We start from the raw sequence: 113,194 nt of genomic DNA, 5'->3' as shown, positions 1-113,194 counted from the left end.
GGCGGAGATCGCCGTCCTTGTCTTCGCGCTGATGTTCTATATCACTCAAGGTATGTTTATTATCAGTAACCCACGGGAATATTGGGTCCTGTTCTGGCTACCTTTCGCCATTATTTTCAGCACTCCCGTTAAAACGGTTCTGCAAAAATAAACCTTACAGCGCCGATTACCCGGCGCTATTTTTTTCGGAATAAAACTCCGCCAGCGTCATCCCTACCGTCTTATCGGATAACCAGCTAAAGAGCGTTTCTAAATCCTGATACAACCCTTCAATCGCCGCCTCATCTTTAAACGTTGGGCTTCCGCCAGGCATAAATTCCGACGAATGAAGCATAAACTCCACGTACTCACTTCCCTGCGACAGGCATTGCTGTGCGACCTGAATCATTTGCTCCGCATTCCCACCGGACGGTCTTAGCCAGTTCACAGAGGGAGAGCGGTATTTACCGCGAAGCCTGTCGTAACCCTGTTTGATCGTGTTCAACCACGCCGGGTGTTTATACTGAATGCTCATCGGCACTTCGAGTAATGGGCTATGGCCTGCCCGGGAAATATTGTCTAAATCCATGAAATAGGCGTGGTCGGGGAAATGCTGATAATCCGTTCCGCCATTACCCTGTGGGGCGCCTTTCGCATTGCGCCAGTTCACGCGTGGCGTCACGGAGCAATCCACCTGGTAGCCCAGTTCAACGAGCAATTTTGCGTAGCGACTGTCAAATGCCCAACGTCCGGCACGGTGGCTTAACATTTTGGTCTGGAAGGTCTCTTCCAGCAGGCGTGTCATGAACAGCACTTTTTCGCGCATCACCTCATCCGAAAATTCAACCAGATAAGGCTGCCATCGCCAGTCATCGCCCGTGAGATCGTGCTCCGGCGGGCTATTCCATGCGTGAAGGTGCATTCCCACCTCCCCCTGACCGCGGGCGATTGCGTCCCTGGCGAATTCGATGAAAACGGGTTCGATCGCCATCTCGTAATTGGTCAGCCACACGGGCTTAAAGCCGAAACGCTCACAAAGCGCCTGGAAACGCGCCAGATAACGCGCATTTTCCGTTTTAATGACGCGGTGATTTTGCCAGAGATTATCGCCCTCAGTATCAATTGTGATGATAAACGCTGGTTTGTTCATAATGAGTCCGCAAGACAGGAAAGTTAGCGCTATGTTACGCACTCTCCAAAGCATGAGTAAACCCTTCCAGGGAAATTACTGAGATTATGGAGAAAGAGTGCAAGTCGCTATCAGGTCTATTAGAATTGCCATCAGTACAACGCCGATAAGATGATGATGAATAACTTACCTGACACACCTGATTTGCGCATTTTACTTATCAAACTCCGCCATCATGGCGACATGTTGCTGACCACTCCCGTCATTGATTCGCTACGTCAAAAATGGCCGCAGGCGCAGATTGATGTCCTGCTGTATGAAGAAACGCGCGATATGCTCGCCGCGCATCCGGCGATCGGTACAATTTATGGAATCGATCGTAAATGGAAACAGCTTGGCACGCTCAAGCATCTTCAAAAAGAGTGGCAGTTGCTGCGTGCGTTAAGAAATCAGCATTATCATCTGGTGATTAACCTGGCCGATCAATGGCGTAGCGCGATCGTCACCCGTTTCACCGGTGCACCCGTTCGCCTCGGATTCGCGTTTAACAAACGCAACAGTGCATTCTGGCGTTTTTGTCACACCGATCTGGTCTCTGTCGACGGTCACAAATCCCTGCATACGGTCGAACAGAATCTTTCCATTCTGGCGCCATTACAGGTCGCGCCGCAGCCTGCCGTCACCATGGCTTACACCGCAGAAGACTGGCATCATGCCCGCCAAAAGCTGACGCAGACGGCTGTGGGCGACAGCTATATCGTGATCCAGCCGACGTCCCGCTGGTTCTTTAAATGCTGGAGCGAAGACAAAATGGCGCAAACCATTACTGCACTGCAGCAGGATGGTCATACGGTTGTGCTCACCGCGGGGCCGGATAAAAAAGAGCTGGCGATGATCGATCGCATTCTCGCCGCCTCGCCAAAGACGGGAGTCGTCTCGCTGGCGGGCCAGCTAACGTTGCGCCAGCTGGCCTCACTTATCGATCATGCGCGTCTTTTTATCGGCGTTGACTCCGTTCCAATGCATATGGCCGCCGCGCTGCAAACGCCCTGCGTGGCGCTATTTGGCCCTTCTAAACTCACGTTTTGGTCTCCATGGCAAGTCAACGGTGAAGTCATCTGGGCCGGCGATTACGGCCCGCTACCCGATCCGGATGCCATTGATACCAAAACGAAAGAACGCTATCTCGACGCCATTCCCGTTGATGCTGTCGTCTCCGCCGCAAGGAGATATCTGTCATGAAAAACCATCGTCTGGCCATTGTTCGCCAAAAGTATCGCCCTGATGGCGGAGCGGAACGCTTCGTTTCGCGCGCTCTCACCGCGCTGAGCAATCAGAACCTTGAGCTCAACGTCATCACGCGTGAGTGGCAGGGAGAGAAGCAAGACGACTGGCATATCCATATTTGCAACCCTCAAAAATGGGGCCGCATCAGTCGAGAGCGCGGATTTGCACAGGCCGCGCGCGCGCTGTGGCAGCAACAGCAGTTTGATATTGTTCAAAGCCATGAGCGCATCCCGGGTTGTGATATCTATCGCGCGGGTGATGGGGTGCATCGTCGCTGGCTGCTTCAGCGCGCGCGCATTTTACCTGCCTGGCGTGCGCAAATGCTGATGTATGACCGCTATCACCGCTACGTGATGCGTGCGGAACGGGAAATGTATCAGGCGCCCGAGTTGAAAGCCGTAATCTGTAATGCGGAGATGATCAAACGCGAAATCGTTGAAGACTTTGATATTGACGCAAATAAAATTCATGTGATTTATAATTCTATTGATTCCAGCCGCTTCGTTCCGGCCCAGGAGGCACAGCGTGCGATGCTGCGCCAGCAATTTGGTTTGCCAGCCGATGCCGTTGTGTTCTGTTTCGTAGGCTCAGGGTTTGAACGAAAAGGATTAGCCAGCGCCATACGCGCTATCGCTGGAACATCAGCCTGGCTGATTGTGGTTGGGCAAGATAAAGCAGAGCGTCGTTATCGCGACCTCGCCCGTTCGTTAGGCTGCGAGGGGCAAATCCGTTTCCTGGGGGTGCAAAAAGAAACTCTGCCTTTTTATCAGCTATCCGATGGTTTACTGTTGCCAACGCTGTATGATCCCTTTCCTAACGTCATTCTTGAAGCGATGGCCTGCGGCTTGCCCGTCATTACTTCAGAGAGTTGCGGTGGTGCAGAGTTTATTCAACAAGGCCAGAACGGATTTTATTGTGACGCACTTGATATCAGTACATTGAAGGAAGCGGTAGCCGCCATTCCTTCACTGGAAAAAAATAACAATATGGGACGAGCGGCACGTGAACGTGTAAAAGACGCCACTCCCGAAAAACTATCAAGTCAGCTTATTACGCTTTATCAAAAATTACTGGATTAAAAATGCGCATCCTAATGATTATTGATGGTTTACCCGGTGGAGGAGCTGAAAAAACGGTTCTTACACTCTCCCGTGGATTAATAGAAATGGGACATCAGGTCTCTCTATTCTCTCTGCGGAAAGTGTGCGACTACGCCATCCCGGACGGCATCGATTATCAGGTTGTTCAGGACACATGTAAAAAACCGTGGCGAAAGCTGACGGAAATCCCACGCCGCGCCCAACTGCTGGATCAGGCGATTGAGCAAGCTGAGCGCAGCGGCAAATTTGATGTGGTGTTCTCTCACCTGCACAAAACAGACCGCATTGTGTCGCACTGCCGCGCGCTGGAACGTGACAAAGTCTGGTTCTGCGTGCACGGCATGTTCTCGTTTTCCTATCTTCGCCATCGCAGCGGACTTTCGCGCTGGTTTAAACATCTTAAAATCCGTCATACCTACGAAAACCGCAACGTTGTCGCCGTCTCAGGCGCCGTGTTGACAGATCTTTCCGAGACGCTGGCGCTCAATCTTCGACGCAAAGCGGTTATCCATAATCCTTTCGATATTCCTGAAATTCAGCGTCTGGCGGATGCGCCCTTCGAGATGCAGGGAAAGGATTACATTATTCATGTTGGCCGCTTCCATGAGCACAAACGCCACGACCGACTCTTACGTGCGTTCGCCCTGAGTAAAATTGACACAACGCTGGTCATGATGGGCAATGGATCTGACGCTCAAATTCAAAAACTCAAGCAGCTTGCTGCCGAGCTGGGCATTGAAAACAAAACGGTTTTCCGCCCGTTCGAGTCCAATCCCTATCCCTGGATTAAAGGGGCACGCCTTTTAGTGTTAAGTTCTGACTGCGAAGGTTTTGGTAATGTGCTGGTCGAAGCCATTATCTGCCAGACGCCACCGGTCAGTACAAATTGCCCCGGAGGCCCTGCCGAAATCCTCACCGGCGCTTTAGCGCGCGGGCTGGCAGAGTTAAATGACGAGTCACTGGCAAAAACGCTGGCGGATATTTATACCGCCCCACCGGTCGTTGGCGATACAACCATCGCGTCGTTCGGTATCAATGCCATTTGCCAGCAATATATTGCTCTGGTCGACAATCAAAAATAATCAGGTTTCTTATGCAAAATTCTGCCCCATTGCTAAGCGTGGTGGTTGCCGTTTATAACGGTGAAGCTTTCCTGGATCAGTTCTTTACCTGCCTTGTCAATCAACGCATCGACAGCATGGAAGTCATCATTGTCAATGACGGCTCTACTGACCGCTCGATGGAGATCGTCGAAAACTGGCGAGAAAAAATGCCGCAGATGCAGGTTATAGAACAGCAAAACCAGGGCGTATCCATCGCGCGTAACACCGGTCTGGCCGTTGCGACGGGTCAATATCTCTCTTTCCCGGATATTGATGATGTCTTTAAACCCGGCATGTACCAGCGCCTGCTGGATATGGCCGTCACGCAGGATCTGGATGTCGCCACCTGTAACGGGAACTACGTCTGGGAGAATAACAAGAAACCCTCGCGCCCGATCTTCCCTGAAGACAAACTGGCTTCCACAGGGGTCATGGCTGGCCCTGCGTGGTTAAAAATGGCGCTGGATTCACGTAAATTCCTTCACGTCACCTGGCTGAACATCTATCGCCACGACTTTATCCGTAAACACAATTTCCATTTCGAACCCGGCCTGCGCCATCAGGATATTCCGTGGACCACCGAAGTGCTGCTCGCGGCAGAGCGGGTTCAGTACACCAGTGAACGTTATTACGACTACTACATTCACTCTGCATCGGTGTCCCATATGCCGGACAATGACGACACGCTGATTCGCTCCGCGCGTCACTACATGAAAATCCTGCAGATGCTCGACGCCATCAATCAGCGCTACCCGGATAAAGTGAAAGGGATCCCTGCCTGCCACTGGCAAATTGCCAAAGAGGGGTTGGGCATTATTCACACCTTCGACAACATGAAGGATGAGAAGAAGAAATCAATGATTATTAAAGAGTTCTTCGAAACAGGCATCTGGAAACTCATCTGGAAAAGTGCAAAAAGTCCGCGTCTGCGCTGGCGGCTGGGTCGACGTTATTTCCGTTTGAAACGGTATCTGGCATAAGAGATAGCTTTACCTGGCCTAAATGCTTAGAATTTGCCCGCCGAAACTAAAAAAACGGATAATCGCTTGGAATTGTTGTATACCGCTCTGCTCTACATCATTCAGCCACTGGTGTGGCTGAGACTGTTGCTTCGTAGCCGGAAAGCGCCTGCGTATCGTAAACGCTGGGCTGAACGCTATGGCTTCTGCCGCAATAAAGTCGTACCGGACGGTATTTTGCTGCATTCCGTTTCTGTCGGTGAAACGCTGGCGGCGATCCCGCTGGTTCGCGCCCTGCGTCACCGTTACCCTTCGCTGCCAATCACCGTCACGACGATGACGCCAACCGGCTCGGAGCGCGCGTTATCCGCTTTCGGTAAAGACGTGCAGCACGTCTATCTGCCTTACGATCTGCCCTGCGCCATGAATCGTTTCCTGAATACCGTTCGCCCGAAGCTGGTGATCGTGATGGAAACCGAACTGTGGCCGAACATGATTTCCGCCCTGCATGCCCGTAAAATTCCGCTGGTCATTGCCAACGCGCGCCTGTCAGAGCGCTCGGCGAAAGGTTACGGCAAGCTGGGTAAGTTTATGCGCCGCCTGCTGAGCAAAATTACGCTGATTGCCGCGCAGAACGAAGAGGACGCGGCACGCTTTATCTCTCTGGGCCTGAAACGCAACCAGCTTGCGGTAACGGGCAGCCTGAAATTCGATATTTCCGTTACCCCTGAACTCGCCGCCCGTGCGATCACGCTGCGTCGCCAGTGGGCCCCGCGTCGTCAGGTCTGGATTGCCACCAGTACTCATGATGGCGAAGAAGAGATCATTCTGCAGGCTCACCGCAAGCTGCTGGAAAAATTCCCTGATTTACTGCTGATCCTCGTGCCGCGCCATCCGGAGCGTTTTAAAGATGCCCGTGAAATGGTCCAGAAAGGCGGCTTCAGCTTCACGCTGCGCAGCAGCGGTGAAATTCCTTCCGGCAGCACCCAGGTGGTGATTGGCGATACGATGGGCGAGCTGATGCTGCTGTACGGCATTGCTGACCTCGCGTTTGTCGGTGGCAGCCTGGTCGAGCGCGGCGGTCATAACCCGCTGGAGCCGGCAGCCCACGCCATTCCGGTGCTGATGGGGCCGCACACGTTTAACTTCAAAGATATCTGCGCGAAATTACAGCAGGCCGATGGTTTAATTACCGTGACCGATGCGGATTCGGTGGTTAAAGAGGTATCGACCCTTCTGACTGACGAAGATTATCGCCTGTGGTACGGGCGTCATGCCGTCGAAGTGCTGCACCAGAACCAGGGCGCACTGACCCGTCTGCTGCAGCTTCTGCAACCTTATCTGCCCCAGCGGAGCCACTGATGTCAACGCGCCTGTCGGTCGTCATGATCGCCAAAAACGCCGCCGACCTGCTTCCGGATTGCCTGGCGTCGGTTGCCTGGGCTGACGAGATAGTCATTCTCGACTCCGGAAGTACAGACAACACGGTGGACGTTGCCCGGGCAGCGGGCGCAAAAGTCTTTGTCGACGCTGACTGGCAGGGCTATGGCATCCAGCGCCAGCGCGCGCAGGGGTATGCCACAGGTGATTATGTCCTGATGCTCGACACCGACGAACGCATCACGCCTGAGCTTCAGCAGGCCATTCAGGCGGTGATTTCCTCGCCCCAGCCTGGCGCCGTATACAGCATTGCCCGCCGCAACTACTTCCTTGGCCGTTTTATGCGCCACAGCGGCTGGTATCCTGACCGCGTGATGCGCCTCTACGAGCGCGAGCGGTATCAATACAACGACAATCTGGTGCATGAATCCCTGAGCTGCGATAGCGCCCAGGTCATTCCCCTGACGGGCGATTTGCTGCACCTGACCTGTCGTGATTTCGCGAGCTTCCAGCGTAAACAGCTCAACTATGCCACCGCATGGGCTCAGGAGCGTCACCAGCGCGGCAAGAAGGCCTCGCTGACGGGTATCTTCACCCACACGCTGGGCGCGTTCCTGAAAACGCTGCTGCTGCGTGGTGGCGTGCTGGACGGTAAGCAGGGCTGGTTACTCGCGGTAGTGAATGCCCAGTATACTTTCAACAAATACACCGAGCTGTGGGCGCTCTGCCGCGGCTACTCAGAGAAAACGTGAGCCATGAGCACAAAAGCGATTTATCCGGGTACCTTCGATCCGATCACCAACGGTCATCTTGATATCATCACCCGTGCGGCGTGCATGTTCGACAAGGTGATCCTGGCCATTGCCGCCAGCCCCAGCAAAAAGCCGATGTTTGACCTCAACGAGCGGGTACAGCTCGCCACCGATGCCATTTCGCACCTGCCGAATGTTGAGGTGGTCGGGTTTAGCGACCTGATGGCTAACTTCGCCCGCGCTCAGCAGGCAAACATTCTTATCCGTGGTTTACGCGCGGTGGCAGACTTCGAGTATGAGATGCAGCTGGCGCACATGAACCGCCACCTGATGCCGGAGCTGGAGAGCGTGTTCCTGATGCCCTCCAAAGAGTGGTCGTTTATCTCTTCCACGCTGGTAAAAGAGGTGGCGCGTCATCACGGCGATGTCACCCATTTCCTGCCGACGAACGTCCACCAGGCATTGATGGAAAAGCTAAAGTAGCCTTATTTCTGGCACTGACGGCAGTAGAACGTGGCGCGCTGGGCGTGCTTCGTGGCAATCACTGGCGTGCCGCAGACTCTGCACGGTTCGCCTTTACGGCCATACACCTGCAGCTCCTGGGCAAAATAGCCCGGCTTGCCGTCACTTTGCAGGAAGTCCTTCAACGTTGTCCCGCCCTGCTCAATCGAGCGAAGTAATACGGCTTTAATCACCCGGACCAGCAGCTCGCACTCCTGCGCCGACAGCGAAGAGGCCAGCCGATCGGGATGGATCCCCGCCGCAAACAGCGATTCGCTGGCGTAGATATTCCCCACGCCGACCACCAGCTTGTTATCCATCAGCCAGGGCTTAATCGGGCTTTTCTTCTTCGCACACTTCGCCTTGAGGTATTCTGCGTTAAACGCGTCTGAGAGCGGCTCCGGGCCCAGATGCGCCAGCACGTTATGCCCTTCCAGCTCCTTCGTCCACAGCCACGCGCCAAAGCGCCGTGGGTCGGTGTAACGGAGCACTTTGCCGTTGCTCATCACCAGATCGACGTGGTCGTGCTTTTCCGCAGGCAGTTCTTCGGTAAGAATGCGCAGGCTCCCGGACATCCCCAGGTGGATAATAATCCAGCCGTCGGGCAGTTCCAGCAGCAGGTATTTCGCGCGACGCTGTACGCTAAGGACGGGTTTATCGCTCAGGGCATGGATCTCATCGGACACCGGCCAGCGCAGACGTCCATTGCGGACCACCGCGTGAAGAATCGTCGCGCCGACCAGATGGGGCTCAATGCCGCGACGGCTGGTTTCTACCTCAGGTAATTCAGGCATGGTTCCTCCGTTGAGATGCAGAATGCAAAAAACCCCGCAGTTGCGGGGTTTTTCGATACAAGGAGACTAAAATTATTTGATTTTAGCTTCTTTGTACAGTACGTGCTGGCGTACAACTGGATCGAATTTTTTCAGTTCCAGTTTTTCCGGCTTAGTACGTTTGTTCTTCGTGGTGGTGTAGAAGTGACCTGTACCAGCAGAAGAAACCAGCTTGATTTTCTCGCGAATACCTTTAGCCATGATTTATTTCCTCTTTAAGTACTTAGTACTTTTCGCCACGGGCACGCAGTTCGGACAGAACTGTATCGATGCCTTTCTTATCGATTACACGCATACCTTTAGCAGATACGCGCAGGGTGACAAAACGCTTCTCGCTCTCAACCCAGAAACGGTGAGAGTGCAGGTTCGGCAGGAAACGGCGTTTAGTCGCGTTCAGTGCGTGGGAACGGTTGTTACCGGTCACCGGACGCTTGCCAGTAACTTGGCAGACTCGGGACATGTCTATTCTCCAAAAATCAAATTAGCTCGAGCTTCGTATGGGGTATCGGCGCCTCGTCAGGCTTTACAGCCCGGTCATCGCATAGTTCTAAGTGAACTCTCGATTGCCAGGCCCAAATGCCAAACCCGAGATTCTCAAAGGTGGCGTAGTATACGCTGACTCGGCGGTGTGCTCAAGTCCCGAACAGACAAAGATCCCGATGGATCGCGAGAAATAGCCTAAATCCAGCCATGTTCTGCGAAAGAAATGTACTCACCGCGGCCAATTATTAGATGGTCCAGCACACGAATGTCCATGAATTGACAGCATTTGATAATGCGTTCGGTGATTTCTTTGTCCGCTCTGCTCGGTTCTGCACAGCCAGAGGGGTGATTATGCGCGAGGATCACGCCCGCTGCATTCACTTTTATCGCTTCCCGCACAATTTCACGCGGATGCACCTCAACGTGACTCAATGTGCCCGCAAAGAGACAGCTATGTTTCAGCACCCGATTTCTGTTATCGACAAAGATCACCATAAAGATCTCGCGTTCGATATCGGTTAACTGGCTTTGCAGGAATTCGCGCGTCATCGCGGGCGTCAGGATCGGATCTTCCTTCTCCATGCGGACATTGTAAAAACGGCGGGCAAGTTCAGCAATGCCCCTCAGCTGGGCATATTTCGCCACGCCAATTCCCTCAACGTGCTTAAACTGCGCCAGATCGGCGGTCAATAAACCGTACAGCGAACCGAAATGTGCTATCAGCTCTTTTGCCAGCGTAAATACCGTTTTTCCGGGCGTTCCGGTACGTAAAAAGAGCGCCAGCAGTTCATCGTCTTTTAACAGGGTGACGCCATAGCGCAGCAGTTTTTCGCGCGGCAGCAGCTCCTCATCCTCTTCTTCCATGCTCTTTCTCCCCTTTTTAACCTCATGCTGCCACAGGCCAATCCGTCGCTCGACAGCCACATTGCGTTCTTGCGTAGCGCCTCGCAAAGTGGACGAAGGACAAAATCACCCCGCTTTGGGGATTGTGATAAAATGCCCGCTCTCTGGTGAAACCCAACAGGAAAGAATCATGATGAGCCTGGCCGGTAAAAAAATCGTTCTTGGCGTGAGCGGCGGCATTGCTGCTTATAAAGCGCCGGAGCTGGTGCGTCGTCTGCGCGAGCGCGGAGCTGACGTGCGGGTCGCGATAACCGAAGGCGGTAAAGCCTTTATCACTCCCCTGAGCCTGCAGGCCGTTTCAGGATACCCGGTATCTGACAGCCTGCTCGATCCGGCCGCCGAAGCCGCGATGGGCCATATTGAGCTGGGAAAATGGGCAGACCTGGTTATCCTCGCTCCCGCCACGGCTGATTTAATCGCTCGGGTGGCAGCCGGTATGGCAAACGACCTGGTCTCCACCATTTGTCTGGCCACCCCTGCGCCTGTTGCCGTCGTTCCTGCCATGAACCAGCAGATGTACCGTAACGCGGCCACCCAGCACAATCTGGAGACGCTGGCCTCACGCGGCCTGCTTATCTGGGGTCCGGACAGCGGCAGCCAGGCCTGCGGCGACGTTGGCCCGGGCCGCATGCTTGACCCGCTGACGATTGTTGATATGGCCGCAGCCCATTTTTCGCCTGTCAACGATCTGCAACATCTCAACATCATGATTACCGCGGGCCCCACGCGCGAGCCGCTGGATCCGGTGCGCTACATCACCAACCACAGCTCCGGCAAAATGGGCTTTGCGATTGCCGCCGCCGCCGCAAGGCGTGGCGCGAACGTCACGCTGGTGAGCGGCCCGGTATCGCTGCCTACCCCTGCGTTTGTGAAGCGAATTGACGTGACCACCGCGCTGGAGATGGAAGCCGCCGTGCAGGCACATGCGCAAAGCCAGCAGATTTTTATCGGCTGTGCGGCCGTCGCAGACTATCGTGCCGAGACGATCGCCGAGGCTAAAATTAAAAAGCAAGGCGATGAATTAACACTAAAAATGGTGAAAAACCCGGACATTGTTGCCGGCGTCGCCGCACTAAAAAGCCATCGTCCATACGTTGTTGGGTTTGCCGCAGAAACGAATAATGTGGAAGAATATGCCCGGCAAAAACGTACCCGCAAAAACCTCGATTTGATTTGCGCGAACGACGTATCGCTGGCCACACAAGGATTTAACAGCGACAGCAACGCACTGCACCTTTTCTGGCAGGATGGAGATAAAGTCTTACCGCTTGAGCGCAAGGAACTCCTGGGCCAACAATTACTGGACGAGATCGTTACCCGTTATGATGAAAAAAATCGACGTTAAGATTCTGGACCCGCGTGTTGGCGAGCAATTCCCGCTGCCAACCTATGCCACCTCCGGCTCTGCCGGTCTTGACCTGCGCGCCTGTCTCGATGACGCCGTAGAACTGGCTCCGGGTGCCACTACCCTGGTTCCAACTGGCCTGGCAATTCACATTGCTGACCCGTCTCTGGCAGCAGTGATCCTGCCGCGTTCTGGTCTGGGTCATAAGTACGGCGTTGTGCTGGGTAACCTGGTCGGCCTGATCGACTCCGACTACCAGGGTCAGCTGATGGTCTCCGTCTGGAACCGCGGTCAGGACAGCTTCACCATTGAACCGGGCGAGCGTATCGCCCAGATGGTCTTTGTACCAGTGGTACAGGCAGAATTTAACCTGGTGGCAGACTTTGACGCCACCGACCGTGGCGAAGGCGGCTTCGGCCATTCCGGGCGCAAATAACGGCCCGAAAGATACGTATCTCACAGCGTTATAATGCAATAACAAACCGCAAACGCCCGTTTGCGGTCGCTGTGTGGATACCAGCCTGGCAAGTGCTTATTTTCAGGGGTATTTTGTAACATGGCAGAAAAACAAACCGCGAAAAGGAATCGTCGCGAAGAAATACTTCAATCTCTGGCTCTGATGCTTGAATCCAGCGATGGCAGTCAACGCATCACCACCGCTAAACTGGCCGCCTCTGTAGGCGTGTCTGAGGCGGCGCTGTACCGTCATTTCCCGAGCAAGACCCGAATGTTCGACAGCCTGATCGAGTTTATTGAAGACAGCCTGATCACGCGCATCAACCTGATTCTGAAAGACGAAAAAGACACCACCGCGCGTCTGCGTCTGATTGTGCTGCTAATCCTGGGCTTCGGTGAACGCAATCCGGGCTTAACCCGTATCCTCACCGGCCACGCGCTGATGTTTGAACAGGACAGACTGCAGGGCCGCATTAACCAGCTTTTCGAGCGTATTGAAGCGCAGCTGCGCCAGGTACTACGCGAAAAGAAAATGCGTGAAGGCGAAGGTTACACCATTGATGAAACGCTGCTGGCGAGCCAGATTCTGGCGTTTTGTGAAGGGATGCTCTCCCGCTTTGTGCGTAGCGAATTCAAATACCGTCCAACGGACGATTTTGACGCCCGCTGGCCGTTAGTGGCTGCTCAGTTGCAGTAATCCGTAAGCCCGGTAAGCGTAGCGCCACCGGGCAATTTAATTACACCCCGAACTCTTCCCGGTACGCACGTACCGCCGCCAGATGGTCCGCCATCTCAGGCTTCTCTTCCAGATACGCAATCAGGTCTTTCAGGGTAATAATCGACGTCACTTTGCAGCTGTAATCGCGTTCGACTTCCTGAATAGCGGAAATTTCACCGCGACCACGCTCCTGACGATCCAGAGAAATCAGCACGCCAGCAAGCGTCGCACCGTTGGCCTGAATAATCTCCATCGATTCACGGATCGCCGTACCCGCGGTAATCACGTCATCGACCAGCATGACGCGGCCCTGCAGCGCGCTGCCGACCAGATTCCCGCCTTCGCCATGGGTTTTGGCCTCTTTGCGGTTAAAGCAGTACGGCACGTCGCGGTCATGGTGTTCCGCCAGCGCCACCGCGGTGGTGGTCGCAATCGGAATGCCTTTATAGGCCGGGCCAAACAGCAGGTCAAAATCAATCCCGGAATCCACCAGCGCTTCGGCATAGAAACGGCCTAACAGTGCCAGATCGCGCCCGGTATTAAACAGCCCGGCGTTGAAGAAATAGGGACTTTTACGCCCGGATTTCAGCGTAAATTCGCCAAACTTAAGTACCTGCTTGTTAAGCGCAAACTCAATAAACTGGCGCTGATACGATTTCATGGATTTGCTCCTTTGGTTTTTCTGTCTTACAGGCAAAAAAAAGGCGACTCATTGGTCGCCTTTAAAATCAATTTTCTAACGCCGCTTTCTGCGTCGTTACAATGGATTCGATTCCCCCTCGGGCTAACGCCAGCAGGGAGAGAAGCTCTTCGTGGGTGAACGGCTCGCCTTCCGCCGTGCCCTGCACCTCAATGATGCGACCGTCTTCGGTCATCACCACGTTCATGTCGGTTTCGGCTGCGGAGTCTTCAACGTATTCCAGATCGCAAAGCGCTTCGCCGTTAACGATACCTACAGAAACCGCCGCAACCATGCCTTTCATAGGGTTGGTTTTCAGCTTACCGGCCGCAACCAGCTTGTTCAGGGCATCGGCCAGCGCCACGCAGGCGCCGGTAATGGACGCGGTACGCGTGCCACCGTCAGCCTGAATCACGTCGCAGTCCAGCGTGATGGTGAATTCGCCGAGGATTTTCAGGTCAACGGCGGCGCGCAGCGCACGCGCGATCAGACGCTGAATCTCCATGGTACGACCGCCCTGCTTACCCTTTGCCGCTTCACGGGCATTACGGGTATGGGTCGCACGCGGCAGCATGCCGTATTCTGCGGTGATCCACCCCTGGCCCTGACCTTTCAGGAAGCGCGGAACGCCTTCTTCGATGGAGGCGGTGCACAGCACTTTAGTGTCACCAAACTCAACCAGCACGGAGCCTTCAGCGTGTTTTGTATAGTTACGGGTCAGGGTGACGGGACGCACCTGGTTGGCGCTACGACCTGATGGACGCATGATGGATTCTCCGGCTTGAAACGAATGTGGCTGCGCATTATACGGATAAAGGACGCTTATTCCTATCCTGAGAAGCCCCCGAAAGCTATAATCCCCCCATCTCTCCTTTAAAAACGGGAATGTCTATGATCCGCAGTATGACCGCCTACGCCCGGCGTGAAATCAAGGGTAGCTGGGGCAGCGCCACATGGGAAATGCGCTCGGTAAACCAGCGTTACCTGGAAACGTATTTCCGTATGCCGGAGCAGTTCCGCAGCCTTGAGCCTGTCGTACGTGAACGTATCCGTACGCGTCTGACGCGCGGAAAAGTGGAATGTAACCTGCGCTTTGAGCCTGATGCGAGCGCACAGGGCGAGCTCATCCTCAACGAAAAACTGGCAAAACAGCTCGTGAATGCGGCGAACTGGGTCAAAATGCAGAGCGATGAAGGCGAAATCAACCCGGTTGATATTCTGCGCTGGCCTGGCGTCATGGCCGCCGGTGAGCAGGATCTGGACGCCATTGCCGCTGAAATCCTGGCAGCTCTCGACGGCACGCTGGACGACTTTATCGTTGCCCGCGAAACCGAAGGCCAGGCGCTGAAAGCGATGATTGAGCAGCGTCTTGAAGGCGTGAGCACCGAAGTAGCGAAAGTCCGCACCCATATGCCAGAAGTGCTGCAATGGCAGCGCGAGCGCCTTGTCGCCAAACTGGAAGAAGCGGAAGTTCAGCTGGAAAACACCCGTCTGGAACAAGAACTGGTGCTGATGGCGCAGCGTATCGATGTCGCTGAAGAGCTGGACCGTCTGGAAGCGCACGTTAAAGAAACCTACAACATTCTGAAGAAAAAAGAAGCTGTGGGCCGCCGTCTGGACTTTATGATGCAGGAGTTCAACCGCGAGTCGAACACCCTGGCGTCTAAGTCGATCAATGCAGAAGTGACGAATTCAGCGATTGAGCTGAAAGTGCTGATTGAACAGATGCGCGAGCAGATCCAGAACATCGAGTAATGCTTTTCGGGTGGTGTCGACAGCACCACCCATTACTATTTCTAATCCATCTTAACGCCCATTTTGTCGCTTTACCGCCTTTCATCAAGCTTTATCTATAGAACTTGATAAAAATTTATAGGGCAAACTGGCTCGCCTTAGAAAATCTCAATCGTGATCTTGCGCACAAATCGCTAACCTCCCCCCGCGTTCACACCGGAGGGTATATGCTGCTTCACATCCTTTATCTCATTGGCATCACCGCAGAAGCCATGACCGGCGCGCTTGCCGCCGGACGTCGTCGTATGGATACCTTCGGCGTGATCATTATTGCTACGGCGACCGCGCTGGGCGGCGGTTCCGTGCGCGATATTCTGCTTGGCCATTACCCGCTCGGCTGGGTTAAACACCCTGAATACGTGATTATCGTGGCAACAGCCGCCGTGTTAACCACCATAGTGGCGCCCGTTATGCCCCATCTTCGCCGCCTGTTCCTGGTGCTTGATGCGCTGGGGCTGATCGTCTTTTCGATCATCGGTGCGCAAATCGCGCTCGATATGGGGGAAGGACCGGTTATCGCCACCATCGCCGCCGTGGTCACGGGCGTATTCGGCGGCGTGCTGCGCGATATGTTCTGCAAACGCATCCCCCTGGTCTTTCAAAAAGAGCTGTATGCCGGCATCTCCTTTGCGGCAGCGGTGCTTTATATCGCTCTGCAGCATTATGTTTCTAACCATGACGTGGTGGTCATCTCGACGCTGCTGTTTGGCTTTACGGCCCGCATGCTGGCGCTGCGTCTGAAGCTCGGACTGCCCGTTTTTCATTACAAACACAGCACCCACTAGCTTCAGAACCCGTTGATGTGCTGTTCAGCGAGCCATTTCGCCAGCACATCAATCTGAGGCGCGTGAATCCAGTTTACGATTTGTCGCGCTTTCTCCTCTCCCGTTCCCGGCAGGGTCTGCCAGTCGTTTGCGTTGCGCCCGCTCATCTTCTGCCACGATATGTCTCCCATCGCCTTCAGCGAAGCCTGGGTCAATGGCACACCCATTGCCATGAGCCAGCGGATAAACGGCTTCTCGCGCACCAGATTAAATCGGTGCCAGAGCGCCAGCCCGCGTGCTGAGGAAAACCCCGGTGTAGCCTGCAGCTGCGCCTGCGTTAATAACAGCCATGAAAAGAGATGTTCAAAACGATGTGCCTGCCAGAGGGTCCGCCAGCCTGACTCACCTAATCCTTCAATATCAAGTACCTGCTTTGAACTGAGCCAGGTCAGCCGGGCAAAGAACTGCTCCATACACTCCGGCGAAGCATAGAAACAGCTAAGAGCATGATAGCGTGAGGCCGGTGGCTCTGGTTTATGTCTGTCAGTCCCGCGCCAGAGCACCTTATCAAACCGGGGGATACCCTGCCCGGCCAGGCTGATCTGTATCTGATCCCCTGGAGCAATATCCATATTCTGCCAGCGCCCAACCGAGCCCAGACTCACCCGCTGCACCTGTTTATCATCCAGTTGCACGGGTTCCAGCGCTGCTACAACGGAAATTTTGCCCGTGCGCCCCACGGAAAAATGAATATCACTCACCTCAGCGACCTGGGCTGCGGGAGGATATTTCCACGCGACAACCCAGTGGCCTTCTCCCGGTAACCACTCTTCGCCCGCAGGTTCATCCTCCGAACGCACCACAATGCCATCCGTGGCAAAGGGTAATGCGGTCACGTACCAGTCCGCGCGCTGTTTCTCGACGGCATCGACAGATTCGGCGGGTAGCGTATACCGTGCCGACAGCGTAAAACCGGCCTGAGACAGTTCAGCTAAAGATGTACGCATATCTTTCGGTCCGTCCGGCCAGGCCCAGATGAATACGCCGATCTTGCTCAATAGCGAGTTATCCTTTTGCCGCATCATCGCCCCCGCCACCTTTGCGCGAGCGTTCATTCCGCCCAACTGGCTCTGAATGTGGTTGTCGCGTAACCAGTAAAGCTCGCCCTGCAAGACGCTATTCGCCAGCGTGCCGGTGAGATTTTGCGGAACAGACGGGATTAAACGTACCTTCCCGGTCCAGTCTTCCCCTTTGAGGCCATCACCACGACTGATAGCCTGGGTTAACTTTCCGTTGCGATAGACCAGCGTTACCGCCACACCGTCAATTTTGGGCTGCAGCCACAGATGCTGTCGGACACGCATCCACTGTCTCAACTCCTCTTTGCTGGCCACTTTATGTACGCCCGTATGGGCAACAGGATGTTTTACGCTTCCCGCCAGCGCAGGGAGTTTCTCCTCTGAAGGCTCACTGCCAAAACAGCGCTGCCACTGCGTTAACCGCCCGTGAAGCTGGTCGTAAACCTCGTCGTTGATCTCGCTCACGCCCTGCTTCCAGTAGGCCTCATCCCAGCGTTTGATTTGGGCGCTTAACGACGCCATCTCTTTTTCTGCTTTTGCCTGCGACCACACCGGACACACCGCCGCGCCATAGCCACACCACAACAGCATTAACCCGCTTATCCATCGCCACATCGCTACCCCTCCTATGCATTGCCGGAGGTATACCCGGATACCTGAAACAACGCTAACGGCAACGTTTCACAATGCGAGACGCTATCCGGTGTTTCTTTTGGTTGCTGAAAACCACAGATAAAACCTGAAAACGGCACGCAAAATTCAATAATCCAGGGGAAAAAGTGTGACAAAGGCTACGTCACACGGCGGTGACGTGTATAATAAGCCCGTATGTAGGACTTCTTCGTTAACACATACAAAAGACTCTCATGGCTCAAGGCACGCTTTATATTGTTTCTGCCCCTAGTGGCGCGGGTAAATCCAGCCTTATTCAGGCACTGTTAAAAACCCAACCGTTGTACGACACACAGGTTTCTGTTTCTCACACCACGCGAGCGCCGCGTCCGGGTGAAGTGCACGGTGAACACTATTTCTTTGTGGATCACGACGAATTCAGAGCGATGATCGGCAGAGACGCGTTTCTTGAACACGCTGAAGTATTCGGTAATTACTACGGTACCTCGCGTGAAACCATTGAGCAGGTTCTGGCCACAGGCGTAAATGTGTTCCTGGATATCGACTGGCAGGGCGCACAGCAAATTCGCAAGAAAATGCCTGACTCGCGCAGTATCTTTATTTTACCGCCATCGAAAGATGAGCTGGATCGCCGCCTGCGTGGCCGCGGTCAGGACAGCGAAGAAGTCATCGCAAAGCGTATGGAACAGGCTGTTGCAGAAATGAGCCATTACGCGGAATATGATTACCTTATTGTGAATGATGATTTTGATGCCGCATTGAGCGATCTCAAAACCATTCTTCGTGCAGAACGTCTGCGTATGAGCCGCCAGAAGCAGCGACATGACGCATTAATCACCAAACTGTTGGCAGACTGAACCCACTTTCAGTATCATGCCCAGTCATTTCTTCACCTGTGGAGCATTTTAAGTATGGCACGCGTAACTGTTCAGGACGCTGTAGAGAAAATTGGTAACCGTTTTGACCTGGTGCTGGTCGCCGCGCGTCGCGCTCGTCAGATGCAGGTAGGCGGTAAAGATCCGCTGGTACCGGAAGAAAACGATAAAACCACCGTTATTGCACTTCGCGAAATCGAAGAAGGTCTGATCAACAACCAGATCCTCGACGTGCGTGAGCGCCAGGAGCAGCAAGAGCAGGAAGCCGCAGAACTGCAGGCCGTAACCGCTATTGCTGAAGGTCGTCGTTAATTAAACCTGCGGGTCGCCCTTGTATCTGTTTGAAAGCCTGAATCAACTGATTCAAACCTACCTGCCTGAAGACCAGATTAAGCGTCTTCAGCAGGCGTATCTCGTTGCACGTGACGCTCACGAGGGCCAGACACGTTCAAGCGGTGAACCCTATATCACGCACCCGGTAGCGGTGGCCTGTATTCTGGCCGAGATGAAACTCGACTACGAAACGCTGATGGCCGCTCTGCTGCATGACGTGATCGAAGATACCCCTGCCACTTATCAGGACATGGAACAGCTGTTTGGCAAAAGCGTTGCCGAACTGGTGGAAGGGGTCTCTAAGCTTGATAAGCTGAATTTCCGCGACAAGAAAGAGGCGCAAGCCGAAAACTTCCGCAAGATGATTATGGCGATGGTGCAGGATATCCGCGTCATTCTCATCAAACTCGCTGACCGTACCCACAACATGCGCACGCTGGGCTCACTTCGCCCGGATAAACGTCGCCGCATTGCCCGTGAAACCCTCGAAATCTACAGTCCGCTGGCGCACCGTTTAGGTATTCATCACATTAAAACCGAGCTGGAAGAGTTGGGTTTTGAAGCGTTGTACCCGAACCGCTATCGCGTGATTAAAGAGGTGGTGAAAGCCGCACGCGGTAACCGTAAAGAGATGATTCAAAAAATCCTCTCGGAAATTGAAGGGCGCTTACAGGAAGCGGGAATTCCGTGCCGCGTCAGCGGTCGCGAAAAACATTTGTACTCCATCTACTGCAAAATGGTGCTCAAAGAGCAGCGTTTTCACTCGATCATGGATATCTACGCCTTCCGCGTAATTGTCCACGACTCGGACACCTGCTATCGCGTGCTGGGGCAGATGCACAGCCTCTACAAACCGCGTCCGGGCCGCATGAAAGATTACATCGCCATTCCAAAAGCGAACGGCTATCAATCTTTGCACACCTCGATGATCGGGCCACATGGCGTACCTGTTGAGGTGCAAATTCGCACCGAAGACATGGACCAGATGGCAGAGATGGGTGTTGCCGCACACTGGGCGTATAAAGAGCACGGTGGCGAAAGCAGCACGACCGCACAAATCCGCGCCCAGCGCTGGATGCAAAGCCTGCTAGAGCTTCAGCAGAGTGCGGGTAGCTCATTTGAATTTATCGAGAGCGTTAAATCCGATCTCTTCCCGGATGAGATTTACGTTTTCACCCCAGAAGGTCGCATTGTCGAACTGCCTGCGGGCGCCACGCCGGTCGACTTCGCTTACGCCGTGCATACCGATATCGGGCATGCCTGCGTCGGCGCGCGTGTCGACAGACAGCCTTATCCGCTGTCTCAACCGCTCTCCAGCGGCCAGACGGTAGAAATTATTACCGCACCGGGCGCACGTCCGAACGCGGCCTGGCTGAACTTTGTCGTGAGCTCCAAAGCACGCGCCAAAATTCGCCAGCTGCTGAAAAACCTCAAGCGCGATGATTCCGTCAGCCTGGGGCGTCGTCTGCTCAACCATGCGTTGGGCGGTAGCCGTAAGCTGGCTGAAATTCCGCAGGAGAACGTCCAGCGTGAGCTGGAACGCATGAAGCTTGCGTCGCTTGACGACCTGCTGGCAGAGATTGGCCTCGGCAACGCCATGAGCGTGGTGGTGGCGAAGAACCTGCAGCAAGGCGACACGACAGCGGTGCCTGCAACCACGCAAAGCCACGGACACCTGCCGATTAAAGGCGCAGACGGGGTGCTGATCACCTTTGCAAAATGCTGTCGTCCAATTCCTGGCGACCCGATTATTGCGCATGTCAGCCCGGGTAAAGGGCTGGTTATCCACCACGAGTCCTGTCGTAACATTCGCGGCTACCAGAAAGAAGCCGAGAAGTTTATGGCGGTCGAGTGGGATAAAGAGACCGCGCAGGAATTTATCACCGAAATTAAGGTGGATATGTTCAACCATCAGGGTGCCCTGGCGAACCTGACGGCAGCGATCAACACGGCTTCATCCAACATTCAGAGCCTGAATACGGAAGAAAAAGATGGCCGCGTGTACAGCGCCTTTATTCGTCTGACCGCCCGCGACCGCGTGCATCTGGCGAATATTATGCGCAAAATCCGCGTCATGCCGGACGTGATTAAAGTCACCCGAAACCGAAACTAGGTTTATGAATTCACAACGTTATGCACGTATCTGCGAAATGCTCGCCAGGCGTCAGCCTGACCTGACGGTCTGCATGGAGCAGGTGCATAAACCTCATAACGTCTCTGCTATCGTCCGTACCGCAGATGCCGTCGGTGTGCATGAAGTGCACGCCGTCTGGCCGGACGGCCGTATGCGCAATACGGTCTCGGCGGCGGCAGGCAGCAACAGCTGGGTGTCTGTCAAAAATCATCACACCATTGGCGAAGCCGTATCGCACCTGAAAGGGCGCGGGATGCAGATCCTCGCCACTAACCTGTCCGCTAAAGCCGTAGATTTCCGCGAGATCGACTACACCCGCCCGACCTGCATTTTGATGGGTCAGGAGAAAACCGGGATCACCCAGGAAGCGCTGGATCTGGCGGATCGTGACATCATCATTCCGATGATCGGCATGGTCCAGTCTCTCAACGTCTCCGTGGCGTCCGCGCTCATTCTGTATGAAGCGCAGCGCCAGCGTCAGAACGCCGGGATGTACGAGCGCAGCAACAGCATGCTGCCGGAAGAGGAACAGCAGCGCCTGCTGTTTGAAGGTGGTTATCCGGTGCTGGCTCGCGTTGCGAAGCAGAAAAAATTGCCTTACCCCCACGTCAACGCGCAGGGCGAAATTGTAGCCGATGCCGAGTGGTGGGCCACCATGCAGTACGCCGGGTAAGCGATGAAAGGCCGCCTGCTGGATGCTATCCCGCTTAACAGCCTGACGGGCGTGGGCGCGGCGCAAAGTAATAAGCTGGCAAAAATTGGCCTGCACACCGTTCAGGATCTCCTGCTTCACCTCCCCCTGCGTTACGAAGACCGCACCCAGCTCTACAAGATTGGCGATCTTCTTCCCGCCATTTACGCCACCGTTGAAGGCGAAGTCCTGAACTGCAACATCACCTTCGGCGGACGCCGGATGATGACCTGCCAGATCAGCGACGGTACCGGCATTCTCACCATGCGTTTTTTCAACTTCAGCGCGGCGATGAAAAACAGCCTGGCGACGGGCCGCAGGGTGCTGGCCTATGGCGAAGCCAAACGCGGGAAATACGGCGCAGAGATGATCCACCCGGAGTACCGCGTGCAGGGCGATCTCAGCACGCCGGAAATGCAGGAGACGCTTACCCCGGTTTACCCGACAACCGAAGGCATCAAGCAGGCGACGCTGCGTAAGCTCACCGATCAGGCACTGGAGCTGCTGGATACCTGCGCCATTACCGAGCTGCTGCCGCCCGAGCTGGCGCAGGGCATGATGAGCCTGCCCGAGGCGCTGCGCACCCTGCACCGCCCGCCGCCAACGCTGCAGCTCAGCGATTTAGAAAGCGGCAAACACCCCGCACAACAGCGTCTTATCCTTGAGGAATTACTGGCCCATAACCTGAGCATGCTGGCGCTTCGCGCGGGCGCGCAGCGTTTCCACGCTCAGCCGTTAAGCCAGAATGATGCGCTCAAAGATAAGCTGCTGGCCTCTCTGCCGTTTAAGCCCACCGGCGCGCAGGCGCGCGTCACCGCCGAGATTGAACGCGATATGGCGCTCGACGTGCCGATGATGCGCCTGGTTCAGGGCGACGTGGGCTCCGGTAAAACGCTGGTTGCCGCCCTGGCGGCCCTGCGCGCGATTGCTAATGGTAAACAGGTGGCGCTGATGGCGCCGACCGAGCTGCTGGCTGAACAGCACGCCAACAATTTCCGCGCCTGGTTTGCGCCGCTCGGAATTGAAGTGGGCTGGCTTGCCGGGAAGCAAAAAGGCAAAGCGCGCCTTGCGCAACAGGAGGCTATTGCCAGCGGGCAGGTGCAGATGATTGTCGGCACGCACGCCATCTTCCAGGAGCAGGTGCAGTTTAACGGTCTTGCGCTGGTGATTATCGACGAGCAGCACCGCTTCGGCGTACATCAGCGTCTGGCGCTCTGGGAAAAAGGCCTGCAGCAGGGCTTCCACCCGCATCAGCTGATCATGACCGCTACGCCGATCCCACGCACCCTGGCGATGACCGCCTACGCCGATCTGGATACCTCCACCATTGACGAACTGCCGCCGGGCCGTACGCCGGTCACCACGGTCGCCATTCCCGACACGCGCCGCAGCGATATCATTGACCGCGTGCGCAACGCCTGCACCCAGGAAGGGCGTCAGGCCTACTGGGTCTGTACGCTGATTGAAGAATCTGAACTGCTGGAAGCGCAGGCTGCCGAAGCAACGTGGGAAGAGCTTAAGCTGGCGCTGCCCGAGCTGAACGTGGGTCTGGTTCACGGACGCATGAAGCCCACCGAAAAGCAGGCGGTGATGCAGTCATTCAAACAGGGTGATTTGCATCTGCTGATTGCCACCACGGTGATCGAAGTCGGCGTGGACGTCCCCAATTCCAGCCTGATGATCATCGAAAACCCGGAGCGTCTCGGCCTTGCCCAGCTCCACCAGCTGCGCGGGCGCGTCGGCCGCGGCGCGGTTGCGTCCCACTGCGTGCTGCTCTACAAAGCCCCGCTTTCCAAAACCGCCCAGATGCGTCTGCAGGTGCTGCGCGACAGCAACGACGGTTTTGTGATTGCGCAAAAAGACCTGGAGATCCGCGGCCCGGGCGAACTGCTGGGCACGCGTCAGACGGGTAACGCAGAATTCAAAGTAGCGGACTTGCTGCGCGATCAGGCCATGATCCCCGAGGTTCAGCGCCTCGCCCGCCATATTCATGAACGCTACCCTGAACAGGCGGCAGCGTTAATTGAGCGCTGGATGCCGGAAACCGAGCGGTATTCCAACGCCTGATTTCAGGCAAACATCGGCAGCATCAGGTACAGCTTGATTACCAGCGCGTTCACGATATCAATAAAGAACGCCCCTACCATCGGGACCACCAGAAACGCCATGTGCGATGGCCCGAACCGTTCGGTGATCGCCTGCATGTTGGCGATAGCCGTTGGAGTGGCCCCCAAACCAAACCCGCAGTGACCCGCTGCCAGCACCGCCGCATCGTAGTTTTTGCCCATCATGCGCCAGGTCACGAACATGGCGTACAGCGCCATAAACAGCGCCTGCACCGCCAGTATCGCCACCATCGGCAGCGCCAGCGAGGCCAGCTCCCACAGCTTGAGGCTCATCAGCGCCATCGCCAGGAACAGCGACAGGCAGACATTGCCGAGCACCGATACCGCCCGTTCAAACACGCGGTAGAAGCCCATCAGCGCCAGACCGTTGCTCAGGATCACCCCGATAAACAGCACGCAGACAAACGTCGGCAGTTCAAACGCGGAACCCGCCAGCCATTGCGCAACCACTTTGCCCACGGTCAGGCAGATGGCGATCGTCGCGATAGTTTCAATCAGCACCAGCGAGGTGATGCTGCGGCCAACGTCCGGCTTTTCGAAGGCGGTCGGCACCAGCTCATCGTCCGGCCTGCCGTTCGGCGTGGTGGAGTGCTTAACCAGATACCGCGCCACCGGGCCGCCAATCAGGCCACCCAGCACCAGGCCAAAGGTCGCACAGGCCATCGCCACTTCCGTCGCGTTTTCAAACCCGTAGCGCTCGATGAACAGCTTGCTCCACGCGGCCCCGGTTCCGTGACCGCCCGAAAGGGTAATCGACCCCGCCAGCAGACCCATCAGCGGATCCAGCCCCAGCAGCGTTGCCATGCCGATGCCAATGGCGTTTTGCATCAGCAGCAGCCCCACCACCACAATCAGGAATACGCCGAGCACCTTACCGCCCGAGCGCAGGCTCGCCAGGTTTGCGTTCAGGCCGATAGTGGCAAAGAAGGCCAGCATCAGCGGATCTTTCAGGGACATATCAAAATCGATTTCCCAGCCCATGCTTTTTTTCAGTATCAGCAGGGCCAGCGCCACCAGCAGGCCACCGGCGACAGGTTCAGGAATGGTGTATTTCTTCAGAAGGGAAACGCTGTGTACCAGCTTGCGACCAAGCAGAAGAACCAGCGTTGCGGCAACAAGGGTCGACAACGTATCGAGATGAATCATAAAAGGCTCCTGTTATGCGCGTGTTCCATACACATGCGGCGTTATCCTGGGCCGGTTTGCGCTCTTCATGAGCCCCGGCGCAAAAAGTGTAATTTTTTTTCCCCACGCGTTGTAGAAAACCTGCTCACAGCGGCAGATTTTCTTCCCTTTTTTTGCTGGCAATCGTTTGCTTTTACCAGGTGGTCAGATAAAATGCCCGCTTTTCCACCGTGGGATTGCCGCCGATGTCCGTTAACACCATAGAGTCGCCTGATGCGCAACCGATTGCGCAGAAGCAAAATAGCGAACTGATTTACCACCTTGAGGATCGCCCGCCGCTGCCGCAAACGCTTTTCGCCGCCTGCCAGCATCTTCTGGCGATGTTTGTTGCGGTGATCACCCCGGCGCTGCTGATTTGCCAGGCGCTCGGTTTACCGGCGCAGGACACGCAGCACATTATCAGCATGTCTCTCTTCGCCTCCGGCGTGGCCTCGATTATTCAAATTAAAGCGTGGGGGCCGGTGGGGTCGGGATTATTGTCGATTCAGGGCACCAGCTTTAACTTCGTGGCACCGCTTATCATGGGCGGTACGGCGCTGAAAACCGGCGGTGCGGATGTCCCAACCATGATGGCGGCGCTGTTCGGCACCCTGATGCTGGCCAGCTGCACGGAGATGGTCATCTCCCGCGTTCTGCATCTGGCTCGCCGCGTTATCACCCCGCTGGTTTCTGGCATCGTCGTAATGATTATCGGCCTGTCGCTGATTCAGGTGGGCCTGACCTCCATTGGCGGCGGTTATGCCGCAATGAGCGACCACACCTTTGGCGCGCCGAAAAACCTGCTGCTGGCGGGTGTCGTGCTGGCGATCATTATTCTGCTTAACCGTCAGCGTAATCCTTACCTGCGCGTCGCCTCGCTGGTGATCGCTATGGCGGCGGGCTACCTGCTGGCGTGGGCGCTGGGCATGCTGCCGGAGAACACCGCGCCGACCAACAGCGCGCTGATCACTGTCCCCACGCCGCTGTACTACGGACTGGGCATCGACTGGGGCCTGCTCCTGCCGCTGATGCTGGTCTTTATGATCACCTCTCTGGAGACCATCGGCGATATCACCGCCACCTCCGACGTCTCCGAGCAGCCGGTGTCCGGCCCGCTGTACATGAAGCGTCTGAAAGGCGGCGTGCTGGCGAACGGCCTGAACTCGTTTGTCTCTGCGGTATTCAACACCTTCCCGAACTCCTGCTTCGGCCAGAACAACGGCGTGATCCAGCTGACCGGCGTTGCCAGCCGCTACGTCGGTTTTGTGGTGGCGCTGATGCTGATCGTTCTCGGCCTGTTCCCGGCGGTAAGCGGCTTTGTGCAGCACATCCCTGAGCCGGTGCTGGGTGGCGCAACGCTGGTGATGTTCGGGACTATCGCGGCCTCCGGCGTGCGTATCGTCTCCCGCGAGCCGCTGAACCGCCGCGCGATCATGATTATCGCGCTGTCGCTGGCCGTCGGTCTGGGTGTTTCCCAGCAGCCGCTGATCCTGCAGTTTGCGCCTGACTGGGTGAAAAACCTGCTCTCTTCCGGCATTGCCGCGGGCGGTATCACCGCTATCGTACTGAACCTCGTTTTCCCGCCTGAAAAGAACTGATCCTCTTCACGGCAGGCAGCCAATGCCTGCCGTGACATCTAATTACACCATTCCCGCCTTGAGGATTGCGCATAAATCGTGCATAACTCCCTTATGTGCGTTTTGCGGGATGGAAGACCATGAAATTTATTGGAAAGCTCCTCATCTATCTTCTGGTAGCCCTGCTCATTGTGCTGCTGGCGTTCTACATTCTGCTCCAGACCCGCTGGGGCGCGTCTCAGGTCAGCAGCTGGGTGACGGTGAATACCGACTACGAACTCAGTTTCGACAAGATGAATCACCGCTTTTCGTCGCCTTCCCACATCATTCTGGAAAACGTCACCTTCGGTCGGGACGGTAAACCCGCCACGCTGGTAGCCAAAAAAGTCGATATCGGCCTGAGCAGCCGCCAGATAACCGATCCGCTGCATATGGACACCATCACCCTGTTCGACGGCACGCTGAATCTCTCGCCTCAGACGGCACCGCTGCCTTTCCAGGCGGATCGCCTGCAGCTGAACAATATGGCCTTTAACAGCCCGAATACCGAATGGGATCTCAGCGCGCAGAAGGTCACGGGCGGCGTCAGCCCGTGGCAGCCGGAAGCGGGCAACGTGCTGGGGAACAACGCGCAGATCCAGATGAGCGCGGGCTCGCTGACCCTGAACGGCGTACCGGCGACTAACGTGCTGATCGAGGGCCAGCTCAACGGCAAGGAAGTGGTGCTGAAAACGATTGGTGCCGACATGGCCCGTGGCTCACTCACCGGCTCCGCCCTGCGCAACGCCGACGGGAGCTGGATTATCGACACGATGCGCCTGAATGAGATCCGCCTGCAGAGCGATAAAACGCTGATGGCGTTCTTCGCGCCGCTGGCCTCCATCCCTTCTCTGCAGATTGGTCGTCTGGACGTAACCGACGCCCGGCTTCAGGGCCCGGACTGGGCGGTGACCGATCTCGATTTAAGCCTGCGCAACCTGACTCTCAGCAAAGGCGACTGGCAGAGCCAGGAAGGCCGCCTGTCCATGAACGCCAGCGAGTTTATCTACGGCTCGCTGCATCTTTTCGACCCGATCCTGAATGCGGAGTTTTCCCCGCAGGGCATGGCGCTGCGTCAGTTCACCTCCCGCTGGGAAGGCGGCATGGTGCGCACGTCCGGTAACTGGCTGCGCGACGGTAAAGCGCTGGTGCTGGACGATGTTGCCATCGCCGGGCTGGAGTACACCCTGCCGCAAAACTGGAAAACGCTGTGGATGGAGCCTCTGCCGGAATGGCTGAACAGCGTCACGCTGCAAAAATTCGGCCTGAGCCGCAACCTGGTGATCGACATCGATCCCGCCTTCCCGTGGCAGATCACCTCTCTGGACGGCTATGGCGCAAACCTGCAGCTGGTGAAAGATCGCCAGTGGGGTATCTGGGGCGGCAGCGCAACCCTGAACGGCGCGGCGGCGACCTTTAACCGCGTGGACGTGCGCCGTCCGTCGCTGGCGCTGAATGCCAACGCCGCCACGGTGAACATTACCGACCTGAGCGCCTTTACCGAGAAAGGTATTCTGGAAGCCACGGCGACGGTTTCGCAGCTGCCGCAGCGGCAGACCACGGTGAGCCTGAACGGGCGCGGCGTGCCGCTCAATGTGCTGCAGCAGTGGGGCTGGCCTGCGCTGCCGATTACGGGTGACGGCAATATTCAGCTCACCGCCAGCGGCAGCGTGCAGGCCAGCGCACCGTTGAAGCCAACGGTGAACGGCAAGCTGAACGCGGTGAATATGGATAAACAGCAGGTGCAGCAGACGATGACGGGCGGTGTGGTTTCAACACCACCCTCACCCCAGCCCTCTCCCTGAAAGGGAGAGGGAGTAAACCATTCCCTCGCCCCTTTGGGGAGAGGGTTAGGGTGAGGGGAATCAAAGGTGAACCACCACCTCATTCCCCTCCGCTTTCACCACCACGCCCCACTCGCTGCCCGCGTGTGAACCACCTTTTACGCTGCCCACCTTCTGCACGTTGCGCAAGCACACGGACCAGTTTTGCGCGTCTCCCGCGCCGGTTAAGGTCACGATATCGCCCCGACGTGACGCCTTCAGCGTAAACGCCACGGCCCCGTCCGCCGCAGGCACTTCGCTCACCGCCGTTGAGCCATCGTCCAGGTTAAACAGCTGGAAGGCCGTCCCCGCGTTCCACGCGTAGTCCGGCTTCTGGTTATTGTTGCCCAGCGCCAGCAGGGTGTTGTCGCGCACGTAGACCGGCAGGCTCATGAAATCGTGCTGCTGCTTATGCCAGCGGCTGCCCTGAATTTCGTCGTTATGCCACAGATGCGTCCAGCGTCCTTCCGGCAGGTAGAACTGCACGTCGCCCGCCTCGGAGAACACCGGCGCGACCATCACCGCATCCCCCAGCATGTACTGGCGGTCGAGGTAATCGCATGCCGGATCGTCCGGGAACTCCAGCATCATCGCCCGCAGCATCGGCGTGCCGAACTCGCGGGCCAGCGCCGCCTGACGATACAGGTACGGCATCAGCTGACACTTCTGCTGGGTGAAGTGGCGCACCACGTCGCAGGACTCGTCATCGTACGCCCACGGCACGCGATAGGATTTGCTGCCGTGCAGGCGGCTGTGGCTGGAGAACAGCCCGAACGCGCACCAGCGTTTGTAGACATGCGCCGGAGCGGTGTTTTCGAACCCGCCGATATCGTGGCTCCAGAACCCGAAGCCGGACAGGCCAATCGACAGCCCGCCGCGCAGGCTTTCGGCCATGGATTCATAGTTGGCGTAGCAGTCACCGCCCCAGTGCACCGGGAACTGCTGCGCCCCGACGGACGCCGAGCGGGCAAACAGCACCGCCTCTTCCTCCCCCACCGTCTCCTTCAGCACGTTCCACACCAGCTCGTTATAGATGTAGGCGTAGTGGTTGTGCATCTTCTGCGGATCGGACCCGTCGAACCACTGCACGTCGGTCGGGATACGCTCGCCGAAGTCGGTCTTGAAGCAGTCGACGCCGATCTCCACCAGGCCTTTCAGCCTGTCGGCATACCACCGGCACGCCTCCGGGTTGGTGAAGTCATAAATCGCCAGCCCCGGCTGCCATTTGTCCCACTGCCACAGGGAGCCGTCCGGGCGCTTGAGCAGGTAGCCCTTCTCTTTCAGCTCCCGGAAGATCGGGGATTTCTGGCCGATGTACGGGTTGATCCACACGCAGACCTTCAGCCCTTTCTCCTTCAGGCGGCGGATCATGCCTTCCGGATCCGGGAAGGTCACAGGGTCCCACTCGAAGTCGCACCACTGGAAGGCCTTCATCCAGAAGCAGTCGAAGTGGAACACGTGCAGCGGCAGGTCGCGCTCGGCCATGCCGTCGATAAAGCTGTTTACCGTCGCTTCGTCGTAGTTGGTGGTGAACGAGGTGGTGAGCCACAGACCGAACGACCACGCTGGCGGCAGCGCCGGACGCCCGGTGAACCGCGTATAGCGGTTCAGCACCTCTTTCGGCGTCGGGCCGTCGATCACGAAGTACTCGAGATATTCCCCTTCCACGCTGAACTGCACTTTGGAGACTTTCTCGGAGCCGACTTCAAACGAGACGTTCTCGGGATGATTCACCAGCACGCCGTAGCCGCGGTTGGTCAGGTAGAACGGGATGTTTTTGTAGGACTGCTCGGTACTGGTGCCGCCGTCGCGGTTCCAGGTTTCGACCGTCTGGCCGTTGCGCACCAGGGCGGTAAAGCGCTCGCCCAGACCGTAGACCGTTTCCCCCACGCCCAGATCCAGACGTTCGAAAATGTAATTGCGGTCGGCGTTGGTATCCTGCACGTAGCCGTTGTTTTTCAGCTGGCTGCCGGTAATGCGCTGGCCGTTGCGAAGGAAATCCAGCGCCCAGAACTCGCCTTTGGTGACGCGCACGCTGACGCTGCCGCTTTTCAGCTCGGCAAACTCGGCGTTGTTTTCAATCTCTACCTTCACGTCTTTCAGAACGTTCAGCGGATAGTGCGGGTCGTTATTCAGCGCGCCCTGGAAGTGCTCGATGCGCACCCCGACAATCCCTTCCTGCGGGGAAAACAGGCGCACCGTGAACATCAACGTGTCGAGCTGCCAGGTGCGTTCGCGCACGTCGCGCGGCGCCACGTATACCACCAGGTCGTTGCCCTGCTGCTCCACGTCGAACACCTGAACCGGATACGTCACGTTCAGGCCCGGTTGAATAAGCCAGTTTCCATCACTGATTTTCATGCTCTCATCCTCTTAGTTCTGCAATTCTTTGCTGACCGGCAGGTTTTCAAATTCCTGCTGATTGCGGCGCGCGCCCTGCGCCAGCTCGCCCAGGATTTTGGTCAGGAAGGGGGTTTTCAGCGTGTAGTAGCGTTTAGCGATGATGGCGCTCAGCACGTAGCAGGCCGCCGGGGCCAGGGTAAACAGGCCGATAATGATGCTGATGGTCGCGCTGTTCTGGGTTTTGGCTGCCGCGTCGTAGCCGCCGCCTGCCAGCATCCAGCCGATCATCGCCCCGCCCAGCGCCAGGCCGAGCTTCAGCACGAACAGCGTGCCCGCAAAGCTGATGCCGGTCAGGCGCTTGCCGTTGGTCCATTCGCCGTAGTCGACGGTATCGGACATCATCACCCACTGGATCGGCGTCACCAGCTGGTGCAGCACGCCGATGACGAAGATAAAGGCGAACATCAGCACGGTGGCGTGCATCGGCACGAAGAACATCGCCACGCTGACCACCGCCAGCGCGGCGTTGGTCCACCAGAAGATGCTGACCTTGCACTTCCAGTCGGTAAGCGGTTTCGCCAGCGCGGAGCCGATCAGGTTGCCGACGCAGTAGGTAGTGAGGAACGCGACGAACACCTCCGGCGAGCCCATGATCCAGGTGCAGTAGTACATCATCGCGCCGCCGCGCACGCAGACGGCGAGGATGTTAAGGATGGTGAGCACGCCGACGATGCGCCACTGGTCGTTGTGCCAGATGTCGCGCAGGTCTTCCCGCATGGAGGTGGTGCTCGGCGGCACCTGGATGCGCTCTTTGGTGGTAAAGAAGCAGAACGCCAGCATCAGGAACGCGACTACCGACAGCACGGCAATCCCGCCCTGGAAGCCGAACGCCTTATCGTCCCCGCCAATCAGGTTCACCAGCGGCATCATCAGCACCGTGGAGAGCATGCCGCCCGCGGTCGCCAGCACAAAGCGCCAGGACTGAAGGGAGATACGCTGCGTCGGGTCGTTGGTGATCACGCCGCCCAGCGCGCAGTAGGGAATGTTGACCACGGTATAGAGCAGGGTCAGCAGGGTGTAGGTAACGGCGGCGTAAACCATTTTGCCGTTGAGGCTGAGGTCCGGCGTGGTGTAGGCCAGCACGCAGACGATGCCGAACGGGATGGCACCGAACAAAATCCACGGACGGAATTTGCCCCAGCGGCTGCGGGTGCGGTCGGCAATCAGCCCCATGCACGGGTCGGAGATCGCATCCAGCGCGCGCGCCAGCAGAAACATGGTGCCGACAAACCCGGCGGGAATGCCGAAAATATCGGTGTAGAAAAACATCATGTACAACATGACGTTATCAAAAATGATGTGGCTGGCGGCATCTCCCATGCCGTAGCCAATCTTCTCTTTAACTGACAATACTTCGCTCATCTTTTTTATCCTTCACGCTGTAGGGGGCGCTGAGACCGGTTACAGAGTTTTAAACCATTGTTTCAGGAGCGGGTATTGCGTTTTCTGGTTAGCAGATTACGTTTCTTGTTTTTTGTGATCGCGGTAAATGTTGGGAGCACGAGGGGCTAACATGAGGATTTTCTTAGGAATTAACTGAAACAGGGGTGTACAGGTCAAAAGAGAGGTGAAAAAAGTGTGTCGGGGTATGTGGTAAATGCCTGAAAGTAGCTATAATGCGCCCCGCCTCCATGTAGCAATCGAGGCGCGGAAGATCGTCATCTCCGGTGAGGTGGCTGGACTTCAAATCCAGTTGGGGACGCCAGCGTTCCCGGGCAGGTTCGACTCCTGTGATCTTCCGCCAAAAGTTGAATTAGTGCATTTTGGCGTTTCAGCTTCTTTAATCCCCGTTTTCACTAATAGAAAATATACACAAGCTTTTTTTTATGGCAGAATAAATTTATTGGCTGATTACATGAAGACGAAAAAAAATGTCCGTACACATGCCTATAAATATAGAGTCATTTTCAGATCAAGATTTAAGAAAGTATATTGACTCCATCATAAACATTATTACAAATGGTATTAATGATACAAAAAAAGTTATCTTTATTTGTGGAAAAGATAAATCTGACAAAGAAAGTTTTCGCTTTAAAATATCTCAACTACTAGAACAAAAAACTAATTATCAGCTGGCATATCCCGAAGATCTTTTTGAAGATCTATTAGAGGGGCAAGCAAGTAACAGCTTATTATCTTTAGAGCAACAATTAGCTGAAGCAGTAGACTTAATAATCCTAATCCCAGAAAGCCCTGGTTCTTTCGCAGAGCTTGGTGCTTTTTCAACGCAAAAAGAACTAGCAGAAAAAATGCTCGTATTGCGGCCTAAAAAATATAAAAGCGATAAGAGCTTCATTAATCATGGCCCGATCAGACTTGTCAGATCTTATAAAGGAAAAATATTAGACATACAAAGTAAATTTGATAATCAAAAAATAGAGCATACATCTTCGATATTGAAGACTGTAAAAAAAATGATCCCATCAGGAAGAAAATCCAAATCAATAAATAACATCCTGTTGTATCAAAACCATATATTATTATTAATCTATCTTTTCGATAGCTTATCTATGAATGCTATCCATAAATTAATGGCATTAATACTTACCAAAAGAAAACTAACCAATCAAGAGGTTATTGGATGTAAAGCGGCCATACATTCACTTACAAGATCTTTATTTATCGAGAAGATTGGCGATGAATTCTCAATTACTAGCCGTGGTTTTTTGGACATACAAAATAAATATTATGCATTAAATGAAATAAGTAGCTTAAGAGTTACCATAATGAATAAACAATTGTCTCCTTAGGGGTAGACATTCATTTCTGTTTATAGAATAATGACTAAGCTAACTCCTAAGCGGGAACTAATCATACGCGCAAGGCCTTAAATGCGGTGTGACGTTCCAGAGGATAGAGAAGCATTACCTCTAGTCCTACAATTTAGCTGTAACATGGTAATGCGATCGATTCGCCAAACCCACCCCCAGTGGTTTTGGCGCCTCGTGCGCATTACGAGCCAATCAGGGCTTAAAAACCCTGTGCGCCAGGGTTTTTAAGCCCTGCCAGGCTCTCCTTAGCCGTTAGGAGTTAGCACCATTTACGCTTTATTAATTTGGAGCTTATTTTGGCCAAACACTCTCAAAGCTTATATACTCAAAGGTTACTTTCCTTACCCATCTTACAAAGCATAGAAGATCTTTCCGTTAAGACACGACTGCCACATGCATTGCTTTCGCAATATTTAACTGATAACTCTCGATACTATTGTCACATCAAAGTACCAAAAAAAACTAGTGGTTATAGGTCAATTGATAGCCCAAATCGACAGTTAAAAGCTTTGCAACGATGGATATTACGTAATATTCTCGAAAAACTGCAGTCATCACCATATGCCACTGGTTTTATATCAGGCATATCATTAAAACAAAACGTTCAGCCGCATTCCGGAAATCAATATATTCTAAAATTGGATATAAAAGATTTTTTCCCTAGCATTAAAGCGAGCTATGTTTACTCTATTTTCAGAGCCGCTGGTTACTCCAAAAAAATAGCTTTCCATTTAACATCTATATGTACTTTAAACGGCTATCTACCACAAGGTGCCCCCTCTTCTCCTTGCTTATCAAATCTTGTTTCTTTGAGAATGGATCAGCGAATTGGGAAATATTGTGATAGACATGCGCTTACCTATACCAGATATGCAGATGATATATCAATATCAGGTAATAAACTTAGTGTTATAAAAAAAGCTTGGACCGTTGTTAAGTTAATCATTTGTGAGGAGGGTTACTCAATAAACAAAAAGAAAGAAATGCTTTCTGGACCACGCTCCCGAAGAGAAATTACTGGAATTATAGCAACCCCTAAATTGGGCATCGGTCAGAACAGTTATAACTCTTATAGAAATAAAATATTTCACCTTTCTAAGAAAGGTGATCCTAATAGCAAAGAAATTATTCTTGGCATCTTAGCTTTTATTAAAAGCGTTGATTTAGAAAGGCATGATAAGCTATTACGATACTATAAAAAGTTGTAATTAGGATTATTAAGCTTAATACTTTCCAAAATTTTATCTTATTTTATCCTTTTGGAGTTACTCCCTTTTGCCTCAGAGCCTCCCTCGCTAGCTCCTTTAACCAGCTGGCGAGGCTCACACCTTCCTCAGCCGCCACAGCATCCAACTGCTCCTTCAATGCCGGATCAATACGCATCTTAAACTGCGGAGACTGCCCACCGCCTTTTGGTTTTTTTTCGCGCGATATGATTGACATGAGGCCACCTAAACCTCCTGTATTTGCAACGCTCCGATGTGCGGGAACACAACCGGAGCGTCTAACCTCACCAACTATCAAGGAGTTGATTATGGCTGATTCGCATTCTACCCCAGACACCGACCAATCCGGAACCGAGCATTCGTTAATTGTGGGATACCGCCCGAATGTTTTCGACAAATCCACGCCGAAAATCATCCTTTCCGGCAAGTGGCTGCGCGCGGCGGGCTTTGATACCGGGCAGCAGGTCACGGTAAAGGTGATGAAAGGGTGCATCGTTCTGGTGGCGTATAACGAGCAGGAGCAGCGGTTGCAGGATGATTATAAACGAACGAAGGCGAAGCTTATTGAGATAGAGGACGCGCTTGCAGCGATCCAAGCTCCCCGTCCTGGAAAGCGCCTCGCAAAATCAAATACAAACCACCTAGCTTAGCGGCTGTTTCTGACATACTGCCAGTGAGTTGGGTTAATCTTCAAAAAGAGGGAGGCGACATATGAGATGTCTCCCTACATGAAAGCCTCTTTTTATTTTTCAATAAGTTTTAGCACATTCGTTCTATCTATTTATAGATAGAAAATATTCATCACACTAATTGTTAATATTTTATCGCATTTATTGTTGGAGGCTTTGCAAGGCCAGTCACAGTTTAATTTTACTTCGCACATTAAGCTTTTTAATGAGATCGACATCGACGGATAATTTTTATTTTGAACAAGGCATCATATAAAAAGACGAAGTAAAAATTATGAGAACATTTGAGATGGCCATACTAAAAGTGGACTGTAATGAATAGTATCAAGCTCTGGTTAAAAGAACAAATTATCTTCATTCTTCGAGGCTTAGTACCATTGCTATGTGTCATTATTTTTGCTTTGTTTGCCGTAACATGGCTACCAGAAAAAACCGCAATGAATTTAATATGGATTTTTGTTATAATCGTAGGCTTATACATTCTTTTATCAAAAAGAACATAAATGCTCTTTACGATTATTAAGTTCAGTGCACTAACTAAATCATTTATCCCCCTCCCTATAGGGAGAGGGACCCAATCTTCACTACGGCCTCACTGAGGCACCTTATTCCAGTGATCCTCATATTTAATGTGTCCTTCCAGATAAAACCACTCGATACCGCGATAACGAATCCCGATGCTTTCCATCATATTATGACCAGGCGCCCCCGGAACCCAGGTATGGGCAGCATCGACAGACATAATCACGATACTATCCAGCGTTATGCGGTACACCTCGAATTCAAATCCTGCTTCGTTCACATCATAGTAGTGGATAACCGCTTTTGTAGCCTTTTGCTTTGACATAAGGCATCTGCAAAGTAAGGCGACGTTTTGTCGATCTGCTTATGGATCGTGAATGCCCCATGTTCTCTGGCCCCCATAAGATTGCCCGTGCTGGCGCTGCAAACCTGATGGATGTGGTAATTGCTGTTAAGGATCTCAATCGCGCCTTCTCTGCCCGAAACGTTGCAGCTGCCTTTGATCGGGTTTCCATTTTCATCATAAAGAAACATGTACGCGGGTAATGACATTGACTTTCCTCCTAATGATAATTTATGACTCTGCCGTCATTATCCTTGAAAAATGGATAGTAATAATTTCGCTCATTCAAGGTATAAGAGATTTCATAGGCATAGCCAGCTGGCAGGGCAATCTCGATACAACTATCTGGATATGAACGTCTTTGAAATTCGGCCGCAAACTCTTTATATTCACCGTGTTGCATAGACGAAATTGTATATCCATTCAAAATATCTTTTTCGTCAACACTAAAACAAAAATGATTGCCATTTATCATGATCGTTCGCTGCTCAGGAATATTCAGGTTTTCACCCGGACAACCGGTCAACATTGAGATAATCGGAATGAATAGAATTTTTAGTTTCACTGTGGAAAGTCTCCTAAAATAGCTTCATACCGCCTGAGAAGATCCTGTTTTGGTTCCGATGGGTCATAATCAATGAGTTTATGCAGGTTGCTGCGGGGATCAAATCCATAGGTATTGAGCAGCCAGAAATCACTGACGATAGAGGCTTGTTGCTCGAGACCGTAATCAAGCAAGTGATTTTTATCTAAATGGTAGGAATAGTCGACAGCCCAGGAGAATGCTCCGCGAAGGCGTACCATCATACCGTGCTGATGCTGCTAAACATGCATCATGTCATGCAGAAAAAGATGCGCTCCGACGATACGAGACATTCTTTGATGGGACATGGAAAAGTCGTTTTCATACGTACCTTCCATAAAATAAATCTCACCGTTTGGCGTCATTGCGGTTCTGAAATTCTGCATATTGAAGGGCAAATAACTTCCCCGATGAATCCACACTTCATTATAACGAATACTTAAACCATAAAGTGTTTTGGCAAGGTTAATTTCACCGAGCGTTAGCAGTCGCACTCCGCCAATTTTTATTCCATCGCTCATCTGCGCTCTCCTTTTGCGAGAGCTATATTAATATCACCGTAAATTAATACAATTATTTTTTTAATGAATGATAAGGGTGTTATTATATCCCTCAGAAATTACGGTAACGTTTTAAATTATCTACTGATTATTTTTACTCACCCAATCGCATATGCAGCAACGGAAACGGATTCCCCTGCCCGTCCAGTTCCGAGCGTCCGACCTGCTCAAACCCCATATGGCGATAAAATCCCACGCCCTGCGGATTCTGCTCATTCACGTCCACTTCGTTCGCGCCGAACGCTGCGATGGCGTGTTGCAGCAGCAATTTCCCGACGCCCTTCCCGCGACTCGCTTCATCAACAAACAGCATTTCAATGCGGTTTTCATCCACGCCTAAAAAGCCGTGAATAACGCCTGCGTCATCGCGAGCGATCACGACCTTGAGGTTAGGCAGATAGGCGTTAAGCAATAGCGGGCGCAGCGCCGCAATATCGCTTTCCTGCAAAAAGTGATGGGTGGCGCGGACGGAGGATTCCCAGATCGCAACCAGACGTTCGAAGTGTGTGGGAAGTGCGGTTTCAATTTTCATGGGGGGATCATTATAGAGCGCAGAGATTAAATCAAGTATCCAGAAGCATGGAGGCAATAAAACGAAGACCTTAAATGAAGTTATAAACTCTCGTACATCTGAAAGTAGAGAGCGTATCAAGGAAATGGCCCGAAAGTTGGTTCAGGAAACCAGGCAAATGATAGATCATGGCAAGCAAGAATCATCACCTGGGAATGAGAACAGGAAAACGAGTCAATCCTTCATGACAGTTGTTCGGTTTAACCGAACAACTGAGGAACGGTAAATATTGTTGCGCCCTGCTCCCCCTCACCCTAGCCCTCTCCCTCAAGGGAGAGGGAACCGATTGTGCGGTTTGTCATCCCACACCGTTCGAGCTAAACCCTAATCTCCATCACCGCATACACCCCATCCTTCGGCACAACCACGGTGACGTTTTCCACCGGCACGCCTGCCGCGAGGTGGATATCCTGCAGCTGCTGTAACGACCTCGGGTGAATATCCTCCCAGCCGATACCCCGCAGCACAAAGTCAATTTGCGGGCTGCTGGTCAGCATGTTCGACACAATCACCGCCCCGCCGGGCTTGACCAGCCGCAGCGCGCGCTGGAGAAAAATCACCGCATCGGTATCGTTGAAGTATTCGAAAATCCCCAGCGCGTCGACCAGTTCGGCCTGATGCTCGCCGAGCTCCAGCAGCAGGTCCTCGTTACGCACCAGCGTATGGAGCAGGTTGCGCCTGAGCAGCGTCAGCTGTTCGCCCACCACAATCCCTTCCTGCGCCGCCATGGTTTCGGCCCAGCTGAGCGCCACCGGGTCTTTGTCCACCAGCGTGAGATATACACGCTGGCCGTCGAGCTTTGCTTCGCGCAGCGCCTCCAGCACCGGAATGGCGGCACCGCTTGCGAGGCTAACCCAGTTATTTTCACTTTCGTTGTGAATATACTTATCCACCAGCGCGGCCAGCACCCGGGCGCGGGAGCGCACGCCAACCGCATCGTTAGCGTGGATAAACCACTGGCGGCTGTCGCTGTCCATTTTCGTGCCGTCGGGCAGGCGGTCCTCCAGCGGGTTTTGCACCACAAACAGCGCCAGCGCGGAGGGCACCAGCCGGGTACGCCACGCGGTGAGCGCCGGGCGGTTGCGGAAGGCCTGTTCGGAATAGCGGTTCTGCGGGACAAGCACGGCCTGCCCCCCCTCGTCGTATTCCACCCTCGGAGGCCGGAGCGCTGGCTCGGCTTTCAGGGCGCGGTCAAGGGAGGCGATCTCACGGGCAGCGTCGTCTTTCATCGGCCACTGGTCGCTGACGTCGGGAAATGACGCGCTGAAAATCGTCATATTTTCCGGTGCATCGCCGCGAAAAGGCTGCCAGTTCATGTCGTCTTCCCTCCGTTGGGCTTTTAACGGAAGTCTATCCAGGCGAGCGAGTAATACCCTACGAAGAAAGCACGAGATAGGTGCATCAGTTCTGCGACGTGCGCCATACCCCCGGCGTGCAGCCGTACTCGGTCTGAAAATGACGAATAAAATGGGCGCAGTCGCTAAACCGCATCCGCCGCGCAATATCCGTCACGCTTTGCTGAGAGTTTTTCAGCAGCCAGCAGGCATAGCGCAGCCTGGCGCTGCGAATAAATTCCCGCGCCGTTTTGCCAAACTCGGCGTGAAACAGGCGGTTAAGCTGGCGTTCGCTCAGCTTAACGTCCTGCGCGAGCCTGGCGGCGTTCAGCGGGTGAGTCAGATACTGTTCGACGATCGTCACCGCCCTGCGCAGCCGTGAATCAGGGATCATGGCGATATTCGCGGGCCGCGGCGTGGCGGCGTCATGCGGAGGAAGGGACAGCCGCCGGGAGGTGGTGGCCGCAATGTCGTCTCCCCCGTGGGCGCGGATCAGCGCCGTTACCAGGGTGAGCGTTGAGATCCCGCCCGGGCAGGTCAGCACATCGCCTTCGTCGATAAAATCGAGGCCTTGCTCAGCATAAACCTGCGGAAAGCGTTGCGTGAAAACGTCATGGTGATGAGGATGAATCGAGGCGCGGCGCTCGTTCAGTAAGCCTTCCTCCGCCAGGATAAAGCTGCCGGTACCAATACCTATCAGGGGAACGTTGTTGTGATAAGCCTCCGTGAGAAACGCTCTGTCGCCACGGTGTCCCTGGTGAAGATGCTCCAGACCTCCGCCGATCGCCGCAATGTAGTCGAAGTCGCCGGGCGGCGCATGGGCGGCCTCAGGCCGCACGCTGAGCCCTGAGCTGCTCACTATCGGTAAGTCGGGATAAGTGCTTATCAGGCTGAGTTTAAAGCGTATTTTCTGGCTACGCTTCTGGACGCTGGATGCAATACGTAACGCCTCTATTAATCCTGAATATGCGAAAAGCGAGAAATGGGGCCACAGGAGTAAACCCATATGCAGGGATTTATTCCGTGCAGGCGTCATTCTGACGCTATCATCAATTATATTTTTCATTAACTTGCCGAAGAATAATTACATTATCGCAACATTATTGTCGCTGTTATATTTTCCTAAGATAGGTCCTGGCTGTTAAATCAAGCATAAATGATGCCCGCAAAAACTTAAAAACATTTCTCCCTGTCGCTATCCGTTTTTTGACGTGTGGCACACATAGGTCGGCAGCGTTCCCAGAATAAATAAATAATTCTCATTCTGCTGTTTCTTAATACGCATATAAATATTCTTATTCGGATAGATAAAAAATAAGGGCTCGTACTTCTCCAGCCAGCTGTCGCTGATGTTGTCGTCCGGAAATTTCATATTGCGTATGGACGTCAGATTATAGACGCTGTCTTTGCGCACAATCTGAAAGAAAACTTTGCGATTCAGGGTCTTCGTGGGATCGCTTTTCAACCGGCCATTCATGCTGAGTATTCCGCTGTTACCCTCCACGGTGTAATTCAGCCACAGAGAGAGCGTTTCATCACGGTGATGCTGAATAAAGTTCGCCTGGCAGGAAAAGGGCTGGATGTAATGGCGATGCCAGAGGTAATACGCTGCCACGATAGCCCCCATCAACAGGCACAGGCAGAGCGCAACAAGCGTTTGACGGTAGCGAACCATACTAGCGATCCTCTATAAAATAATCGGACATACAGCGGTTGGGTTCCGTCATTGGCCTGTCACAGCGAATGACCGATGCGCGAGGCAGCAGGATATATCCGCTGACGTACACCCAGGGATAGTTCGCGCACTGGTCCTTAAACGGGGCGGCATAGGCCAGGGCTTTATCCCTGTCGCGCTGCGTTTCAATATCGCGAGAAAAATAGAGCTGGCATTCGCCCATCTTCATCGCGAAGCGATACCCGTCGACGAAATAGCTGTCATGCAGCAGGTTATGGCTGATAACGCTCACGCCAGCCAGCATCAGCAATAGCACCAGCGCGCCCGGCAGCCAGAAGCGCCGTGTCGGGGCCGTCGGGCCGACAGTCTCTTCGCAGACATCCGGAGCAGCACGTTCTTCCTCTTCAGCCTGCGGCTGCGTCTCTTTAACGGTGATTTGCGTATCGCTTGCGAGCGTCAGTCCAATCCGCGGGATAGTGACAATCGGATCGGTTTCAAACCCCACTTTCTTCAGCCCCTTACGCAGAATAGAAATATTCTGGTAGTAGGTATTAGGCGAAACCAGCATCCCCCGGCGCTGCCAGACAATATCCATGCACTCCTGTTGAGTCACAATACTTCCGACTCTTTCTATTAATAACAACAAACAGCGCCCCGCCGGGGAATTTAATACCACCACCCGGTCAGGATTGTTGAGATCGCGTAATGTGCTGGCCGCTGGATGAAACTCTACCAGGCCATTAATAATGTAATGCTTATGCATAGAATGGGCTAAATACCTCCGGTCAACGCCTGTTGCTCCAGTAGATTCCCTTCACGGTTAACCTGCGTATCCCTCGCCTGTGTAAGGATTAATGTGACGGATAAATGCGCAACTGTATATCCTGGCGCCTGGCGAAAAATCTTATTTTTCCTTTCTCTTTATCTGACCAGTCTGAAGTTTTCTTAACCGCCATTTTAAGCCGTCTTGACACTGACAAAACTCGACAAAGGCGCCCGTTGAACGCTTTAGCCATCATTGTCTGAATTATTCAGCGCGCTTAATTTGTTTTTTTAATCAAAAGCAGAGAGGACGCGCTCTGCCAGCGGGTTTCGAAATTACGACCAATTCGAAAGCTGTCGTCTTAATTAACAATTTCGGCGCGAAACTGTTAGCCACCGTCAGTAACAACCCTCGTCGCATGACGTCTCCAGACTATTTCCTTACAAAACATTTATTAAAGCCAACTTTTCAATAAAAACTACCGGTATGATTATTTACAGGCAAATAAGCAAAAGCCGGTTCAGCGAGGAGAAATTGACGCTACACCTAAACCGTACTTAAAACAAATTAAGATTAATTCAGGTTACCTCTTTTACGCCCTGAGTATAGTGGGCTCACACCGTGCAATGCTTAATTGCTTCGAAAATACAGGCATCGTTCTGCCAGACAGACGAGTCTCATTACAATTATAAATCGAGGGAATGACATGGCGAATAAGCTCAACAACACACGTCATTTAAATATCGCGCTATTGGGTGGAGATCACTTTGCGCGCCAGGGGATCGCCGCGTTATTAAAAAATATTGTCCCGGCTATGCAGATTACAACATCGATCGATAATTACGCGGAGATCGAAACGATACTCGCGACCGCACCGGTAGACGTGATTTTTTTATCCGGCATGGAGAAATATCACGCGGGATATGACTGCCTGAAATATATCAGGAAGATGAAAGTTCTTTATCCCGACGTACTTATTTGCATGTATTCCGCACCGGCAAATTCCTGGCTGTGGATACGCGGTGAAATAGACGCCTATCTCTCGCTGCAGGACCCGCTTTATCACTGGCGAGCCAGCGTATTAAAAATGGTCGATAGCCGTTATCGCCCACTAAAAAAACCCACGGCGTTATCGCTGACGCCGGGTGAATGGAGGGTATTGAAGGAACTGCGAAAGGGTCTGGATATGCGTTACATCGCCGAAACAGAGCAGCTTTCTTACCGTCGTGTCAGCGCGTTAAAAAGCTCAGCGATAAGAAAACTCGGGCTCAGGAACAAGACAGATTTGCTGGTCTTTTTAACCAGTTAGACCTGCTGCTTTCAGAGCAAATCTCGACATAACACCATAATGGAATCAGGACAATGAAAGCTCAATTCAATAATAAAACGCTGCTCGCTATCGCTATTGCGGCATTACTGCCAGCGGGCACGGCCCTGGCTGCCGGCACCAGCGGCGGCACGGTGAACTTTAGCGGCAAAGTGGTGACCTCCGCCTGCGCCATCAGCGCAGGAAGCGCCAACATTGACGTGGATATGGGTGAAGTGCGTACCGCAACGCTGAAGACGGCAGGCAGCGTTGCCAGCACGGCAAAAGCGTTTGCCATCACCCTGGAAGATTGCGAAATCGCCGATACCTCAGCCTCTACGGATGAGAACCCGATTGCCGCCACAACCGTGGCCGTCACCTTCACCGGCACGCCGGACACTTCCGATGTTAATAGCTTGTCCGTCGGGGCAAACGGCAGCGCCAACTCTGCGCAAAACGTGGCTATTCGCCTTTATGACGAGCAGGGCAACGTGGTGAACCTGGGTGAACCTGCTGCGGCCATCCCTCTGCGTAAGGGTGCCAACACCCTGAACTTCAGCGCGAAATATTACTCGCCGAAGGGCGGCGCCACCGCGGGTGATGCCAGCGCCGTCGCGACCTACACCGTGACCTATTCGTAATCCTCAGGCCCGGTCTGCGAGCCGGGCCTGTCTTAGCTTTCAGGAGAAACACTATGCGCGTAAACACATGGATTTGCCTGGCAGGTGCGTTATGTTCCTCCGCCGTCTATGCCGGCGGCGTGGGGCTGGGCGCAACGCGAATGGTCTACTCCAGCGCCACCAGCCAGGCCATGATGCAGGTGAGAAACACCCATCCCGACGCTACGTTCCTCATCCAGTCGTGGATGGAGAATGAGAAAGGCGAACGCACCAACGACTTCGCGATCACGCCGCCGCTGTACGTCATGAAACCGGCCAGCGAAAGCGCGGTGAAAATCATGTTTAACGGCAAAGCCCTGCCAGCAGATCGGGAGACGCTCTACTGGATGACGGTCAAAGCCATCCCCCAGCAGGCGAAAAGCGGCGCCGGGAATACGCTGCAGTTTGCGTCGGCTAACCGCATCAAGGTCTTTTATCGCCCGGAAGGACTCAGCGAGAGCCCGGGAGAGGCGTGGAAAAAACTGGCCGGTGCCTATCGCGCCGGAAAAGTCACGCTCAGCAACCCCACGCCGTACTACCTCACCACCATCAACGTGAAAATTGACGGTATGCCGGTGCAGCCGGTGATGGTGCCCCCGAAAGGCAGCGTGACGCTGGCCGAAACCTTCAGCCATGCGGGCAGCATGAGCTATCAGACCATTAACGATTACGGGGCATGGACCCCCGCCACGCGCGCGTCGTTATCCCAATAATAAAAACAGTAAGGCGTGACCACGTGAAAATAAAAATCCTGTGCGCCACGGTGATCTCCCTGGTGATTCGGCAAGCCGTGGCTGCTGAAAGCGAGCTGCAATTTAACCCTGCGTTCCTCAACGGCGAGAGCGCAAACAGCGCAGATCTCGCCTGGGTCAACGCCGGGAGCGCGTTGCCGCCGGGTGATTACAACTTCAACGTGTATATCAATACGAATTATGCGTTCACGGGTAACGTCACGTTCCGCCTTGCTGAAGACAGCACGGGTGAAGCGCTGCCCTGCCTCACGCCTGAACAATTCGCCGCGCTGGGCATCGATAGCCATCAGGCGAAGGGTGGCGACCTGCCGCTGGCGCAGCGCTGCATCTTCCTAACGAAGGCGTTTGCGGATACGCAGTTTGATCTGGACCAGAAGACGCTCACCCTGAGCTTCACCGTACCGCAAAGTGCGATGCGCAATTTGCCGCGCGGGTACGTCAGCCCGGAAAGCTGGGAGGCGGGCATTCCTGCCGCGTGGCTGAATTACGTGGTCAATGGCTCGAACAATGAGTATCGCGGCGAGACGCGCACGCGGGAACAGCAGCTGTTTGCGAGCCTCAACAGCGGCGTCAACCTGGGCGCGTGGCGGCTGCGTGATTTCACCACGTGGACCAAAGACAGCAATGAGCTCACCCACGTGCAGACCTGGCTGCAGCGCGATATTCACGCCCTGCGCGCGCAGGTGTATGCCGGGGAAACGTACACCTCGGCGCAGGTGTTCGACTCCGTGGGCCTGCGCGGTATCGCCCTGAAAACCGATGACAACATGCTGCCCGCCAGCCTCAGCGGCTATGCGCCTGAAGTTCGCGGCATCGCGCGCAGCAACGCCACGGTCACGGTTCGCCAGAACGGCAACATCATCTATCAAACCTCCGTCCCGCCGGGGGCGTTTGTGCTGAAAGATCTCTACCCGACCTCCTCGGGAGGCGATCTGGCGGTCACCATTCAGGAGAACGACGGCAGCAAAACGCAATACACGCTTCCCTTTGCCAGCGTGCCGAACCTGGTGCGTAACGGACAGGTGAAATATGCCCTCGGCGCCGGGAAATACCGTCCGACGGGCAATCAGGACGCGCCCGCTTTCGCGCAGGGCGAGCTGTTCTACGGCTGGCGATACGGCCTGACGTTTTACGGCGGGGCGCAGTTTGCCGATCGCTATAACGGCCTGGCCCTCGGGTTTGGGCAAAACCTCGGCCGCTTTGGCGCCTACTCCATCGATCTGACCCACGCCCGCAGCCAGCTGGCGGACGATCGGCGCTATACCGGTGATTCGGTGCGCCTGCGCTACAGCAAGCTGCTGAACGACATTGGCACGCGGGTTAACTTCTTCTCGCTGCGCTACTCCACGAAAGGGTTTTATACCCTCAGCGACACCACGTACAAAGGCATGTCGGGCGGATCGCCAAAGCAGACGGTGGAAGACGATGGCACCGTCACCACCCAATACGACACCGTGTACAACCTGCGCATGTCGCGCAAGGCAAAAAACCAGCTGCTGCTGTCGCAGCCGATGGGACAATACGGCTCGCTGTCACTGTCGTGGGATCAGCAGACCTACTGGAACACGTCAAATACCACGCAAAGCCTGCAGTTTGCGTGGAACGCCACGTTTCGCAACGTGTCGCTTGGCGTCAGCGTCCAGCGAAGCTCGAGCCTGTATGACGACAAGAAAGATAACATCCTGTCGATGTCGATTTCGGTCCCGCTGGGCAACCCGACGCTGTCGACCCGCGCGCGCTTTACCACGACCCATGCGGACTCCACCGGCACCACCACCAGCACGGGCGTGAGCGGCTACCTGCCGGGTGAGGAGAATCTGTTCTATAGCGTCAACCAGCGCTACAGCTCCCGACAGCACTACGGCGGCGATGCCACCCTGCAATACGAAGGCGCGTGGGGAGACTACAACCTGGGCTACAGCTACGCCAGCGACTCCCGCAACCTCAGCTACGGCATCAGCGGCGGCGCGGTAGTGCATGAAGATGGCCTGACGCTGAGCCAGCCGCTCGGAAATACCAACATTCTGGTAAAAGCCCCGGGGGCCAGCAACGTCGCCGTGCTTAACCATAAGGGCATCAAAACGGACGGCCGTGGCTACGCGGTGATCCCGTACGCCACGCCGTACCGCGTTAACCAGGTCGCGCTGGACGTGACGACCGCCGGCAACGACGTGGAGCTGGAAAACGCCATCGCCAACAAAACGCCTACCGATGGCGCCCTGGTTCGCGCCACCTTCACCACGCACCAGGGGGCAAAAGCGATGTTTATCGTGCGTCACGGCAACGACGTGCTCCCCTTCGGCACGCTGGTCTCGCTCGATGATGACAAAACCAGCGGCATCGTTGGCGATGGCGGCAGCCTGTATCTCTCCGGTTTGTCAGAGAAGGGCACGCTGAACGCCGTGTGGGGCCGCGGCAGCCGCCAGCGCTGCGCCATTACCTACGCCTTAAACAAGCAGAACTATAACGTCCGCACCGGTCTTTATTCTCAGGAGGTGGTATGTCAGTAACGCTTCGGATCGGCTGCCTTGCGCTGCTGTTGGTTTTCACGCTCCCCGTTCGCGGGTATGACGTGCTGGTTTCCGTCACCGGCAATTTGATCGGCAACACCTGCGTGGTGGCGCAGGACTCCGGGGAGCAGAACGTGCCGCTGGGCACCATTGGTATTAAACAGTTCAGCCGTGCCGGGGCCGGCAGCAATATCAAAACGCCCTTCACGCTCAGGCTTGAAGCGTGCGGGCCAACCTTTGCTGGCGTAAAAATCCGCTTCAGCGGTACGCCGGATGATGCCAACCCGCAGCTGCTGAAAATTGCCGACGGTGGCGCTACCGGCGTGGCGGTACAGATCCTCGATAAAGAGAGCGTACTCATTCCCCTGAATACAAAGACCACCGCATACGGAACGGCGGGGGATGACAGCGTACAGATGACCTTCTACGCGCAGCTGGTTGCCACCGCTACGCCGGTGAGCGCCGGTGATGTGTCAGCCCTCGCCACCTGGACAACGGAGTATCTATGATGCGTTTAGCGTTTCTTCTCAGCGGATTACTTTTCTGCGCCAGCGTGCAGGCTCTGGACTGGAAATCGGACATTACGCTCTCGCCTCAGCCGATGACCTACAGCGGGCCAGCGGATTCCGTGGTGCCGGGCAGCATTATCGGCTCGACCTGGAGCGCCACCGCCAGCGTGCAGCAGGTGTTCTGGTGCGGGCTTATTTTTACCTGCAACAAAGGCACGCTGCAGCCCAGCAGCAGCGCCATCTCAAGCGGTGCGACGGTCACCGTCGACGGCGCGAATTACACCATTTTTGAGACCGGCGTACCGGGCGTGGGGTATATCATCGGGCTGAAGGATTTTAAAAGTACACAATATATTCCGCTGCAAACCGGTATCACGCAAAGCTACCCGGCAGAGGGCACCAGTGGGTTTGCCCAGGATCTGGGATGGTCTGCAAAGGTCACCTTTATTAAAACCGGTGCCGCCCTGAAATCCGGCGTCTATAACATCCCGACCATCAACGCCGCGGTGCTCACCGCCTATAACAACGAAACGAAAACGGCGCAGGTGATTATCAGCCCGACCACCATCACGGTGACCGCCAGCGGGTGTACGATCGGCAGCAAAAACGCCAGCGTGGCGCTGGGCACCATTGATATTCGCACCCTGCCCACGGTGGGAAGCACGTCGCCATCGGGGACGTTTACCGTCGGCCTGACCTGCGACGCGAACGTGGCGGTTCACGCGGTGATGACCGATCAGACCACGCCGTCGAACACCTCGTCGGTGGTGACCCTGACCGGAGACTCCACGGCGTCCGGCGTTGGGGTGCAGTTTTTCTACAACGGCAGCGGGCCGCTGACGATGGGGCCGGACAGCTCGGCCGCGGGTGCGACCGGCCAGTTCTTCATCCAGAGCACCACGGCGGCGCAGACGCTCACGTTACCGTTCCAGGCGCAGTACATCCGAACCGGCGAACTGGTCCCCGGCTCGGCCAACGCGCTGGCCAGCATTACGTTTTCCTACCAGTAGGGGCTACTGCTTCACCCACACCAGCTGATCGGTTCGGAAGCCCAGACTGCGCGCGGTGTTCAGGTAATCCTGCTTCACCGCATCCGGAATGGTTGGCGTGCGTGACAGGATCCACAGGTAGTCGCGGTTCGGGCCGCTGACCAGGGCGTACTGGTACTTATCGTCCAGCCTGATCACGTTATAGCCGCCGTAGAACGGGCCGAAGAAGGACACCTTCAGCGCGGCGGTGGTTGGCTCGCCGGTAAAGTACGCTTTGCCTTCGCTCTCGTTCCACTTGTTCTTCACCGGATCGTAGCCCCGGTTGAGCACGCTGATGCCGCCGTCGCTGCGCTTGCCGTAGGTGGCGGTTACCTGCTCCAGCCCGCGTTCAAAGCGGTTTTCCAGACGGGCGACCTCGTACCATTTGCCAAGATAGCGGCTGGCGTCAAAACCGGAAATCGGCTGCACGCCCTTCGGCGGCGTGGGGGATTTACAGGCGACCAGCGTCAGCGCAATGGCAACACCGGTCACTACAGGCCATAGCTTCATGAGAATTCCTTTCATTTGCACGGTTGGACGTTAAGTGTAGTGCACCGTTTCGGCGCTTCATCCCGTTCGGGAAAATTCGTAGTATATTGAGAGTATTCCTCCACTCTGGACACGGACATGGCTTACTCCATCGGCGAATTCGCCAGACTCAGCGGCATCACCGCCACCACCCTGCGGGCGTGGCAGCGTCGCTATGGTTTACTCAAGCCACAGCGCACGGAAGGCGGCCACCGCCAGTACAGCGACGATGACGTCCAGCAGGCGCTAAAAATCCTCGACTGGGTCAAAAAAGGCGTCCCGATCGGCCAGGTCAAACCGCTGCTGGAACGCCCGATGCCGGGTCGGACCAACAACTGGCAAACCCTGCAGCAGAACATGCTGCAACGTCTGCAGGACGGCAAGGTCGAGTCCCTGCGCCAGATGATTTACGACGCCGGACGCGAATACCCAAGGCCGGAGCTGGTCGCGAACGTGCTGCGCCCGCTGCGCAGCCAGGTCTCGGCCAACGTCGCCGCCGCCATGACCCTGCGCGCGATCCTCGACGGCATCATCATCGCCTACACCTCGTTTTGCCTCGAAGGCGATAAAAAAGCGCCGGGCGATAATATTTTGCTCAGCGGCTGGCACCTGAACGACCCGTGCGAGATCTGGCTCGAAGCCTTAACGCGCACCGGGCAGGGCCACCGAATCGACATCCTGCCGGTTCCGCCTGACGCGCTGGCACCGGAAATTTTCCCGGAGCGCAAATGGCTTCTGGTCACCAGCGGCAAACTCACCGCCGGGCGGAAAAAACAGGTGGAGCAGTGGCAGCAGCAGGTATCGCTTGAAGTGATTATCCTCTGATAATTTTCTCCTGCGGGAATCTTCACGAAAAGTTGAATATTTTCCCGCGCCGCAGATGCTAACGTTTTCCTGTGACGAATAACTCAACAGGAAAACACCATGAAAAAAACTGCCCCTCTGCTGATCCTGGCCTCGATGGCCTTTGCCCCTGCTGCCTTTAGCGCCCCTGCCGGCACGCTGAGCGTCCACATTCTCGACCAGCAAACCGGGATGCCGCCATCAGACGTGACCGTTACGCTGGAGAAACAGCAGCAGGACAAATGGACCCCGATTGCTAGCGGTAAAACCGACCACGACGGCCGCATCAAATCGCTCTATCCGCAGGATCAGGACATGCAGCCTGGCGTGTATAAAGTGACCTTCAAAACCGCAGAGTACTTCCACGGCAAAAAGCTGGACTCCTTCTTCCCGGAGATCCCGGTGCTGTTTACCGTGACCCGCACCAACGAGAAGCTGCACATCCCGCTTCTGCTGAGCCAGTACGGTTACTCGACCTACAAGGGCAGTTAAGACGCATTGATTTTAAAGGAATAAAAAAAATAGTTCCGCTAATACTTGGACAAATTAGTCATGTTGTGTAAGTTTTAATTATATGAACGGGAGGACTACACCATGACAACGAAACCTGTACTCGGTATTAGCGGATGTTTGACCGGATCCGCCGTTCGCTTTGACGGCGGACACAAGCGTATGGGCTTCGTCATGGATGAGCTGGCCCAGTGGGTGAATTTCAGGCCCGTCTGCCCTGAAATGGCCATCGGCCTGCCGACGCCTCGCCCGGCCATACGCCTGACGCTGACGGACAGCGGCGAAACGCAGCTCCGTTTCAGCAAGCCGCCTCATGATGACCTCACGCAGAAAATGGCCGACTTTACGGCAGACTATCTGCCAAAAATCGGCGATCTGTCGGGATTTATCGTCTGTGCAAAATCCCCAAGCTGCGGCCTGGAACGCGTGCGGCTGTACGATGAAAACGGCAACCGGGGCCGCAAGGAGGGCGTCGGGCTGTTCACCGCCGCCCTTCTTGAAACCTACCCGTGGCTGCCCGTCGAGGAAGACGGTCGGCTGCACGACCCGGTGCTGCGAGAAAACTTTATCGAGCGGGTATTTGCCCTGCACGAGCTAAACATGCTGCGCGCTAAAGGTCTGACGCGCCGTGGGCTGCTGGATTTTCACAGCCGCTATAAGCTTCAGCTACTGGCGCACCATCAGGCAGGCTACCGCGAAATAGGCCCGTTCGTTGCCTCGCTGCACGAGTGGGAAGACCTGGACGCCTTCTTCGTGGCGTACCGGGAAAAACTGATGACCATCCTGAAAAAACCCGCCTCGCGGAAGAATCACACCAACGTACTGATGCATATCCAGGGGTATTTCCGTAACCAGCTGAACACCCGCCAGCGCGGCGAGCTGCGCGACGTGATCCTGCACTATCGCAACGGACAGTTGCCTATTCTCGCCCCGATCACGCTGCTGAAGCACTACCTGGCCGAATACCCCGACCGGTATCTGATGACGCAAAACTACTTTGATCCCTATCCTGATGATTTGGGTCTGCGTCTGGCAGTCAAGTGATCATAAAAATGCGAAGGCCCCATTGACCCGTAGAGGCCCAAAGCAGTACCCCGTTTAGACGACATCCTCACTGTCGTCTCTTTTTTGCATTTCATCTCAAAGACTGTGATTATATACAGGCTTATTCTGCAAAAAGGGGCCTGCCAGTGATCAACACCCTGCATATTCAAAACTACCGATCCATCCGCGACATGTCGCTGGAGCTGGAGCAGCTCAACATCGTCTTCGGGCCGAACGGCACCGGGAAATCCAATATTTACAAGGCGATACACCTGATGCACAGCGCCGCTCAGGGACAGTTTTCCCAGGCGCTGGCAAACGAGGGCGGCATTCTGAAGGTGTTCTGGGCAGGCAAAACCCGCAGCGACCAGCTGCGGCGGATGAATCTGGCGGTGGAAACAGAGGCCTACGAATACGAGCTGCAGGTCGGGTTTGTGGAGAAGCTGCCCTATCCCTCGCAGTTTCAGCTCGACCCGGTGATCAAAGAGGAGTCCATCTGGCTGAGCGGTCAGCACCGTCGGCCTTCGTCACAGCTGATGAAGCGTAAGAACCAGGCAGTATTTCTGAACAACGTGCATCACGAGAAAGTGACCCACAGCGGCACGCTGTACGAGAACGAATCGGTGTTCGGGCAGCTCGGCGAACCGCATCTTTACCCGGAAGTGTCGCAGATGCGCGAGTCCCTGCGTAACTGGCGATTTTATCATGAGTTTTCTGTATCAATCGGCTCGGCGATGCGCGCCCCGCAGGTCGGCTTCCGCTCCCCGGTGCTGGCCAGCGACGGTGCCAACCTGGCGGCAGCGTTTCAGACTATCGTCGAGATCGGCGACGAGCTGCTGCTGATGCGCATCCTTGACCAGGCCTTCCCCGGCTGCGTGTTTTACAGCGACAACACCGGCGGACGTTTTCGCATGATGATGCAGCGCGAAGGTCTTAGCAGGCCGCTGGAACCGGCGGAGTTCTCCGACGGCACCCTGCGCTTTCTGTGCCTGGCGGTAGCGCTGTTAAGCCCGCGCCCACCGGCGTTTATCGCGTTGAACGAACCGGAAAACAGCCTGCACCCACAGATGCTGCCCGCGCTGGCGAGCTTAATCGCCGAGGCCAGCCGCTACTCGCAGATTTGGCTCACCAGCCACTCGCCGGAGCTGGCGAAGTTGATTGAGAAACAGCGATCGTTTTCGCTGTATCAGCTGTCAATGGTGGAGGGGGAGACGAGGGTGGAGAGGCTAGGGTAGGTCGGTTAGAAAAAATCGCAAGGAAAGTCTCGTTTGTAGCGAAGTTATGCCTGGAAAGAATATTTCCCAGGCATATCAAATGTCCATTCAACCCGGATTGGTCTGTCAATTAGTGGCGATATATTCAGGATGATTTTCTAGCTTTGCGTTCATCTAACTTTGCAAAGAGCCATACTCTGGCACCAGCGGCGACGCCAACTATAGCGCTCACCACAGATAGATAAATTAATGATTTTGATGATAAATCAATCTTTCCAGAACTTATAAACTCGATCAGTACATTGTTTACAATAAAAATAAATGCAAAAAAAAACACACCGTAATAAAGGGTACTAAGCAGAAAAACCAAAAACGTAGCCCGATGAAACGCCTTATTATTTGCCATTAACTTTATCCTTAACTTTATCGCCGATTAACTCCCCTCCCAAACCACCTATCAGATCATTAACTTCCCCTGGGAAAGGTGCTAGTTCACCGAGTTTACCGCCAGCCCATGAACCTAATGCTGAACCAATAAGCGATCCCGTATTTGGGCCATCAGTAAAGAATGCCCCTCCCATAGCTATGCCGATGTTTTGCCAGGTATTCCTTCCCGGAGCAAGCATCCCCCCCACGCCAGCACTAATGCTGCTTTTATAATCCCACGATTTGTTTTCATTGCCTGGCTGACTCAGGTTAAACCACTGGTACCCTCCGTTGGCGATTTCCGCAATCACTCCCCCACCAACAACTTTACCCACCGACGCCGCAGGTCCTAAATACCAGGCGGCTCCGATCATTACCCCATCCTGGTAACCTTCGACAATCACTTTTGTGATGTTAGCCCCCTCAGGTAAGTCGCCTTTCGCCAGTTTATCCAAACCTGCCTGTTTTTCTTCTACAGATAAGCCCTTATTTTCGGCATATTGATTCCATGAACCCACGGCGTTCATGTAGTTATCCAGGCCAGAGGGGAGAGGAATGGAGGTAGCATTATTCTCAGCCGCGTTCTTTCCTCCTTGCGCCCCAGCAGCTGCCGAAGCCGTACTACCTCCCGCCAACCCACCAGCCATCCCCGCCGATACAGATGCCAGCGTAATGACCGTCTGCTTTTGATCTTCGCTCAATGTCGACAGGTCTTTCACATCCGGATAGAGCAGGCTGGCTATAGCATGCGCAGCCAGCTCGCCCGTTGCGGCACCTGCCGCACCCGCCGCTGCGCTATTCCCCTGCAGTACCGCAACTGCGCCACCCAGTATCGCGTGCGCAATCGTGTTGATAGCCGGGTTATCCTCTGTCGATTTCAGCAGATGCGCCAGCTCCGGTGCCGACGCGCCCGCCAGCGCCCCTCCGATATTGCCGCCCGCCAGTCCCTGCAGCGCTGCCGTGGCCGCCTGGATGCCGCGCTGCATATCGCTGCCGGTACCATATTTTTCCTGCGTCTCTTTATATTCCGGCGTAGCACGCAGTTTCGCCAGATAATCCTGGCGATCTTTTTCTGTCGCGTTAGCCGGAATATCACCATATTTATCCTTTGCCGCCTTCAGCCCGTTAAGATCACCCTGCGTCCTGGCAATATCCGCCACCTGGCTGCCAATGTCGCTGATCATCCCAACCGCGTTCAGGCGGTTCTGCTCTTTCTCCTTGTCGAAGATCGGGCTGATGCTGTCGTTAGCATGTTCGGTGTCGCGACTCAGATCGGCCACGTCCTGCTTCTGGTTTGCCTTGTCGCGGATGGTGAGGGAGCCCTCTGCCACGGCGGCCTGCGTGGTGCCTTCCTTATGGCCTTTATTACCCGCAGCGGAGATCATGCCGCCCGGCAGGTTGCCCTGGAATTTATCCCCGAAGCTGCCGCCGCCGCTCAGGCTGATACCGGAGTGCGAGGTTTTAAAGTCCGCTTCGTTGTGGATATCGCTGAAGCCCAGCGTTCCGGTATCGAGGCTGTTTTTGTCCGGCGTGGCGGTGGACGCGATAACCGCGCCATCAAGCTGGGTGTGATGCCCCACGGTGATGTCGAAGCCCCCGTCCCCGGCATACAGCCCGGTCTGTTCGGCCACCGAATCAAAGCGGCTCTTCATCTTGTCCTGGCTGGCGTTGATATAGCCTGAACCGGACATGGTGCCGAAGGTGAAGCTGCCCCCGGCCGCAACGCTGGTCTGCTTGCTGTCGTAGTCGCTGTTGTTCTGCTGGCTGCGCATCAGCAGGTCGTGACCAATGTCTGCCACGATTTTATTGCCGTTAACCTGGGCGCCATCAAGCACGGTGTCGTGCCCGCTTTTTAGGGTGACGTTTTTGCCGCTGTCGATTGTGGTTTCGGTCCAGTCGGTACCGTTACCTTTATCCTTGCCGTGCGCGGCGTTAACGTTGGCAAACACGCTGATACCCGCGCCGTTGCCTCCGGCACCGATGCTTACCCCAATACCGCCACCGCTGCTGCTGTTCTTGCCGCTGGTCTTTTGGGTATTCGCCGCGCCGGACAGCAGAATATCGTTCTGTGCATCCAGCGTGGTATCACCCCCGGCTTTCAGCTGGCTGCCCGCAATCACGATGTCGCCGCTGTTCGCGCCTTTGTTTTTGCCGTTCGCGGTGATGGAGAGATTATTGCCTGCGTTCAGCGTGCTGCCTGCCACCGCATCACTCTCAGCATGCTGCTGTGATTTCGACTTCTGGGTCGTCAGCGAGAGGCTCACACCCATTGCGTTCGGGTCGCCGGTGGTTGCCGCCATATCCGCTGCCTGCCCGGCCTGCACGCCGGACAGCACCGTTTTGGTGGCCTGAAGGGCTTTCAGACGGCCATCACTTTGCTCTTTGGTCTCCTGCGCCGCGCTCACGGCATTGTTAATAGCGCTACCGACGGTGCCGGAGAGCGCCACGGTGAGCCCGCTTTTCTTCTGCTCGAAGGTTTCATCCCGGGTGCGCCTGTCGTGCCCCGGCTCGATGATGACGCTGTCGCCGCTGAGGCTTAAATCCTTCCCGGCGATAAGATCCGCCCCGCCGATGTGGGTCTGGTTTCCGGCAGAAATCGCGACGTTACCGCCCGTCGAGCCCACCGTACTGAAGCTCTGGCTCTGGGTGGTACCCTTCTCACGAAGATCGTGCGTGCTTTTACTGCTGCCGATGGTGAAGCCAATCCCGCCCGAGCCCATCAGGCCGGATTTTTTCTCTTCCTTAAAGCGCCAGGAGGTGTCGGTGTTGGTGGCCGCCACGATATCAACGTTGTTGCCCGCCTTAAGCTGCACGTCGCCATCGCCCGCCACGGCGGAGCCGAACACCCGCAGGTTGTTGCCCGCCACCACCTGCACGTTGTCGCCGCTAAGTAATGAGCCGGATTCACGCGTCGCGCTGTCCTCCTCGATGGTGTGGGTGGTTTTCTTGCTGAGGAAACCTTTTTTGGTTTTGGTCTGCTCTTTGTAGTGATAATCGCTTTCGGTTGCGGTATTGAGATTGACGTCGCGGCCTGCCGCCACGCCGATATCGCCCTTCGCCGTCACCTGCGCGGCTTCGGTGGTGACATCGCGTCCGGCGAGGATTTGAGTATTCTCCCCGCTGGCGATCTCGGTTCCCTGCTGACGTACCGATTCGTTAATAACGGTTTTCTTGCCTGACCTATAGCTGTCGCCCTGCGTGGTCTCTTCCGCAGCCAGATTCACGTCGCGACCCGCCTGCAGCCCGACGCTTTTCTCCGCCGCCAGCGCGGCGGCCCGGGCGTTGATATCCTGCCCGGCCTTCAGGACCAGGTTATCGCCTGCGGAAATCGTGGTGCGGTCGAGCCCGGTGCTGTGGGATTCGCTTTTTCCTTTCCGGCTGCTTTCGCTTGTTTGCTCCGCGTTCAGGTTCAGGTCGTTGCCCGCGCTCAGCCCCGCGCTGCCGCCCGCCTTCAGGTCGCTGGCGGTCACGTCAAGGTTGTGCCCGGCATTCACCAGCAGGTTGCCGCCCGCACTGACGTTACTTCCCTGATACGTGACGGAGGAACGGCTGGTTTTCTCCCGGCTGGAGCTGAATGCGTCGTTGATCTGATTCGCGTTGACGGCAATATCGCCCCACGCGTTCAGCAGCATATCGCCGCCGGAGGCCAGGTTCGCCCCGGTAACGGTGATGTTTTTACCCGCCTCAAGCGACAGGCCATCCTGCGCGGTAATCGACGCAGCGTTCCCCAGCAGGGTGTCCTTCAGGCCGATGTTGCCGTACTTCCCGCCGGCGTTGATATCAATCTGCTCAACCTGGGTCAGGTTGTTGATGCTGCCGTCCAGGCTCTCCAGCGCGACCGTTTTGCCGCTGATGGTGGAGCTGATGTTATTGATATCGCCGATGGCGCTCAGGTTCAGGTCGCCGCCCGCTTTCATCAGGCCGTTGCTGAGGTTGCTGATGCTGTTCTGGCTGTCGAGCGTCAGGCTGTTTTTCGCCAGCAGCGAGCTGCCGCCGTTGGTGATGCTGCCGCCCTTCAGGGTGACGTTGTTGCCCGCGATCACGCTGCCGTTGTTGACGGTGACGTCCTTCGGCGACAGGTAAAGTTTCGGCACCATCACCGTTTCGCCGTTGACGGTGGCTTTCTCCCACCACAGCAGGCTGTGGTCGAGCGCGGCAATCTGATCGGCGGTCAGCGAGACGCCAAACTGCAGGCCCAGCGACTGCTGCGCCGCCGCGGCGTTGTCCATCAGGTAGCGCATCTGATCCAGATCGGAGCCGATGCCGTTCAGGTAGCGGTTACCGGTCTGGTTGAGTACCACGTTGGAAACATAGCGGGTATCGAACGCCGCATCGCCGAGGAAGCGGTAGTCGTAGTCCGGGTTCAGGTTGAGGCGGCCCAGCATATAGGACGAGCCGAGGAACTGCTTCTCGTCGGTAAACGCCAGCCGCGTCTCCTGCGGCGCCGTGGACGACGGTTTGATCCCGAGCATCGCGTTCAGGTCGGCAAACAGGGCGGGATCAAGCTGTCCGAGACCGTTCAGTTTCGGGTTGATGCCGATCAGGTACGGGCTTTTCGGGTTGTCGGAGAAGACAAAATAGCCGTTGTTGCCCGACGGCAGCGGGTAAGCGCTGGTATCGACGCGCTGGCCCTGATAGTGCCCGACGGCGCCGCCCTGCGCGGTTCGGAGATCGGCGGTGGTGACCCCGGCGTTCGCCAGCGTGCCCAGCTGGCCGAGGTTCGCATCGCCTTTCTGCGTGGTGGCAACGTTGCTGAGAGGCGTGCCGGACGCGCCGCCGTTTTCCAGCGCGCCGCCGCCGTTAAGCTGCTGCAGCGCCCCCTGGAGCCGATCGTTCCACTGCGGCGAGGTCACCGCCACGGTTCCGGCAGCGCTCAGCCCCTGTTTTTGCACACCGCTGCCGATGGTCTGGTTGCTGAGTGTGTTCAGCGACGGGGTGGAGATAACGTTACTGACGCCGCCCGCATTGGCGGTGGTACTGGTGTTACTGATGTTGCTGGTGAAGTTCGCGGTGACGTTACCGCCCGCCTGGATGACGGCGCGGTATGTTTCACCATTTTCACTTTCTGTGACATGCCCATCTAATACATAGGTTACGTCATTGTCGTAGTAAGTATTGCGATGGGTTGGAGAGTAGGAGCCAGGAGAACCCCCGCCATATGAGGGGCTTACATATTTATATACAGCATATTCTGTATAAGTTCCGCTCTGATAGCTCTGATTATTCAGCGTGTTTCCTGCAAGCGTAATATTGCTATTCGCCAGGATTGCACTCGCCTGATTGTTCAACTCTGCGGCAGTGATAGTCAGGTTACGCCCGGAAGAAATACGAGCGCTTCCACCCTCAGCATTTACAACCTGCGCTATCTGATTTAGTGCATATTTACGTGTTTCATAGCCTGTAATTGGTTTGTAATAGTAATGGGTATCCTCATACAAGAAACAGGGAACTCCCCCACATGTACCTGAACCGTCATGGGTATAAGTGCTGTATTTATCCCGAACAAGCGTATCGATTCCGAGAACCGACACAGGTATGTCAACAGTTGCCTGCCCAACCCAACCATACGCTGGCGACGCACTTGTTGTTGTGGTTGACGTTAATCCATCACGCTGATTTAACAGGCTGGCAGTCTTAACCGTAATATCCCCACCCTGCGTCTCAATATTCCCCGACGTGTTCACCACCTGGCTGTTCGCATTCCCCGCCGCATCACGCTGCATCCACAGGTTGTTCCCCGCCATGATGTCGCCGCGCCGGTTGGTGATGCTGTCGGCATAAAGCGCCAGGTTATTCGCCGCGTACAGCAGCGCGGTGTTGACGATGGAACCCGGTGCGCTCAGGGTCAGCGAGCCGCGCGTGCCGGTGAAGCCGTCGACGGTAATGTTGCTCCGGCTGGCGACGGTGATGTCGCCCCCGCCCTGCACCGTGCCCGCGGCGTTCAGCGCCACGCTGCTGCCGGAGAGCGTGCTGGTGCCGCCGCCGGTGGTGATTTGTCCGTTGTTGCTGAGCTGCCCGCCCGCGCTGAGGTTAACCGTCTGCCCCTGCAGCACGCTGCGGTTATCGATGTCGCCGCCGCTGCTGATGGTCAGGGTTCGGCCTGCCGCCACGGCGGTCCGGCTGGTAAACGCGTTCGTCAGCTGCAGCGTTAAGTCCCCCAGGGAGACCAGCTGGCCGGTCAGGTCCAGCCCCCGGCTCTGCAGCCACAGGTTGCCGCCGCTCAGCAGCCTGCCGCCCGCGCTCTGGGTCACCTGGTCCGCGTCGATATTCAGCTGCGCGTTGCCGAGCAGCGTGCCGCTGTTGTTCAGCTGGCCGTAGTTAACCGTCAGCTGTCCCGCCTGGGTGGTGCCCTGGCTGGCGAAATTGGTGCCGGTCAGGGTGGCGCGATCGGCCACCCACGTGCCGCCGTTAGTGGCGTTTGCCGCATTCAGGATCAGGTCGGTGGCCTGCAGCCAGCCGGTGCCGGTGAACTGCGGCGTGCCGAGCGTCAGGCGCGCGCCGGAGAGCAGCCTTCCGTCGTTACGCGCCTGGGAGGAGGCGGTCACGCGCGTCTCGCCGCCGCCCTGAATCAGGCCGTAGTTAAACAGCGCGGGCGTGGTCAGCGTCAGGCCATCGCGGCTGACGATTTCGCCCCCGCTGCTGTTGGTCAGCGTGCCGCTGAGGGCCAGCGTCGCGCCGTTATCGCCCTGCAGACGTCCGCCGTTGGTGAGCGCCCCGGTGGTGATGCCGAGCGTGCTCCCCTGCATTCTGCCGTCGCTGGTGACGGAGGCCGCCGTGACGTTCAGCGCCCCGCCGGAGAGCAGGGTCCCGGTCGACTGCTGGCTGACCGCGCCGGTCTGGCTGAGGGTCAGGCCATTCACCCCGCTGATGGCGCCGCTGTTGCTGAGCGTGCCGCCGGTCAGCGTCAGGTTTTTCGCCGCCCACTGCCCCTGGTTCACCAGCGTCGCGGCCTGCAGCGTGGCGCTGCCCAGCGCGGTGATCTTACTGCCCGTGGTTCCGGTGAGCGTGTCGGCCAGCGTCATCTGCAGCCCGTCGGCGCTCTGCACCGTGCCGCTGTTGGTGAGCGACTGCGCGTTAAGCAGGATGTTCTGCGCCTGCCAGCTGCCGGCGTTGGTCACCGCCCCGGAGGCAATGGTCAGCGCGCCCTGAGTGAGAAGCCTGCCGCCAGCGCCGTTAATCAGCGCCTGCTGCGGCGCGGCCATCGCCATGCGCGCCATCAGCCGCTGCTGCCCCTGAACGGTCAGGCTCTGCAGGCCGGTCAGGGTACCCTGGTTGTTAATGCTGTCCTGGCGCAGCGCGAGGGTGTTCCCCTGCACGGTGCCGCTGTTTTTAAGGGTGCTGCCGCCGAGCGTCACGTCCCCTTCGCTGAGGAGCTGCCCGCGGTTATCCAGCGTCTGTGCGGTGATATCCGCCCGCCCCTGGCTCATCAGCGAGCCGGACGAGGTCAGCGTGCCGCCGGTCGCGGCCGTCAGCGCCCCCTGGCTGAGCAGGGACCCGCCGTGCGTCCAGTCGCCGGTGGCGCGGATGTCCGCGCCGTTCCCCTGCAGCGTGCCCTGCGTAACCAGCTGGCCTGCGTCCAGCGTCAGCATGCCGCCGGAGAGGGTGCGCGAGGCCGCGCCCGTGGTCAGCGCGGTGCCGGTGAGCGCCAGGCCGTTCGTTCCCTGCATCAGCCCGTCGTTGCTCATCTCGCGGGCGGTCAGGGAGAGCGTGCCGCCGGTGATGCGCCCCGGGTTCGCCAGGGTGTCCGCGGTGAAGGTGGTTGCGCCGCCGCTCTGCAGCAGCCCGGTATTGGTTAACGCCCCGCCGAGCGTGCCGCTGAGCCCCGTCAGCCCGTTCACCGTGCCGCTGTTGGTGAGGGTGGTGCCGGTCATGCCCAGCGTGGTGCCCTGCAGCGTACCGGCGTTGGTCAGCTGTCCGCCCTTCAGCGTGAAGCCGCCGCCGGAGAGCCATTTGCCGTTCAGCGCGTTGATAAAGCGGTCAGCGGCGGCGTTAACCGCGCTGCTGCCCTGCATCAGGCCGCTGTTGCGCAGCTCCGTCGCGCCTGCGGTCAGCGTTCTGCCCGCCACCGTGCCGCTGCTGGTCAGCGTCGTCGCGTGAAGCGCGGCATCGCCGGTGGCCACGATGTTCCCGGTATTGCTCAGGGCGTTGCCCAGACCCAAATCCAGGTCCTGCGCCTGAATATCGCCCCGGTTCGTCAGGTCGCTGCCCCGGAGGGTGAGCCCGCCGTTCACCAGCAGCAGACCGGCGTTATCGAGCGTGTCCAGGGACAGATTCAGGCCGCTTCCGCTCACCAGCTGCCCGGTGGCGCCGTTGCTCAGCGCGCGGGTGGTCAGCGCCAGCGTGTCGTTGCCCTGCAGCATGCCGGTGTTGGTCAGCTGCGCGGCGTTCACCGTCAGCGCTTTCCCCGCCAGCCGGCCGTCGTTAAACAGCTGCGCCGCCGTCAGCGTGAACAGGTTCTGGCTGAGCAGGGCGCCCGTGTTGTCCAGCCTGCCGGTCGCGGCAAGCGTCAGGGCGTCCAGCGCCTGAACGCTGCCCTGGTTATTCAGGCCTGCGGCATCCAGCGTGGCGCTGCGCCCCTGCAGGCTGCCCGCATTGCTGAGCGTGTGTCCGCTCAGGGTGAGGGTCTCACCGCCCGTCACCTGCCCCTGAGCCTGGTTCGCGAAGGTGTTGCCGGACCAGGCCAGCGTGCTGCCGCCCTGAAGCAGGCCGCTGTTCTGCAGGTCGCCCCGCAGGGTCAGCACTTTCGCCAGCAGCTGGCCCCGGTTATCGGTATTGCCGGCCTGAACGTCCAGCGCCTGCTGGCTGAGCACCTTACCGCTGTTGGTCAGCGCGCCGGTCACCGCCGCCGTCACGCCCGCTTCCCCCAGCGCGTTACCGGTGTTCATCCACTCGCCGGTGGCCAGGTTCAGGGTGTTGCCCTGCATGAGCCCGGCGTTGTTAAGGGTGGTGTGGTGCAGGCCGAGCGCGCCACCGGAGAGCAGCATGCCCGCCTGCAGGTTGCTGAGCTGTGCCCCCGTCGCCGTCAGCGAGCGGGTTCCCTGCAGCGTGCCGCCGTTGGTCACCGACGCGCTGTTAAACTGCGCGTCGGCACCGGCCATCAGCCCGCTGTTGGTCAGGCTGGCGGCGGTCAGCGTCAGGCCGTCCCGGGCAATCACCCGGCCGCCCGCCTCGTTGCTGACCTGACGGGTCAGGTTCAGCAGCAGCGCGGTGGCGCTGAGCTCGCCGCTGCTGGTAAGGGTGTCGCCGCTGAGCGTCAGCGTTCCGCCGCTGCGCAGCGCGCCGCGGTTAGTAATGTCTGCCACGCCGAGCGTCAGGGCCGCGTCCCCCTCGACGGTGCCCTGGTTCTCCAGGCTGTCCGCCGTGATGTGCAGGTCGCCGGCGGCAATACTGCCCGCGTTAACCAGAGTAGTGCCGTTCAGGGTGAGCCGGTCGTCCGCCAGCAGGCGTCCGCTGCTGGTCAGGCTGAGGTAGTCGCTGCTCAGGCTGACGCCGTTGATTTCACCCTGGTTGGTCAGCGTGTCGCCTTTAATGCGCAGCGTGCCGTCGGTGGTGATAAGCCCGCCGTTGGCCAGCACCGGAACGTTCAGCGTTAAATCCTGCGCGCTGTAGACCGACCCGCCCGCGAGGTTCGCGAGTGACCCGGTCTTCAGGCCGAGCAGGGTGGTCCCCTGCAGCAGCCCGCCGTTCTCCACCGAGGCAGCGTCCAGCGAGAGGATACCGGCAATCAGCGAGCCGCTGCTGGTGATGCGCCCGGGGGCCGTCAGGGTCATGCGGTCCGCTTTTGCGGCGCCGGACTGGAGGATGTTCTGTCCGCTGAGAGTAATGGCGCCGGCGGTGAGCTCCCCGCCGCTGGTCAGGTCGCCGGTCGCGTTAAAACTCAGCGCGTCACCGGTGGATTTCCCGGCGTGCGCAATCGTGCCCGCCGTCACCGACAGGGCGCCTTTCGCCGCCTGGGTGCCGTTCAGCGCGGCGTTCTGCGCCTGCAGGGTGAGCCCCTGCCCGCTCTGCAGGTGCGCGTCCCGGCCGGTGGTCAGGTCGCCGGCGCTGACGGTGACCGCCCCCGCCGCGTCCGTCTGCCCGTTCAGGCTGGCGCTGCGGGTCGCGGTAATCTGTATATTGCCCTGGCTGGTCGTGCGGGACGCCTGACCGCTGGTCAGGGTGCCGGCCTGCGCCGTCAGCGCCGTCGCGCCGGACAGGGTGCCGTTCTGCTCAAGCGCGCCTGCGGTCACGTTCATCGCGCCGTCAGCCAGCAGGCTGCCGTCGTTACGCAGGGTCTGCTGCGCCGTGACGTTCGCATTGCCTTTCGCGCTCAGCGTGCCCCGCTGCGCCAGGGTTCCGGCGCTTAACGTCAGGTTGCCGGCGCTCTGCAGGGTGCCGTTATTGGTCACCGTCTGCCCCTTCAGGGTGACGTCGCTGCCCTGCGCCGTGCCGCCGTTCGTCAGCTCTCCGGCGTTCACGTCCAGACGGCCTTTCGCCGCCAGCAGGCCGCTGCTGGACACCCTGTCGCCGGAGAGCGCAATGTCGCGCCCCGCATTCACCTGCCCCTGGTTACTGACGGTGCTGCCCGTCAGGCGGATATCGGCCGCGGCATCGGCCCGGCTCTGGCCGTCCAGCACCAGCTGCCCGCCGCTCAGCGCCAGGCTCTCCCCTGCCGAGACCGCACTGCCCGTGGATGACAGCGTGCCGCCGCTGCTGAGCGTCGCGCGGGTATCGCTTCCGCTGCGGGTATTCGTCAGGGTGATATCCTTCCCGGCCGCCACGCTGAGCTCGCCCCTGCCGGTGACGCTGCCGCCGCGCTGCGTCAGGCTGCCGCCGGTGGACAGCGTGGTGTCGCCCTGGCCCGTCAGCGTGGCATCCGAAAGTGCCACTCCCTGCCCGCCCGCGACGGTCAGCGCCCCGCCCTGTGCCGACACGCCGCCACCGTTGACGGTAAGGGTGTCCTGACTGTTCAGCGTCGCCGCGCCGCGGGAGATAAGGGAGGTATTGCTGAGCGTCATCGCCTGCCCGCTGCTGACCGCCAGCGCGCCCGCGCTGTTTGTCCCGCCGCCCGTCATCTGCACTTTCCCCGCCGCGGAAAGGCGCATGTCGCCCTGGCTGGCGAGCGTGCTGTTACTGAGCTCCACATCCTGCGAGCTGGCCACGTTCAGCGCGCCCCCGGCCTGATGGCTGCCGCTGAGGGCCACCCCCGCGCCCTTCGCGCTAATCGAGCCGCTGGCGAGGCTGTTCCTGACCGTCAGTTTCCCGCCCGCATCCAGCTGAATGTCGCCCTGGCGCGCGGTGAGGTTGCCGAGGTTCACCCCGACGCCCGCCTCGCTGGAGACCAGGCGGATACGGTTCGCATACATCCCGCCGAGCGCGCCGGTATCCACCGCCACCACGGGCGCGGCGCCCTCGCCGGCAACCGGCCTGACGCTGCCGTCGGCGCCCACGCGGTTCGCCCCTGCGGTCACCGTCAGGTCGTTCGCATGTATCGCGGCGTTCACTTCCGTCGCGCGCGCAATAATCGACAGCGCGTCGCTCTTGCTGGCGTCCAGCCCCTGGCCTTCAACCGTGATGGCCCCTTTCGTTACCTCCAGCGCCAGCAGGTTACCGCTGGCGTCAAACTGCGGCTTGCCGGTGGTCAGGGTGACGTTCGGGGTGTTGATAAATCCGCACCCGTTACAGGTAATGCCGTACGGGTTGGCCACCATGACGTTTGCCGCCTTACCGGCGACTTCCGTGTAGCCCTGCAGCTGCGAGCGGCTGGCGCCCGTGACTTCGTTGATGATGCCTTTCGCTTCCCGCCCGGCCTGCAGGTTGGGGTTGTTCTGGATAAGCCCGCCCAGCTGGGTTTGGGTTAAACGGTCCGTGCCGTTATTGAGGATAAGCCCCTCGTTGCCGACGTTATATTCACCGAACTGGTTATGCGAGATGCCCGCCCCGTTCGGGGTGGCAATGTTGACGACCGGCACCCCGTTCCCGGCCCGGTCGACCGTGGTCTGCCCGGCCGGCGTGAGCGCCGCCGCGACGGCGGGTGCCACCGGCTGCCAGACCATCAGGCCGCAGACAATCCAGCTGATCAGACGCTGCGAGAAACGAACGGGTGGGTGACGGGTATCCATAGTCGTAGAGTCTCTTAAAGCATGAAGGCAATGCGCCAGTTAACGCTCACATGATCCGGGCCGAGCCAGTCGGGGTAGCGCAGGGGCGTGCCGACCGAAATCTGGCTGCTGTACCCGCGTCCTGCGCTGCTCAGCCCCACCGAACCGCCCCACAGCGTGCCGGAGGCAAAGCGGTCCTGACGGTCTTTTTCCAGCCAGCCGCCGTCAACGGCGACCGTTGCGCTTACCGCGCCAATCACCGGGAGGGTGAAGAGGGAATACCCCAGCTCGTTACGCCAGTAGCCGCCGTTGTCCCCGGACAGGTACTGCTCTTTAAAACCGCGCACGGAGCTTTCCCCGCCGAGCGTCAGGCGCTCGGCGCCGTACAGCCGGTCGGGCGACCACTGGCCGTAGGCGCTGGTCAGCCACCACGCGTTACGGGCAACAGGACGCTGGAAGCTGGCGTTCAGGCTCCATTTACGGAATTCCGCCCGCGGCATATCCCCGGATTTATTTTCATCGGTTTCGGCATTGAACCACGGCATGCCGTGGCTCCAGGTCGGGTTGAAGGTCGCCACGCCGCCCAGCATTTTTTGCGTGTGGGTAATTCCCAGGACCAGGCTGGAAAGGTTGCGCGTGCTGCTCTTAAGCGGCGCGTCGTTGAGCCAGTTGCGGCTGGAGCGCTGGACCACGCCCGCCGCAATGCCGGTTTTGACATCCCCGTTGCGGAAAACCACCCAGGACGCGTTAAGGCGGTGGGTTTTCGTATCGCCCGTGGAGAGCCAGTTGAAGCCCTGGTTACTGATGGTGGTCCGGTAGTTACTCCAGGCGTAGCTGTAGTCCAGCAGTCCGTAGCCAGACGGCACGCTGACGCCCGCCTGGAAATTCTGCGCATCGTACGCGCTGGCAAAATCGCTGCTGCGCCCGCCGCTGACAAACCATTTATCCGCCAGCCCCAGCATATTATTGGCGGTGAGCACGCCGTTAAGCTGGTTTTCACCGGTGCTCTTCTGGCCGCTATTATCCAGGCTCACGGATGCACTTAACGGAAATTCCGGCTTGCCCGTGAGATTAACGATGGAATATCCGGCCTGCGTTCCCGGCAGAATTTCAATCTGAACCGGTTCGGCGCGCAAACGGTTAATTTGCTCCATCCCCTGTTCGATATCGCGTAAATTAAGGATGCCGCCTGTCCGTCCCGGAAACGCCATTTTCAGCATGCGCGGCGTTTCACCTTCCAGACGGATCGCTTCCAGCCGTCCTTCCAGCACCACAATATTCAGCTGGCCGCCGGAGAGATCCTGCTCGGTAAGAAAGGCGCGGCTGGTGATATATCCCCGGCTGATATACCAGTCAGAAATACGGGCGAGAAGCTCCGTTATTTTCGCCATATCCAGACACCGGCCCTGCCACGGCGCAACCAGGGCCTGCTGCGTTTTCGGGGAAATGAGGGTCGTGCCGGAAAGGGTAATGGTATCAATGGTGAAGCAGGGCCCGGTGCCGGCTGCAGGCAGAGGCCTGTCAGGCGCCGGGCGAGGAATACTCCGCTCCAGCTCTTCACGCTGTTGCTGGTTCTGTAATAAAAGCTGCTGCTGTTGCTGCTGAATAGTATCGCGATCGGCTGGCGACAAGGGCGCAGCGTTAATGCTTGCTGAAAAAAGCGCACCCGATAAGATAAAAATAATATAATTTGCTAATGAAATTATTCTTCTTTCTATTTTATTGCTATTCATCCATGCCACAAAATTTATTCGCAATTAATATTTTCGAAATATAAGAGCATTCTTAATGCGAGTATATCTAATTTGCGTTAAGGCGAAGCAAATAAAATATTTTTTCAGAAAAATGAGAGGTGGATTAAGAAAAAATAAGAAGTGATTTAACTACCCCTTAAATCTTGAGTTAGCCGTAATACACTAGCTGTGAAGACGGAATGTTTTTCTCCATTCCGCAGGGCTCACCCCAAAACGCGCCTTAAACTGCTGTCGCCAGGTGACGGCGGAATTAAATCCCACCAGTTCGGCCACGCGCTCAATCGGCATATTTCCGGCTTCAAGCAGGAGCTGGCTGCGCCGCAGGCGTTCGGCGGTAAGCCAGTCGGCGACGCTCATCCCCGTGGCTTGAATAAAATGACGGGTCAGGGTGCGGCGGCTCATCGAAACCACCTCCGCCAGTGAGTCCAGGCTATGCGGTTCGGTGATGTGCCGCTGCAGGTAGTCGATCAGGCAGTTAATGCGTCCGTCGCGGGTATCTTTGGGTACCGGCTGGGCGATGAACTGCGCCTGACCGCCCTCGCGGTGGGGCGGAACAATCATCCGACGGGCAATCTGGTTGGCGACCACGCTGCCAAAGCGCTGACGAATGATATACAGGCAGCAGTCCAGCGCCGCCGCGGTTCCGGCGGAGGTGATGATATTGCCGTCATCCACGTAGAGCGCATTGATATCCAGCTGAACGTGCGGGAAGAGCGACTGGAACTGATGTTCGAACTCCCAGTGGGTGGCCGCACGTTTGCCGTCGAGGAGCCCCGCCCAGGCCAGCACAAACGACCCCAGACACAGCCCGACGATTTCCGCGCCGTTGTCTCTCGCCTGCACCAGGCTGTCGAGCAGCGTCTGGGGCGGGCGTTCAAGAACGTGCTGCCAGTAGGGAACGACGACAATATCGGCCTGACCAAGGGCGGTAAAATCCTGCGTGGCGTTGAGGGCAAATCCGTCTTTTGAGGTGAGAAAACCCGGCGTTTCGGCGCAGATCGTCACGTTAAAGCGCTTTTCGCCGGAGACCGAATCGCCAAACAGAATGCAGGGAACGGAGTAGTGGAACGGGCTGAACCCGTCTACCGCGACAATCGCGACGTTGATTAGCGACATCAGATCCTCCTTTCCCCTTAACGCGCTCAGAATATAACGGTTTCGCCATCCTGGGGAATGCTCACTGCGTCACTCACCTGATTGGCTTCAACGTACTCACGCAGCGCGCTGCGGGTCAACAGGCAGTGGTTAATCGCCTCCATATGGATCGCCACAATGCTGGCCTGCGGCAGCAGGAAATGAACGTTGAGCACGTCCTCCTGCCCCATAATAATGGGCCCAAAACCAATAACGTGGGCATAGCCCGCGTTCAGCACCACCACGTCCGGCTGGTGCTTTTGCAGATCGGCCGCCACCTCGTCACGCCAGACGGTATCCCCGGCAAGATAGAGCGTCTTCTCATCGGGATGACGCAGCACCACGCCGCAGGCCTCACCCAGACGCTCCGCCAGCTCGGGCACGGCGTAAGCGCGATCGGTGCCGTGCTGCCCGCCGTGGGTTTTCGTAATCTGAATATCGCCGAAGAAGGTCGCGTCGGTCATGACCGTCAGGTTGCTGAATCCCTGGCTGCGCAGCAGCGCGGCGTCACGATCGTTTTGCACGTAGATCGGTTTGTCTTTGGCGATCAGCTCCGCCGCAGTGAGATCCCAGTGATCGTCATGAGTATGGGTGACGATCACCGCGTCGGCGTCCAGCAGCGTGTTGACGTCAACGGGGAGTTCGACCGTCGGGTTACGGCGTTCGGCATACGCCGTGCCGGGAAAGCCCGGATAAGCCCCCTTCGGGGCCAGCATAGGGTCGATTAAAAGACGTTTTCCGGCGTAGGAAATCAGCTGGGTGGCGTTGCGAATGTGGGTAATGTTCATGGGCTATCCTCCGGTGGGTGTGATAAGGAGGATAGCCAGCCGTCGCACTTGCCGCAGTGGGTTAAAGGGCGATTACCGATGGAATCGGGCCAATTTAAGCAACCCGTTTTCCGTCAGATCGTTTACCAGCCCGGCACCGCCCCGCCGTTAAAGATCGTCTCCGCCGCTTTCGCTACCTCAGGCGACTGATACGACTGGATAAATTCCTTCACGTTCTCCGCGTCTTTGTTGTCTTCGCGCGTCACCACGATGTTCACGTACGGCGAGTTTTTGTCTTCAATAAAGACGCTGTCATGCACCGGCGACAGCCCGGTTTGCTGAATATAGGTAGTGCTGATGATGGCGACATCCACTTTCGGGTCGTCCAGCACGCGCGGCAGCTGCGCCCCTTCTAGCTCCATAATTTTCAGCTGTTTAGGGTTGGCGGTAATATCCAGCGCCGTCGGCAGCAGCCCGGTGCCCGGCTTCAGGGTAATGAGCTTCTCCTTTTGCAGCAGCAACAGCGCGCGGCCAAGGTTGGTCGGGTCGTTTGGAATGGCAATCGTCGCCCCATCCTTCAGGTCAGAGACGGATTTGATTTTGCGGGAATAGCCGGCCATCGGAAAAACAAAGGTGTTCGCCACGGCCACCAGCTTGTAGTTATGCGCCTTGTTATCCTCAGCGAGGAACGGGCGATGCTGGAAGACGTTGGCATCCAGTTCTCCCTGGTTGGTGGCATCGTTGGGCAACAGCGAGCCGCTGAAGCCGACCAGCTCCACGTCCAGGCCATATTTCTCTTTTGCCACCTTTTTGGCGACTTCCGCCACGTCCTGTTCAGCGCCGTTGATGACGCCCACTTTAATGTGTTTGGCATCGCTGCCACTTTGATCGCACCCTGCCAGCAGCAGGCCAGCAAGTACCAGAGCACCCAATCGACGTTTCACAAGACAGTTCCTTTTGCTAAATGTTGTAGTGACTATATCGACAACGAGGCGGTGAAATAAAAACCGAAAAAGAATCAATAAGAAGGATAAGTTATATGCGGGTTTTGCCGGGTGGCGCTGCGCTTACCCGGCCTACAGATCCGGGGCTTAAAGCGCTTTCGCCAGATAATGCCGCTGCATGCCCGGATAAGGATAATCCTGCAAAGACATTTGCAGCTGGTACCCCTGTTTTTCATAGAACGGGCGCGCCTGGAAGCTGGCGGTATCGACCAGCGCGTGCTTGCAGCCTTTGCGTCTGGCTTCCTCTTCGGCCGTTTTGATGAGCTGGCTGCCCACGCCGGATCCGCGCACGGTCTCGCAGACCCAGAGATAGTCGATATTCAGCCAGTCGCCTTTACGCACCCCAATTAGCCCGCCGAGCATGACGCCTTTATCGTCTCGTACGTAAACGCCAATGTCGCCGCTAAAGGTCGCCATATCCAAAAATTGCCCGTTATAGGCTCTTAACCCCACAAATAACTCTTCTTTTTCAGCGGGCGTTACATTATTTGTTATGCTCAGGTGCATTTTTCTCTCCTTATTTTCTATGCAATCTGAATATCTCATAGCTTAACCTCCACAAAAACTCCTCATTCCCTCCATTTTTTAAATACGGAAACATTCCCTCAATATCTAAATAAAAAAGGCCTTTCCAATACGCACCCAAAACGTATACTGAGAACGATCATTCTCACTTTTACACGGTAGCCGACGATGAGTACGAAACTGGAAGAACGACAAAAACAACGTCAGGACGAAATCATCACCGCCGCGCGTCGCTGCTTTCGCGCCAGCGGATTTCACGCCGCCAGCATGTCGCAGATAGCCAGCGAAGCGAAGCTCAGCGTCGGTCAAATTTACCGTTATTTCAGCAACAAAGACGCGATTATCGAAGAGATGATCCGCCGAATCATCGACTCACGCATTGAGGAGATGCAGGGTAAAACCCTGGTGGAAGGGATGCCGCAGGCGCTCGCCTGGCGACAGACCCTCAACGAAGATGACGATGCGCTGATGCTGGAAATGTCCGCTGAGGCCACGCGTAATCCGCAGGTGGCGACGATGCTGATCGAAGCCGAATCGCGCATGTTCGCCAACGCCTGCGCGCACCTGAAAAAGCAGTTTCCCCACCTGAGCGACGAGCATATTCGCTGCTGCGTGGAGATTACCGCCGTGATGATTGAGGGAACGATTTATCGTCGATTAACCCCCTTAAAAGTCCCGTCAGAACAATTAGAACCCCTTTATCAGGATATTTTAAATATGCTTTTCTCTGCGAAGTAATCGCATATGAATAATTAGCGGGAATAAGTAATTCCCCTTTTTTACATTTCTGGCTCAGCCGGAGATGCGGTATCGCTGTGCCTTTAAATAGCCCTCCTCCCCGTTAAGCCATTAACGGGGCTGGCGTCGTTCACCCTGGAAAAAGATTATGAAAAACATAACAACCTCCATCGCGGCATTATTTCTCCTGACCGGGTGCGATAATGCGCAAACATCTGCTCCCCAGCGTCCTCTTCCGGATGTGGGGATTGTCACCCTCATGAGCCAGCCGGTGTCCGTTGTCAGCGAGCTGACCGGGCGCACCACCGCCGCCATGAGCGCCGAAGTGCGCCCGCAGGTGGGCGGCATTATCCAGAAGCGGCTGTTCACCGAAGGCGATACCGTGAAAGCCGGGCAGGCGCTGTATCAAATTGACCCTTCCAGCTACCGCGCGGCGTTTGATGAAGCCGCCGCGGCGCTGAAGCAGGCTCAGGCGCTGGTAGCGGCCGACTGCCAGAAGGCCCAGCGCTATGCGCAGCTGGTGAAAGACGACGGCGTGTCGCGCCAGGACGCAGAGGACGCGAAGTCCACCTGCGCGCAGGACAAGGCCAGCGTCGAGTCAAAGAAGGCCGCGCAGGAGAGCGCGCGCATTAACCTCAACTGGACCACCGTTACCGCGCCGATTGCCGGACGCATCGGCATCTCCTCCGTCACGCCCGGCGCGTTGGTGACCGCCCAGCAGGATACCGCGCTCGCCACCGTTCGCGGACTGGACAGCATGTACGTCGATCTCACGCGTTCCAGCGCCGATCTGCTGCGTTTACGCAGGCAAACCCTTGCCACCAATAGCGATACGCTAAGCGTGTCGCTAATCCTTGAAGACGGCAGCACCTACGGCGAGAAAGGCCGTCTGGCGTTAACCGAAGTGGCGGTGGATGAATCAACCGGCTCGGTCACGCTGCGCGCCGTCTTCCCGAACCCGCAGCACCAGCTCCTGCCGGGGATGTTCGTTCGCGCCAGGGTGGATGAAGGCATCATGAACGACGCGATCCTCGCCCCGCAGCAGGGCATCACCCGCGATGCCAAAGGCACCGCCACCGCGCTGGTGGTGAATGCCAGCAATAAGGTCGAGCAGCGTCAGCTGGAGACGGGCGACACCTACGGCGACAAATGGCTGGTGCTGAGCGGCCTCAAGGCGGGCGACAGGCTGATTGTGGAAGGTACCGACAAAGTGACCGCCGGGCAGGAAGTGAAGGCCGAAGAGATGAAAGCTGCGGGAGGAAAAGCCTGATGTTTTCCCGCTTCTTCGTGCGTCGCCCGGTCTTTGCCTGGGTTATCGCCATTCTTATCATGCTCGCCGGGATGCTGGCGATCCGCACGCTGCCGGTCGCTCAGTACCCGGACGTCGCCCCGCCGTCGATCAAAATCTCCGCCACCTACACCGGTGCCTCCGCGCAGACGCTGGAAAACAGCGTGACGCAGGTGATCGAGCAGCAGCTGACCGGCCTGGATAACCTGCTCTACTTCACCTCCACCAGCAGCTCGGACGGGTCGGTGAGCATTACCGTCACCTTCGAGCAGGGAACCGACCCGGACACCGCCCAGGTGCAAGTGCAGAACAAAGTTCAGCAGGCGGAATCGCGCCTGCCGACCGAGGTGCAGCAGTCCGGCATTACCGTCGAGAAATCGCAGAGCAACTTCCTGCTGATCATGGGCGTGTACGACAAAACCGACGCCGCCAGCAGCTCGGATATCGCCGACTGGCTGGTGAGCAATATGCAGGACCCGCTGGCGCGCGTGGAGGGCGTCGGTAGCCTGCAGGTGTTCGGGGCGGAATACGCGATGCGCATCTGGCTTGACCCGGCGAAGCTGGCGTCCTACTCGCTGATGCCGTCCGACGTGCAGAGCGCGATTGAAGCGCAGAACGTGCAGGTTTCCGCCGGTAAAATCGGCGCGCTGCCCTCGTCAAACGCCCAGCAACTCACCGCCACCGTCCGCGCCCAGTCGCGCCTGCAGACGGTCGATCAGTTTAAAAACATCATCGTGAAGAGCCAGTCCAGCGGCGCTATCGTGCGCATCAGCGACGTCGCCCGCGTGGAGATGGGCAGCGAAGATTATACCGCCACCGCGAAGCTCAACGGCCACCCGGCGGCGGGTATGGCGGTGATGCTTTCACCGGGCGCGAACGCGCTCAACACCGCCACGGCGGTGAAAGATAAAATCGCCGAGTTCAAAAAGTCGATGCCGGAAGGCTACGACGTGGCCTACCCGAAAGACAGCACCGAGTTCATCAAGATCTCCGTTGAGGACGTGATTCAGACCCTGTTCGAAGCCATTATCCTCGTGGTGGTGGTGATGTACCTGTTCCTGCAAAACATCCGCGCGACGCTGATCCCGGCGCTGGCGGTACCGGTGGTTCTGCTGGGCACGTTTGGCGTGCTGGCGCTGTTCGGCTACTCCATCAATACCCTGACGCTGTTTGCAATGGTGCTGGCGATCGGGCTTTTGGTGGATGACGCCATCGTGGTGGTGGAAAACGTCGAGCGTATTATGCGCGACGAAGGCCTGCCCGCGCGGGAAGCCACCGAAAAATCGATGGGCGAAATCTCCGGCGCGCTGGTTGCCATTGCGCTGGTGCTTTCTGCCGTATTCCTGCCGATGGCCTTCTTCGGCGGCTCCACCGGGGTGATTTACCGTCAGTTCTCGGTCACCATCATTTCGGCAATGTTCCTCTCCGTGGTGGTGGCGTTGACCCTGACGCCCGCGCTCTGCGGCTCGATTCTGAGCCACACGGCGCCGCACAAAAAGGGCTTCTTCGGCGCGTTTAACCGCTTCTACAGCAGGACCGAGCGCGGCTATCAGAACAAGGTGCTGCGCGCCCTGCGCCGTTCCGGCGGCATGCTGGTTATCTATGCCCTGCTCTGCGGCGCGATGGGCTTCGCCATGCTTAAGCTGCCGGGCAGCTTCCTGCCAACGGAAGATCAGGGCGAAATCATGGTGCAGTACACCCTGCCAGCGGGCGCAACGACGGTACGTACCGCCGAAGTCAGCCGCCAGGTGCGCGAGTGGTTCCTCACGAAAGAGAAAGCCAACACCAACGTTATCTTCACCATTGAAGGCTTCAGCTTTAGCGGCAGCGGCCAGAACGCCGGGATGGCGTTTGTCTCCCTGAAAAACTGGTCCGAACGTAAAGGCGATGCAAACACCGCACAGGCCATTGCCCTGCGCGCCACGCAGGAGCTGAGCACCATCCGCGATGCGACCATCTTTGCCATGACGCCGCCGGCGGTGGACGGTCTGGGCCAGAGCAACGGCTTTACCTTTGAGCTGATGGCCAGCGGCGGCACCGACCGCGACGCGCTGCTGAAGCTGCGTAACCAGCTGATTGGCGAGGCCAATCAGGACAGCTCGCTGCACGCCGTGCGCGCCAACGATCTGCCGCAGATGCCGCAGCTTCAGGTGGATATCGATAACAACAAGGCCGTGTCGCTGGGGCTGTCCCTGAGTGACGTTACCGACACCCTCTCCAGCGCCTGGGGCGGGACCTACGTGAACGATTTTATCGATCGCGGCCGCGTGAAAAAGGTCTACATCCAGGGCGACAGCGACACCCGCGCCGTACCGTCGGATCTCAACAAATGGTTTGTGCGCGGCAGCGACAGCACCATGACGCCGTTCTCCGCCTTCGCCACCACCCGCTGGGAGTACGGCCCGGAAAGCCTGGTGCGCTACAACGGCTCGGCGGCGTATGAGATACAGGGCGAAAACGCCAGCGGCGCCAGCTCCGGCACGGCGATGGGCAAAATGGAGCAGCTGGCAAACAGCCTGCCGTCCGGCAGCACCTGGGCGTGGAGCGGTTTGTCGTTGCAGGAAAAACTGGCGAGCGGTCAGGCGATGAGCCTGTATGCCCTCTCCATCCTCGTCGTGTTCCTGTGCCTGGCGGCGCTGTATGAGAGCTGGTCGGTGCCGATTTCGGTCATTCTGGTGATCCCGCTTGGCGTGCTGGGCGCGGCCGTCGCCGCCTCCCTGCGCGGCCTGAACAACGACGTCTACTTCCAGGTGGCGCTGCTCACCACTATCGGCCTGTCGTCGAAGAACGCGATCCTGATTGTCGAGTTTGCCGAAGCCAAAGTCGCTGAAGGGTACTCTCTGACGCGTGCCGCCCTGCGTGCCGCCCAGACGCGCCTGCGTCCGATCATCATGACCTCGCTGGCGTTTATCGCAGGGGTTACGCCGCTGGCCGTGGCAACCGGCGCAGGCGCAAACAGCCGCGTGGCGATTGGTACCGGCATTATCGGCGGAACGCTGGCCGCGACGCTGCTGGCGATCTTCTTTGTTCCCTTATTCTTTGTACTGGTGAAACGTCTGTTCTCCGGTAAACACGCGAACCGGAGGTCATAATGTTTCGTGTATCTGTTTTAGCGTTAGCCCTGCTGAGCGCAGGCTGTGTGTCGTTAGACCCAACGTATCAACGCCCGGACGCCCCCGTCCCGGCAACCTTGCCCGGCGCGCACGGCGAAGCCACCGCCGTGGTGAGCCAGTGGCAGCAGGTAATGAACGATGCGCGGCTGAAAAGCGTGGTGACGATGGCGCTTAACAGCAACCGCGACGTGCAAAAAGCGATTGCCGATATCGACGCCGCCCGCGCCCAGTACGGTGAAACGCGCTCGTCCCTGTTCCCGACGGTGGACGCCGAGCTGAGCCACACCCGCAGCCGCACGCTGGCAAGCGGCGTCGCGACAAGCGATGAAGCCAACGGCGCGGTCTCCAGCTTCGAGCTGGATCTGTTTGGCCGCAACCAGAGCCTCTCCCGCGCCGCGCGTGAAACCTGGCTTGCCAGCGAGTTCACCGCGCAGAACACGCGCCTGACGATGGTCAGCGAGCTGACGACGGCCTGGGTGACGCTGGCGGCGGATAACAGCAACCTGGCGCTGGCGAAATCCACGATGGAGAGCGCGGCGAATTCGCTAAAGATTGTGAAGCGCCAGCAGGACGTTGGCGTGGCGGCCGCCACGGACGTCAGCTCGGCAATGGCGGTGTATCAGCAGGCGCGCGCCAGCGTCGCGAGCTATCGGACTTTGGTGATGCAGGACAAAAATGCCCTCAATCTGCTGGCGGGCGATACGGTGCCGGACAACCTACTGCCCGGCACGCTGGAGAGCCTGAGCGACAACGCCATCACGCTGATCCCGGCGGGCGTCAGCTCCAGCGCTCTGCTGCGCCGCCCGGACATTCAGGAGGCGGAACATAACCTGCTGAGCGCCAACGCCAACATCGGCGCGGCGCGGGCCAACTTCTTCCCGACCATTTCGCTGACCGCCAGCGCGGGCGTCGGCAGCGATTCGCTCTCCTCCCTGTTCAGCCATGGGATGAAGGTCTGGTCGTTCGCGCCGTCCATCACCCTGCCGCTGTTCAGCGGCGGGAACAACCTGGCGCAGCTGCGCTACGCGGAAGCGGAGAAGAAAGGGCTGATCGCCACCTATGAGAAAGCCATCCAGAGCGCGTTTAAGGACGTGGCCGACGCGCTGGCGCGACGAGAAACCCTGAGCGAACAGCTCGACGCCCAGCGCGAATACGTCGCGGCGGAGCAAAAAACGCTGGACGTGGCAACGCGCAGCTATAAGGCGGGCGCGGGGGATTATCTGACGGTACTGACCGCGCAGCGGTCGCTGTGGTCGGCGCAGGAATCGCTGATCGCGCTGCAGCAAACCGACCTGGAAAACCGCATCACGCTGTGGCAGTCGCTGGGGGGCGGTATTCAGTAGCGCTTGCCGGGAAGTTCATGACAGGCGGTGAAGAGAAAATTCATACTTTCGGCTGGCGTCGCTACACTGAATGTAACGATATATTTCATGGGAAGCATGTGACTTCTAAAGGGGGTTGTTGATGAAAGCTGCGCACCTGGTCTGCCTGCTGGTTTGTCTGCTCTTCGCCGCGTTTGTCCATGCTCAGGAAAAGGATGACCCCGCGAAAGAGGCGCAAATAAAGCAGCAGGTCCTTAAAGATATTAAGAAAACCTGTACGCCACAGAAAAAGCAGAGCGATAAAGCCTGGCAGGAGATGATTTTGTCGTCCGAGGCCAATCAGCTGCTGATTAAAAATGCCATCACCGCCGTGAAGCGCGACAACCTGGATGCCTACTGGGGGGCGATTGGTCAGGTGGATTGTATGGAAGATTATTGAGAGCTGGAAACGTGCTTCTCGCCGGGTGGCGGCTGCGCCTTACCCGGCCTACACAACATTTTTAACGCTTACGCACGTCTGGAATGATCAAATCCCCGCGCAAAACATAGGACCCGAGCATCTGCGTTTTCTCCGTCAGCCAGCTCACAATGCGCGCCGCCATCGCGTCCATGGAATATTCAATCGCCGGGATCACCGGAATACCCGGCAGGTGCAGCGATCCGGCAAGGCTGAAGACCATAATGTCGTCCGGCACCGATTTATTAAACGCCTGCAGCTGCGGGATCACCCGCTGGGCTTCCTGCTCGTCCGCCACCAGCAGCGCGTTGAAGTTCAGCGTGCTGGCGTTGTTAAGCAGCTCCTGCAGCGCAACGGACGAAGAAGTCGCGTCCATAAAGACCAGGCTGCGATTAAAGGGGAGGAAATTTTTCTCCAGCGCGTGCTTGTAGCCGAGCAGCACCTGGTCGGCAAAACCGCTGCCGTGGGGGTGGATCAGCGCAATCTGGCGACGCCCCTGGCTGGTGAGGTAGTTACAGGCGGTTTCGGCGGCAAAGGCGTGATCGAACTGAATGCTGTTGGAATTATCAGACTCCATGCAGTCCACCAGAATGACGTTGTCCATCTCCACGTCCAGCGGGAAACGGGCGCCAATCACCAGGATATCATCGCAGAGTCCGCAGGAAAGTTCTTCAAGGGCGTGCATCACTTCCGCTTTGCTGTGCGCGAAGCGCAGCAGGAGGTGTTTTTGATGCTGGCTGAGCTGTTTTTCCAGCGCGTAGAGATATCCGGTGGTCTGGTTAATGTTTTCCTGCGCGCAAATCACCCCGATACAGCCCGTTGACTGGCTCAGCAGCGACTGGGCAATCACGTTGGGACGATAGTTCAGCTCATCCACGGCCTTCAGAACGGCCTGACGGCTGGCTTCCTTTACGCCACGCGACCCACTCAACACTCGCGATACCGTGGCTTTAGACACCCCGGCAAGACGTGATACATCATTGATTGTCGACATCTCTTTCCCCTGGCAGGCTTACCTCGCGCCTGCAAATTCCATCACCGCTTCGGCTCACATTATAGCCAGGACGGAGTATATCCGTTTCCGTTTTCCAGGGAAACCGATTTTCCGTTTCCACTCAAAATGATGTCAAAACAGCCAAATTATGTGACCCACATCCGGTTAATTAGCCTCATAAGTAACGGATCTTGATGGTTGTCACACTTCTGTCTTTTATGAATGGAAACCGGTTTCCGTATAATGTCCAATCATCCTCGCAATAACTTTTTACATTTAGAGGATGGTTGTCGATGTTCAAGATTATGCTGTGCTGCTCTGCCGGGATGTCCACCAGCCTGTTGGTCAGCAAAATGGTCGATGTCGCGAAAGAACGTGGTTTGCCGGTGAAGATTGATGCGTACGGTGTTTCCGAATTTGATACGCAGTTTCCGCAATACCAGGTTGTCCTTCTCGGACCGCAAGTGAAATACATGTTAAAGACACTCTCAGACAAGGCGGCTACGAAAGGCATTCCGGTGCAGCCCATCGACATGATGGACTACGGCATGCAGCGTGGCGATAAAGTACTGGACTATGCTCTGTCGCTCATCGAAGCGGCACACTAAAAGGTGTTCACATGAGTTCGTTATATCAATCCATGGTCGCGGTGATTGAGCAGTCAATTACCCCGCTGGCCGCCAAGCTGGGCCAGCAAAAGTATGTGATTGCCATCCGCGACGGCTTTACCGCCGCGCTGCCGTTTATGATCATCGGCTCGTTTATGCTGGTGTTCATCTTCCCGCCGTTCTCGGGGGATACCACCAACAGCTTCGCCCGCGGCTGGCTGGATTTCTCCCAGACCTATCGCGAACAGCTGATGCTGCCGTTTAACCTCAGCATGGGCGTGATGACCTTCTTCATTTCGGTGGGAATTGGGGCGAGCCTGGGGCGTCAGTTTAACCTCGACCCGGTGATGTCCGGCCTGCTGGCCTTTATGGCCTTCCTGCTGGTCGCCGCGCCGTATGCCGACGGCAAAATTTCGACCCAGTATCTCTCCGGCCAGGGCATCTTCACCGCCCTGATCACCGCAATTTACGCCACCCGCGTTTACGCGTGGCTGAAGCAGAACAACGTGACCATTCGCCTGCCGAAGGAAGTGCCAACCGGCGTGGCGCGCTCGTTTGAGATCCTGATCCCGGTGATGGTGGTGATCGGCACGCTGCACCCGCTGAACCTGTTCATCGAAGCGCAGACCGGGATGATTATCCCGCAGGCGATCATGCACCTGCTTGAGCCGCTGGTGTCCGCGTCTGACTCCCTGCCCGCCATTCTGCTCTCCGTGCTGCTGTGCCAGATCTTCTGGTTCGCCGGTATTCACGGCTCGCTGATCGTCACCGGCATCATGAACCCGTTCTGGATGGCGAACCTCTCGGCAAACCAGGCGGCGCTGGCGGCCGGCGCGGCGCTGCCGCACGTTTACCTCCAGGGCTTCTGGGATCACTACCTGCTGATTGGCGGCGTAGGCTCTACCCTGCCGCTGGCGTTCCTGCTGCTGCGCAGCCGCGTTACCCACCTGCGCACCATCGGCAAAATGGGCGTGGTGCCAAGCTTCTTCAACATCAACGAACCGATTCTGTTCGGCGCGCCGATCATCATGAACCCGATGCTGTTTATCCCGTTCGTGTTCGTTCCGCTGGTTAACGCCTGCCTGGCGTACGGCGCAACCAAGCTCGGCTGGCTGGCGCAGGTCGTCTCGTTGACCCCGTGGACCACCCCTGCACCGATTGGCGCCTCGTGGGCGGCAAACTGGGCGCTGAGCCCGGTGGTGATGTGCCTGGTCTGTATGGTGATGTCCGCGCTGATGTACCTGCCGTTCCTGCGCGCCTATGAGCGTACGCTCATCAAAAACGAAGAGCAGAAAGCTCAGGCGACCGTCGGCGCCGCCGAGACCGCCAGCAATTAAGTCAAAGAGGAAGAGTCATGAAATACGCATTTCCCGATAACTTCTGGTGGGGCAGCGCAAGCTCCGCTCTCCAGACGGAAGGGGCAAGAGAGGGGGAAACCACCTGGGATTACTGGTTTGCCCGCGAGCCAAACCGTTTTCACAACGGCGTGGGGCCGCAGCAGACCTCCACGTTTTATCAGCACTGGAAAACGGACATTCAGCTGTTAAAGCAGCTGAACCACAACAGCTTTCGCACCTCGATTAGCTGGGCGCGCCTGATCCCCGACGGTATCGGTGAAGTGAACCCGGAAGCGGTCGATTTTTACAATCAGGTCATTGATGAGCTGAATGAACAGGGCATCACGCCTTTTATGACCCTGTTCCATTTCGACATGCCGATGGCGATGCAGGAGATCGGCGGCTGGGAAAACCGCGACGTGGTGGAGGCCTACGCCCGCTATGCGCAGATTTGCTTTGAGCTGTTCGGCGATCGCGTGCTGCACTGGTTTACCTTCAACGAGCCGATCGTGCCGGTGGAAGGCGGTTATCTGTACGACTTCCACTACCCCAACGTGGTGGATTTTCGTCGGGCGGCCACCGTGGCGTATCACACCGTGCTGGCCCATGCGAAAGCGGTGCAGGCCTACCGCGCCGGGCATTACGCGGGGGAGATTGGCATCGTGCTGAACCTGACGCCGTCGTACCCGCGCTCGCAGAACCCGGCGGACGTGAAGGCGGCGCACATCGCGGATCTGATGTTTAACCGCAGCTTCCTTGACCCGGTCCTGCGAGGGGAATACCCGGCAGATCTCGTAGCGCTGCTGAAATCCTGCGATCAATTACCCGCCTGTAAACCGGAAGACGGCTTCCTGATTGCGGAAGGGAAAATCGACCTGCTCGGCGTGAATTACTATCAGCCGCGTCGCGTGAAGTGTCGCGACAGCGCGGTGAACCCGCAGGCGCCGTTTATGCCGGAGTGGTTCTTCGATAATTACGAGATGCCGGGCCGCAAGATGAACCCGTACCGCGGCTGGGAAATCTACGAGCCGGGTATTTACGATATTCTGGTTAACCTGCGCGACAATTACGGCAACCCACGCTGCTTTATTTCTGAAAACGGCATGGGCGTCGAAAACGAGCAGCGTTTTATTGAAAATGGCCAGATTAACGATCAATACCGCATCGAGTTTATTTCCGAACATTTAGCCTGGCTGCATAAGGGTATTAGCGAAGGGTGCAATTGTCTCGGCTACCATATGTGGACGTTTATTGATAACTGGTCGTGGTGCAACGCGTATAAAAATCGCTACGGATTTATCCAGCTCGATTTAGAGACGCAGAAACGCACCATTAAGAAAAGCGGAGAGTGGTTTGCCGCTACCGCGTTAAATAATAGTTTTGAAAAAGAGTAATGATGATGATCGCATTAGAAGAAGCCGTAATGGAAATTATCGTCAATGCCGGACAGTCCCGCAGCCTGTGCTTTGAAGCGCTGCACGCGGCGCGTCAGGGCAACATTGACGAAGCCAAAAGCCTGCTGCGCGAAGCCGACGGCTACGCGCGCCAGGCGCACAAGATGCAGACCAAACTGATCGAGCAGGATGCGGGCGAAGGCCGCCAGCCGATGACGTTAATTATGGTGCACGCGCAGGATCATTTAATGAACTCCTTATTAGCGCGTGAACTGTCCGAAGAAATTATTCATTTATATCAGAGATAGTCTATGGCGAAATAATTATTGTAATACCTCTGTACCCTAAATAGAGATCCACTTGTTCTGATGATAGCGACATACTCTGTCAGATCGGAGCGGGATGGTTATTGTCTGAATAAAATTAAACTATATTGAGATAACCATGAATACGATTAAAAAACTTCCATTAACCATGGCGGTTATCGCCGCGCTTTGCCCAATTTCCGTGCTCGCGCAGGAATTCACGCAGGAGCAAATCGACGCCATTGTGGCGAAAGCGGTGGATAAAGCCCTGGCCGAACGTCAGGCTAAAATGGATGCGGCGGTCGCGAAAAAAGCGGACGTGGTGACCGAGCCGCAAAGCGCGGCGCAATCTCCGGACATGGCGATCCCGTTCGGAATTAAATTTACCGGCTACGCCCGCTACGGCGCGCACTTCCAGGCTGCCGATCAGAAATACGTCGCGGTGGACGGCTCGTACAACGGCGCGTCCGCCATTGGTCGTCTGGGCAACGAAGGCAACGGCGGGGAATTCCAGCTCTCCAAGGCCTTCAAGGGTGAAAACGGCGCCATCTGGGACGTTAACGTGATGATCGATCACTGGGGCGACGAAGTTAACCTGAAAAAAGCCTACGCGGGGGTGACCAACATTATGGCCTCCAACCCGAACGCCTATTTCTGGGCAGGTCGTGACTTCCACCAGCGTCCGCAGCAGGGCATCAACGACTACTTCTGGATGAACCACGACGGCCAGGGCGCCGGGGTGAAAAACTTCGACATCGGCGGCGTGCAGTTCGACGTGGCCGCCGTCGCGGCGGTGGAATCCTGTAGCCCGGAAGTGATGGAAGATGAAGCCAACCCGTCGCGCATCACCTGTACCGGCGGTTCCGGCACGGGCGACAAAGGCAACTACGCCGCGACCTCAAAAATCCACGGCATGAAGCTTGGCCCGATCGACATGGAGCTGTACGCCAACTACGGCTTTGACTCCAAAGCGGTGGAGAGCGACGAGCGTCTGAACGCGTGGCAGGGCGGCGTGGTGTTGAGCCACACCAACGACAGCGGCGTGAACAAGGTGATCGCCCGCTACTCCGATAACGCGGACAACAGCGTGTTCAACAAAACCGAGGATCTGACCACGGTCTACGCCAGCTTCGAAGGGCTGTATAAATTCACCCAGGCCACGCAGGTGGAGTACATCCTCGCCTTCCACGACTACGACAACAGCCGCGATAAGACCGACAACCGCAAAAACTACAACGCCATCGTGCGACCGATGCACTGGTGGAACGACGTTCACTCCACCTGGCTGGAAGCAGGCTGGCAGCATGTGGATTACGACAACGGCGGCGACAACAAGGGCTGGAAGCTGACCCTGTCGCAGAACATGTCTATCGCCATGGGGCCGGAGTTCCGCCCGATGCTGCGCTTCTACGTGACCGGCGGCAAGGTGGATAACGAACGCACCGCGCGCGTGAACAACACCAAAGACGAAACGCTCGACGACTTCAACGTCGGCGCGATGTGGGAGGCGTGGTTCTAGGCAAGGTAGAAGCAAAACGGCAACGCAAGTTGCCGTTTTTAGTGTTTGCTCCCTCTCCACGTGGGAGAGGGCCGGGGTGAGGGCATCAGGCCGCACGCAACCATGCTATGCTGTTGACCGAATTAACGACAACATCGCAGGGGAGAACATGGGTTCCACACGTAAAGGGATGCTAAACGTCCTGATCGCCGCCGTTTTATGGGGCAGTTCCGGCGTTTGCGCGCAGTACATCATGGAGAAAAGCCACATTTCTTCGCCTTACCTGACCATGGTTCGCCTGCTGTTTACCGGCGTGATCCTGCTGACGCTCTCCTTCGTGCACGGCGACAAGATTTTCTCGGTCATCAAACATCGCAAAGACGCCCTCAGCCTGCTGATTTTCTCACTCGTCGGCGCGCTCACCGTGCAGCTCACCTTCCTGCTGACGATTGAGAAATCCAACGCAGCCACCGCTACCGTGCTGCAGTTTCTCTCGCCGACCATTATCGTGGCCTGGTTCGCCCTGGCGCGGAAAAAGCGCCCCGGCGTGTTTGTGCTGTCGGCCATCATGACGTCGCTTGTCGGTACGTTTCTGCTGGTCACCCACGGCGACCCAACCTCGCTCTCTATCTCGCCTGCCGCGCTGTTCTTCGGCATCGCATCGGCGTTTGCCGCCGCGTTTTACACCACCTATCCGTCAACGCTGATCGCCCGCTACGGCACGCTGCCGATTGTCGGCTGGAGCATGTTGATCGCCGGGCTAATGCTGACGCCGTTCTACGCCGGACGCGGGACCACCTTTGTGATTGACGGCAGCCTGCTGCTGGCGTTTTTCTATCTGGTGGTGATTGGCACGGCGCTAACGTTCAGCCTGTATCTGAAAGGTGCACAGATGATCGGCGGGCCGAAGGCGAGCATTCTGAGTTGCGCCGAACCCTTGAGCAGCGCGCTGCTGTCGGTGGTGTTGCTGGGGGTGGCGTTCACCCTGCCGGACTGGCTGGGGACGCTATTGATTGTGTCGTCGGTAGTGTTGATTTCAATGGATTCGAGAAGACGGGTTCAGACATCGGCGTAGCCTGATGCCCTCACCCCAACCCTCTCCCACGGGAGAGGGAGAAAAACACTACTTCGCCTTCACCTTCCCCGCCACCAGCAGCGCGGTCAGCAGCATCAGCGTGCCGGAGATCACCAGCGGTGACGTCAGCCCCAAATGGTCGAGCGCCACGCCGCCAATGGCCGCGCCGCAGGTGTTCGCCAGCTGGATCACCGCCACCTGAATCGACCCGGCTTTTTCCGCCTGATCGGCAAGCGAGCGGGTGATCCACGTCGACCAGCCCACCGGTACCAGCGCAAAGGCCAACCCCCAGATAATCGCGATGGCAGACGCCACCCACTTATCGCTGCCCCACAGCACCAGCACCGCCGCGCTCGCTGCCAGCACCAGCGGCGCACCCGCCAGCGCCACCTTCAGGGAGCGTTTCAGGAACTGGGAAGACAGCGAGGTGCCGACAAAGCTGGCGATACCAAAGCTCAGCAGCACCAGCGTCAGGCCGTCCACGTCAAAGCCCGCCATGGTCATAAACACCGGGCGGATATAGGTAAAGAAGGCAAACTGCCCGGCAAAGGACATAAAGATGGCGGTCATCCCCGCCAGCACGCCGGGGCGCTTCAGCAGCGCGAACATGTTCTGTTTGTGGTGCGCCGCTTCGCCCGGTAGCGACGGCAGTGCTTTCCACACCCAAATGATGCAGAGCAGGCCCATCACCGCCGCCGCGTTAAAGACGTTACGCCAGCCGATAATCCCGCCGAGGAAGCTGCCGAGCGGCGCGGCAATCACCAGCGCGATAGAGACCGCACCGAAGATAACGGAAAGCGCTTTTGGCACCGTCCGCGCGGGCACCAGGCGCATCGTGAGCGAGGCCGACATCGCCCAGAAACCGCCTAATCCCAGCCCCAGGCAGGCGCGCCCCAGCAGCAGCAGGGTGAAGCTTTCCGCGAAGGAGACCAGCAGGCAGGAGAGCGTCAGCAGCACGCTGAACAGAATGACCACCTTGCGGCGGTCGATGGTGCCAATCACCTGGGTGATAAACAGGCTGGCGAACATCGCCACGAAGGCGGTAACGGTGACGGACTGCCCCGCCACGCCCTCAGAAATGCCCAAATCCTGCGCCATCGGCGTCAGCAGGCTCACCGGCAGAAACTCAACGGTAATCAGGCAGGCGACGCAGAACGCCACGGCGAAAACGGCCGACCAGTTGGGGCGAGAAACCTCTTTGGTCTGCGGTCTGGTCGTGGGCTGGATATGTTCTGTCATGGCGTCACCTGAAGATAAAAACGTGCGGAAAAGTCGCGCAGTTTATCATCAAAAGTGTGACGGATTTAACGATTTGACAACTTTTGTCGTTTTTACAGGGGATCAGTGCAGGTAAAACACGCCCTCTTCCGGCAGGAAGAGCTGGTTATAGCGAAGCTGGAAAGCGTTTAGCTCCTGCGGATCGGGCTCCATCTCGCGCATGAAGCCAAGCGCCAGACGAATTTGCGCATCGGTAATCGGCGCGGCAAGGCGGGCTTTACGCAGCATGCGGTGCCAGGCGTGCAGGTTCTCCTCGCTGCCGTCGACAATGCAAACCTGCCAGAGCAGCAGCACCTGCGCCGCGTTTTGCAGATGCGCCTCGTCCGGCCGCTCAAGGTAGCGGATAAACTCATTGCCGGGCGTTTTACCGAACTGGTCGATCATCGACTCGACCGGCATCGGGGTGATCCCCAGACGCTCGCTCAAACGTTTGATGGCGCGGCGGGAATCTGAGGTCAGGACGCGAAATCCCACCACAAACACCACGGCAAGCGTTGCCAGCATTATCCAGACCATGCGTTCTCCTATGAATAGCCGCTCATCATAGCGGGAAACGCACGGCGTCGACAGCGACAGCCATAAAAAAGCCCGGCATCACACACCGGGCAAAGAAGTTACCTGCACACTCAGGCTGCTTTCAATTTCTGCTTCTGCGCACGATTCTCACGGCGAATTTTACGTTCTTCCAGCACCGCTACCATCGCCATCAGGACGATACAGCCGATGGCTGCCGCATCCAGCGCCGCGAAGGTGCCCGCCCAGCCGGTGAGGCCGAAAATTGGCGTGCCGTCGGCGATCATCCCCAGACCCAGCTTGGCGAAGCTGTCGCCGATCAGGTAGGCGAAGGTGCCTTTAATCCCATCGGCGGCGCCGATCGCTTTTTTCGGTACGAAGCCGACTGCCGCCACGCCGATCAGCAGCTGTGGACCAAACACCAGGAAGCCGAGCGCGAACAGGGACGCCAGGTAAACGTACTGGTTGCTGGCATGCTGGTAGACGCCGAGCGTGGCGATAATCAACGCCAGCGCGACGCAGGCCACCAGCGCACGACGGCCGTTGGCGAGATCCGAGAGCCAGCCCCACAGCAGGGTGCCGACCAGGGCGCCCACTTCGAACAGAGTGAAGCCCTGAATCGCCACTTCTTTAGAGAGCTTCAGCTCCTGGAAGGCATATACGGTCGACCACTGGTCGATGCCAATACGCACCACGTAGAGGAAGATGTTTGAGAAGCACAGCAGCCAGATCACTTTGTTTTTCAGCACGTACTCAACAAAGATCTGCCATTTGGACATCTCGTTTTCTTCGGTCTCTTTGTCCTCTTCGCTGATCTCCTCGCCGAACAGCTCTTCGGCTTTGCCGAGGCCGTAAGATTCCGGGGAGTCGCTGCCGTAGCGCAGGCCGATAAAGCCGACAATCAGGGCGATAATCGACGGGAAGATAAACATGCCGATCACGTGGCCGTCGAACAGGTAGTTTGCGCCAAACAGCGCCACGCCTGCCGCACCCGCCCCGCCTAGGTTGTGGGAGATGTTCCACATGCCGAGGTACGAACCACGCTTGCGGCGCGGGGTCCATTTGGTGATGGTGGAATAGCTGCACGACCCGCCGGTACTCTGGAAGAAGCCGCTCAGGGCGTAGAAGGCGATCATCATGAACAGGCTGACGGAGCCCGCGCCCATGCTGGCGCTGAAGCCGAGCATACAGATGGCGGAGAGGATCAGCATAAACGGCAGGAACTGCTTGGTGTTTTTGCCGTCCGCGTAGTAGGAAACGACGGTTTTACCCACGCCGTAGGTGATGGAGAAGCCCAGGCCAATCATCCCCAGCTGCGTCATGCTCAGCCCGTAGGTTGAGATCATGTCGTTCTGCGCGATGTTAAAGTTTTTGCGGATCAGGTACATGGTCAGGTAGCCGATGAAGACCACCAGATAGGACTGCATGAACGGTTTGAACCACATCTTGCGCCGCACGTCGAGCGGCAGATCCAGGGTCGGCTTGCGCACCTGGTTGAGGAAGGCCAGCATGGTTTGCTCCTGAGCTGATTTTTACCTGCGAATGGCAGGCATTGTAAAAATCAGCCGGGAGAGATGCCTGAGACAGCGTCCAGGTAAAACCGGGAAAATTTCCTGGTTTTGCGCCACTCGGGGCGAAAAGGTGAGACGCATCACGCTTCGCTCACCTCGCGCGGCGCCTGCGCATGCAGGAAGGGCAGCAGCAGCAGCGCGGAAATCCCCGCCGCGATGGCGATCACCGCAAAGAATCCGCTCCAGTGCCAGACGTCGATCACCCGCGCCAGCGGCCAGCCGGAGAGCGATGCGCCGAGGTAGGCAAACAGCCCGACAAAACCCGTCGCCGCGCCTGCCGCCTCTTTGTGGGAACACTCTGCCGCCGCCATGCCGATCAGCATCTGCGGGCCAAACACGAAGAAGCCGGTGGTGAAGAAGCACGCCGCCTGCATCACGTAGCTGGCGAACGGCATCAGCCACAGCGAGCCGACGGAGAGCAAAATCCCGGCGGCGAAAATCAGGTTCATCGGTCCACGGTTGCCGTTGAACAGCTTGTCCGAGCCCCAGCCCGCCACCAGCGCGCCGATAAACCCGCCCAGTTCGAACATCGTCACCGCCGAGTTGGCGGTCACCAGATCCACGCCGAGCGTCTCGGACATGTACAGGTTGCCCCAGTCGTTGATGGCCGCGCGCACCACATAGACCAGCACGTAGCAGAGCGACAGCAGCCAGATGTACGGGTTTTTCAGCACGTATTTGGTGAGGATCTCCCTGCGGGTCAGCCCCGCGCCCTCCTGCTGCTGGGCAATCTCCATCTCGTCGTGCCGCCAGTCGCCCACCGCAGGCAGGCCGACGGTTTGCGGCCGGTCGCGCAGGCGCCAGCAGAGAAACAGCCCGGCAATTATCGCCAGGCCACCGGCAATCATCATCCCCGCGCGCCAGCCGTAGTGCAGCGCCGCCGCCCCCACCACCATCGGGATCAGCGCCCCGCCGACGTTATGCGCGGTGTTCCAGATTGCCCACCAGCCGCCGCGCTCGTTGCGCGAATACCAGGCGGTGAGCAGGCGGGCGCAGACCGGCGCGCCCCAGCCCTGGAAAAAGGCGTTCAGCGCCCACAGCAGGGCAAAGGCCCAAAGCGACGTCGAGAAGCCAAACAGGATATTCACCACCCCGGTGGCGATCAGCCCAACGCCCATGAAATAGCGCGCGTTGGAGCGGTCGCTGACGATGCCGGAGAAGAACTTCGACAGGCCGTAGGTGATGTAAAACAGCGTCGCCAGCAGGCCGATATCGGTGCGCGTCATCACGCCGCTGGCGAGGATTTCCGGCGCGGCGGCGTTGAAGCTTTTGCGGGTGAAGTAGAACAGCGCGTAGCCGAGCCAGATGGTCATCAGGATATGGCGACGCCAGTAGCGGTAGCGGGCGTCGATTTCCGCTTTATCGCCAATCGGCGCGGCGCTGGCAGGGGTTTTAAACATGGTAACTCCGTAGCGGCAGGCTGACGCTGACGCGCGTCCCGTGGGTGCAGGAGAGGTTCAGCGTGCCGCCCAGCGCCTTCACGCGCTCGCGCATGCCCGCCAGGCCAAAGCCCTGCTGGCCGGAACCCGGCGGCAGGCCGCAGCCGTCGTCTTCAATTATCAGCTTCAGGCTGTCGTCCTGCTGCCAGCCCTGGATGGTAACCGCGCTGGCGCTGGCGTGTTTGACGATATTGTTCAGCCCTTCCTGACAGACGCGGAACAGCGTCACGCGCTGGCCTTCGCTGAGCGTAGATTCGTTAATGCGCCAGTCGAGATGGCTGACTATTCCGCGGCTTTCCAGCTCCATCTCGCGCATCAGGGAACGCACCGCCTGCTCCAGCGTAAGGTCGTCAAGCTGGCGCGGGCGCAGCCGTCCTAACAGGCGACGAACGGAGTCATAGACGCCCAGCGAAAGCTGTTCGATATGCGCTCCGCCCTGCTTCACGCCCGCGTTTTCCGCCGCCAGGCGCTGGACAATGCCCGCCTGGGTGCGGATAGCGGTGATGGTCTGGCCGATATCGTCGTGCAGCTCGCGGGCGACCTCCTGCCGCACGCTCTCTTCGGTTTCCAGCAGACGCTCCGCCAGACGGCGGTTGCGCGCCAGCTCGGTTTGCAGGGACTGGTTCAGCTCGCGCAGGCGCTGAATGCCCGCGCCGAGCAGCAGCCCGGTCAGGCTTTGGGCCAGCAGGGAGAGCAGTAAATCCACAGGGTGATCGTGCCAGGTCTGGCTGGCGATCAGCGCGATGGCGTTCATCAGCGTGGCGATCAGCGCCCCCTGCCAGCCGTAGTGCCAGGCCAGGGCGATAATCGGCAGCGCCAGACAAAACGGCGTGAAGCGAGAAAGCTCGGCGGGCAGGCCAAGCTGGAGCCACAGGCTCACCACAAACAGCAGCAGATACCAGATGAGGTGCCGGGCGCGCCAGTTCACCGGCTGGGAAACCAGCGCCGGGCCGAGCGGCTGCCAGACGGTGCTTGTGAGGTAGTGCCAGATCACCAGACAGGTTGGCGCGAGCGTCAGGCCGCCGGTGAGGGTCAGCAGCAGGGCGTTGAGCATCTCCTTCTCGCCTACCCACGGAAGCGACTGCAGCAGCGCGGCGGCAATCAGCGCCGCCCCCTGACGCAGCAGCGTGCGCCAGTCGCGCTGGTGGCGGTAGCGGGAAATGAGGGCAACCGGGAGAAGCGTGAGCACGCTTCCGGTCATCAATAAGGGCAGGTGCGCGAGGGCAACCTCCTGCGCCAGCCAGACCAGCATCAGCCATTCAGCACCGAGCAAAACGGGCCAGTAGGCGCGCGGACACTGGAGCATTAACCCCAGACGCAGGCCGAAGGGAAACAGCAGCACCGCCAGCTCCGGGCGTTCCACCAGGTGCAGGCTGATGCTCCACAGGCAAAACCAGGCGGCGGAGAAGATAAAAAAGCTGGCGACGACGGCGATCAGCCGTGAAAAAGCGGAACTCATTGCCAGCTGTCAAACATGCGGCGCGCCAGCTCGACGTCGTTGCTGACGTTGAGTTTTTCCATCAGGTTGGCGCGGTGGACGTGCACGGTTTTCGGGGACAGTTCCAGCTCGGCGGCAATCTCTTTCACCGACATCCCCTGCGCGAGCTTCTCAGCCACCTGGCGCTCGCGCCGGGTGAGCGGATCCTGACGTCCGGCCGCCAGCTTGATGGCGATATCCGGCGTTAAATAGCAGCCGCCGGTGGAGACAGTGCGCACGGCGGCGATCAGTTCGTCGGGGCTACAGCGCTTGGAGAGAAAGCCGCGCGCGCCCGCGTTGAGGGCCTGCTCGACCAGCGCCGGGCTGTCGTGGACCGACAGCATGATCGTCGCCATCCCTTTCGGCAGCTGGCTTAGCAGCTCCAGCCCGGAGAGATCCGGCATCGAGATGTCGCAGATACAGACCTGCACCCCGCGCCCCGGCAGGCCCGCCAGCGCCTCGCGACCGGAGCCAAACTCGGCCACAACCTGAAAATCCGGTTCGAGGTTTAAAAGCTGGGCAAAGCCGGAGCGGACGATAAGGTGGTCGTCGATGAGAGCGATGGTGGTCATGTGTCTTCCTGCGGTCTGAAAGCGCCGGATGGCGCTGCGCTTATCCGGCCTGCAAGCGCGACGCCTGCAGGCCGACCAGGGCGCTTACCTTAAGCGATTTATTCGAAAAACACCGCAATTTTGTTAAACATGGTGGGATCGGACTGGTTGCGCGCCACTCTGGTGACGTCTTCCAGCTTGTCGATCTGCGCCATCATCTGCTCCAGACGCTGGTCATCGTTGACCAGCAGCCAGATGCGGCTGTGCTCGCTGCCCTGAATCGGCAGACAGAGAATGCCTTCCACGTTAAACGCCCGGCGGGCAAAGAGCCCGCAGACGTGGGTCATGACGCCAGGGTGGTTGCGGACGGTGAGTTCCAGAATGACGTTATCATGTTGTTTCTGCATGGCTTATTCTCCCACCATCTCAGTATTTGCCGCTCCCGGCGGCACCATCGGATACACTTTTTGTTCAGGGTCGATACGCACGTGGATCAGCGCCGGGCCGGGGCGAGAAATCGCGTCCTGCAGCGCCGCGTGGGCATCCTCTTCGGCGTTCAGATCGCAGGTGTGCAGGCCAAAGCCGGCGGCAATCTGCATGAAGTTAATCATCCCCGGGTAGGTCGCGGCAAACACGCCCTGCTTGTAGAACAGGCTCTGCTGCTGATGCACCAGCCCCAGCGCCTCGTTGTTCATCAGGATGATTTTCACGTCTAACTGATTTTCGGCCGCGGTCGCCATTTCCTGAATGTTCATCATCAGGCTACCGTCGCCGGAGAAGCAGATGACCTTGCGGTCCGGGTTGGCGAGCGCCGCACCCACGGCTGCGGGCAGGCCGAAGCCCATGGTTCCCAGACCGCCGGAGGTCAGCCACTGGCGCGGACGGTTCAGCGGGTAGGCCTGGGCGGTCCACATCTGATGCTGGCCCACGTCGGTGGTGATGATTGCGCTGTCGTCCACGCAGGCTGCCACGGCGTTGATCAGTCCGTAGTGGCTCAGCGGGTCGCCTTCGGTTGGGATGGCGCCCGGGAACTCGCGCTGCAGATCGGCCACCAGCTGGCGCCAGTCGGCGCGGTCGGCTGCGTCCGTCTGCGGGATCAGCTGCGCCAGAACCTCGGCCACGTCGCCCTGAATCGCCACGTGCGGCTGCTTGATTTTACCCAGCTCGGCGCGGTCAATATCCACGTGGATGATTTTGGCGTTCGGGCAGAACTGCTCGGTTTTGCCGATCGCCCGGTCATCAAAACGCGCGCCCATAACAATCAGCAAATCAGCCTCTTGCAGGATGTAGTTGGTGCTGCGCGCGCCGTGCATGCCCAGCATGCCGAGAGAGAGCGGGTGCGCTTTAGGCAGCATGCCCAGCGCCATCAGAGTCATGGTGGTCGGCAGGTTGGCTTTCTCTGCAAACTGGCGGATTTCATCCGCAGCGTTAATCGCTCCGCCGCCCAGATAGAGCACCGGGCGTTTGGCGGCGTTAATCATGTCGGCGGCATCGCGCACGCTCTCAGCGCTGAATTCCGGCGCGGGGGCACGCTCGCCCGGCTCCGGCAGGACGTCGATCTCGATCTCAGCGGTCTGGACATCCTTAGGAATGTCTATCCACACCGGGCCCGGGCGGCCAGACTGCGCAATGCGGAACGCATCGCTGATAACCTGAGGCAGCTCGCTGATGTCGCGAACTAAATAGTTATGTTTGGTGATGGGGATAGAGATGCCGTAGGTGTCCACTTCCTGGAACGCATCGGTGCCGATCATCGAGGACGGTACCTGGCCGGTAATGCAGATCAGCGGAATGGAGTCGAGACGCGCGTCGGCGATGGCGGTCACCAGGTTGGTTGCGCCCGGGCCGCTGCAGGCCATACAGACCGCCGGTTTGCCCTGCGTACGCGCCATGCCCTGAGCAATAAAGCCTGCCCCCTGCTCGTGGCGCGCCAGCACGTGGCGGATCTGCGTGCTTTGGCTTAACGCATCGTACAGCGGCAGCACCGTGCCGCCCGGGATACCCGCAACCGTGGTGATGCCCTGCCGTTCCAGCAGATGAACGATCAGCTGCGCGCCAGTAAAACGCGTCGTGGTGGATGTTGTGCCCGAACTTGCCATGCTCCAGTCCTTTTCTTCTGGGCCGACGTTCCGGGGAGGGTCCTAAACGAAAAACCCCGCCCGGTTTGCGCCGGCGGGGTTTTGGATTCGTGTGTTGATCCAGTCCCTACGGCGCATTGCCGACGACCACCACCACACGCACGACGACCACTGCGGCTGGTTGCGCAGTTTTTAGTAGGGTCGAAGTGAAGATGGATGAAGTCATTGGGGACCTGTGTTTGGAATCATTGATGGAATTTATACAAACACAGGTTTTCGGGTGTGACAATGGAAATATTTTCATCTGCGCAAAAATGCGTCAGGGATCACGTTTCAGTAAGTTGCTCGCTCATTCCAGGAGTCACTATAGATGACATTGCCGTCGCAATGCTTCCAGGTGATTTTCTCGTAGCGGATGAGAACCGTCTCAAGGTGTGTTCCGGTGTTTGCGCCTGGGTACAGGTCTGGTGTGATTGAGGTGATTTTCACATTCTCGAGGAGGATATTAAAATATTCCTGTTCTAAACCCGCCTCATTAATCTGGTACATCTTAATGGTGGCTGACTGGAGCGTTCTTCCTGTACTCAGCGCCCGAAATAAAATCGGGGTTACCCGATCAAATTCCTTCTGAAACATGACGGGCATGTGTATGCGCGTCCCCGTCAATTTTCCGGTATTCCCGTCGACTGGAATGTTAACATTATGAGTGAACGATTTGAGTTCAATTGCACCTTCACGCCCTGACACAAGGCAAGGTCCAACCATGGGAGAACCTTGTTCATCTGTTAGAAACAAATAAGCTGGGTTTGACATATAAAATCCTTTTTATAAAATTTAATCGTACTTATCAAAGCGGCCGAAAATTATCGGATGCACAATAATAAATACAACAATAGAAATGAATGTTAGTAATACCCAGTGGTCAGGCATCAACCACAGGAACAAAGAGGCGCACGCAAAAATATAAACGGGGAATAAAACATCCGAAAACAGAATTGATAGCAGACTCTTAAACATGCTCCTTGTCCTTTAAGTCGTCATAAATTGCATCGAAATCCTTATAGAATCCCATTTGCACCTTCTTAATGAGTTCAGACAGGAAAGGCTCAAAAAAGTAGTAAAGCATCTCCAGTTGTGCGGCATACAGGGTCGCGTAATACCTGGGGTCCAACGTTTTCAGGCGACGGGCAGCAAAAACGCACTTCTGTTCCGTTCCAATCAATTGAAGCGCCATGACAACGTTAGGTACGCGGCGTGCAAGCCGTTCGACGACGATTTCAGAGAGCAGGCCAGATTCGGAAAGGGATTTGGCCAGCCCCAATGCTATCGCTAAACGCGCGGCCTTGTTTGTTGGTATGTTTTTAACAAGCCCGGTGACTTTTGAATCCATCTTACGAACGCGATTTTGTTCATTTCCATTTTCAGAATCGGTAATAACACGTTCAAAATAAAGATAGAGCATGTGTTCTATTACATCGCGATAACGGTAAAGCGAGAGAATTGAGAGATACATCCTCTTTTCTTCTGAGAGAAGCTCATCACACACATCATGATAGCTAGGGATTAAGCATGATGAGTACCAGCTTACGCGTTCGATTCCTGAGTAAATATCAGAACCGATCCCCTTTAATGCTCTCCATGTCCCTGCAACGCCTTGCTGTCCATAAATAGCCAACTGCCTGTCACTCTGGAACTTCATCTTTAAATAATCAGATGCTTGCATAATGTATCCATACAATATTTGCGACTCTGGAAATATACATTGGAAAGCGCTGAGTTTCAAATAAGTGAAATTATTTCAACTAAACATTCACGTAAAAAATAAATTGACTCACTTTTATTTATTATTGTTATACGCGAAGTAATTAAATTACTTGAGAGGTATTAGTAAGTTATATTAGTTTACACATTAAGTGGTGTTATCTTACAAAATGAATCTAATACCTCTCCATTAAACAGAGCGGCTTAAGCGATCCGGCTAGCCCACATCGAAGCCAAACAGCAGAACCCTCGCTCATCCAGCAGTTTTTTATGAGGCACATCAGAAAACAAAAAACCCCGCCGGAGCGAGGTTTTTATCAGGGTTTTGCGGTTGGTCGCCGCAGAACACACTGTGTTACGTCAACGCAAAAAGTATACGCGATCGAAGACGAACGCGCAATTCCGGCACGGATTTTGACGCTTTTGAGTATGGATCGCCTTCCTGATTTTGTCCAAAAAATACTGTTCATGCATACAGTATTTATCTATACTGAGGGTGTTCGCAGTGAGCGAGGGGGCCGCAGTTTTACCGGCGCAACGAAGTCCTGGCTGAAACGGGTGGTGCCGTCAGTGCCTTAACCCCTGAAGTGAGCACACTGTGTTACGTCAATCCAGGTGCTGGCAACAGGCGGCGGAAAGGTACGCCAGCATCGTGCTCCTTTTAACCAAAAGGAGACGCGTATGAGCGTAGTGGATATGGTGATACTTATCCTCAAACTCATTGTTGCAGTACTGCAACTGCTTGATGCTGTCCTGAAATTCCTTCGGTAATTCAGGTTCAAGTCGCACCTGAGAGGGGCGGGCAACCGCCCCTCTTTAATAACGAGGGAATGCTATGTCGCGTCTGTTAATTGAGCCCGTCACACCGGATGAACCGGGGTATATCGCCCTGAAGGCTGAAAGTATCGCACTGAATTTCAACATGCTGCGCAGGCTGGAAGAGAACTGGCAGCGCGGCGAGAACCGCTTTAACGCGCCGGGAGAAAAGCTGCTGGGCGCGTTTCTCAACGGCAGGCTGGTCGGCGTGTGCGGCCTCAACCGCGATCCGTTCAGCCAGCAGCCGCGCGCCGGACGTATTCGCCATCTCTACGTCAGCGAGAAGTGCCGCGGGCTGGGCATTGGCAAACAGCTTTTAACCGTGGTGATGGCCGATGCCAGCATCTGGTTTGATTTCCTGAATACCCACGCGCCGGACAGTGCCTACGGGTTTTATAATCGGGCGGGTTTTACGCTGGTCTCGGACGAACCGCGGGTGACGCACCGCCTTTTTTGTGCCGTGTAACCGGCTGGCAGCATCAGGGTGTGAATGTTACAGTTAAGTGACAATTCATCACCCGATACGCCATGACCACCACCGTTTTCTGCATTTTGCTCTTCGCCGCGCTGCTGCATGCCAGCTGGAACGCCATCGTTAAGGCCGGAACGGACAAGCTCTATTCCGCGATAAGCGTCAGCGGATCCGCCACGCTTATCGCTCTGGTCTTACTGCCGTTTTCCCCACAGCCATCTGCTGCAAGCTGGCCGTTTTTGATCGTCTCCTGCGCCTTACAGGTGGTGTACACCGTGCTGGTAGCGAAGACCTATCAGGTCTCCGATATGAGCCAGACCTATCCCCTGATGCGCGGCACCGCCCCGCTGCTGGTGGCGCTGATCGGCGTGCTGGCGCTCGGCGATCGTCTCTCCTGGCTCGCCTGGTCCGGCATCGGGGTAATTTGCCTTTCGATTCTGGCGATGGCGATGCATGGCCGCATACGGTCACGCAAAGGGATCTGGCTGGCGCTGCTGAACGCCTGCTTCATTGCCGGGTATACGCTGGTCGACGGCACCGGCGTGCGGCTGTCGGACACCGCGCTGGGCTACACGCTGTGGACCTTCTTTATGAACGGCTTCTGCCTGCTGAGCTGGGCGATGGTGGCGCGCCGGCGCGAGGCGTCCGGCTACCTGCGCCTGCACTGGAAAAAGGGGTTGCTCGGCGGTATTGGCACCATGGGCTCTTACGGTCTGGCGCTTTGGGCCATGACGCAGGCACCGCTGGCGGTGGTCGCGGCGCTGCGTGAAACCTCGATTCTTTTCGGGGCGCTGATCGCGTTTGTCCTTTTAAAAGAGAAGGTTGCGGGCCTGCGCATCGCGGCGGCGCTGGGTATTGCCGGCGGCGCCATTCTGCTGCGCCTGGCGTAAATCACTGGCAACATTAGTTGCCGTTCTTGTTTACAAATCCTGCCTTTCCCGGTTTTTTCATTCACCACGACAATGCTTAAATTGTCATCTCTCTGTGGTAGATTCCTCGCGCATTTATGGGAATGCGCAGTCACTTATTCTTCATTTTTCTCTTTTGGCAAAAGTATTCAGCGACATGAAAAAACAAAGGAACGTTAACTTATTGTTGATGCTGGTGTTACTGGTGGCCGTCGGTCAGATGGCGCAAACCATCTACATTCCGGCGATTGCCGACATGGCAAAGGAATTGAACGTCCGCGAGGGCGCGGTGCAGAGCGTGATGGCAGCCTACCTGCTGACCTATGGCGTTTCGCAGCTCTTCTACGGCCCGCTGTCTGACCGAATCGGGCGTCGCCCGGTGATCCTGGTGGGCATGAGCATTTTCATGGTGGCGACGGTGATTGCCATTACCACGCACAGCCTGACCGTACTGATTGCCGCCAGCGCCCTGCAGGGCGTCGGAACCGGCGTCGGTGGGGTGATGGCGCGAACCTTACCGCGCGATATGTATCAGGGCACCCAGCTCCGTCATGCCAACAGCTTGTTGAATATGGGTATTCTGGTCAGCCCGCTTCTCGCCCCGCTGATTGGCGGCCTGCTGGACACGATGTGGTCCTGGCGCGCCTGCTACGCCTTCCTGCTGGTGCTGTGCGTCATTGTCACCTTCAGCATGGCGCGCTGGATGCCGGAAACGCGCCCGCAGGACGCCCCGCGCACGAAGCTTATCACCAGCTATAAAACGCTGTTCGGCAACGGGTCGTTTACCTGCTACCTGCTGATGCTGATCGGCGGCCTGGCGGGCATTGCGGTGTTTGAAGCCTGTTCCGGCGTGCTGCTGGGCGCGGGTCTGGGCCTGAGCAGCATGGTAGTGAGTATTCTGTTTATTCTGCCGATCCCGGCGGCGTTCTTCGGCGCGTGGTTTGCCGGACGCCCAAATAAACGCTTCTCCACCCTGATGTGGCAGTCGGTGATCAGCTGTCTGCTGGCGGGTCTGATGATGTGGATACCGGGGCTGTTTGGCGTGATGACGGTCTGGACGCTGCTCATCCCGGCAGCGCTGTTCTTCTTCGGCGCGGGGATGCTGTTCCCGCTGGCGACCAGCGGCGCGATGGAGCCGTTCCCGTTTCTCGCAGGCACGGCTGGCGCGCTGGTAGGCGGTTTGCAGAATATCGGCTCCGGCGCGCTGGCCTGGCTCTCGGCGATGATGCCGCAGACCGGGCAGGCTAGTTTGGGCCTGCTGATGACGCTGATGGGGCTGCTGATTTTACTGTGCTGGCTGCCGCTGGCGTCGCGTGTTCCGCATCACGAGCAGCCGGTTTAACCGCATGATGGCCCGGCTTTTCGCCGGGCTTTTCACAGACGGGCGCAATCATCGCCTGCAGTAACGGCTCCGGCGCGGGCCGCCAGGCCCCCTCTTCCCCGTCGTAAAACTGGAAATCCGCGTTCAGCGCATACGGGATTTTCGCCTTTTGCAACTCGCAGGCCATAAAGGTGGAGAACGCCATTTGCGAAGCGGTTGGCGTGAGATGGTTTGACTCTCCCACTCCCCAGCCCCCGACCCAGCTCACGTGCCCGGTTTTTTGCTGCCAGCGCAGCGCGGTAGTGATGCGATTATGGATAGCCGCTTTCTCCGTCGCCGTGCCGGACGTCCACGGGTATTTACCGCTATTTTTCAGCGGCCCCCACGGGAAAATATGCCACTCTGCCAGCAGGTAGTTTTGGCTGTGCGCGGGCAGCTTCAGGCTGGATAAATCCTCCGGCGCGGCGCGCAGGCGTGGCGCAATAAAGATCATGCGCTGCGGGTCCATGTCGTGGATAGCTTTAATGGTTTTTTCATACACGCGGTTTAGCGACGCGAGGTTGTGGTTAAGCTTGTCGGCGGGCTCATAAATGAGATCAAAACCCAGCAGCGGATAGCTCTGACCGAAATAGTGCGCCACGGCAATCCACCAGTTAATCGTCTCTTTCTCGTTATCGGCTTTCGGGTCGTTTTTATACTCATCAGCCTGATAAGCGATAATCGGGATCACGCCATACTGTTCGCAGGCTTCCACCAACTTCCGCAGGTGAATTAGCCGCGCTTCCGTCGGCTCATCGGCGACGCGAATGCGCACGTGGGTAATGCCTTTTGCACGAAAATCGCGCACCACCAGCGGGTCGAATTCGCGTATGCCGCGCTCGGTGCGCGCCCAGTCCACATCCATCCCGACGCCCAGTTGCTGCGCATAACGGGCAGCCGTCAGCGGCGGCTCAGCGGCAATCGCCCAGCCGGAAGAGATCAGTAATGCACAGGCAATAAAAGGCTTTAACACGGTTTACCCTGGATAAATCGAAAGCATTACCTGTATTTAGCACGCTTTTTCACATTTCGTGTAGAGCGAAAGCGTAATAATTCTTCAACCTGCCAGTTCTCTCAGCCAGCCGATAAAGGCGTCTATTTTCGGCCACTGTCGGCCAGAGAGCGTCGAGATATAGTAGTGCTGATGGCATTTCAGGGTCTTTTCACCAAACGGGGCGATAAGCTCGCCCCGTTCGAGCCGTTTCTGCACCAGCCGCTTTCTGCCCATCGCGACGCCGACGTGGTTGATGGCCGCAATAATCGCTAAATCAGAGCGATCGAAACCAATACCCGACGATGGCGGCATATTCACCGCAAAATGTTGCGCCCAGCTCAGCCACTCATCCGTACCGGAATCGTTGCTCCAGGCCTGACGGTCGTGCAGCAGCGTGCAGTGGCTGAGGTTATCGGGGTTTTTCAGCAGCTCATGCTCGCGGGCATACTGCGGCGAGCAGACGGGCAAAATCTCCTCGTCCATCAGGAAGTGATGAGAGAGGTGGTTTGGCGGCGTATCGTCGAAATAGAGCGCCAGATCGACGCCCGTTCGCTGCATATTGACGTAATCATTGCCGGTCAGGATGGTGAGTGAAATCGACGGATAGCGGCGGGTAAAGTCCCCCAGCATGGGCACCAGCCAGCACTGAGCGATCGACGGCCGGGAGTAGACCGTCAGCGTGCCGGACAGCGCCTGGTTTTTGATGTCCAGGATCTCCTGATTCAGGGTGTCGAGGGACGACTTAAGCGTCCAGTAAACGCGCTTTCCCTCCTGCGTCAGCTCAACTTTACGGTGCGAGCGGACGAACAGCTGAATGCCCAGCTCCTCTTCCAGCAGATTGATGCGGTGGCTCACCGCGCTTGGGCTGAGCGACAGCTCCTCCGCCGCCAGGGCGAAAGACTCATGCCGGGCGGCCACTTCAAAGGTGTACATTTTCGACAGCTGCCAGCCGTTTAACAGGCGGTTTCTGGCTTCATTCGCATCGGTCATCACAATTCTCACGCGGGTTTTCTGCGCTCAGCATACCGCTCAAGGGTGAATTTATGTGAACCTAATACGAATTAAGTGCACTTTTTAGACCGCAGTCACTCAGTTGATCCAATCTGGCTCATCTGAACGCCAATTTATATCGTTTGTCAGCCCACGCCGTTTTTTCGTCCAATACCCACAGATGACATAAGGGTGAGGTGAGATATGGGATCTCAGGTCTGGGTTGTGGCAACGCTGCTGGTCAGCATTGTGTTGATTGTTTTAACCATCGTTAAGCTGAAGTTTCACCCGTTCCTCGCGCTGCTGCTGGCGAGCTTTTTCGTCGGCGCGATGATGGGGATGAGCCCGCTGGATATGGTGAATGCCATTGAGAGCGGAATTGGCGGTACGCTGGGCTTCCTGGCGGCGGTGATTGGTCTGGGCACCATTCTCGGCAAGATGATGGAAGTCTCCGGCGCGGCAGAGCGCATCGGGATCGCGTTGCAGCGCTGCCGCTGGCTGTCGGCGGACGTTATTATGGTGCTGGTGGGCCTTATCTGCGGGATCACGCTGTTCGTGGAAGTGGGCGTGGTACTGCTGATCCCGCTGGCGTTTTCCATCGCTAAAAAGACCAACACGTCGCTGCTCAAGCTGGCCATTCCGCTCTGTACCGCGCTGATGGCGGTGCACTGCGTGGTGCCGCCGCATCCGGCCGCGCTGTTTGTGACCAATAAATTAGGCGCGGACGTCGGAACGGTCATTGTCTACGGTTTGATGGTGGGCCTGATGGCCTCGCTGGTCGGCGGCCCGCTGTTCCTGAAACTGCTCGGCAACCGTCTGCCGTTTAAACCGGTTCCGGCGGAATTTTCAGACCTGAAGGTGCGGGAAGAGCACACCCTGCCGTCGCTGGGCGCCACGCTGTTCACGGTGCTGCTGCCGATTGCCCTGATGCTGGTGAAAACCATTGCCGAGCTGAATATGGCAAAAGAAGGCACGCTGTATACGCTGCTGGAGTTTATCGGTAACCCGATCACCGCGATGTTTATCGCCGTGTTTGTCGCCTACTACCTGCTGGGGATACGCCAGCATATGGGCATGGGCACGATGCTGACGCATACCGAGCACGGCTTCGGCTCTATCGCCAACATTTTGCTGATTATCGGCGCGGGCGGCGCGTTTAACGCCATCCTGAAAACCAGCGGGCTGGCGGATTCGCTGGCGCATATTCTCTCGAACCTGCACATGCACCCTATCCTGCTCGCCTGGCTGGTGGCGCTGGTGCTGCATGCCGCCGTAGGCTCCGCGACGGTGGCGATGATGGGCGCCACGGCGATCGTCGCGCCGATGCTGCCGCTCTATCCAAACGTGAGCCCGGAAATCATCACCATTGCCATCGGTTCCGGCGCCATTGGCTGCACGATCGTGACCGATTCCCTCTTCTGGCTGGTGAAGCAATACTGCGGCGCGACCCTGAATGAGACCTTCAAATACTATACGACGGCGACGTTTATCGCCTCGGTGCTTGCACTTGGCGGCACATTCCTGCTTTCCTTCATTATCTGAGCGCGAAGAGACGTATTATGGAAAACGCAACTATCACTACTTTAACCGCACAGTTTCCTCTGGTTGAGGATCTGATCGCCCTGAAAGAAACTACCTGGCTTAACCCGCGCACCACGACGCTTGCAGAAGGGTTGCCCTATGTCGGGCTGACCAAAGCCGACGTGGACGACGCGCACGCGCGCCTCAACCGCTTCGCGCCGTATCTGGCGAAAGCCTTCCCGGAAACGGCGGCAACGGGCGGGATTATCGAATCCGAACTGGTCGCGATCCCGGCGATGCAAAAGCGGCTGGAGAGAGAATCTGGTAAGCCTATTCCCGGCACGCTGCTGCTGAAAAAAGACAGCCATCTGCCGATTTCCGGCTCGATTAAAGCGCGCGGCGGCATCTATGAGGTGCTGACCCATGCGGAAAAACTGGCGCTGGAAGCCGGGTTGCTGAGCGTTGAAGACGACTACAGCATTCTGCTGGAGCCACGCTTTAAGGACTTCTTCAGCCAGTACAGCATTGCGGTAGGCTCAACCGGCAACCTCGGGATGTCCATCGGCATTATGAGCGCACGCATCGGCTTTAAGGTGACGGTGCATATGTCCGCCGACGCCCGCGAGTGGAAGAAAGCCAAACTGCGCAGCCACGGCGTCATCGTCGTGGAATATGAGCAGGATTACGGCGTGGCGGTGGAGCAGGGACGAAAAGCGGCGGAAAGCGATCCGAACTGTTTCTTCATTGACGATGAAAACTCCCGCACCCTTTTCCTGGGCTACGCCGTTGCAGGTGAGCGCCTTAAGGCGCAGTTTGCCGAACAGGGCCGCGTGGTGGATGCGGACCATCCTCTGTACGTTTACCTGCCGTGCGGCGTTGGCGGCGGCCCCGGCGGCGTAGCATTTGGCCTGAAGCTGGCCTTTGGCGATAACGTCCACTGCTTCTTCGCGGAGCCAACGCACTCCCCGTGCATGCTGCTGGGCGTCTACACCGGCCTGCACGATGAGATCGCGGTGCAGGACCTGGGCATTGATAACGTCACGGCGGCGGACGGGCTGGCGGTAGGACGCGCCTCCGGCTTCGTGGGCCGCGCGATGGAACGCCTGCTCGACGGGTTCTACACCCTTTCCGACCAGAGCATGTACGACATGCTCGGCTGGCTGGCGCAGGAGGAAGGGATCCGCCTGGAGCCGTCGGCGCTGGCGGGGATGGCCGGGCCGGTGCGCGTTCATTCGCATACCAACGTTACCCACCTGGTGTGGGCGACCGGCGGCGGGATGGTGCCGGAAGACGAGATGGCGAAGTATTTAGCAAAAGGCCGTTAATCGTAGGCCCGGTAAGGCGTAGCCGCCACCGGGCTTACAGGCTCAAAATTTGCTGAATATGGGTTACTGCAAACAGCAGCGACAGCGAGAGAACAGCGAGCGCGATCAGGAACTTATCCCGAACCGCTTTCGGCTGTACAAAATCGTTCTGCGCCACGTCCATCAGGTTACGGCTGCGGGTATAGCGCCATAAAATGATGGCCACCAGCGCCAGCACAACAATAGAAATCCAGAATGGCACCCCCGTGCGGTGCCAGTTGTGCTTAATCGCCAGAGCAATCAGCGCGCCATACCCCAGCAGCGTGCGCAGCCAGGCCAGCGACGTCCGCTCCGGCTGCAGGCCGGGGTCCGCTTCGCGCCGCGCTTTGCGGCTATCCGCCATAGAACACCAGCACCATCACCACGCCCGCCACCGTCAGCAGAATCGTGCTGACGATCAGCAGCCCGCGCGTATAGGGCAAATCCTGCTTCAGGCGCATCGCCTTCTCATTGCGCAGCCAGCGCAGGTAGCCGTAAATCGCCAGCACGCCCGCAAACAGGCACAGCAGCAGCGCCAGCACTTCGCGAATCAGCGGCGTGGCGAAATCCGGCGCGAGCTGATCGAGACCCACCCCTGCGGCAAGAAAGCCCAGCGCGGTGCGGATCCACGCTAAAAAAGTGCGTTCATTGGCCAGAGAGAAGCGGTAGTCCGGCGCTTCGCCGAGGCGGGAAATTTTCATGAAGGTTCCTTGTCGTGCTCCAGGCAGGCTTCAGCATAGCGTAAATCGACAAGGACAAGGAGACCGGCATCGGGCGATGCCGGTCAGGACGATTAGTGCAGCTCTGGCCAGTAGTCCTTATTGGCCTCGATCAGGTCATCCAGAATCGCTTTCGCGACGGACGCGCTCGGCACGGTTTTCGACAGGGTGATCGCCTGCCAGAGTTTCTGGTACGAGCGCTGCTCCCAGGCATCAACCACCAGTTTTTCCACCGCCACCTGCTGGCTCATCAGCCCTTTCTGGAAGTGTGGAATATCGCCCACCGTAAGCGGCTCTGGGCCGTTATGGCCTACCAGGCACGGGATCTCCACCATCGCGTCGGCATCAAAGTTATGGATGGCCCCGTTGTTTGGCACAATCAGCAGCATCCTCTCCTGAGTGTTGAAGGCAATCGCCGTCGCCAGATCGACGATGTACGACGCATGTTCGTCGATTTCCAGCTCACCGGCGGCAGAGTGACCGGCTTCAATAATCGCCCGGCAGGCGCTGAATACATGCTTCTCACGGTGATCCATGACCTCATTGGCGCGGGTGCGTTCCGGGTTGGAGTGCGCGACCACGTAGTCCGGGAACAGGTAATACTTCAGGTAGGTGTTCGGCATGGTATCCGGATCCAGCGCCTGTACGTCTCTGGCTTTGGCAAAGGTATCGTTCCAGCTCGCTTCGGTATGCGCATCTTCCGAAGGCGGAACATAGCCGTTTTTCGCCACGTATTCGCGCAGTTTCGGCATCAGATCGTTGCCGTTGAGATCTTCAATCGACGTCCACCAGCCGAAGTGGTTCAGGCCGTAGTAGCGCACGCGCATCTCTTTGCGGTTTTTCAGGCCGACAATCTGCGCCATGCGCCCTTCAATGCCGATCGGCATATCGCAGATGTTGAGGATTTTGGCGTTCGGACGCAGGCGGCGCGTGGCTTCCGCGACAATCGCCGCCGGGTTGGAATAGTTCAGCATCCACGCGTTCGGGGAGTACTGCTGCATATAATCCACCAGCTCCAGCACGCCGCCGATAGAGCGCATGCCGTAGGAGATGCCGCCCGGTCCGCAGGTTTCCTGGCCCAGCACGCCGTGGCGCAGCGGGATTTTTTCATCTTTTTCACGCATCGGGTATTTGCCCACGCGGATATGCGCCATCACGAAATCCACGTCGGTAAACGCCGCTTTAGGATCGGTGGTGTAGCTGAATTCAATCTCCGGCGCCTGCTCCCTGAGGATGATTTTGCACGCTTCGGCGATGGTTTCCTGACGTGCGCCGTCGTTGTCATAGAACTTCAGCGCGCGCAGCGGGAAACGGTCACGGTTGGCTAACAGCATCAGGACGATACCAGGCGTAAAGGTGCTGCCGCCGCCTGCAATAACAACTGAGAATTTTTTCATGATATAGCCTCTGTCAGGGTGGTTTGTTCATTCGTTAAAGGGGTTTTCATCAGCGATTCCAGCTGGTCGCGCACCTGAGGAACGTGCAGGCCGACAATCACCTGAATGCCGTTGCCGCGTCGCACCACGCCGTGGGCGCCGAGGGCTTTGAAGACGTCATCGCTTTGGGTTTTCGCCATATCCACCAGCGCAATGCGCAAGCGGGTGGCGCAGTTGTTGATGCTTTCGATGTTGGCCGCGCCGCCGAGCGCCTGCAGGAACCCGGCGGCCTGCCCTACCTGCTGGCTGGCCGCCGCCGGGGCGGTGGTTTGCCCGCGCGCCGCCTTATAGTCGGCCTTGCTGTAGAGTTTGATTTCGCTCTCTTCCCGGCCCGGCGTTTTCAGGTTCAGACGTTCGATCAGCGTTTTGAAGACCACGAAGTAAATCCCGGTGAAGCAGACGCCAATGCCGATCTGGGTGAATACCGTCGAGGCGTGGTTGTGGAACATTGGGATCCAGTTTTGCGGCAGGAACTGGTCCAGCAGGCCGCCGCCCATGTTCCCGACCACGCCAAAGGCGTACATCACCGTTGCCATAGTCGCCGCCAGCACGGCGTGCACGGCAAACAGCAGCGGCGAGATAAACAGGAAGGTGAACTCAAGCGGTTCAGTGATGCCCACCAGCACGGCGGTGAGCGTGGCCGGGACCAGCAGCCCCGCCACCTTGACGCGGTTTTCCGGCGACGCGGTATACCAGATCGCCAGCGCAATCCCGACCGAGCCAAACACTTTTGAGTTGCCGTGCAGCGCGAATCCGCCTTCCGGGAAGAGGGTTTTCAGCGGCAGGGTGCTCTGGCTGAATTCCTGCAGGTGCTGCGCCCAGTAGACCTGAATGCCGCCTTCTACCGCCGCCGGGCCGAAGATGAACGGACCGTAGACGAAGTGGTGCAATCCGGTTGGGATCAGAATGCGTTCCAGGAAGGTATACACCCACACGCCCAGCGCACCGGCGGAGCGCAGAAACGCCTGCAGGGACTCAATGCCCATCTGCACTTTCGGCCAGCCCAGCAGCGTCAGCCAGGCGCAGGGGATCATGACGAAGAACGCGAGGATAACGACAAACGAGCTGCCCTGGAAAATCCCCAGAAACACCGGCAGCGGCTTGTCGAAGTAGCGGTTGTGGATGGCAGTGACGATGCCTGAGATCACAATGGCGCCGATGATGCTGGTATCGAGCGTTTTGATGCCGGCAATCATCGCCAGCCCGCTTCCCGCCGTCGGTTCTGCGGAGAAGTCGACACCAAAGAAGTGGCCCCAGGTCATCCCCATCGCGTTAATGAAGTAGTTCCAGGTCAGAAAGCTAATCAGCACCGCCAGACAGGCGCGGCCCTGCGCCTGCTTCGCAAGGCCAATCGGTAAGCCAACGGCAAAAATCAGCGGCATATTGCGAAACACCGCCCAGCCGCCCTCTTCAATGATGTGAACAATCTGCGCGAAAAGATGATCGGGGGCCGTTAAGGCTTCGCCGACAAACAGCGGGTTGCGAAGCATGATGGCGATTCCCACCACGATCCCGGCGAACGGAAACAGCAACACCGGGGTAAACATGGCACCGCCAAAACGTTGTATTTGACTGAGCATTTTTAAATCCTCATGAAACAACCTGTAGGGGTAGAGGCCTTTATGGTTTTTTGCTGGCCTGAGGTGAGCATAAGAAGTTACTGATGCGCGAACATGGCGTGCCGCTGCGATTCGTGATCGCATTCATGGTTTTATTTTGACCAATCAGGTCTACTTTTTGACGTAAATATGGACATGTCAGAACGCAATCCACGCCCTGATAACGGCAGAGAGGTCTACTGGTGATCTACAAATCCATTGCTGACAGATTGCGGCTGCGGCTGAATTCGTCGGACTACAACGTCGGCAGCCCGCTGCCCGGCGAAAAAGCGCTGGCGCAGGAGTTTGGCGTGGCGCGAATGACCATCCGCAAGGCGCTGGATCTGCTGGTGAGCTGGGGGCTGGTTGAGCGGCGGCACGGCAGCGGAACCTTTGTCTCACGCAAAGACGTTCACCACGAAACCACCAACCTGACCGGGCTGGTGGAGGTGCTGCGTCAACAGGGAAAAGAGGTGCAGAGTAAGGTCTTACAGTTTGAAGTGATGCCCGCCCCGCCCGCCATCGCCAGCCAGCTGCGGATTCAGGTGGATGAACGGATCTACTTTTCCCGGCGGGTGCGCTACGTGGACGGGAAGCCGCTGATGCTGGAGGACAGCTTTATGCCGGTGAAGCTGTTCCGCAATCTGTCGCTGGCGCATCTTGAGGGGTCTAAGTTTGATTACATCGAGAAGGAGTGCGGGATCACCATCAGCGGCAACTACGAGAGCCTGACGCCGGTGCTGGCAGATAAAACGCTGGCCGGTTATATGAACCTGCCGGAACAGACGCCGCTGCTGCGAATTACCTCTCTCTCCTACAGCGACAGCGGCGAGTTCCTCAATTATTCCGTGATGTTCCGAAATACCAGTGATTACCAGGTGGACTACCATCTGCGGCGCATCCACCCGGATGACCTGCTAGCTCATCCCCCAGAACAGCACCGCCAGTAGCTGCGGGGTGATGATGCGCAGGAACATCACCAGCGGATAGACGGTGGCATAGGAGAGCGCGGCCGCACCGCTGGTGGCGTGCAGGTTGTTGGCAAAAGCCAGCGCGGGCGGATCGGTCATGGAGCCCGCCAGCATCCCGCACAGCGTCAGGTAGTTCATTTTGGCGAACATACGCGCCAGTATTCCCACCGTCAGCAGCGGGATCGCCGTGATAAAGATGCCGTATCCAACCCAGCTCATCCCTTCGCCCTTGACCAGGGTATCGACAAAATCCCCTCCGGATTTCAGGCCGACCACCGCCAGGAACAGCACGATGCCCAGCTCGCGCAGCGCCAGGTTGGCGCTCGGCGGCATAAACCAGTAGAGCTTGCCGATACAGCCGATACGCCCGAGGATCAGCGCCATAATCAGCGGCCCGCCCGCCAGGCCCAGCTTGAGCGCCACCGGGAAGCCCGGCACGTACACAGGAATAGAACCGAGCAGCACGCCAAGCCCGATACCGATAAACACCGGCAGCATCTGCACCTGCTGCAGCTTTTGCTGGGCGTTACCCACCATATCCGCCACGGCGTCGATGGACGACGGGCGCCCGACCAGGTTGAGGATATCCCCGAACTGCAGGCTGGCCTCCGGGCTGGCGACCAGTTCAACACCCGCACGGTTAAGGCGAGAGATCACCACGTCATAGCGCTCTTTTACCTGCAGATCGCGTATTTTCTTGCCAAGAACGTGTTCGTTAGTCACCACAACACGTTCCACGCGCATATCGGTGCCGCGGGTTGAGAGCGAGGTATCCACTTCCTGGCCAATCACCAGCCGCGCGTTGTTTAAATCTCCGGGCTGGCCGACCAGGTGCAGCAGATCGCCCTGCCGAATGACGGTGCCGGGCGCGGGCACCATCAGCATATCGTCACGCTTGAGGCGGGAGCAGATGATATTGGCGCTGTTGAGGATCGGCACGTCCTGAATCGCCATATTGTTCAGGTTGGGGTTATCGACCCGAATGTTGATGGTTTTAATTGGCATATGGCCGTTGGTGAGCGTGGTTTCGTGGTCCTTCGCCTCTTTGTCAACGTTAATGCGAAACAGGACGCGTACCAGCCACATGGAAAGCAGAATGCCGCAAATCCCAAACGGGTAGGCCATGGCGTAGCTCATCCCCATCTGGTCGACGATGCCGGGTTCGATGCCCAAATCGCGCAGGATTTGCTGCCCGGCACCGAGCGCAGGCGTGTTGGTAACCGCCCCGGAGAAAATGCCCAGCACCACGGGGAGCGGGATATCGAAGATTTTGTGCAGAATTGCGGTGACCAGCCCGCCCATTACCACTATACCGAGGGCAAACAGGTTGAGCCGTAATCCGGAGACCCGAAGTGAGGCGAAAAAGCCCGGTCCCACCTGAATACCGATGGTATAAACGAAGAGGATCAGGCCGAACTCCTGAGTAAAGTGGAGCATTTCGGCGCTGAGGACCAGCCCGAGCTTGTCGGCGAAGTGCCCGACAAAAATGCCGCCAAACAGTACCCCGCCTATCCCAAACCCGACGCCACGGATTTTGATATTACCTATCCACAGGCCAACAACAGCGACCAGGGCCAACACGCTGACGGTTAACGCGATATCACTCATGACCCACTTCCTTAGCATAACCTTAGTTATGCTAAGGATTCTCTCAGAGCCGGAGGCGGTTGTATGGGTGATGGCGCACAAAAAAGCCCTGCCGGGGCAGGGCTTTATCTTTTCACCCTCTCCCTACAGGAGAGGGCCGGGGTGATGGCATCAGCCCGCACGCTATTAGCTATTCAACGCAGGCCGCTCGCTAATGGCGATACGCTGCGGCGCGATGGCTTCCGGCACGTTGCGGATCAGGTCGATATGCAGCAGACCGTTGGTAAACGTTGCGCCGGACACTTCCATATGGTCTGCCAGGGTAAAGCTCAGGCTAAACGGCTGATTAACCAGCCCCTGATGCAGCCATTTGGTCTCGGTCTCTTGTTTTTCCGGCGTACCTTTCACGGTCAGGCGAGTGCCTTCAAGCTGGATGTCCAGATCGTCCTGGCGGAAACCGGCAAGCGCAAGGGTGATGCGATAGTGGTTATCGTCGCTTTTTTCGATGTTGTACGGCGGAAACGTCTGTTGCTCGGTGGTGCTTTGCAGGGCGTTAGCCAGTTTGTCAAAACCAATCCACTGACGCAGCAGAGGGGATAAATCATAGTTACGCATACTAAATCTCCTTCTGAGAAGCGAGTTCGGCACAGTCTAATTTTGTGCGCAGTTGTTCCTGCAAATCCTGATGGATTCGCATATGCTCCCGTTACGGCAAGCAAGTCTGGGTGGGCCGCTTACGCGACCCGCGTAATTAGTTAATTTCGATACGACGCGGTTTTTTCTCTTCCGGAATCACACGTTCCAGTTCGATAAACAGCAGGCCGTTAACCAGGTTCGCGCCTTTAACGTGAATGTTCTCGGCTAACTGGAACTTGCGTTCAAAGTTGCGCTCGGCGATGCCCTGATAAAGGTAGGTACGTTCTTTCTGCTCGGCCGTATGGGAACCTTTCACCACCAGCAGGTTGTCCTGCGCGGTGATCTCCAGTTCGTTTTCTGCAAAACCGGCGACGGCAATGGCGATGCGGTAGTGGTTTTCGTCAACCAGCTCAACATTGTATGGAGGGTAGCCGTTGCTCTGGCTTTGGTTATTTTCTAAATGGTTAAACAGGCGGTCAAAACCAATTGCAGAACGGTATAGCGGAGAAAGATCGAAGTTACGCATAAATAAAACTCCTGAAATCAGCGAGAAATTGTAGCCTTCCACCATGGACAGGCCTTTGCGCCCCCGAACACCCATCAGGCGAGTTCGTTATCGGGCCACATTCTTAAAATGGGTCTGCAATCGGGCTTTTCAAGAACGACAGCTGCACTTTTTTTTGCACTTTCCTGCATCTCGCTTAGACTGGGACAACAGCACAAAGGGTTAAATTGCGATGGCTGCCACAGTGCGGGGTTATCGGGCTATCCATTTTGGATAAGGCTCGCTATAACCCTGAGTTGCAGGTCTATGCAGTGCCATTAACGATGACTGAGTGATGATGAAAAATGTTCTGATAAAGCTGACGACGTTCAGCGGGGTAGTTTTACTTTGCGGGTGTTCGAGCGTGATGTCTCACACCGGCGGTAAAGAAGGAACATATCCGGGGACGCGCGCCAGCGCGGCGATGCTCTCCGATGACGATACAAACTGGGGCACCAAATCCCTGGTTATCCTGGATATGCCGTTTACGGCCGTGGCGGATACGCTTCTGCTGCCGTGGGATATGTTTCGTAAGGACAACTCCGTACGCTCGCGGGTAGAGAAAAGCGAGCAGGAAAATCTGGCGACAAACGCCGTCATCCCGCCCGCTGACATGCCTCCACGCTAGTACTGCGCGGTTTCCGTTACCCAAAGCTGACGGAAACCGGCTGTCTCCTCCATCCACGCAATAACGCGCCCGTCCGGGGAAAACACGACCGCATCAGCAGACGGTGGGTTGCCATGATCGGACGTCAAAAACGTCACCTCTCCGGTCCGTGCGTCGCAGCAGGCGATCCGATTTTCGAGCACAAACCCCAGACTGTCGCCCGCAGGATGCCAGTTAAATGCTGACTGAATATCGCTCCCGGTACGCGTCAACTGGCGCGGCTCGCCGCCCGCAGGAGAGATCAGCCACAGCTGCACAATTCCGTTATCATCCCGCATCAGAAACGCAATCTGCGTCCCCTGCGGGTTGCTGCGAACCCAGTGACGCGGCACGTTCACCAGGCCCGGGTACGCCCTCTGATGCGTAAAGGTCAAACGACGCTGGTTCACACCCGCAGGCGGCGCTGGCAGGGTCTCCGTCGTGCCCTGTAGCGGCGCATCGCCCGCACGCTTCCAGCCCTGCTCGTCTTCCGGCAAATTTACGATAAACAGTTCGGGTACTTTTTCGCCCTGCGCGGAGAGGGTATCGCCGATAAACGCCAGCCTGTCGTTGCCCACCCAGCCCTCTTCGTAAGCGCGGTTGATTTCATCGCTGCCCGGCCGTAGGTTGGGCGTGGTGCGGCTAACCAGCACGCTCCAGAAGGTTCCCGGATATTCACGCGGATGATTCCCCTGCGGGTTCACCGGGCCGAAAGGCGCAGCCACGCCGACGTTGCGTAAATCGAGTTTAGGATCGCGCTCGTGCAGGACATGGTCGTTATAGGTAAAGCTGACAAGCTGCCCGTTCGGGCTGAAGACATGGACGTGGCTACCCCCGCGCAGCGCGCCTGCGGTGTAAGGCGCGGTGATATCCATCGCGTCCAGGTTGCTCACCTGACCGTTTTGCGCAATCACTCCCTGGCGATGATGAAAATCGTAATGCCAGTCGGCATCCGGGTTTTTCGGGCCGTGGATAAAGACATATTTATCTTCTGCAGGATGAACGGTCACCACGCCGACATGCGCGCCGTCAGTGGCGCGATAAACCACCTCTACCTCACCCGTAGCGACGTTGACCCGCTCGATGGTTTCACCGGTGAACGACGCACCGGACGGGCGCACGTCGTAGACCAGCCACTGGCTGTCCGACGTCCAGGTATTAATGTTGGTCAGCTGGTGGTTGCG

The 113,194-nt window shown here is 57.2% G+C and carries 103 protein-coding genes, 1 tRNA gene, 2 pseudogenes and 1 other annotated feature (2 of these 107 cut by a window edge); of the genes and pseudogenes, 54 read left to right on the top strand and 52 right to left on the bottom strand.

Annotation, left to right across the window (positions count from 1 at the left end; all coding sequences use genetic code 11):
* Window positions 1–151, top strand: partial view of an O-antigen ligase family protein gene (locus EnteroDNA1_RS14570; RefSeq protein WP_064673812.1) — the 3' end only. Its footprint begins 1,013 nt before the window's first position; 151 of the gene's 1,164 nt are visible here — the last part of the coding sequence; its start codon lies off the left edge, out of view; its stop codon occupies window positions 149–151.
* A gap of 15 nt (window positions 152–166) precedes the next feature.
* Here EnteroDNA1_RS14570 and EnteroDNA1_RS14565 read toward each other — a convergent pair whose 3' ends face one another.
* Window positions 167–1,129 (bottom strand): polysaccharide deacetylase family protein, encoded by a 963-nt coding sequence (locus EnteroDNA1_RS14565; protein WP_064673813.1) that lies wholly within the window; start codon window positions 1,127–1,129, stop codon window positions 167–169.
* Between the two features lie 150 nt (window positions 1,130–1,279).
* Between EnteroDNA1_RS14565 and rfaQ the strand changes: the two genes are divergently transcribed.
* From rfaQ to coaD, 7 genes are all read left to right on the top strand, one after another.
* A complete protein-coding gene (rfaQ, locus tag EnteroDNA1_RS14560; protein ID WP_073001641.1) occupies window positions 1,280–2,350 on the top strand; it encodes a putative lipopolysaccharide heptosyltransferase III in 1,071 nt (356 codons plus the stop codon).
* Window positions 2,347–3,474, top strand: coding sequence for a glycosyltransferase family 4 protein (locus EnteroDNA1_RS14555; RefSeq protein WP_069303473.1), 1,128 nt, complete (start codon window positions 2,347–2,349; stop codon window positions 3,472–3,474). The genes rfaQ and EnteroDNA1_RS14555 overlap by 4 nt, the downstream gene beginning before the upstream one ends.
* Before the next feature lie 2 nt (window positions 3,475–3,476).
* The gene (locus EnteroDNA1_RS14550; RefSeq protein ID WP_069303472.1) at window positions 3,477–4,577 is read left to right on the top strand and encodes a glycosyltransferase; all 1,101 of its coding nucleotides are present in this window, start codon (window positions 3,477–3,479) and stop codon (window positions 4,575–4,577) included.
* A gap of 11 nt (window positions 4,578–4,588) precedes the next feature.
* Window positions 4,589–5,578 (top strand): glycosyltransferase, encoded by a 990-nt coding sequence (locus EnteroDNA1_RS14545; protein ID WP_069303471.1) that lies wholly within the window; start codon window positions 4,589–4,591, stop codon window positions 5,576–5,578.
* 66 nt (window positions 5,579–5,644) lie between these two features.
* Window positions 5,645–6,919 (top strand): lipid IV(A) 3-deoxy-D-manno-octulosonic acid transferase, encoded by a 1,275-nt coding sequence (gene waaA / locus EnteroDNA1_RS14540; RefSeq protein ID WP_029740803.1) that lies wholly within the window; start codon window positions 5,645–5,647, stop codon window positions 6,917–6,919.
* Window positions 6,919–7,689, top strand: coding sequence for a glycosyltransferase family 2 protein (locus tag EnteroDNA1_RS14535; protein ID WP_045887674.1), 771 nt, complete (start codon window positions 6,919–6,921; stop codon window positions 7,687–7,689). The genes waaA and EnteroDNA1_RS14535 overlap by 1 nt, the downstream gene beginning before the upstream one ends.
* Before the next feature lie 3 nt (window positions 7,690–7,692).
* Complete coding sequence (gene coaD, locus EnteroDNA1_RS14530; RefSeq protein ID WP_023334018.1) at window positions 7,693–8,172, top strand: pantetheine-phosphate adenylyltransferase; 480 nt, start codon at window positions 7,693–7,695, stop codon at window positions 8,170–8,172.
* Window positions 8,173–8,174: 2 nt separating this feature from the next.
* Here coaD and mutM read toward each other — a convergent pair whose 3' ends face one another.
* From mutM to radC, 4 genes are all read right to left on the bottom strand, one after another.
* The gene (gene mutM, locus EnteroDNA1_RS14525) at window positions 8,175–8,984 is read right to left on the bottom strand and encodes a bifunctional DNA-formamidopyrimidine glycosylase/DNA-(apurinic or apyrimidinic site) lyase (RefSeq protein ID WP_023309890.1); all 810 of its coding nucleotides are present in this window, start codon (window positions 8,982–8,984) and stop codon (window positions 8,175–8,177) included.
* Between the two features lie 72 nt (window positions 8,985–9,056).
* Complete coding sequence (gene rpmG, locus EnteroDNA1_RS14520) at window positions 9,057–9,224, bottom strand: 50S ribosomal protein L33 (protein ID WP_003024094.1); 168 nt, start codon at window positions 9,222–9,224, stop codon at window positions 9,057–9,059.
* 22 nt (window positions 9,225–9,246) lie between these two features.
* On the bottom strand, window positions 9,247–9,483 hold the full coding sequence (gene rpmB, locus EnteroDNA1_RS14515; RefSeq protein WP_002436699.1) for a 50S ribosomal protein L28: 237 nt from the start codon (window positions 9,481–9,483) through the stop codon (window positions 9,247–9,249).
* A gap of 218 nt (window positions 9,484–9,701) precedes the next feature.
* Entirely contained in the window at window positions 9,702–10,370 is a 669-nt protein-coding gene (radC, locus tag EnteroDNA1_RS14510; RefSeq protein WP_033147044.1) for a RadC family protein, read from the bottom strand.
* Window positions 10,371–10,542: 172 nt separating this feature from the next.
* Between radC and coaBC the strand changes: the two genes are divergently transcribed.
* From coaBC to slmA, 3 genes are all read left to right on the top strand, one after another.
* Complete coding sequence (gene coaBC, locus EnteroDNA1_RS14505) at window positions 10,543–11,754, top strand: bifunctional phosphopantothenoylcysteine decarboxylase/phosphopantothenate--cysteine ligase CoaBC (protein ID WP_087823747.1); 1,212 nt, start codon at window positions 10,543–10,545, stop codon at window positions 11,752–11,754.
* On the top strand, window positions 11,732–12,190 hold the full coding sequence (gene dut / locus EnteroDNA1_RS14500) for a dUTP diphosphatase (protein WP_069303470.1): 459 nt from the start codon (window positions 11,732–11,734) through the stop codon (window positions 12,188–12,190). Before coaBC ends, dut begins: the two co-directional genes overlap by 23 nt.
* A 120-nt stretch (window positions 12,191–12,310) precedes the next feature.
* Window positions 12,311–12,907 carry a nucleoid occlusion factor SlmA gene (gene slmA / locus EnteroDNA1_RS14495; protein ID WP_010426428.1) on the top strand — a complete coding sequence of 199 codons (597 nt, stop codon included), beginning with the start codon at window positions 12,311–12,313 and terminating at the stop codon, window positions 12,905–12,907.
* A gap of 40 nt (window positions 12,908–12,947) precedes the next feature.
* Here slmA and pyrE read toward each other — a convergent pair whose 3' ends face one another.
* Together pyrE and rph are read right to left on the bottom strand one after the other, a co-directional pair.
* Window positions 12,948–13,589: an orotate phosphoribosyltransferase gene (gene pyrE, locus EnteroDNA1_RS14490; RefSeq protein WP_010426430.1), complete on the bottom strand. Its 642-nt coding sequence runs from the start codon at window positions 13,587–13,589 to the stop codon at window positions 12,948–12,950.
* Between the two features lie 67 nt (window positions 13,590–13,656).
* The gene (rph, locus tag EnteroDNA1_RS14485; protein ID WP_010426431.1) at window positions 13,657–14,373 is read right to left on the bottom strand and encodes a ribonuclease PH; all 717 of its coding nucleotides are present in this window, start codon (window positions 14,371–14,373) and stop codon (window positions 13,657–13,659) included.
* A gap of 125 nt (window positions 14,374–14,498) precedes the next feature.
* Here rph and EnteroDNA1_RS14480 point away from each other — a divergent pair, with 125 nt between their 5' ends.
* Both EnteroDNA1_RS14480 and EnteroDNA1_RS14475 read left to right on the top strand, forming a co-directional pair.
* Entirely contained in the window at window positions 14,499–15,362 is an 864-nt protein-coding gene (locus tag EnteroDNA1_RS14480; RefSeq protein ID WP_023309886.1) for a YicC/YloC family endoribonuclease, read from the top strand.
* Between the two features lie 206 nt (window positions 15,363–15,568).
* Window positions 15,569–16,186, top strand: coding sequence for a trimeric intracellular cation channel family protein (locus tag EnteroDNA1_RS14475; protein WP_048980250.1), 618 nt, complete (start codon window positions 15,569–15,571; stop codon window positions 16,184–16,186).
* 2 nt (window positions 16,187–16,188) lie between these two features.
* On the opposite strand, the gene ligB is transcribed toward EnteroDNA1_RS14475, so the two are convergent.
* Entirely contained in the window at window positions 16,189–17,859 is a 1,671-nt protein-coding gene (ligB, locus tag EnteroDNA1_RS14470; protein ID WP_069303469.1) for an NAD-dependent DNA ligase LigB, read from the bottom strand.
* A 251-nt stretch (window positions 17,860–18,110) separates the two neighbouring features.
* Between ligB and gmk the strand changes: the two genes are divergently transcribed.
* The 5 genes from gmk to recG are packed head-to-tail and all read left to right on the top strand — an operon-like array spanning window position 18,111 to window position 23,977.
* Window positions 18,111–18,734 carry a guanylate kinase gene (gmk, locus tag EnteroDNA1_RS14465; RefSeq protein ID WP_010426438.1) on the top strand — a complete coding sequence of 208 codons (624 nt, stop codon included), beginning with the start codon at window positions 18,111–18,113 and terminating at the stop codon, window positions 18,732–18,734.
* Between the two features lie 54 nt (window positions 18,735–18,788).
* Complete coding sequence (rpoZ, locus tag EnteroDNA1_RS14460; RefSeq protein ID WP_000135058.1) at window positions 18,789–19,064, top strand: DNA-directed RNA polymerase subunit omega; 276 nt, start codon at window positions 18,789–18,791, stop codon at window positions 19,062–19,064.
* A 19-nt stretch (window positions 19,065–19,083) separates the two neighbouring features.
* Window positions 19,084–21,198 carry a bifunctional GTP diphosphokinase/guanosine-3',5'-bis pyrophosphate 3'-pyrophosphohydrolase gene (gene spoT, locus EnteroDNA1_RS14455; RefSeq protein WP_023309883.1) on the top strand — a complete coding sequence of 705 codons (2,115 nt, stop codon included), beginning with the start codon at window positions 19,084–19,086 and terminating at the stop codon, window positions 21,196–21,198.
* Window positions 21,199–21,202: 4 nt separating this feature from the next.
* Window positions 21,203–21,892, top strand: a complete 690-nt coding sequence (gene trmH / locus EnteroDNA1_RS22370; RefSeq protein ID WP_069303468.1) for a tRNA (guanosine(18)-2'-O)-methyltransferase TrmH — start codon at window positions 21,203–21,205, stop codon at window positions 21,890–21,892.
* Window positions 21,893–21,895: 3 nt separating this feature from the next.
* Window positions 21,896–23,977, top strand: a complete 2,082-nt coding sequence (recG, locus tag EnteroDNA1_RS14445) for an ATP-dependent DNA helicase RecG (protein WP_039263520.1) — start codon at window positions 21,896–21,898, stop codon at window positions 23,975–23,977.
* Between the two features lie 2 nt (window positions 23,978–23,979).
* On the opposite strand, the gene gltS is transcribed toward recG, so the two are convergent.
* Window positions 23,980–25,182, bottom strand: a complete 1,203-nt coding sequence (gltS, locus tag EnteroDNA1_RS14440) for a sodium/glutamate symporter (protein WP_023309880.1) — start codon at window positions 25,180–25,182, stop codon at window positions 23,980–23,982.
* A 224-nt stretch (window positions 25,183–25,406) separates the two neighbouring features.
* On the opposite strand from gltS, the gene EnteroDNA1_RS14435 reads away from it, so the two are divergent.
* Window positions 25,407–26,798, top strand: coding sequence for a nucleobase:cation symporter-2 family protein (locus EnteroDNA1_RS14435; protein ID WP_069303467.1), 1,392 nt, complete (start codon window positions 25,407–25,409; stop codon window positions 26,796–26,798).
* 119 nt (window positions 26,799–26,917) lie between these two features.
* Entirely contained in the window at window positions 26,918–28,621 is a 1,704-nt protein-coding gene (locus EnteroDNA1_RS14430; protein ID WP_069303466.1) for an AsmA family protein, read from the top strand.
* 60 nt (window positions 28,622–28,681) lie between these two features.
* On the opposite strand, the gene yicI is transcribed toward EnteroDNA1_RS14430, so the two are convergent.
* Window positions 28,682–31,000 (bottom strand): alpha-xylosidase, encoded by a 2,319-nt coding sequence (gene yicI, locus EnteroDNA1_RS14425; protein ID WP_069303465.1) that lies wholly within the window; start codon window positions 30,998–31,000, stop codon window positions 28,682–28,684.
* Between the two features lie 12 nt (window positions 31,001–31,012).
* Window positions 31,013–32,404, bottom strand: coding sequence for a glycoside-pentoside-hexuronide family transporter (locus tag EnteroDNA1_RS14420; RefSeq protein ID WP_048976450.1), 1,392 nt, complete (start codon window positions 32,402–32,404; stop codon window positions 31,013–31,015).
* A 287-nt stretch (window positions 32,405–32,691) separates the two neighbouring features.
* On the opposite strand from EnteroDNA1_RS14420, the gene EnteroDNA1_RS14415 reads away from it, so the two are divergent.
* The 3 genes from EnteroDNA1_RS14415 (at window position 32,692) to EnteroDNA1_RS21990 (ending at window position 35,021) form a co-directional block, all read left to right on the top strand.
* Window positions 32,692–32,786 (top strand) — tRNA-Sec (locus EnteroDNA1_RS14415).
* Between the two features lie 127 nt (window positions 32,787–32,913).
* Window positions 32,914–33,792, top strand: coding sequence for a retron St85 family effector protein (locus EnteroDNA1_RS14410; RefSeq protein WP_069303464.1), 879 nt, complete (start codon window positions 32,914–32,916; stop codon window positions 33,790–33,792).
* A gap of 317 nt (window positions 33,793–34,109) precedes the next feature.
* The gene (locus EnteroDNA1_RS21990) at window positions 34,110–35,021 is read left to right on the top strand and encodes a retron St85 family RNA-directed DNA polymerase (RefSeq protein ID WP_071891649.1); all 912 of its coding nucleotides are present in this window, start codon (window positions 34,110–34,112) and stop codon (window positions 35,019–35,021) included.
* 43 nt (window positions 35,022–35,064) lie between these two features.
* Here EnteroDNA1_RS21990 and EnteroDNA1_RS14405 read toward each other — a convergent pair whose 3' ends face one another.
* Window positions 35,065–35,256: a toxin-antitoxin system HicB family antitoxin gene (locus tag EnteroDNA1_RS14405; RefSeq protein WP_045631216.1), complete on the bottom strand. Its 192-nt coding sequence runs from the start codon at window positions 35,254–35,256 to the stop codon at window positions 35,065–35,067.
* Between the two features lie 91 nt (window positions 35,257–35,347).
* Here EnteroDNA1_RS14405 and EnteroDNA1_RS14400 point away from each other — a divergent pair, with 91 nt between their 5' ends.
* Window positions 35,348–35,689, top strand: a complete 342-nt coding sequence (locus tag EnteroDNA1_RS14400; protein ID WP_069303463.1) for a SymE family type I addiction module toxin — start codon at window positions 35,348–35,350, stop codon at window positions 35,687–35,689.
* 631 nt (window positions 35,690–36,320) lie between these two features.
* Here the strand turns inward: EnteroDNA1_RS14400 and tssD are convergent.
* The 9 genes and pseudogenes from tssD to EnteroDNA1_RS14365 all read right to left on the bottom strand — a co-directional run bounded on the left by tssD (window position 36,321) and on the right by EnteroDNA1_RS14365 (window position 42,079).
* Window positions 36,321–36,784, bottom strand: a pseudogene (gene tssD, locus EnteroDNA1_RS14395) (type VI secretion system tube protein TssD).
* A gap of 29 nt (window positions 36,785–36,813) precedes the next feature.
* On the bottom strand, window positions 36,814–37,158 hold the full coding sequence (locus EnteroDNA1_RS22365; RefSeq protein ID WP_224435036.1) for a putative T6SS immunity periplasmic lipoprotein: 345 nt from the start codon (window positions 37,156–37,158) through the stop codon (window positions 36,814–36,816).
* Window positions 37,155–37,400, bottom strand: coding sequence for a type IV secretion protein Rhs (locus tag EnteroDNA1_RS22720; RefSeq protein ID WP_404995718.1), 246 nt, complete (start codon window positions 37,398–37,400; stop codon window positions 37,155–37,157). Before EnteroDNA1_RS22720 ends, EnteroDNA1_RS22365 begins: the two co-directional genes overlap by 4 nt.
* Window positions 37,401–37,415: 15 nt before the next feature.
* Complete coding sequence (locus EnteroDNA1_RS22715) at window positions 37,416–37,697, bottom strand: hypothetical protein (RefSeq protein WP_404995717.1); 282 nt, start codon at window positions 37,695–37,697, stop codon at window positions 37,416–37,418.
* Between the two features lie 133 nt (window positions 37,698–37,830).
* Entirely contained in the window at window positions 37,831–38,268 is a 438-nt protein-coding gene (locus EnteroDNA1_RS14385; protein WP_064673828.1) for an acetyltransferase, read from the bottom strand.
* A 356-nt stretch (window positions 38,269–38,624) separates the two neighbouring features.
* Window positions 38,625–39,623, bottom strand: coding sequence for a class I SAM-dependent methyltransferase (locus EnteroDNA1_RS14380; protein WP_064673829.1), 999 nt, complete (start codon window positions 39,621–39,623; stop codon window positions 38,625–38,627).
* An 85-nt stretch (window positions 39,624–39,708) separates the two neighbouring features.
* On the bottom strand, window positions 39,709–40,647 hold the full coding sequence (locus EnteroDNA1_RS14375; RefSeq protein WP_047059676.1) for a GlxA family transcriptional regulator: 939 nt from the start codon (window positions 40,645–40,647) through the stop codon (window positions 39,709–39,711).
* A 189-nt stretch (window positions 40,648–40,836) separates the two neighbouring features.
* Window positions 40,837–41,316: a hypothetical protein gene (locus EnteroDNA1_RS14370; RefSeq protein WP_069303462.1), complete on the bottom strand. Its 480-nt coding sequence runs from the start codon at window positions 41,314–41,316 to the stop codon at window positions 40,837–40,839.
* A 1-nt stretch (window position 41,317) separates the two neighbouring features.
* Complete coding sequence (locus EnteroDNA1_RS14365) at window positions 41,318–42,079, bottom strand: winged helix-turn-helix domain-containing protein (RefSeq protein WP_069303461.1); 762 nt, start codon at window positions 42,077–42,079, stop codon at window positions 41,318–41,320.
* Between the two features lie 706 nt (window positions 42,080–42,785).
* Between EnteroDNA1_RS14365 and EnteroDNA1_RS14360 the strand changes: the two genes are divergently transcribed.
* From EnteroDNA1_RS14360 to EnteroDNA1_RS14335, 6 genes are read left to right on the top strand one after another with little or no spacing between them, the layout of a single operon-like run.
* A complete protein-coding gene (locus EnteroDNA1_RS14360; RefSeq protein WP_069303460.1) occupies window positions 42,786–43,388 on the top strand; it encodes a helix-turn-helix transcriptional regulator in 603 nt (200 codons plus the stop codon).
* 53 nt (window positions 43,389–43,441) lie between these two features.
* Entirely contained in the window at window positions 43,442–44,026 is a 585-nt protein-coding gene (locus EnteroDNA1_RS14355; RefSeq protein ID WP_032661969.1) for a fimbrial protein, read from the top strand.
* Window positions 44,027–44,079: 53 nt separating this feature from the next.
* Window positions 44,080–44,757, top strand: coding sequence for a fimbrial biogenesis chaperone (locus EnteroDNA1_RS14350; RefSeq protein WP_047646725.1), 678 nt, complete (start codon window positions 44,080–44,082; stop codon window positions 44,755–44,757).
* A 23-nt stretch (window positions 44,758–44,780) separates the two neighbouring features.
* The gene (locus EnteroDNA1_RS14345; protein ID WP_069303459.1) at window positions 44,781–47,306 is read left to right on the top strand and encodes a fimbria/pilus outer membrane usher protein; all 2,526 of its coding nucleotides are present in this window, start codon (window positions 44,781–44,783) and stop codon (window positions 47,304–47,306) included.
* A complete protein-coding gene (locus EnteroDNA1_RS14340; RefSeq protein ID WP_069303458.1) occupies window positions 47,297–47,815 on the top strand; it encodes a fimbrial protein in 519 nt (172 codons plus the stop codon). Before EnteroDNA1_RS14345 ends, EnteroDNA1_RS14340 begins: the two co-directional genes overlap by 10 nt.
* Complete coding sequence (locus tag EnteroDNA1_RS14335) at window positions 47,815–48,825, top strand: fimbrial protein (RefSeq protein ID WP_069303928.1); 1,011 nt, start codon at window positions 47,815–47,817, stop codon at window positions 48,823–48,825. The genes EnteroDNA1_RS14340 and EnteroDNA1_RS14335 overlap by 1 nt, the downstream gene beginning before the upstream one ends.
* Window positions 48,826–48,828: 3 nt before the next feature.
* Here EnteroDNA1_RS14335 and EnteroDNA1_RS14330 read toward each other — a convergent pair whose 3' ends face one another.
* Window positions 48,829–49,353, bottom strand: a complete 525-nt coding sequence (locus EnteroDNA1_RS14330) for a lipocalin family protein (RefSeq protein WP_029740779.1) — start codon at window positions 49,351–49,353, stop codon at window positions 48,829–48,831.
* A 117-nt stretch (window positions 49,354–49,470) separates the two neighbouring features.
* On the opposite strand from EnteroDNA1_RS14330, the gene EnteroDNA1_RS14325 reads away from it, so the two are divergent.
* The 4 genes from EnteroDNA1_RS14325 (at window position 49,471) to EnteroDNA1_RS14310 (ending at window position 53,003) form a co-directional block, all read left to right on the top strand.
* Complete coding sequence (locus EnteroDNA1_RS14325) at window positions 49,471–50,196, top strand: MerR family transcriptional regulator (protein ID WP_048975187.1); 726 nt, start codon at window positions 49,471–49,473, stop codon at window positions 50,194–50,196.
* A 99-nt stretch (window positions 50,197–50,295) separates the two neighbouring features.
* Window positions 50,296–50,706, top strand: a complete 411-nt coding sequence (gene uraH, locus EnteroDNA1_RS14320; RefSeq protein ID WP_033147068.1) for a hydroxyisourate hydrolase — start codon at window positions 50,296–50,298, stop codon at window positions 50,704–50,706.
* 102 nt (window positions 50,707–50,808) lie between these two features.
* A complete protein-coding gene (locus tag EnteroDNA1_RS14315; RefSeq protein ID WP_069303457.1) occupies window positions 50,809–51,768 on the top strand; it encodes a YbgA family protein in 960 nt (319 codons plus the stop codon).
* Between the two features lie 146 nt (window positions 51,769–51,914).
* The gene (locus EnteroDNA1_RS14310; RefSeq protein WP_069303456.1) at window positions 51,915–53,003 is read left to right on the top strand and encodes an AAA family ATPase; all 1,089 of its coding nucleotides are present in this window, start codon (window positions 51,915–51,917) and stop codon (window positions 53,001–53,003) included.
* Between the two features lie 124 nt (window positions 53,004–53,127).
* Here the strand turns inward: EnteroDNA1_RS14310 and EnteroDNA1_RS14305 are convergent, their stop codons facing one another.
* The 8 genes and pseudogenes from EnteroDNA1_RS14305 to EnteroDNA1_RS14275 all read right to left on the bottom strand — a co-directional run bounded on the left by EnteroDNA1_RS14305 (window position 53,128) and on the right by EnteroDNA1_RS14275 (window position 70,654).
* A complete protein-coding gene (locus tag EnteroDNA1_RS14305) occupies window positions 53,128–53,388 on the bottom strand; it encodes a hypothetical protein (protein WP_048980216.1) in 261 nt (86 codons plus the stop codon).
* Complete coding sequence (locus EnteroDNA1_RS14300) at window positions 53,378–63,643, bottom strand: hemagglutinin repeat-containing protein (protein ID WP_442856682.1); 10,266 nt, start codon at window positions 63,641–63,643, stop codon at window positions 53,378–53,380. The genes EnteroDNA1_RS14305 and EnteroDNA1_RS14300 overlap by 11 nt, the downstream gene beginning before the upstream one ends.
* A 1,056-nt stretch (window positions 63,644–64,699) precedes the next feature.
* A pseudogene (locus EnteroDNA1_RS22710) lies at window positions 64,700–65,443 on the bottom strand (filamentous hemagglutinin N-terminal domain-containing protein); the annotation flags it as partial.
* Between the two features lie 80 nt (window positions 65,444–65,523).
* Window positions 65,524–67,221, bottom strand: coding sequence for a ShlB/FhaC/HecB family hemolysin secretion/activation protein (locus EnteroDNA1_RS14295; protein WP_069303455.1), 1,698 nt, complete (start codon window positions 67,219–67,221; stop codon window positions 65,524–65,526).
* Between the two features lie 183 nt (window positions 67,222–67,404).
* A complete protein-coding gene (locus tag EnteroDNA1_RS14290) occupies window positions 67,405–68,358 on the bottom strand; it encodes a GlxA family transcriptional regulator (RefSeq protein WP_048981419.1) in 954 nt (317 codons plus the stop codon).
* Window positions 68,359–68,384: 26 nt separating this feature from the next.
* Complete coding sequence (locus EnteroDNA1_RS14285) at window positions 68,385–69,164, bottom strand: MBL fold metallo-hydrolase (protein ID WP_048981418.1); 780 nt, start codon at window positions 69,162–69,164, stop codon at window positions 68,385–68,387.
* Between the two features lie 122 nt (window positions 69,165–69,286).
* Window positions 69,287–70,087, bottom strand: coding sequence for a lipoprotein NlpA (nlpA, locus tag EnteroDNA1_RS14280; RefSeq protein ID WP_048981417.1), 801 nt, complete (start codon window positions 70,085–70,087; stop codon window positions 69,287–69,289).
* A gap of 147 nt (window positions 70,088–70,234) precedes the next feature.
* Window positions 70,235–70,654, bottom strand: a complete 420-nt coding sequence (locus EnteroDNA1_RS14275) for a GNAT family N-acetyltransferase (RefSeq protein WP_048981416.1) — start codon at window positions 70,652–70,654, stop codon at window positions 70,235–70,237.
* Between the two features lie 186 nt (window positions 70,655–70,840).
* Between EnteroDNA1_RS14275 and EnteroDNA1_RS14270 the strand changes: the two genes are divergently transcribed.
* The 5 genes from EnteroDNA1_RS14270 (at window position 70,841) to EnteroDNA1_RS14250 (ending at window position 77,572) form a co-directional block, all read left to right on the top strand.
* Complete coding sequence (locus EnteroDNA1_RS14270) at window positions 70,841–71,410, top strand: TetR/AcrR family transcriptional regulator (RefSeq protein WP_033144322.1); 570 nt, start codon at window positions 70,841–70,843, stop codon at window positions 71,408–71,410.
* A gap of 148 nt (window positions 71,411–71,558) precedes the next feature.
* Complete coding sequence (locus tag EnteroDNA1_RS14265) at window positions 71,559–72,680, top strand: efflux RND transporter periplasmic adaptor subunit (RefSeq protein WP_048981415.1); 1,122 nt, start codon at window positions 71,559–71,561, stop codon at window positions 72,678–72,680.
* Window positions 72,680–75,790 carry an efflux RND transporter permease subunit gene (locus EnteroDNA1_RS14260; RefSeq protein WP_069303454.1) on the top strand — a complete coding sequence of 1,037 codons (3,111 nt, stop codon included), beginning with the start codon at window positions 72,680–72,682 and terminating at the stop codon, window positions 75,788–75,790. Before EnteroDNA1_RS14265 ends, EnteroDNA1_RS14260 begins: the two co-directional genes overlap by 1 nt.
* Complete coding sequence (locus tag EnteroDNA1_RS14255; RefSeq protein WP_069303453.1) at window positions 75,790–77,154, top strand: efflux transporter outer membrane subunit; 1,365 nt, start codon at window positions 75,790–75,792, stop codon at window positions 77,152–77,154. The genes EnteroDNA1_RS14260 and EnteroDNA1_RS14255 overlap by 1 nt, the downstream gene beginning before the upstream one ends.
* Window positions 77,155–77,275: 121 nt before the next feature.
* Window positions 77,276–77,572: a YicS family protein gene (locus EnteroDNA1_RS14250; protein WP_023309843.1), complete on the top strand. Its 297-nt coding sequence runs from the start codon at window positions 77,276–77,278 to the stop codon at window positions 77,570–77,572.
* Between the two features lie 61 nt (window positions 77,573–77,633).
* Here the strand turns inward: EnteroDNA1_RS14250 and EnteroDNA1_RS14245 are convergent, their stop codons facing one another.
* A complete protein-coding gene (locus tag EnteroDNA1_RS14245; protein ID WP_063438949.1) occupies window positions 77,634–78,584 on the bottom strand; it encodes a LacI family DNA-binding transcriptional regulator in 951 nt (316 codons plus the stop codon).
* A gap of 293 nt (window positions 78,585–78,877) precedes the next feature.
* Between EnteroDNA1_RS14245 and EnteroDNA1_RS14240 the strand changes: the two genes are divergently transcribed.
* The 6 genes from EnteroDNA1_RS14240 (at window position 78,878) to EnteroDNA1_RS14215 (ending at window position 84,801) form a co-directional block, all read left to right on the top strand.
* A complete protein-coding gene (locus tag EnteroDNA1_RS14240) occupies window positions 78,878–79,192 on the top strand; it encodes a PTS sugar transporter subunit IIB (protein ID WP_039260376.1) in 315 nt (104 codons plus the stop codon).
* Between the two features lie 11 nt (window positions 79,193–79,203).
* Window positions 79,204–80,529: a PTS sugar transporter subunit IIC gene (locus EnteroDNA1_RS14235; RefSeq protein ID WP_069303452.1), complete on the top strand. Its 1,326-nt coding sequence runs from the start codon at window positions 79,204–79,206 to the stop codon at window positions 80,527–80,529.
* Between the two features lie 17 nt (window positions 80,530–80,546).
* The gene (locus EnteroDNA1_RS14230) at window positions 80,547–81,923 is read left to right on the top strand and encodes a glycoside hydrolase family 1 protein (RefSeq protein WP_069303451.1); all 1,377 of its coding nucleotides are present in this window, start codon (window positions 80,547–80,549) and stop codon (window positions 81,921–81,923) included.
* 5 nt (window positions 81,924–81,928) lie between these two features.
* Window positions 81,929–82,231, top strand: coding sequence for a PTS lactose/cellobiose transporter subunit IIA (locus tag EnteroDNA1_RS14225; RefSeq protein WP_029741865.1), 303 nt, complete (start codon window positions 81,929–81,931; stop codon window positions 82,229–82,231).
* A gap of 136 nt (window positions 82,232–82,367) precedes the next feature.
* On the top strand, window positions 82,368–83,747 hold the full coding sequence (locus tag EnteroDNA1_RS14220; RefSeq protein ID WP_033144328.1) for a carbohydrate porin: 1,380 nt from the start codon (window positions 82,368–82,370) through the stop codon (window positions 83,745–83,747).
* A 148-nt stretch (window positions 83,748–83,895) separates the two neighbouring features.
* The gene (locus tag EnteroDNA1_RS14215; RefSeq protein WP_048981411.1) at window positions 83,896–84,801 is read left to right on the top strand and encodes a DMT family transporter; all 906 of its coding nucleotides are present in this window, start codon (window positions 83,896–83,898) and stop codon (window positions 84,799–84,801) included.
* A 48-nt stretch (window positions 84,802–84,849) separates the two neighbouring features.
* Here the strand turns inward: EnteroDNA1_RS14215 and nepI are convergent, their stop codons facing one another.
* The 11 genes from nepI to EnteroDNA1_RS14160 all read right to left on the bottom strand — a co-directional run bounded on the left by nepI (window position 84,850) and on the right by EnteroDNA1_RS14160 (window position 95,431).
* Window positions 84,850–86,040, bottom strand: coding sequence for a purine ribonucleoside efflux pump NepI (gene nepI / locus EnteroDNA1_RS14210; RefSeq protein WP_039260374.1), 1,191 nt, complete (start codon window positions 86,038–86,040; stop codon window positions 84,850–84,852).
* 102 nt (window positions 86,041–86,142) lie between these two features.
* On the bottom strand, window positions 86,143–86,595 hold the full coding sequence (locus tag EnteroDNA1_RS14205; protein WP_069303450.1) for a DUF1198 domain-containing protein: 453 nt from the start codon (window positions 86,593–86,595) through the stop codon (window positions 86,143–86,145).
* Window positions 86,596–86,705: 110 nt separating this feature from the next.
* Window positions 86,706–88,103 carry a hexose-6-phosphate:phosphate antiporter gene (uhpT, locus tag EnteroDNA1_RS14200; RefSeq protein WP_069303449.1) on the bottom strand — a complete coding sequence of 466 codons (1,398 nt, stop codon included), beginning with the start codon at window positions 88,101–88,103 and terminating at the stop codon, window positions 86,706–86,708.
* Window positions 88,104–88,243: 140 nt separating this feature from the next.
* Complete coding sequence (locus EnteroDNA1_RS14195) at window positions 88,244–89,563, bottom strand: MFS transporter (RefSeq protein ID WP_033144332.1); 1,320 nt, start codon at window positions 89,561–89,563, stop codon at window positions 88,244–88,246.
* Window positions 89,556–91,061 (bottom strand): signal transduction histidine-protein kinase/phosphatase UhpB, encoded by a 1,506-nt coding sequence (uhpB, locus tag EnteroDNA1_RS14190; RefSeq protein WP_064673036.1) that lies wholly within the window; start codon window positions 91,059–91,061, stop codon window positions 89,556–89,558. The genes EnteroDNA1_RS14195 and uhpB overlap by 8 nt, the downstream gene beginning before the upstream one ends.
* A complete protein-coding gene (gene uhpA, locus EnteroDNA1_RS14185; RefSeq protein ID WP_032626676.1) occupies window positions 91,058–91,651 on the bottom strand; it encodes a transcriptional regulator UhpA in 594 nt (197 codons plus the stop codon). The genes uhpB and uhpA overlap by 4 nt, the downstream gene beginning before the upstream one ends.
* 98 nt (window positions 91,652–91,749) lie before the next feature.
* Entirely contained in the window at window positions 91,750–92,037 is a 288-nt protein-coding gene (ilvN, locus tag EnteroDNA1_RS14180; protein ID WP_033144334.1) for an acetolactate synthase small subunit, read from the bottom strand.
* Window positions 92,038–92,040: 3 nt separating this feature from the next.
* The gene (gene ilvB, locus EnteroDNA1_RS14175) at window positions 92,041–93,729 is read right to left on the bottom strand and encodes an acetolactate synthase large subunit (RefSeq protein WP_064673035.1); all 1,689 of its coding nucleotides are present in this window, start codon (window positions 93,727–93,729) and stop codon (window positions 92,041–92,043) included.
* A gap of 106 nt (window positions 93,730–93,835) precedes the next feature.
* On the bottom strand, window positions 93,836–93,934 hold the full coding sequence (gene ivbL, locus EnteroDNA1_RS22360; RefSeq protein WP_057979964.1) for an ilvB operon leader peptide IvbL: 99 nt from the start codon (window positions 93,932–93,934) through the stop codon (window positions 93,836–93,838).
* 107 nt (window positions 93,935–94,041) lie between these two features.
* Window positions 94,042–94,521 (bottom strand): Hcp family type VI secretion system effector, encoded by a 480-nt coding sequence (locus tag EnteroDNA1_RS14170; protein WP_064673034.1) that lies wholly within the window; start codon window positions 94,519–94,521, stop codon window positions 94,042–94,044.
* 196 nt (window positions 94,522–94,717) lie between these two features.
* Window positions 94,718–95,431, bottom strand: a complete 714-nt coding sequence (locus EnteroDNA1_RS14160; RefSeq protein WP_064673033.1) for a hypothetical protein — start codon at window positions 95,429–95,431, stop codon at window positions 94,718–94,720.
* A gap of 308 nt (window positions 95,432–95,739) precedes the next feature.
* On the opposite strand from EnteroDNA1_RS14160, the gene EnteroDNA1_RS22490 reads away from it, so the two are divergent.
* The 5 genes from EnteroDNA1_RS22490 to emrD all read left to right on the top strand — a co-directional run bounded on the left by EnteroDNA1_RS22490 (window position 95,740) and on the right by emrD (window position 99,007).
* Window positions 95,740–96,048: a hypothetical protein gene (locus tag EnteroDNA1_RS22490; RefSeq protein ID WP_166670494.1), complete on the top strand. Its 309-nt coding sequence runs from the start codon at window positions 95,740–95,742 to the stop codon at window positions 96,046–96,048.
* Between the two features lie 102 nt (window positions 96,049–96,150).
* Window positions 96,151–96,240 (top strand): type I toxin-antitoxin system toxin TisB, encoded by a 90-nt coding sequence (gene tisB, locus EnteroDNA1_RS21975; protein WP_023309830.1) that lies wholly within the window; start codon window positions 96,151–96,153, stop codon window positions 96,238–96,240.
* A gap of 64 nt (window positions 96,241–96,304) precedes the next feature.
* Window positions 96,305–96,751, top strand: a complete 447-nt coding sequence (locus tag EnteroDNA1_RS14150) for a GNAT family N-acetyltransferase (protein ID WP_064673032.1) — start codon at window positions 96,305–96,307, stop codon at window positions 96,749–96,751.
* A gap of 62 nt (window positions 96,752–96,813) precedes the next feature.
* Entirely contained in the window at window positions 96,814–97,647 is an 834-nt protein-coding gene (locus EnteroDNA1_RS14145; protein WP_064673031.1) for an EamA family transporter, read from the top strand.
* 175 nt (window positions 97,648–97,822) lie between these two features.
* The gene (gene emrD / locus EnteroDNA1_RS14140; RefSeq protein WP_033146466.1) at window positions 97,823–99,007 is read left to right on the top strand and encodes a multidrug efflux MFS transporter EmrD; all 1,185 of its coding nucleotides are present in this window, start codon (window positions 97,823–97,825) and stop codon (window positions 99,005–99,007) included.
* Here emrD and EnteroDNA1_RS14135 read toward each other — a convergent pair.
* Entirely contained in the window at window positions 98,910–99,998 is a 1,089-nt protein-coding gene (locus EnteroDNA1_RS14135) for a cellulase family glycosylhydrolase (RefSeq protein WP_069303448.1), read from the bottom strand. The genes emrD and EnteroDNA1_RS14135 overlap by 98 nt on opposite strands.
* A gap of 84 nt (window positions 99,999–100,082) precedes the next feature.
* On the bottom strand, window positions 100,083–101,009 hold the full coding sequence (gene dsdC / locus EnteroDNA1_RS14130; RefSeq protein ID WP_069303447.1) for a DNA-binding transcriptional regulator DsdC: 927 nt from the start codon (window positions 101,007–101,009) through the stop codon (window positions 100,083–100,085).
* Between the two features lie 204 nt (window positions 101,010–101,213).
* Between dsdC and dsdX the strand changes: the two genes are divergently transcribed.
* Window positions 101,214–102,551 carry a D-serine transporter DsdX gene (gene dsdX, locus EnteroDNA1_RS14125; protein ID WP_023309824.1) on the top strand — a complete coding sequence of 446 codons (1,338 nt, stop codon included), beginning with the start codon at window positions 101,214–101,216 and terminating at the stop codon, window positions 102,549–102,551.
* A gap of 17 nt (window positions 102,552–102,568) precedes the next feature.
* On the top strand, window positions 102,569–103,855 hold the full coding sequence (gene dsdA, locus EnteroDNA1_RS14120; RefSeq protein ID WP_064673029.1) for a D-serine ammonia-lyase: 1,287 nt from the start codon (window positions 102,569–102,571) through the stop codon (window positions 103,853–103,855).
* A 34-nt stretch (window positions 103,856–103,889) separates the two neighbouring features.
* On the opposite strand, the gene EnteroDNA1_RS14115 is transcribed toward dsdA, so the two are convergent.
* The 4 genes from EnteroDNA1_RS14115 to EnteroDNA1_RS14100 all read right to left on the bottom strand — a co-directional run bounded on the left by EnteroDNA1_RS14115 (window position 103,890) and on the right by EnteroDNA1_RS14100 (window position 107,608).
* Window positions 103,890–104,237 carry a DUF202 domain-containing protein gene (locus tag EnteroDNA1_RS14115; protein WP_047059222.1) on the bottom strand — a complete coding sequence of 116 codons (348 nt, stop codon included), beginning with the start codon at window positions 104,235–104,237 and terminating at the stop codon, window positions 103,890–103,892.
* Window positions 104,227–104,574 carry a YidH family protein gene (locus EnteroDNA1_RS14110; RefSeq protein ID WP_023333944.1) on the bottom strand — a complete coding sequence of 116 codons (348 nt, stop codon included), beginning with the start codon at window positions 104,572–104,574 and terminating at the stop codon, window positions 104,227–104,229. Before EnteroDNA1_RS14110 ends, EnteroDNA1_RS14115 begins: the two co-directional genes overlap by 11 nt.
* A 92-nt stretch (window positions 104,575–104,666) precedes the next feature.
* Entirely contained in the window at window positions 104,667–105,989 is a 1,323-nt protein-coding gene (locus tag EnteroDNA1_RS14105) for a 6-phospho-alpha-glucosidase (RefSeq protein WP_063440097.1), read from the bottom strand.
* Window positions 105,986–107,608: an alpha-glucoside-specific PTS transporter subunit IIBC gene (locus tag EnteroDNA1_RS14100; RefSeq protein WP_033144347.1), complete on the bottom strand. Its 1,623-nt coding sequence runs from the start codon at window positions 107,606–107,608 to the stop codon at window positions 105,986–105,988. The genes EnteroDNA1_RS14105 and EnteroDNA1_RS14100 overlap by 4 nt, the downstream gene beginning before the upstream one ends.
* Before the next feature lie 221 nt (window positions 107,609–107,829).
* On the opposite strand from EnteroDNA1_RS14100, the gene EnteroDNA1_RS14095 reads away from it, so the two are divergent.
* Window positions 107,830–108,576, top strand: coding sequence for a GntR family transcriptional regulator (locus tag EnteroDNA1_RS14095; RefSeq protein WP_033144348.1), 747 nt, complete (start codon window positions 107,830–107,832; stop codon window positions 108,574–108,576).
* Here the strand turns inward: EnteroDNA1_RS14095 and EnteroDNA1_RS14090 are convergent.
* From EnteroDNA1_RS14090 to ibpA, 3 genes are all read right to left on the bottom strand, one after another.
* On the bottom strand, window positions 108,544–110,205 hold the full coding sequence (locus EnteroDNA1_RS14090; RefSeq protein WP_039260365.1) for a putative transporter: 1,662 nt from the start codon (window positions 110,203–110,205) through the stop codon (window positions 108,544–108,546). The genes EnteroDNA1_RS14095 and EnteroDNA1_RS14090 overlap by 33 nt on opposite strands.
* Before the next feature lie 165 nt (window positions 110,206–110,370).
* A complete protein-coding gene (gene ibpB, locus EnteroDNA1_RS14085) occupies window positions 110,371–110,799 on the bottom strand; it encodes a small heat shock chaperone IbpB (protein WP_032662053.1) in 429 nt (142 codons plus the stop codon).
* Between the two features lie 136 nt (window positions 110,800–110,935).
* Window positions 110,936–111,346 (bottom strand): small heat shock chaperone IbpA, encoded by a 411-nt coding sequence (gene ibpA, locus EnteroDNA1_RS14080; protein WP_008500162.1) that lies wholly within the window; start codon window positions 111,344–111,346, stop codon window positions 110,936–110,938.
* Window positions 111,340–111,411 (bottom strand) — a sequence feature (ROSE (Repression Of Heat Shock gene Expression) occurs in the 5'-region of heat shock genes and acts as an RNA thermometer to modulate expression.). (Overlaps the previous gene by 7 nt.)
* 248 nt (window positions 111,412–111,659) lie before the next feature.
* Between ibpA and EnteroDNA1_RS14075 the strand changes: the two genes are divergently transcribed.
* A complete protein-coding gene (locus EnteroDNA1_RS14075) occupies window positions 111,660–111,992 on the top strand; it encodes a YceK/YidQ family lipoprotein (protein ID WP_039260364.1) in 333 nt (110 codons plus the stop codon).
* Here the strand turns inward: EnteroDNA1_RS14075 and EnteroDNA1_RS14070 are convergent.
* Window positions 111,989–113,194: the 3' portion of a DUF3748 domain-containing protein gene (locus EnteroDNA1_RS14070; protein WP_073001911.1), read on the bottom strand. The gene runs 24 nt beyond the window's last position; only the last 1,206 of its 1,230 coding nucleotides appear in the window; its start codon lies off the right edge, out of view — the gene reads right to left on this strand; it ends in the stop codon at window positions 111,989–111,991. The two genes, EnteroDNA1_RS14075 and EnteroDNA1_RS14070, sit on opposite strands and share 4 nt — an antisense overlap.

This window comes from Enterobacter sp. HK169 (assembly GCF_001719105.1).
GTDB classification, from domain to species: domain Bacteria; phylum Pseudomonadota; class Gammaproteobacteria; order Enterobacterales; family Enterobacteriaceae; genus Enterobacter; species Enterobacter asburiae_B.
The sequence above is the reverse complement of the archived record's forward strand: the minus strand, read 5'-3'. Positions and strand labels throughout refer to the sequence as shown.

Excerpts from the sequence above, each read along its gene's own strand:
- rpmG (WP_003024094.1), bottom strand. The coding sequence starts at position 9,224 with ATGGCTAAAGGTATTCGCGAGAAAATCAAGCTGGTTTCTTCTGCTGGT.
- EnteroDNA1_RS14220 (WP_033144328.1), top strand. The coding sequence starts at position 82,368 with ATGAATACGATTAAAAAACTTCCATTAACCATGGCGGTTATCGCCGCG.
- EnteroDNA1_RS14555 (WP_069303473.1), top strand. The coding sequence starts at position 2,347 with ATGAAAAACCATCGTCTGGCCATTGTTCGCCAAAAGTATCGCCCTGAT.
- ilvN (WP_033144334.1), bottom strand. The coding sequence starts at position 92,037 with ATGCAGAAACAACATGATAACGTCATTCTGGAACTCACCGTCCGCAAC.
- EnteroDNA1_RS14565 (WP_064673813.1), bottom strand. The coding sequence starts at position 1,129 with ATGAACAAACCAGCGTTTATCATCACAATTGATACTGAGGGCGATAAT.
- EnteroDNA1_RS14245 (WP_063438949.1), bottom strand. The coding sequence starts at position 78,584 with ATGTCGACAATCAATGATGTATCACGTCTTGCCGGGGTGTCTAAAGCC.
- pyrE (WP_010426430.1), bottom strand. The coding sequence starts at position 13,589 with ATGAAATCGTATCAGCGCCAGTTTATTGAGTTTGCGCTTAACAAGCAG.
- dsdA (WP_064673029.1), top strand. The coding sequence starts at position 102,569 with ATGGAAAACGCAACTATCACTACTTTAACCGCACAGTTTCCTCTGGTT.
- slmA (WP_010426428.1), top strand. The coding sequence starts at position 12,311 with ATGGCAGAAAAACAAACCGCGAAAAGGAATCGTCGCGAAGAAATACTT.
- yicI (WP_069303465.1), bottom strand. The coding sequence starts at position 31,000 with ATGAAAATCAGTGATGGAAACTGGCTTATTCAACCGGGCCTGAACGTG.
- rpmB (WP_002436699.1), bottom strand. The coding sequence starts at position 9,483 with ATGTCCCGAGTCTGCCAAGTTACTGGCAAGCGTCCGGTGACCGGTAAC.
- EnteroDNA1_RS14215 (WP_048981411.1), top strand. The coding sequence starts at position 83,896 with ATGGGTTCCACACGTAAAGGGATGCTAAACGTCCTGATCGCCGCCGTT.
- uhpA (WP_032626676.1), bottom strand. The coding sequence starts at position 91,651 with ATGACCACCATCGCTCTCATCGACGACCACCTTATCGTCCGCTCCGGC.
- coaD (WP_023334018.1), top strand. The coding sequence starts at position 7,693 with ATGAGCACAAAAGCGATTTATCCGGGTACCTTCGATCCGATCACCAAC.
- EnteroDNA1_RS14480 (WP_023309886.1), top strand. The coding sequence starts at position 14,499 with ATGATCCGCAGTATGACCGCCTACGCCCGGCGTGAAATCAAGGGTAGC.
- EnteroDNA1_RS14325 (WP_048975187.1), top strand. The coding sequence starts at position 49,471 with ATGGCTTACTCCATCGGCGAATTCGCCAGACTCAGCGGCATCACCGCC.
- EnteroDNA1_RS14115 (WP_047059222.1), bottom strand. The coding sequence starts at position 104,237 with ATGGCGGATAGCCGCAAAGCGCGGCGCGAAGCGGACCCCGGCCTGCAG.
- EnteroDNA1_RS14355 (WP_032661969.1), top strand. The coding sequence starts at position 43,442 with ATGAAAGCTCAATTCAATAATAAAACGCTGCTCGCTATCGCTATTGCG.
- recG (WP_039263520.1), top strand. The coding sequence starts at position 21,896 with ATGAAAGGCCGCCTGCTGGATGCTATCCCGCTTAACAGCCTGACGGGC.
- EnteroDNA1_RS14290 (WP_048981419.1), bottom strand. The coding sequence starts at position 68,358 with ATGTCGCTAATCAACGTCGCGATTGTCGCGGTAGACGGGTTCAGCCCG.
- ligB (WP_069303469.1), bottom strand. The coding sequence starts at position 17,859 with ATGTGGCGATGGATAAGCGGGTTAATGCTGTTGTGGTGTGGCTATGGC.
- EnteroDNA1_RS14410 (WP_069303464.1), top strand. The coding sequence starts at position 32,914 with ATGTCCGTACACATGCCTATAAATATAGAGTCATTTTCAGATCAAGAT.
- ibpB (WP_032662053.1), bottom strand. The coding sequence starts at position 110,799 with ATGCGTAACTATGATTTATCCCCTCTGCTGCGTCAGTGGATTGGTTTT.
- EnteroDNA1_RS14315 (WP_069303457.1), top strand. The coding sequence starts at position 50,809 with ATGACAACGAAACCTGTACTCGGTATTAGCGGATGTTTGACCGGATCC.
- uhpT (WP_069303449.1), bottom strand. The coding sequence starts at position 88,103 with ATGCTGGCCTTCCTCAACCAGGTGCGCAAGCCGACCCTGGATCTGCCG.
- EnteroDNA1_RS14305 (WP_048980216.1), bottom strand. The coding sequence starts at position 53,388 with ATGGCAAATAATAAGGCGTTTCATCGGGCTACGTTTTTGGTTTTTCTG.
- EnteroDNA1_RS14260 (WP_069303454.1), top strand. The coding sequence starts at position 72,680 with ATGTTTTCCCGCTTCTTCGTGCGTCGCCCGGTCTTTGCCTGGGTTATC.
- ibpA (WP_008500162.1), bottom strand. The coding sequence starts at position 111,346 with ATGCGTAACTTCGATCTTTCTCCGCTATACCGTTCTGCAATTGGTTTT.
- EnteroDNA1_RS14090 (WP_039260365.1), bottom strand. The coding sequence starts at position 110,205 with ATGAGTGATATCGCGTTAACCGTCAGCGTGTTGGCCCTGGTCGCTGTT.
- EnteroDNA1_RS14230 (WP_069303451.1), top strand. The coding sequence starts at position 80,547 with ATGAAATACGCATTTCCCGATAACTTCTGGTGGGGCAGCGCAAGCTCC.
- EnteroDNA1_RS14295 (WP_069303455.1), bottom strand. The coding sequence starts at position 67,221 with ATGAATAGCAATAAAATAGAAAGAAGAATAATTTCATTAGCAAATTAT.
- EnteroDNA1_RS14110 (WP_023333944.1), bottom strand. The coding sequence starts at position 104,574 with ATGAAAATTTCCCGCCTCGGCGAAGCGCCGGACTACCGCTTCTCTCTG.
- EnteroDNA1_RS14375 (WP_047059676.1), bottom strand. The coding sequence starts at position 40,647 with ATGGGTTTACTCCTGTGGCCCCATTTCTCGCTTTTCGCATATTCAGGA.
- rpoZ (WP_000135058.1), top strand. The coding sequence starts at position 18,789 with ATGGCACGCGTAACTGTTCAGGACGCTGTAGAGAAAATTGGTAACCGT.
- ivbL (WP_057979964.1), bottom strand. The coding sequence starts at position 93,934 with ATGACTTCATCCATCTTCACTTCGACCCTACTAAAAACTGCGCAACCA.
- EnteroDNA1_RS14545 (WP_069303471.1), top strand. The coding sequence starts at position 4,589 with ATGCAAAATTCTGCCCCATTGCTAAGCGTGGTGGTTGCCGTTTATAAC.
- EnteroDNA1_RS14255 (WP_069303453.1), top strand. The coding sequence starts at position 75,790 with ATGTTTCGTGTATCTGTTTTAGCGTTAGCCCTGCTGAGCGCAGGCTGT.
- EnteroDNA1_RS14240 (WP_039260376.1), top strand. The coding sequence starts at position 78,878 with ATGTTCAAGATTATGCTGTGCTGCTCTGCCGGGATGTCCACCAGCCTG.
- EnteroDNA1_RS14250 (WP_023309843.1), top strand. The coding sequence starts at position 77,276 with ATGAAAGCTGCGCACCTGGTCTGCCTGCTGGTTTGTCTGCTCTTCGCC.
- EnteroDNA1_RS22490 (WP_166670494.1), top strand. The coding sequence starts at position 95,740 with ATGAGGCACATCAGAAAACAAAAAACCCCGCCGGAGCGAGGTTTTTAT.
- EnteroDNA1_RS14100 (WP_033144347.1), bottom strand. The coding sequence starts at position 107,608 with ATGCTCAGTCAAATACAACGTTTTGGCGGTGCCATGTTTACCCCGGTG.
- EnteroDNA1_RS14360 (WP_069303460.1), top strand. The coding sequence starts at position 42,786 with ATGGCGAATAAGCTCAACAACACACGTCATTTAAATATCGCGCTATTG.
- dsdX (WP_023309824.1), top strand. The coding sequence starts at position 101,214 with ATGGGATCTCAGGTCTGGGTTGTGGCAACGCTGCTGGTCAGCATTGTG.
- rfaQ (WP_073001641.1), top strand. The coding sequence starts at position 1,280 with ATGATGATGAATAACTTACCTGACACACCTGATTTGCGCATTTTACTT.
- EnteroDNA1_RS14300 (WP_442856682.1), bottom strand. The coding sequence starts at position 63,643 with ATGAACGTGACCGCAGGCGCGCTTGAGCAGAACGGCACCCTGTCCGGC.
- EnteroDNA1_RS14150 (WP_064673032.1), top strand. The coding sequence starts at position 96,305 with ATGTCGCGTCTGTTAATTGAGCCCGTCACACCGGATGAACCGGGGTAT.
- EnteroDNA1_RS14550 (WP_069303472.1), top strand. The coding sequence starts at position 3,477 with ATGCGCATCCTAATGATTATTGATGGTTTACCCGGTGGAGGAGCTGAA.
- EnteroDNA1_RS14335 (WP_069303928.1), top strand. The coding sequence starts at position 47,815 with ATGCGTTTAGCGTTTCTTCTCAGCGGATTACTTTTCTGCGCCAGCGTG.
- nepI (WP_039260374.1), bottom strand. The coding sequence starts at position 86,040 with ATGACAGAACATATCCAGCCCACGACCAGACCGCAGACCAAAGAGGTT.
- EnteroDNA1_RS14435 (WP_069303467.1), top strand. The coding sequence starts at position 25,407 with ATGTCCGTTAACACCATAGAGTCGCCTGATGCGCAACCGATTGCGCAG.
- EnteroDNA1_RS14350 (WP_047646725.1), top strand. The coding sequence starts at position 44,080 with ATGCGCGTAAACACATGGATTTGCCTGGCAGGTGCGTTATGTTCCTCC.
- radC (WP_033147044.1), bottom strand. The coding sequence starts at position 10,370 with ATGGAAGAAGAGGATGAGGAGCTGCTGCCGCGCGAAAAACTGCTGCGC.
- EnteroDNA1_RS22720 (WP_404995718.1), bottom strand. The coding sequence starts at position 37,400 with ATGATGGTACGCCTTCGCGGAGCATTCTCCTGGGCTGTCGACTATTCC.
- EnteroDNA1_RS14365 (WP_069303461.1), bottom strand. The coding sequence starts at position 42,079 with ATGCATAAGCATTACATTATTAATGGCCTGGTAGAGTTTCATCCAGCG.
- gltS (WP_023309880.1), bottom strand. The coding sequence starts at position 25,182 with ATGATTCATCTCGATACGTTGTCGACCCTTGTTGCCGCAACGCTGGTT.
- EnteroDNA1_RS14420 (WP_048976450.1), bottom strand. The coding sequence starts at position 32,404 with ATGAGCGAAGTATTGTCAGTTAAAGAGAAGATTGGCTACGGCATGGGA.
- EnteroDNA1_RS14370 (WP_069303462.1), bottom strand. The coding sequence starts at position 41,316 with ATGGTTCGCTACCGTCAAACGCTTGTTGCGCTCTGCCTGTGCCTGTTG.
- rph (WP_010426431.1), bottom strand. The coding sequence starts at position 14,373 with ATGCGTCCATCAGGTCGTAGCGCCAACCAGGTGCGTCCCGTCACCCTG.
- EnteroDNA1_RS14235 (WP_069303452.1), top strand. The coding sequence starts at position 79,204 with ATGAGTTCGTTATATCAATCCATGGTCGCGGTGATTGAGCAGTCAATT.
- emrD (WP_033146466.1), top strand. The coding sequence starts at position 97,823 with ATGAAAAAACAAAGGAACGTTAACTTATTGTTGATGCTGGTGTTACTG.
- coaBC (WP_087823747.1), top strand. The coding sequence starts at position 10,543 with ATGAGCCTGGCCGGTAAAAAAATCGTTCTTGGCGTGAGCGGCGGCATT.
- uraH (WP_033147068.1), top strand. The coding sequence starts at position 50,296 with ATGAAAAAAACTGCCCCTCTGCTGATCCTGGCCTCGATGGCCTTTGCC.
- EnteroDNA1_RS14535 (WP_045887674.1), top strand. The coding sequence starts at position 6,919 with ATGTCAACGCGCCTGTCGGTCGTCATGATCGCCAAAAACGCCGCCGAC.
- EnteroDNA1_RS14105 (WP_063440097.1), bottom strand. The coding sequence starts at position 105,989 with ATGAAAAAATTCTCAGTTGTTATTGCAGGCGGCGGCAGCACCTTTACG.
- EnteroDNA1_RS14160 (WP_064673033.1), bottom strand. The coding sequence starts at position 95,431 with ATGCAAGCATCTGATTATTTAAAGATGAAGTTCCAGAGTGACAGGCAG.
- EnteroDNA1_RS14170 (WP_064673034.1), bottom strand. The coding sequence starts at position 94,521 with ATGTCAAACCCAGCTTATTTGTTTCTAACAGATGAACAAGGTTCTCCC.
- EnteroDNA1_RS14475 (WP_048980250.1), top strand. The coding sequence starts at position 15,569 with ATGCTGCTTCACATCCTTTATCTCATTGGCATCACCGCAGAAGCCATG.
- dsdC (WP_069303447.1), bottom strand. The coding sequence starts at position 101,009 with ATGACCGATGCGAATGAAGCCAGAAACCGCCTGTTAAACGGCTGGCAG.
- EnteroDNA1_RS14225 (WP_029741865.1), top strand. The coding sequence starts at position 81,929 with ATGATCGCATTAGAAGAAGCCGTAATGGAAATTATCGTCAATGCCGGA.
- EnteroDNA1_RS14205 (WP_069303450.1), bottom strand. The coding sequence starts at position 86,595 with ATGGTCTGGATAATGCTGGCAACGCTTGCCGTGGTGTTTGTGGTGGGA.
- EnteroDNA1_RS14145 (WP_064673031.1), top strand. The coding sequence starts at position 96,814 with ATGACCACCACCGTTTTCTGCATTTTGCTCTTCGCCGCGCTGCTGCAT.
- mutM (WP_023309890.1), bottom strand. The coding sequence starts at position 8,984 with ATGCCTGAATTACCTGAGGTAGAAACCAGCCGTCGCGGCATTGAGCCC.
- dut (WP_069303470.1), top strand. The coding sequence starts at position 11,732 with ATGATGAAAAAAATCGACGTTAAGATTCTGGACCCGCGTGTTGGCGAG.
- EnteroDNA1_RS14405 (WP_045631216.1), bottom strand. The coding sequence starts at position 35,256 with ATGTCAATCATATCGCGCGAAAAAAAACCAAAAGGCGGTGGGCAGTCT.
- EnteroDNA1_RS14330 (WP_029740779.1), bottom strand. The coding sequence starts at position 49,353 with ATGAAGCTATGGCCTGTAGTGACCGGTGTTGCCATTGCGCTGACGCTG.
- EnteroDNA1_RS14265 (WP_048981415.1), top strand. The coding sequence starts at position 71,559 with ATGAAAAACATAACAACCTCCATCGCGGCATTATTTCTCCTGACCGGG.
- tisB (WP_023309830.1), top strand. The coding sequence starts at position 96,151 with ATGAGCGTAGTGGATATGGTGATACTTATCCTCAAACTCATTGTTGCA.
- EnteroDNA1_RS14340 (WP_069303458.1), top strand. The coding sequence starts at position 47,297 with ATGTCAGTAACGCTTCGGATCGGCTGCCTTGCGCTGCTGTTGGTTTTC.
- trmH (WP_069303468.1), top strand. The coding sequence starts at position 21,203 with ATGAATTCACAACGTTATGCACGTATCTGCGAAATGCTCGCCAGGCGT.
- EnteroDNA1_RS14195 (WP_033144332.1), bottom strand. The coding sequence starts at position 89,563 with ATGTTTAAAACCCCTGCCAGCGCCGCGCCGATTGGCGATAAAGCGGAA.
- EnteroDNA1_RS14270 (WP_033144322.1), top strand. The coding sequence starts at position 70,841 with ATGAGTACGAAACTGGAAGAACGACAAAAACAACGTCAGGACGAAATC.
- EnteroDNA1_RS14430 (WP_069303466.1), top strand. The coding sequence starts at position 26,918 with ATGAAATTTATTGGAAAGCTCCTCATCTATCTTCTGGTAGCCCTGCTC.
- EnteroDNA1_RS14275 (WP_048981416.1), bottom strand. The coding sequence starts at position 70,654 with ATGCACCTGAGCATAACAAATAATGTAACGCCCGCTGAAAAAGAAGAG.
- EnteroDNA1_RS14075 (WP_039260364.1), top strand. The coding sequence starts at position 111,660 with ATGATGAAAAATGTTCTGATAAAGCTGACGACGTTCAGCGGGGTAGTT.
- EnteroDNA1_RS14400 (WP_069303463.1), top strand. The coding sequence starts at position 35,348 with ATGGCTGATTCGCATTCTACCCCAGACACCGACCAATCCGGAACCGAG.
- EnteroDNA1_RS14385 (WP_064673828.1), bottom strand. The coding sequence starts at position 38,268 with ATGAAAATTGAAACCGCACTTCCCACACACTTCGAACGTCTGGTTGCG.
- ilvB (WP_064673035.1), bottom strand. The coding sequence starts at position 93,729 with ATGGCAAGTTCGGGCACAACATCCACCACGACGCGTTTTACTGGCGCG.
- uhpB (WP_064673036.1), bottom strand. The coding sequence starts at position 91,061 with ATGAGTTCCGCTTTTTCACGGCTGATCGCCGTCGTCGCCAGCTTTTTT.
- EnteroDNA1_RS14380 (WP_064673829.1), bottom strand. The coding sequence starts at position 39,623 with ATGAACTGGCAGCCTTTTCGCGGCGATGCACCGGAAAATATGACGATT.
- gmk (WP_010426438.1), top strand. The coding sequence starts at position 18,111 with ATGGCTCAAGGCACGCTTTATATTGTTTCTGCCCCTAGTGGCGCGGGT.
- EnteroDNA1_RS14285 (WP_048981418.1), bottom strand. The coding sequence starts at position 69,164 with ATGAACATTACCCACATTCGCAACGCCACCCAGCTGATTTCCTACGCC.
- EnteroDNA1_RS22715 (WP_404995717.1), bottom strand. The coding sequence starts at position 37,697 with ATGAGCGATGGAATAAAAATTGGCGGAGTGCGACTGCTAACGCTCGGT.